Source organism: Geodermatophilus nigrescens, from assembly GCF_900129495.1.
GTDB lineage: Bacteria > Actinomycetota > Actinomycetes > Mycobacteriales > Geodermatophilaceae > Geodermatophilus > Geodermatophilus nigrescens.
The window spans coordinates 1,411,007-1,524,390 of record NZ_FQVX01000001.1 but is presented as its reverse complement, the minus strand read 5'-3'; the positions used below and the strand labels follow the sequence as shown (position 1 = coordinate 1,524,390).

Annotated in this window: 108 protein-coding genes, 2 tRNA genes, 1 other RNA gene, 1 pseudogene and 1 riboswitch (1 of these 113 cut by a window edge); of the genes and pseudogenes, 55 read left to right on the top strand and 57 right to left on the bottom strand. The window is 75.3% G+C overall.

The features are described from left to right. Window positions 1–139: 139 nt before the first annotated feature. Complete coding sequence (locus BUE37_RS23745) at window positions 140–775, bottom strand: SIMPL domain-containing protein (RefSeq protein ID WP_073419392.1); 636 nt, start codon at window positions 773–775, stop codon at window positions 140–142. Continuing rightward, window positions 772–1,263, bottom strand: a complete 492-nt coding sequence (locus tag BUE37_RS23740; protein WP_073419391.1) for a hypothetical protein — start codon at window positions 1,261–1,263, stop codon at window positions 772–774. The genes BUE37_RS23745 and BUE37_RS23740 overlap by 4 nt, the downstream gene beginning before the upstream one ends. A gap of 132 nt (window positions 1,264–1,395) precedes the next feature. Here BUE37_RS23740 and BUE37_RS07520 point away from each other — a divergent pair, with 132 nt between their 5' ends. The 3 genes from BUE37_RS07520 (at window position 1,396) to BUE37_RS07510 (ending at window position 3,376) form a co-directional block, all read left to right on the top strand. Beyond that, window positions 1,396–2,346: an ABC transporter substrate-binding protein gene (locus BUE37_RS07520; protein ID WP_139252848.1), complete on the top strand. Its 951-nt coding sequence runs from the start codon at window positions 1,396–1,398 to the stop codon at window positions 2,344–2,346. Next, entirely contained in the window at window positions 2,339–2,719 is a 381-nt protein-coding gene (locus BUE37_RS07515; protein ID WP_073419389.1) for a hypothetical protein, read from the top strand. Before BUE37_RS07520 ends, BUE37_RS07515 begins: the two co-directional genes overlap by 8 nt. 87 nt (window positions 2,720–2,806) lie before the next feature. After that, on the top strand, window positions 2,807–3,376 hold the full coding sequence (locus tag BUE37_RS07510) for a hypothetical protein (protein WP_073419388.1): 570 nt from the start codon (window positions 2,807–2,809) through the stop codon (window positions 3,374–3,376). A 13-nt stretch (window positions 3,377–3,389) separates the two neighbouring features. Here the strand turns inward: BUE37_RS07510 and BUE37_RS07505 are convergent, their stop codons facing one another. The 5 genes from BUE37_RS07505 to BUE37_RS07485 form a co-directional block, all read right to left on the bottom strand. Beyond that, window positions 3,390–4,088: a hypothetical protein gene (locus tag BUE37_RS07505; RefSeq protein ID WP_139252847.1), complete on the bottom strand. Its 699-nt coding sequence runs from the start codon at window positions 4,086–4,088 to the stop codon at window positions 3,390–3,392. Window positions 4,089–4,339: 251 nt separating this feature from the next. Further along, window positions 4,340–5,176 (bottom strand): polyphosphate kinase 2, encoded by an 837-nt coding sequence (ppk2, locus tag BUE37_RS07500; protein ID WP_073419386.1) that lies wholly within the window; start codon window positions 5,174–5,176, stop codon window positions 4,340–4,342. Window positions 5,177–5,228: 52 nt separating this feature from the next. Beyond that, window positions 5,229–6,689, bottom strand: coding sequence for a protein adenylyltransferase SelO (locus tag BUE37_RS07495; protein ID WP_073419385.1), 1,461 nt, complete (start codon window positions 6,687–6,689; stop codon window positions 5,229–5,231). Between the two features lie 43 nt (window positions 6,690–6,732). Continuing rightward, window positions 6,733–7,509, bottom strand: coding sequence for an MBL fold metallo-hydrolase (locus tag BUE37_RS07490; protein WP_073419384.1), 777 nt, complete (start codon window positions 7,507–7,509; stop codon window positions 6,733–6,735). Beyond that, a complete protein-coding gene (locus BUE37_RS07485; protein ID WP_073419383.1) occupies window positions 7,506–8,357 on the bottom strand; it encodes an alpha/beta hydrolase in 852 nt (283 codons plus the stop codon). Before BUE37_RS07485 ends, BUE37_RS07490 begins: the two co-directional genes overlap by 4 nt. A 183-nt stretch (window positions 8,358–8,540) precedes the next feature. On the opposite strand from BUE37_RS07485, the gene BUE37_RS07480 reads away from it, so the two are divergent. Further along, window positions 8,541–9,491 carry a helix-turn-helix domain-containing protein gene (locus tag BUE37_RS07480; RefSeq protein WP_073419382.1) on the top strand — a complete coding sequence of 317 codons (951 nt, stop codon included), beginning with the start codon at window positions 8,541–8,543 and terminating at the stop codon, window positions 9,489–9,491. 4 nt (window positions 9,492–9,495) lie between these two features. On the opposite strand, the gene BUE37_RS07475 is transcribed toward BUE37_RS07480, so the two are convergent. Beyond that, window positions 9,496–9,960 carry a RidA family protein gene (locus tag BUE37_RS07475; protein ID WP_073419381.1) on the bottom strand — a complete coding sequence of 155 codons (465 nt, stop codon included), beginning with the start codon at window positions 9,958–9,960 and terminating at the stop codon, window positions 9,496–9,498. A gap of 140 nt (window positions 9,961–10,100) precedes the next feature. Here BUE37_RS07475 and BUE37_RS07470 point away from each other — a divergent pair, with 140 nt between their 5' ends. Beyond that, entirely contained in the window at window positions 10,101–11,549 is a 1,449-nt protein-coding gene (locus BUE37_RS07470; RefSeq protein WP_073419380.1) for an amino acid permease, read from the top strand. Between the two features lie 8 nt (window positions 11,550–11,557). Here BUE37_RS07470 and BUE37_RS07465 read toward each other — a convergent pair whose 3' ends face one another. Together BUE37_RS07465 and BUE37_RS07460 are read right to left on the bottom strand one after the other, a co-directional pair. Further along, a complete protein-coding gene (locus BUE37_RS07465) occupies window positions 11,558–12,199 on the bottom strand; it encodes a hypothetical protein (RefSeq protein ID WP_073419379.1) in 642 nt (213 codons plus the stop codon). Between the two features lie 41 nt (window positions 12,200–12,240). Next, window positions 12,241–12,873: a maleylpyruvate isomerase family mycothiol-dependent enzyme gene (locus BUE37_RS07460; RefSeq protein ID WP_217651145.1), complete on the bottom strand. Its 633-nt coding sequence runs from the start codon at window positions 12,871–12,873 to the stop codon at window positions 12,241–12,243. Window positions 12,874–12,988: 115 nt separating this feature from the next. On the opposite strand from BUE37_RS07460, the gene helR reads away from it, so the two are divergent. Genes helR through BUE37_RS07445 form a run of 3 tightly spaced genes read left to right on the top strand, consistent with a single transcriptional unit; the run spans window position 12,989 to window position 15,993 of the window. Further along, the gene (gene helR / locus BUE37_RS07455) at window positions 12,989–15,226 is read left to right on the top strand and encodes an RNA polymerase recycling motor ATPase HelR (protein ID WP_073419377.1); all 2,238 of its coding nucleotides are present in this window, start codon (window positions 12,989–12,991) and stop codon (window positions 15,224–15,226) included. 32 nt (window positions 15,227–15,258) lie between these two features. Next, window positions 15,259–15,480, top strand: coding sequence for a hypothetical protein (locus tag BUE37_RS07450; protein WP_083628482.1), 222 nt, complete (start codon window positions 15,259–15,261; stop codon window positions 15,478–15,480). Window positions 15,481–15,495: 15 nt separating this feature from the next. Beyond that, window positions 15,496–15,993 (top strand): Clp protease N-terminal domain-containing protein, encoded by a 498-nt coding sequence (locus BUE37_RS07445; RefSeq protein WP_073419375.1) that lies wholly within the window; start codon window positions 15,496–15,498, stop codon window positions 15,991–15,993. Window positions 15,994–15,999: 6 nt separating this feature from the next. On the opposite strand, the gene BUE37_RS07440 is transcribed toward BUE37_RS07445, so the two are convergent. Next, window positions 16,000–16,632, bottom strand: coding sequence for a LysE/ArgO family amino acid transporter (locus BUE37_RS07440; RefSeq protein ID WP_073419374.1), 633 nt, complete (start codon window positions 16,630–16,632; stop codon window positions 16,000–16,002). 72 nt (window positions 16,633–16,704) lie between these two features. Here BUE37_RS07440 and BUE37_RS07435 point away from each other — a divergent pair, with 72 nt between their 5' ends. Together BUE37_RS07435 and dapB are read left to right on the top strand one after the other, a co-directional pair. Continuing rightward, window positions 16,705–17,589, top strand: a complete 885-nt coding sequence (locus BUE37_RS07435) for a LysR family transcriptional regulator ArgP (protein ID WP_073419373.1) — start codon at window positions 16,705–16,707, stop codon at window positions 17,587–17,589. Between the two features lie 10 nt (window positions 17,590–17,599). Next, window positions 17,600–18,397: a 4-hydroxy-tetrahydrodipicolinate reductase gene (dapB, locus tag BUE37_RS07430; protein WP_073419372.1), complete on the top strand. Its 798-nt coding sequence runs from the start codon at window positions 17,600–17,602 to the stop codon at window positions 18,395–18,397. Here dapB and BUE37_RS07425 read toward each other — a convergent pair. Together BUE37_RS07425 and BUE37_RS07420 are read right to left on the bottom strand one after the other, a co-directional pair. Beyond that, complete coding sequence (locus tag BUE37_RS07425) at window positions 18,394–19,491, bottom strand: sensor histidine kinase (RefSeq protein ID WP_073419371.1); 1,098 nt, start codon at window positions 19,489–19,491, stop codon at window positions 18,394–18,396. The genes dapB and BUE37_RS07425 overlap by 4 nt on opposite strands. Continuing rightward, on the bottom strand, window positions 19,488–20,165 hold the full coding sequence (locus BUE37_RS07420) for a response regulator transcription factor (protein ID WP_073419370.1): 678 nt from the start codon (window positions 20,163–20,165) through the stop codon (window positions 19,488–19,490). The genes BUE37_RS07425 and BUE37_RS07420 overlap by 4 nt, the downstream gene beginning before the upstream one ends. A gap of 88 nt (window positions 20,166–20,253) precedes the next feature. On the opposite strand from BUE37_RS07420, the gene BUE37_RS07415 reads away from it, so the two are divergent. Then, on the top strand, window positions 20,254–20,841 hold the full coding sequence (locus tag BUE37_RS07415) for a M15 family metallopeptidase (protein WP_073419369.1): 588 nt from the start codon (window positions 20,254–20,256) through the stop codon (window positions 20,839–20,841). Between the two features lie 7 nt (window positions 20,842–20,848). On the opposite strand, the gene BUE37_RS07410 is transcribed toward BUE37_RS07415, so the two are convergent. Then, window positions 20,849–21,175: a hypothetical protein gene (locus BUE37_RS07410; RefSeq protein WP_073419368.1), complete on the bottom strand. Its 327-nt coding sequence runs from the start codon at window positions 21,173–21,175 to the stop codon at window positions 20,849–20,851. Between the two features lie 201 nt (window positions 21,176–21,376). On the opposite strand from BUE37_RS07410, the gene BUE37_RS07405 reads away from it, so the two are divergent. Genes BUE37_RS07405 through BUE37_RS07390 form a run of 4 tightly spaced genes read left to right on the top strand, consistent with a single transcriptional unit; the run spans window position 21,377 to window position 25,657 of the window. Continuing rightward, window positions 21,377–22,495: a 2-keto-3-deoxygluconate permease gene (locus tag BUE37_RS07405; protein WP_083628401.1), complete on the top strand. Its 1,119-nt coding sequence runs from the start codon at window positions 21,377–21,379 to the stop codon at window positions 22,493–22,495. Continuing rightward, window positions 22,492–23,724, top strand: coding sequence for a four-carbon acid sugar kinase family protein (locus BUE37_RS07400; RefSeq protein WP_073419367.1), 1,233 nt, complete (start codon window positions 22,492–22,494; stop codon window positions 23,722–23,724). Before BUE37_RS07405 ends, BUE37_RS07400 begins: the two co-directional genes overlap by 4 nt. A gap of 26 nt (window positions 23,725–23,750) precedes the next feature. Next, window positions 23,751–24,794 carry a 4-hydroxythreonine-4-phosphate dehydrogenase PdxA gene (gene pdxA, locus BUE37_RS07395; RefSeq protein ID WP_073419366.1) on the top strand — a complete coding sequence of 348 codons (1,044 nt, stop codon included), beginning with the start codon at window positions 23,751–23,753 and terminating at the stop codon, window positions 24,792–24,794. Between the two features lie 11 nt (window positions 24,795–24,805). After that, window positions 24,806–25,657 (top strand): GntR family transcriptional regulator, encoded by an 852-nt coding sequence (locus BUE37_RS07390; RefSeq protein WP_083628399.1) that lies wholly within the window; start codon window positions 24,806–24,808, stop codon window positions 25,655–25,657. A gap of 317 nt (window positions 25,658–25,974) precedes the next feature. On the opposite strand, the gene BUE37_RS23735 is transcribed toward BUE37_RS07390, so the two are convergent. Both BUE37_RS23735 and BUE37_RS07385 read right to left on the bottom strand, forming a co-directional pair. Beyond that, window positions 25,975–26,124 carry a hypothetical protein gene (locus BUE37_RS23735; RefSeq protein ID WP_175562800.1) on the bottom strand — a complete coding sequence of 50 codons (150 nt, stop codon included), beginning with the start codon at window positions 26,122–26,124 and terminating at the stop codon, window positions 25,975–25,977. Between the two features lie 446 nt (window positions 26,125–26,570). Then, a complete protein-coding gene (locus tag BUE37_RS07385) occupies window positions 26,571–27,134 on the bottom strand; it encodes a DUF2199 domain-containing protein (RefSeq protein WP_175562799.1) in 564 nt (187 codons plus the stop codon). A gap of 451 nt (window positions 27,135–27,585) precedes the next feature. Between BUE37_RS07385 and BUE37_RS07380 the strand changes: the two genes are divergently transcribed. Both BUE37_RS07380 and BUE37_RS07375 read left to right on the top strand, forming a co-directional pair. Further along, window positions 27,586–28,002, top strand: a complete 417-nt coding sequence (locus tag BUE37_RS07380; RefSeq protein WP_139252845.1) for a hypothetical protein — start codon at window positions 27,586–27,588, stop codon at window positions 28,000–28,002. A 212-nt stretch (window positions 28,003–28,214) separates the two neighbouring features. Further along, on the top strand, window positions 28,215–28,616 hold the full coding sequence (locus BUE37_RS07375; protein ID WP_139252844.1) for a hypothetical protein: 402 nt from the start codon (window positions 28,215–28,217) through the stop codon (window positions 28,614–28,616). Between the two features lie 226 nt (window positions 28,617–28,842). Here the strand turns inward: BUE37_RS07375 and BUE37_RS07370 are convergent, their stop codons facing one another. Then, the gene (locus tag BUE37_RS07370; protein WP_139252843.1) at window positions 28,843–30,093 is read right to left on the bottom strand and encodes a hypothetical protein; all 1,251 of its coding nucleotides are present in this window, start codon (window positions 30,091–30,093) and stop codon (window positions 28,843–28,845) included. A 350-nt stretch (window positions 30,094–30,443) separates the two neighbouring features. On the opposite strand from BUE37_RS07370, the gene BUE37_RS07365 reads away from it, so the two are divergent. Continuing rightward, window positions 30,444–31,538, top strand: a complete 1,095-nt coding sequence (locus BUE37_RS07365; protein ID WP_073419362.1) for a tyrosine-type recombinase/integrase — start codon at window positions 30,444–30,446, stop codon at window positions 31,536–31,538. 29 nt (window positions 31,539–31,567) lie between these two features. Here the strand turns inward: BUE37_RS07365 and rnpB are convergent. Next, window positions 31,568–31,984: RNase P RNA component class A (rnpB, locus tag BUE37_RS07360), an RNA gene on the bottom strand. Window positions 31,985–32,020: 36 nt separating this feature from the next. Then, complete coding sequence (locus BUE37_RS07355) at window positions 32,021–34,474, bottom strand: phosphoketolase family protein (protein ID WP_217651144.1); 2,454 nt, start codon at window positions 34,472–34,474, stop codon at window positions 32,021–32,023. Between the two features lie 229 nt (window positions 34,475–34,703). Then, window positions 34,704–34,848: riboswitch (cyclic di-AMP (ydaO/yuaA leader) on the top strand. Between the two features lie 250 nt (window positions 34,849–35,098). On the opposite strand from BUE37_RS07355, the gene BUE37_RS07350 reads away from it, so the two are divergent. Continuing rightward, a complete protein-coding gene (locus BUE37_RS07350; protein WP_073419361.1) occupies window positions 35,099–35,722 on the top strand; it encodes a VldE C-terminal domain-containing protein in 624 nt (207 codons plus the stop codon). Between the two features lie 31 nt (window positions 35,723–35,753). Here the strand turns inward: BUE37_RS07350 and BUE37_RS07345 are convergent, their stop codons facing one another. Together BUE37_RS07345 and BUE37_RS07340 are read right to left on the bottom strand one after the other, a co-directional pair. Further along, window positions 35,754–36,473, bottom strand: coding sequence for a PIG-L deacetylase family protein (locus BUE37_RS07345; protein ID WP_073419360.1), 720 nt, complete (start codon window positions 36,471–36,473; stop codon window positions 35,754–35,756). Further along, window positions 36,470–36,832 (bottom strand): DoxX family protein, encoded by a 363-nt coding sequence (locus BUE37_RS07340; protein ID WP_073419359.1) that lies wholly within the window; start codon window positions 36,830–36,832, stop codon window positions 36,470–36,472. The genes BUE37_RS07345 and BUE37_RS07340 overlap by 4 nt, the downstream gene beginning before the upstream one ends. Before the next feature lie 24 nt (window positions 36,833–36,856). Between BUE37_RS07340 and BUE37_RS07335 the strand changes: the two genes are divergently transcribed. After that, the gene (locus tag BUE37_RS07335) at window positions 36,857–37,609 is read left to right on the top strand and encodes a sulfite exporter TauE/SafE family protein (protein WP_073419358.1); all 753 of its coding nucleotides are present in this window, start codon (window positions 36,857–36,859) and stop codon (window positions 37,607–37,609) included. A gap of 1 nt (window position 37,610) precedes the next feature. Beyond that, a complete protein-coding gene (locus BUE37_RS07330) occupies window positions 37,611–38,846 on the top strand; it encodes an SLC13 family permease (protein WP_073419357.1) in 1,236 nt (411 codons plus the stop codon). A 63-nt stretch (window positions 38,847–38,909) separates the two neighbouring features. Here the strand turns inward: BUE37_RS07330 and nadA are convergent, their stop codons facing one another. Together nadA and BUE37_RS07320 are read right to left on the bottom strand one after the other, a co-directional pair. Further along, window positions 38,910–39,941, bottom strand: coding sequence for a quinolinate synthase NadA (gene nadA, locus BUE37_RS07325; protein ID WP_245794354.1), 1,032 nt, complete (start codon window positions 39,939–39,941; stop codon window positions 38,910–38,912). 130 nt (window positions 39,942–40,071) lie between these two features. Then, the gene (locus tag BUE37_RS07320; protein WP_073419356.1) at window positions 40,072–40,662 is read right to left on the bottom strand and encodes a dihydrofolate reductase family protein; all 591 of its coding nucleotides are present in this window, start codon (window positions 40,660–40,662) and stop codon (window positions 40,072–40,074) included. A gap of 157 nt (window positions 40,663–40,819) precedes the next feature. Here BUE37_RS07320 and BUE37_RS07315 point away from each other — a divergent pair, with 157 nt between their 5' ends. From BUE37_RS07315 to BUE37_RS07305, 3 genes are read left to right on the top strand one after another with little or no spacing between them, the layout of a single operon-like run. After that, entirely contained in the window at window positions 40,820–41,710 is an 891-nt protein-coding gene (locus BUE37_RS07315) for an ABC transporter substrate-binding protein (protein WP_073419355.1), read from the top strand. Further along, window positions 41,671–42,579: an amino acid ABC transporter permease gene (locus tag BUE37_RS07310; RefSeq protein ID WP_217651143.1), complete on the top strand. Its 909-nt coding sequence runs from the start codon at window positions 41,671–41,673 to the stop codon at window positions 42,577–42,579. Before BUE37_RS07315 ends, BUE37_RS07310 begins: the two co-directional genes overlap by 40 nt. Beyond that, the gene (locus tag BUE37_RS07305; protein WP_073419354.1) at window positions 42,576–43,319 is read left to right on the top strand and encodes an amino acid ABC transporter ATP-binding protein; all 744 of its coding nucleotides are present in this window, start codon (window positions 42,576–42,578) and stop codon (window positions 43,317–43,319) included. Before BUE37_RS07310 ends, BUE37_RS07305 begins: the two co-directional genes overlap by 4 nt. A gap of 35 nt (window positions 43,320–43,354) precedes the next feature. Here the strand turns inward: BUE37_RS07305 and BUE37_RS07300 are convergent, their stop codons facing one another. From BUE37_RS07300 to BUE37_RS07280, 5 genes are all read right to left on the bottom strand, one after another. Then, window positions 43,355–44,449: a bifunctional RNase H/acid phosphatase gene (locus BUE37_RS07300; protein ID WP_073419353.1), complete on the bottom strand. Its 1,095-nt coding sequence runs from the start codon at window positions 44,447–44,449 to the stop codon at window positions 43,355–43,357. After that, window positions 44,446–45,186 (bottom strand): zinc ribbon domain-containing protein, encoded by a 741-nt coding sequence (locus BUE37_RS07295; RefSeq protein ID WP_073419352.1) that lies wholly within the window; start codon window positions 45,184–45,186, stop codon window positions 44,446–44,448. The genes BUE37_RS07300 and BUE37_RS07295 overlap by 4 nt, the downstream gene beginning before the upstream one ends. A 103-nt stretch (window positions 45,187–45,289) precedes the next feature. After that, on the bottom strand, window positions 45,290–46,933 hold the full coding sequence (gene mctP, locus BUE37_RS07290) for a monocarboxylate uptake permease MctP (protein WP_073419351.1): 1,644 nt from the start codon (window positions 46,931–46,933) through the stop codon (window positions 45,290–45,292). A 3-nt stretch (window positions 46,934–46,936) separates the two neighbouring features. Beyond that, a complete protein-coding gene (locus tag BUE37_RS07285; RefSeq protein ID WP_083628395.1) occupies window positions 46,937–47,308 on the bottom strand; it encodes a DUF3311 domain-containing protein in 372 nt (123 codons plus the stop codon). Continuing rightward, a complete protein-coding gene (locus BUE37_RS07280) occupies window positions 47,293–48,171 on the bottom strand; it encodes a Nif3-like dinuclear metal center hexameric protein (protein WP_083628393.1) in 879 nt (292 codons plus the stop codon). Before BUE37_RS07280 ends, BUE37_RS07285 begins: the two co-directional genes overlap by 16 nt. 240 nt (window positions 48,172–48,411) lie before the next feature. Here BUE37_RS07280 and BUE37_RS07275 point away from each other — a divergent pair, with 240 nt between their 5' ends. From BUE37_RS07275 to BUE37_RS07245, 7 genes are all read left to right on the top strand, one after another. After that, window positions 48,412–50,364 (top strand): FUSC family protein, encoded by a 1,953-nt coding sequence (locus BUE37_RS07275; RefSeq protein WP_073419349.1) that lies wholly within the window; start codon window positions 48,412–48,414, stop codon window positions 50,362–50,364. 64 nt (window positions 50,365–50,428) lie between these two features. Further along, on the top strand, window positions 50,429–51,421 hold the full coding sequence (locus tag BUE37_RS07270) for an alpha/beta fold hydrolase (protein WP_083628391.1): 993 nt from the start codon (window positions 50,429–50,431) through the stop codon (window positions 51,419–51,421). A 104-nt stretch (window positions 51,422–51,525) separates the two neighbouring features. Further along, on the top strand, window positions 51,526–52,935 hold the full coding sequence (locus BUE37_RS07265; protein WP_073419348.1) for a WS/DGAT/MGAT family O-acyltransferase: 1,410 nt from the start codon (window positions 51,526–51,528) through the stop codon (window positions 52,933–52,935). A gap of 39 nt (window positions 52,936–52,974) precedes the next feature. After that, window positions 52,975–53,982, top strand: coding sequence for an NAD-dependent epimerase/dehydratase family protein (locus BUE37_RS07260; RefSeq protein ID WP_073419347.1), 1,008 nt, complete (start codon window positions 52,975–52,977; stop codon window positions 53,980–53,982). A 129-nt stretch (window positions 53,983–54,111) separates the two neighbouring features. After that, complete coding sequence (locus tag BUE37_RS07255) at window positions 54,112–56,361, top strand: glycerol-3-phosphate 1-O-acyltransferase (protein ID WP_073419346.1); 2,250 nt, start codon at window positions 54,112–54,114, stop codon at window positions 56,359–56,361. Beyond that, window positions 56,358–59,309 carry an HAD-IB family hydrolase gene (locus BUE37_RS24155; RefSeq protein WP_073419345.1) on the top strand — a complete coding sequence of 984 codons (2,952 nt, stop codon included), beginning with the start codon at window positions 56,358–56,360 and terminating at the stop codon, window positions 59,307–59,309. The genes BUE37_RS07255 and BUE37_RS24155 overlap by 4 nt, the downstream gene beginning before the upstream one ends. A 73-nt stretch (window positions 59,310–59,382) precedes the next feature. Continuing rightward, entirely contained in the window at window positions 59,383–60,909 is a 1,527-nt protein-coding gene (locus BUE37_RS07245; protein ID WP_073419344.1) for a long-chain-fatty-acid--CoA ligase, read from the top strand. On the opposite strand, the gene BUE37_RS07240 is transcribed toward BUE37_RS07245, so the two are convergent. Then, complete coding sequence (locus BUE37_RS07240; protein WP_073419343.1) at window positions 60,884–61,795, bottom strand: alpha/beta fold hydrolase; 912 nt, start codon at window positions 61,793–61,795, stop codon at window positions 60,884–60,886. The genes BUE37_RS07245 and BUE37_RS07240 overlap by 26 nt on opposite strands. A gap of 216 nt (window positions 61,796–62,011) precedes the next feature. On the opposite strand from BUE37_RS07240, the gene BUE37_RS07235 reads away from it, so the two are divergent. Next, the gene (locus BUE37_RS07235; protein ID WP_139252842.1) at window positions 62,012–62,812 is read left to right on the top strand and encodes an esterase/lipase family protein; all 801 of its coding nucleotides are present in this window, start codon (window positions 62,012–62,014) and stop codon (window positions 62,810–62,812) included. A 284-nt stretch (window positions 62,813–63,096) separates the two neighbouring features. On the opposite strand, the gene BUE37_RS07230 is transcribed toward BUE37_RS07235, so the two are convergent. The 3 genes from BUE37_RS07230 to BUE37_RS07220 all read right to left on the bottom strand — a co-directional run bounded on the left by BUE37_RS07230 (window position 63,097) and on the right by BUE37_RS07220 (window position 64,181). Next, window positions 63,097–63,168: transfer RNA gene (locus tag BUE37_RS07230), tRNA-Val, on the bottom strand. Window positions 63,169–63,206: 38 nt separating this feature from the next. After that, window positions 63,207–63,668 carry a peroxiredoxin gene (locus BUE37_RS07225; RefSeq protein WP_073419342.1) on the bottom strand — a complete coding sequence of 154 codons (462 nt, stop codon included), beginning with the start codon at window positions 63,666–63,668 and terminating at the stop codon, window positions 63,207–63,209. A gap of 87 nt (window positions 63,669–63,755) precedes the next feature. Further along, window positions 63,756–64,181: a DUF3052 domain-containing protein gene (locus tag BUE37_RS07220; RefSeq protein WP_073419341.1), complete on the bottom strand. Its 426-nt coding sequence runs from the start codon at window positions 64,179–64,181 to the stop codon at window positions 63,756–63,758. A 312-nt stretch (window positions 64,182–64,493) separates the two neighbouring features. Between BUE37_RS07220 and aceE the strand changes: the two genes are divergently transcribed. Both aceE and BUE37_RS07210 read left to right on the top strand, forming a co-directional pair. Continuing rightward, the gene (gene aceE / locus BUE37_RS07215) at window positions 64,494–67,292 is read left to right on the top strand and encodes a pyruvate dehydrogenase (acetyl-transferring), homodimeric type (protein WP_073419340.1); all 2,799 of its coding nucleotides are present in this window, start codon (window positions 64,494–64,496) and stop codon (window positions 67,290–67,292) included. A gap of 38 nt (window positions 67,293–67,330) precedes the next feature. Then, window positions 67,331–68,275 carry an FAD-dependent oxidoreductase gene (locus tag BUE37_RS07210; RefSeq protein WP_073419339.1) on the top strand — a complete coding sequence of 315 codons (945 nt, stop codon included), beginning with the start codon at window positions 67,331–67,333 and terminating at the stop codon, window positions 68,273–68,275. Here BUE37_RS07210 and BUE37_RS07205 read toward each other — a convergent pair. The 7 genes from BUE37_RS07205 to BUE37_RS07175 all read right to left on the bottom strand — a co-directional run bounded on the left by BUE37_RS07205 (window position 68,182) and on the right by BUE37_RS07175 (window position 75,883). Further along, a complete protein-coding gene (locus tag BUE37_RS07205; protein WP_073419338.1) occupies window positions 68,182–68,976 on the bottom strand; it encodes a glycoside hydrolase family 88 protein in 795 nt (264 codons plus the stop codon). The two genes, BUE37_RS07210 and BUE37_RS07205, sit on opposite strands and share 94 nt — an antisense overlap. Before the next feature lie 200 nt (window positions 68,977–69,176). Continuing rightward, window positions 69,177–69,914, bottom strand: coding sequence for an SDR family NAD(P)-dependent oxidoreductase (locus BUE37_RS07200; RefSeq protein WP_073419337.1), 738 nt, complete (start codon window positions 69,912–69,914; stop codon window positions 69,177–69,179). Beyond that, window positions 69,911–71,308, bottom strand: a complete 1,398-nt coding sequence (locus tag BUE37_RS07195; protein WP_073419336.1) for a GH1 family beta-glucosidase — start codon at window positions 71,306–71,308, stop codon at window positions 69,911–69,913. The genes BUE37_RS07200 and BUE37_RS07195 overlap by 4 nt, the downstream gene beginning before the upstream one ends. A 113-nt stretch (window positions 71,309–71,421) precedes the next feature. Continuing rightward, window positions 71,422–72,516 (bottom strand): ABC transporter ATP-binding protein, encoded by a 1,095-nt coding sequence (locus BUE37_RS07190; protein WP_073419335.1) that lies wholly within the window; start codon window positions 72,514–72,516, stop codon window positions 71,422–71,424. Window positions 72,517–72,569: 53 nt separating this feature from the next. After that, window positions 72,570–73,472: a carbohydrate ABC transporter permease gene (locus BUE37_RS07185; RefSeq protein ID WP_073419334.1), complete on the bottom strand. Its 903-nt coding sequence runs from the start codon at window positions 73,470–73,472 to the stop codon at window positions 72,570–72,572. A gap of 8 nt (window positions 73,473–73,480) precedes the next feature. Then, the gene (locus tag BUE37_RS07180) at window positions 73,481–74,470 is read right to left on the bottom strand and encodes a carbohydrate ABC transporter permease (RefSeq protein ID WP_073419333.1); all 990 of its coding nucleotides are present in this window, start codon (window positions 74,468–74,470) and stop codon (window positions 73,481–73,483) included. 117 nt (window positions 74,471–74,587) lie between these two features. Further along, window positions 74,588–75,883, bottom strand: a complete 1,296-nt coding sequence (locus BUE37_RS07175; RefSeq protein ID WP_073419332.1) for an extracellular solute-binding protein — start codon at window positions 75,881–75,883, stop codon at window positions 74,588–74,590. Between the two features lie 187 nt (window positions 75,884–76,070). Between BUE37_RS07175 and BUE37_RS07170 the strand changes: the two genes are divergently transcribed. Both BUE37_RS07170 and BUE37_RS07165 read left to right on the top strand, forming a co-directional pair. Further along, a complete protein-coding gene (locus tag BUE37_RS07170) occupies window positions 76,071–77,096 on the top strand; it encodes a LacI family DNA-binding transcriptional regulator (protein WP_073419331.1) in 1,026 nt (341 codons plus the stop codon). Between the two features lie 159 nt (window positions 77,097–77,255). After that, entirely contained in the window at window positions 77,256–78,536 is a 1,281-nt protein-coding gene (locus BUE37_RS07165) for a right-handed parallel beta-helix repeat-containing protein (protein ID WP_073419330.1), read from the top strand. A gap of 36 nt (window positions 78,537–78,572) precedes the next feature. On the opposite strand, the gene BUE37_RS07160 is transcribed toward BUE37_RS07165, so the two are convergent. Both BUE37_RS07160 and BUE37_RS24805 read right to left on the bottom strand, forming a co-directional pair. Then, window positions 78,573–79,058 (bottom strand): pirin family protein, encoded by a 486-nt coding sequence (locus BUE37_RS07160; RefSeq protein WP_073419329.1) that lies wholly within the window; start codon window positions 79,056–79,058, stop codon window positions 78,573–78,575. Next, window positions 79,055–79,759: a phosphatase PAP2 family protein gene (locus BUE37_RS24805; RefSeq protein ID WP_281248056.1), complete on the bottom strand. Its 705-nt coding sequence runs from the start codon at window positions 79,757–79,759 to the stop codon at window positions 79,055–79,057. The genes BUE37_RS07160 and BUE37_RS24805 overlap by 4 nt, the downstream gene beginning before the upstream one ends. Window positions 79,760–79,804: 45 nt before the next feature. Here BUE37_RS24805 and BUE37_RS07150 point away from each other — a divergent pair, with 45 nt between their 5' ends. The 6 genes from BUE37_RS07150 (at window position 79,805) to BUE37_RS07125 (ending at window position 86,361) form a co-directional block, all read left to right on the top strand. After that, a complete protein-coding gene (locus BUE37_RS07150; RefSeq protein ID WP_083628387.1) occupies window positions 79,805–80,983 on the top strand; it encodes a PucR family transcriptional regulator in 1,179 nt (392 codons plus the stop codon). A gap of 149 nt (window positions 80,984–81,132) precedes the next feature. Next, complete coding sequence (locus tag BUE37_RS07145; protein WP_073419328.1) at window positions 81,133–82,335, top strand: acyltransferase domain-containing protein; 1,203 nt, start codon at window positions 81,133–81,135, stop codon at window positions 82,333–82,335. Beyond that, complete coding sequence (locus tag BUE37_RS07140; RefSeq protein WP_073419327.1) at window positions 82,332–83,297, top strand: beta-ketoacyl-ACP synthase III; 966 nt, start codon at window positions 82,332–82,334, stop codon at window positions 83,295–83,297. The genes BUE37_RS07145 and BUE37_RS07140 overlap by 4 nt, the downstream gene beginning before the upstream one ends. A 76-nt stretch (window positions 83,298–83,373) precedes the next feature. After that, window positions 83,374–83,613 carry an acyl carrier protein gene (locus BUE37_RS07135; RefSeq protein WP_073419326.1) on the top strand — a complete coding sequence of 80 codons (240 nt, stop codon included), beginning with the start codon at window positions 83,374–83,376 and terminating at the stop codon, window positions 83,611–83,613. Between the two features lie 49 nt (window positions 83,614–83,662). Further along, window positions 83,663–84,901 (top strand): beta-ketoacyl-[acyl-carrier-protein] synthase family protein, encoded by a 1,239-nt coding sequence (locus BUE37_RS07130; RefSeq protein ID WP_073419325.1) that lies wholly within the window; start codon window positions 83,663–83,665, stop codon window positions 84,899–84,901. Between the two features lie 44 nt (window positions 84,902–84,945). Next, window positions 84,946–86,361 carry an acyl-CoA carboxylase subunit beta gene (locus tag BUE37_RS07125; protein WP_073419324.1) on the top strand — a complete coding sequence of 472 codons (1,416 nt, stop codon included), beginning with the start codon at window positions 84,946–84,948 and terminating at the stop codon, window positions 86,359–86,361. A 183-nt stretch (window positions 86,362–86,544) separates the two neighbouring features. On the opposite strand, the gene BUE37_RS07120 is transcribed toward BUE37_RS07125, so the two are convergent. Together BUE37_RS07120 and BUE37_RS24800 are read right to left on the bottom strand one after the other, a co-directional pair. Continuing rightward, the gene (locus BUE37_RS07120) at window positions 86,545–87,045 is read right to left on the bottom strand and encodes a DUF3145 domain-containing protein (RefSeq protein WP_073419323.1); all 501 of its coding nucleotides are present in this window, start codon (window positions 87,043–87,045) and stop codon (window positions 86,545–86,547) included. Window positions 87,046–87,400: 355 nt separating this feature from the next. Continuing rightward, window positions 87,401–88,519, bottom strand: a complete 1,119-nt coding sequence (locus BUE37_RS24800) for a GGDEF domain-containing protein (RefSeq protein WP_073419322.1) — start codon at window positions 88,517–88,519, stop codon at window positions 87,401–87,403. Window positions 88,520–88,616: 97 nt separating this feature from the next. Between BUE37_RS24800 and BUE37_RS24795 the strand changes: the two genes are divergently transcribed. After that, window positions 88,617–89,516 carry a maleylpyruvate isomerase N-terminal domain-containing protein gene (locus BUE37_RS24795; RefSeq protein WP_073419321.1) on the top strand — a complete coding sequence of 300 codons (900 nt, stop codon included), beginning with the start codon at window positions 88,617–88,619 and terminating at the stop codon, window positions 89,514–89,516. An 8-nt stretch (window positions 89,517–89,524) separates the two neighbouring features. On the opposite strand, the gene BUE37_RS07105 is transcribed toward BUE37_RS24795, so the two are convergent. Continuing rightward, window positions 89,525–90,748: a M23 family metallopeptidase gene (locus BUE37_RS07105; RefSeq protein WP_245794352.1), complete on the bottom strand. Its 1,224-nt coding sequence runs from the start codon at window positions 90,746–90,748 to the stop codon at window positions 89,525–89,527. Window positions 90,749–91,188: 440 nt separating this feature from the next. On the opposite strand from BUE37_RS07105, the gene BUE37_RS07100 reads away from it, so the two are divergent. After that, window positions 91,189–91,647 (top strand): DUF1707 SHOCT-like domain-containing protein, encoded by a 459-nt coding sequence (locus BUE37_RS07100; RefSeq protein ID WP_139252840.1) that lies wholly within the window; start codon window positions 91,189–91,191, stop codon window positions 91,645–91,647. A gap of 22 nt (window positions 91,648–91,669) precedes the next feature. Here the strand turns inward: BUE37_RS07100 and BUE37_RS07095 are convergent, their stop codons facing one another. Further along, window positions 91,670–92,119 carry a hypothetical protein gene (locus BUE37_RS07095; RefSeq protein ID WP_073419319.1) on the bottom strand — a complete coding sequence of 150 codons (450 nt, stop codon included), beginning with the start codon at window positions 92,117–92,119 and terminating at the stop codon, window positions 91,670–91,672. Between the two features lie 121 nt (window positions 92,120–92,240). Here BUE37_RS07095 and BUE37_RS07090 point away from each other — a divergent pair. Beyond that, window positions 92,241–92,314, top strand: a tRNA-Ile gene (locus BUE37_RS07090). Window positions 92,315–92,394: 80 nt separating this feature from the next. On the opposite strand, the gene BUE37_RS24405 is transcribed toward BUE37_RS07090, so the two are convergent. The 3 genes and pseudogenes from BUE37_RS24405 to BUE37_RS07080 all read right to left on the bottom strand — a co-directional run bounded on the left by BUE37_RS24405 (window position 92,395) and on the right by BUE37_RS07080 (window position 94,743). Next, complete coding sequence (locus BUE37_RS24405; RefSeq protein WP_245794393.1) at window positions 92,395–93,024, bottom strand: tyrosine-type recombinase/integrase; 630 nt, start codon at window positions 93,022–93,024, stop codon at window positions 92,395–92,397. Window positions 93,025–93,201: 177 nt separating this feature from the next. Beyond that, window positions 93,202–93,492, bottom strand: a pseudogene (locus BUE37_RS24400) (site-specific integrase); the annotation flags it as partial. A gap of 453 nt (window positions 93,493–93,945) precedes the next feature. After that, window positions 93,946–94,743, bottom strand: a complete 798-nt coding sequence (locus BUE37_RS07080; RefSeq protein ID WP_073419317.1) for a hypothetical protein — start codon at window positions 94,741–94,743, stop codon at window positions 93,946–93,948. Window positions 94,744–95,471: 728 nt separating this feature from the next. Here BUE37_RS07080 and BUE37_RS07075 point away from each other — a divergent pair. After that, the gene (locus BUE37_RS07075; protein ID WP_073419316.1) at window positions 95,472–98,063 is read left to right on the top strand and encodes a SpoIIE family protein phosphatase; all 2,592 of its coding nucleotides are present in this window, start codon (window positions 95,472–95,474) and stop codon (window positions 98,061–98,063) included. A 26-nt stretch (window positions 98,064–98,089) separates the two neighbouring features. Here the strand turns inward: BUE37_RS07075 and BUE37_RS07070 are convergent, their stop codons facing one another. Both BUE37_RS07070 and BUE37_RS07065 read right to left on the bottom strand, forming a co-directional pair. Then, a complete protein-coding gene (locus BUE37_RS07070) occupies window positions 98,090–99,127 on the bottom strand; it encodes a sensor histidine kinase (RefSeq protein ID WP_245794350.1) in 1,038 nt (345 codons plus the stop codon). Between the two features lie 312 nt (window positions 99,128–99,439). Beyond that, window positions 99,440–100,630, bottom strand: coding sequence for a PP2C family protein-serine/threonine phosphatase (locus BUE37_RS07065; RefSeq protein ID WP_073419315.1), 1,191 nt, complete (start codon window positions 100,628–100,630; stop codon window positions 99,440–99,442). 440 nt (window positions 100,631–101,070) lie between these two features. Here BUE37_RS07065 and BUE37_RS07060 point away from each other — a divergent pair, with 440 nt between their 5' ends. Continuing rightward, window positions 101,071–101,337, top strand: a complete 267-nt coding sequence (locus BUE37_RS07060; protein WP_073419314.1) for a hypothetical protein — start codon at window positions 101,071–101,073, stop codon at window positions 101,335–101,337. Between the two features lie 260 nt (window positions 101,338–101,597). Beyond that, window positions 101,598–101,813, top strand: coding sequence for a helix-turn-helix domain-containing protein (locus BUE37_RS07055; RefSeq protein WP_073419313.1), 216 nt, complete (start codon window positions 101,598–101,600; stop codon window positions 101,811–101,813). A 231-nt stretch (window positions 101,814–102,044) separates the two neighbouring features. Here BUE37_RS07055 and BUE37_RS07050 read toward each other — a convergent pair whose 3' ends face one another. The 3 genes from BUE37_RS07050 to BUE37_RS07040 all read right to left on the bottom strand — a co-directional run bounded on the left by BUE37_RS07050 (window position 102,045) and on the right by BUE37_RS07040 (window position 104,944). Next, on the bottom strand, window positions 102,045–102,857 hold the full coding sequence (locus BUE37_RS07050; protein ID WP_073419312.1) for an MBL fold metallo-hydrolase: 813 nt from the start codon (window positions 102,855–102,857) through the stop codon (window positions 102,045–102,047). Further along, a complete protein-coding gene (locus BUE37_RS07045) occupies window positions 102,851–104,287 on the bottom strand; it encodes an MFS transporter (protein ID WP_073419311.1) in 1,437 nt (478 codons plus the stop codon). The genes BUE37_RS07050 and BUE37_RS07045 overlap by 7 nt, the downstream gene beginning before the upstream one ends. 93 nt (window positions 104,288–104,380) lie before the next feature. Continuing rightward, complete coding sequence (locus BUE37_RS07040; protein ID WP_073419310.1) at window positions 104,381–104,944, bottom strand: dihydrofolate reductase family protein; 564 nt, start codon at window positions 104,942–104,944, stop codon at window positions 104,381–104,383. 32 nt (window positions 104,945–104,976) lie between these two features. Between BUE37_RS07040 and BUE37_RS07035 the strand changes: the two genes are divergently transcribed. Further along, on the top strand, window positions 104,977–105,516 hold the full coding sequence (locus BUE37_RS07035) for a DUF1697 domain-containing protein (protein ID WP_139252839.1): 540 nt from the start codon (window positions 104,977–104,979) through the stop codon (window positions 105,514–105,516). Window positions 105,517–105,627: 111 nt separating this feature from the next. Continuing rightward, the gene (locus tag BUE37_RS23730) at window positions 105,628–105,777 is read left to right on the top strand and encodes a hypothetical protein (RefSeq protein WP_175562798.1); all 150 of its coding nucleotides are present in this window, start codon (window positions 105,628–105,630) and stop codon (window positions 105,775–105,777) included. Window positions 105,778–105,792: 15 nt separating this feature from the next. Here the strand turns inward: BUE37_RS23730 and BUE37_RS07030 are convergent, their stop codons facing one another. Then, complete coding sequence (locus BUE37_RS07030) at window positions 105,793–106,446, bottom strand: class I SAM-dependent methyltransferase (RefSeq protein WP_073419309.1); 654 nt, start codon at window positions 106,444–106,446, stop codon at window positions 105,793–105,795. A 20-nt stretch (window positions 106,447–106,466) separates the two neighbouring features. Continuing rightward, window positions 106,467–107,591 carry an ROK family protein gene (locus BUE37_RS07025; RefSeq protein ID WP_083628385.1) on the bottom strand — a complete coding sequence of 375 codons (1,125 nt, stop codon included), beginning with the start codon at window positions 107,589–107,591 and terminating at the stop codon, window positions 106,467–106,469. Window positions 107,592–107,633: 42 nt separating this feature from the next. Here BUE37_RS07025 and BUE37_RS07020 point away from each other — a divergent pair, with 42 nt between their 5' ends. After that, window positions 107,634–108,803: an MFS transporter gene (locus BUE37_RS07020; protein WP_073419308.1), complete on the top strand. Its 1,170-nt coding sequence runs from the start codon at window positions 107,634–107,636 to the stop codon at window positions 108,801–108,803. Between the two features lie 7 nt (window positions 108,804–108,810). On the opposite strand, the gene BUE37_RS07015 is transcribed toward BUE37_RS07020, so the two are convergent. After that, the gene (locus tag BUE37_RS07015) at window positions 108,811–109,737 is read right to left on the bottom strand and encodes a hypothetical protein (RefSeq protein ID WP_073419307.1); all 927 of its coding nucleotides are present in this window, start codon (window positions 109,735–109,737) and stop codon (window positions 108,811–108,813) included. Window positions 109,738–109,850: 113 nt separating this feature from the next. Here BUE37_RS07015 and BUE37_RS07010 point away from each other — a divergent pair, with 113 nt between their 5' ends. After that, the gene (locus tag BUE37_RS07010) at window positions 109,851–110,705 is read left to right on the top strand and encodes an SDR family NAD(P)-dependent oxidoreductase (protein ID WP_073419306.1); all 855 of its coding nucleotides are present in this window, start codon (window positions 109,851–109,853) and stop codon (window positions 110,703–110,705) included. 91 nt (window positions 110,706–110,796) lie between these two features. After that, window positions 110,797–111,921, top strand: a complete 1,125-nt coding sequence (locus tag BUE37_RS07005) for an FAD-dependent monooxygenase (protein WP_217651142.1) — start codon at window positions 110,797–110,799, stop codon at window positions 111,919–111,921. Between the two features lie 6 nt (window positions 111,922–111,927). On the opposite strand, the gene BUE37_RS07000 is transcribed toward BUE37_RS07005, so the two are convergent. Further along, complete coding sequence (locus BUE37_RS07000; RefSeq protein ID WP_073419304.1) at window positions 111,928–112,521, bottom strand: TetR/AcrR family transcriptional regulator; 594 nt, start codon at window positions 112,519–112,521, stop codon at window positions 111,928–111,930. A gap of 93 nt (window positions 112,522–112,614) precedes the next feature. Here BUE37_RS07000 and BUE37_RS06995 point away from each other — a divergent pair, with 93 nt between their 5' ends. Further along, on the top strand, window positions 112,615–113,232 hold the full coding sequence (locus tag BUE37_RS06995; RefSeq protein ID WP_073419303.1) for a hypothetical protein: 618 nt from the start codon (window positions 112,615–112,617) through the stop codon (window positions 113,230–113,232). Window positions 113,233–113,242: 10 nt separating this feature from the next. Continuing rightward, a protein-coding gene (locus BUE37_RS06990; RefSeq protein WP_073419302.1) for an AfsR/SARP family transcriptional regulator crosses the window boundary here: on the top strand, window positions 113,243–113,384 show its 5' end (the start). Its footprint extends 677 nt past the window's final position; 142 of the gene's 819 nt are visible here — the first part of the coding sequence; it begins with the start codon at window positions 113,243–113,245; the stop codon falls past the right edge of the window.

The following is a 113,384-nucleotide window of genomic DNA, read 5'->3' as shown; positions in this document are numbered from 1 at the left end:
GCGCCCCGGGCCGCGGCGGGGTGGCGGCGGGAGGTGCCGCGCCGGCGCCGGGCCCGCGGGGTGCGTCGCGGGTCGGGGCCGGCGGGGGTCCCCGGTCGGGGGCCGCGCCGGCCGGGCCGATCATGGCACGCCCGGCCGGTCAGTCCAGGGCGTAGGTGGCCTCGACGACGGCGTGCACCGTCACGTCCTGCGGGTCGAGGTGCAGCTCGGGCTCCCCGCCCATCGCGCCGCGGCCCTTGGCCATCATGAGCTCGGGCCCTCCGGCCGTCGTCGACGACAGCCCCGCGTCGGCCAGCTCCACCAGCGCGCCCAGCGGCCGGCCGACGGCGTCGGCGAGATCCTCGGCGGCCTCCCGGGCGGCGTCGACGGCATCCCGGCGGACGGCGCGCCGCGCGGACGCGGGGTCGTCGAGCTCCCACGCCACCCCGCCGATCTCCGCACCGGCGCCGGCGGCCACCTCGGCGACGGAGTCGGCCGCGCCGGCGTCGACCCGCACCGACCCGCTCACCGACGCCTCCCACCCATCGGGCCGGTGCCGGCCGGTGTCGGGGTCCCAGGCGTGCCGCTCGTGCACCGACACCCGCGACAGCACCACCCGGCGCACCCCGGCCGCCGGCTCGAGCGCCGCGCGCAGGCCCGCCGCCAGCGCCGAGGCCCGCTCCAGGGCCTCGGCCCGCGACGACGGCGACACCGCGCGGGCGTGCACCGCCAGCACCGCGGCGTCCGGCGCGTGCTCGGCGCTCGCCTCCCCGCGGACGCGCACGACAGCGGTCACACGCGCGACCGCGCGGGCACGGCCAGCGCCGCCTCGAAGCAGCCGTGCAGCAGGTCGAGGCGCTCCACCAGCCGGGCCACCCACGCCGGCGAGGTGCTCACCGGCACCGGCTCGAACATCAGCGACCAGAACAGCCGGTCGACGGCGCCCGCCCGCACCCACCGCAGCTCCTCCGCCGACAGCGGGCTCCCGACGGCGGCGGCGAGGTCCTGCGCGACCCGGCGCTGCAGCCGGCCCGTCGCCGGTCCCGGGGCGACGAGGCCGATCGCGCGGCCGAGCAGCGGCAGCAGCCGGGGCCGGTCGGCGTCGGAGAGGACGTCGTTGGCGTGCCGCAGCACGGCGGCGAGCTCGGCGTCGACGCAGCGCGGCGCGTCGGTGAACGCCTCGCCCGCCAGCAGCGCCGTGTACTCGAGGAAGCACGCGCCGCGTGCGGGTGTGCGGTGCCGGCCGCGGCCGAGCACCGGCAGCGAGTCCGGGATCCGTTCCATGGCAGCCCCCTCCGCCGGGAGCCCCGAGCGTAGGTCCGCGCGCCGCCTCCTCCCACCCCCGGAGCACAGCGGATCGAGAACGGACGCCGGACCGTCTTGTGAGGCAAGGCTGTCCTCACTATCCCTGTGTCCGTGACCCGTCTCCGCATCGCCTCCTGCGCCGCCGCCGGTCTGCTCGTCCTCGCCGGGTGCGGCACCGACGACGAGCCCACCGCCGCCGCACCGACGTCCGGCGGCAGCGCCGACGACCAGGTGGTCGTGGCGCTCGACGACTTCGCGGCCATGCACGCGCTCGCCCTGGGCGTCGAGCCCGACCTGGTCCTCGAGGCCTTCGCCTACGAGTCGACGTCCGCCGTCTTCGACGACCTCGACCTCCCGACCCAGCCCTACGGCGACGCCCTCGACCCCGAGGCCGTGGCCGCCGCGGACCCCGACGTCGTCATCGGGGTCTCGCTGCCCACCACCGTCGCGGCGGAGGCGCAGCTCGAGGCCATCGCCCCCACCACGGTCGTCGACTACACCGCCGGCTGGGACGAGCAGCTGGCCACGGTGGCCGGGGCGCTCGGCCGCGAGGACGAGGCCGCCGCCGTCCGCGAGCGGCTCGACGAGCAGACGGCGGACCTCGCCGCCGACCTCCAGGAGGCGGGCGTGGCCGGGTCGGTCGTCTCCGTCGTCGGCGACAACGGCGGCTTCTTCTCACCGCCCGGCGCGACCGCCGTCGGCTCGCTGCTCGCCGGGGTCGGCCTCACCCGGCCGCCGGCGCAGGAGACCGCGGGCAGCGCCGAGAGCCCCTTCGCGCTCTTCGGCGCGGAGACGCTGACCGACCACGACGGCGACGTCCTCTTCCTCCTCGCCGGCGGGCCGTACCTCACCGAGGGGCTCACCGGGTCGCCGCTGTGGAGCGGGCTGCAGGCCGTCCGCGACGACGCGGTGCACGAGGTGAGCGGCGAGGTGTGGCTGTCGGCGTCGGCCTTCTCGGTCGCGTGGGTGCTCGACGACCTGCGCGCCGTCCTCCTCGACGGCGGGACGGCAGCCACCGGCGCCGAGGCGCCCGAGCGGTTCGCGGAGTTCACCGGTGTCTGAGTCCACGGCCGCCTGGGACGGCGACGTCCTGCACGTGGCGCTCGTCGGCCGGCTCACCGCGGAGCACATCGGGCTGATCGCGACGGCGCTGTCGTCCGCGGGCGACCGTTTCGGCGTCGTCCTCGACCGGCGCCTGCTCGGCGCGCCCACCGCTGACGGCCGCGCCGCCCTGGAGCGGTGGGCCGCGGAGGACCTGCCGGCGCACGTCCCCGCGATCGCCGCCTGGGCCGACGTCCTCGACGAGCGCCGGTACCGGTCGCTCACGCGCGACGGCGCATCCGACGACCACGGCCCCGGCTATCCGCAGCGGACCTTCGACGACCACGACGCCGCGGTCGCCTGGGTGCGCGAGCGGCTGGGCGCGGCCGCCTGACCAGCGCACAGGGGAGTTGGCCTCTGTCCCGGGGGCGCGGTGCGGAGCAACGTGCGGGACCTCGGTCCCCCACCGGCAGGAGGAGCCATGCACGCGGTCCGGGCGACGACGATCGGGGTGCTGACCGCCGGCACCGCCCTCCTCACCGCCGGCACCGCCGTGGCGGCGCCGCCCGAGCGGGGCGTCATCAGTGACACGTCCACCACGACGTTCACAGACTTCTGCGGTGAACCCGGCCTGACCGTCTCGGCCGAGACCCACGTCGAGGCCCGGTACAGCGTGGCCCCGAGGCGTGCCGGCGGTCTCCTGTACTTCATGCAGCACGGCACCGTCGAGGAGTCCCTCTCCGTCGTCGCCGCCGACGGGACCGTGCTGCGCGCCGACGTCGTGACCTCCACCAGCCGCGTCCTGGAGAAGGACCTGCTGGTCACCGACCTCGGCCGCGGCCGCCTGCTCGTCGACCTCCTGGCGACGGGCAACGCCACCACCTACGGCTCGGACGGGAAGGCCATCGCCCGCAACCCCGGGCAGGTCCGCTTCCAGCTCGTCATCGACGCGGCGACCGGTGAGGTCCTCGAGGACCGCGGCCTGACGAAGGGGTCGACCGGTCGCACCGACGACTTCTGCGCGGCCGTCGTCCCGGAGCTGCTGGGCTGAACGGGCCGCTCGCTCACCGGGGTGCGCGGATCTCCTCGGGCGGCAGGGGCAACGGCTCGTACGCCGGGTCGGCGGGCAGGATGATCGTCGTCACCTCGCCGGTGCGCTCGGGCTGCGGCTGCGCCCGGAGGGAGTCGACCAGGCCCTCGGGCGCCCGCCCCTGGAAGGACGCCGCCTCTGAACGGTCGCGGGTCCAGCGGCCGTCGGCGCACCAGTACTCGGACTCGGTGTAGGGGACGCCGGTCGTCGTCCACGTGCCGACGGGGCGCCAGACGAAGGTCAGGTCCGCGGAGCGGTCCCGGGCCGGCGGGGCCGGCCGCTCGATCGGCTCGTCGGTCTCGACGACCTCCGGTGCGGCGCTGACCGAGGCGCTGACCCCGCGGGCGCTGAGCGAGTCGACGAGCACCGCGACGAGGCCCTCGCCGTGCGCCCGTGCCAGGTAGCCCTCGGTGTCGACGGCCACCACGAGCCCCTGCCCGGTGCGGTACACCCCGGTCCAGGGTGCGGTGTACGCGTCGGACGACTCCCACACCTCGAGCTCTCGCCCCGACTCCTCGACCCTCACCATGCGGTCCGCCGCGTCCAGGACCGCCTCGACGGCGTCCTGCGTGTCCCCCGGGGAGACGAGGAACGCCGGGTCGGTCGTCCAGCCGGTCACCTCGCCGTCGGGCTCCACGTGGGGCTCACCCTGCGCCAGTACGTCGGGATCCACCTGCACACCTCCCGACGGCGTGCCGGACACGGGCGCACCGACCGGAGGGGACGCGACCGGAGGGGACGCTGTCGCGGCGGACGGCGCCCCGCCCGGGCCGGTCAGCGCGACGACCAGCGCGCCGGCCGCGAGCAGCGGGATGGCGACGGCCATCCCGACCTCACCGGCCGACCACGTTCCCCGCGCGCGCTGTGCCACGCCCGACATCGTCGGGCAGGTCGCGCCGCGGACGCCTCACCCGCGGGAGGGGCTCACGGGACGACGTCGGGGACGAAGCGCTGGCTGTCCTTGGGCGGGCGGACGTAGTCCTCGTCGACCGGCGGGCGCGGCGGCAGCTGCGGCGGCTCCGGCGTGAGGTCCTCGTAGGGCACCTGGGCGAGCAGGTGGGTCATCACGTTGATCCGGGCGCGCTTCTTCACGTCGGCCTCGACCACCCACCACGGCGCCTCGGGGATGTCGGTGGCGGCGAACATCGCGTCCTTGGCCTTGGAAAAGTCGACCCAGCGGTTGCGCGCCTCGAGGTCCATCGGGCTGAGCTTCCAGCGCTTCGTCGGGTCCTCGAGCCGCTTCTGGAAGCGCTTCTCCTGCTCGGTGTCGCTGACGGAGAACCAGTACTTGACCAGCACGATCCCGCTGCGCACGAGCATCCGCTCGAACTCCGGGCAGGAGCGGAGGAACTCCTCGTACTCCTCGTCGGTGCAGAACCCCATGACCCGCTCGACGCCGGCGCGGTTGTACCAGGACCGGTCGAGCAGGACCATCTCGCCGCGGGTGGGCAGGTGCGCCACGTAGCGCTGGAAGTACCACTGCCCGCGCTCGCGCTCGGTCGGCGCCGGGAGCGCCACGACCCGCGCGGCCCGCGGGTTGAGGGTCTCGGTGATCCGCTGGATCGCGCCGCCCTTGCCGGCCGCGTCCCGTCCCTCGAAAACGACGACGACGCGCAGCCCGCGGGCGCGGATGAACTCCTGCTGCTTCACCAGCTCGACCTGCAGCCGCGCGACCTCCTTCTCGTACCAGGCCGTGTCGACCTTGCCGGTGGAGGTCGGCGCCTCCTCGACGGAGTGCCCGGACCGCTGCTTGGTGGCCATGCCGCAGCATCGACCCGCCGCCGTCCGGGGGCAACCGGGCGGCCGCGCGCCCTCAGGTGCCGCAGAAGGTGACGTACGGGCCGGCCGGGCCGGGCTCGGCGTAGCGCTCCAGCCCCGAGCGCTCCTCGAACGGCCGGCTCACCACGTCGACCAGCCGGTCGAACGGCGCGAGGTCGCCGGCGGTCGCGGCGGCCAGCGCCTCCTCCACGAGGTGGTTGCGCGGCACGTACACGGGGTTGACCCGGTCCATCGCGCCGGCGTCCGGGCCGGTCGCCCGCCACCGCTCGAGCCAGGCGTCGATGCCGGCGAGGTCGAGCACCAGCCGGCGCACCGGCTCGGCGTCGCCCCGGGCCGCCGACGACAGCCGGCGCGCGAAGGACGTCAGGTCGACCTTCCCGGCCTGCAGCAGGTCGAGCAGGTCGGTGACCAGCGCGGTGGCGACGGCGTCGTCGAGTCCGGCCGGCAGGCCCAGCTTGGCCCGCCACCCGCCGAGCCACGCGGCGTCGTAGGCGGGGCGGAAGCCGCCCAGCGCGGCGACGGCGAGCTCGACCGCCTCCTCCTGCTCCTCGGCGAACAGCGGCAGCAGCGCCTCGGCGAGCCGGGCGAGGTCCCACTCCGCCACCAGCGGCTGGTTGCCGTACCGGTAGCGCCCGCCCTGGTCGACCGAGCTGTACCAGGCGTCGGCGTCGTAGCCCTCCATGAACGCGCAGGGCCCGAGGTCGATGGTCTCGCCGGACAGCGTCACGTTGTCGGTGTTCATCACGCCGTGCACGAACCCGACGAGCATCCACCGCGCCACGAGCCGGGCCTGCGCGGCGACGACGGCCTCGTACAGCGCCAGGTACCGGTTCGGCGCGTCCGCCGCGGCCGGGTGGTGCCGGTCGATCGCCTCGTCGGCCAGGCGCCGCAGCAGGTCGCGGTCGTCGGTGGCGCGCGCGTACTGCGCGCTGCCGACCCGCAGGTGGCTGGCCGCCACCCGCGCCAGGACCGCGCCGGGCAGCACCGTCTCGCGCCGCACCGGCCGGCCGGTGGCGACGACGGCGAGCGCGCGCGTGGTCGGGATGCCGAGCGCGTGCAGGGCCCGGCCGACGACGAACTCGCGCAGCATCGGCCCGACCGCGGCGAACCCGTCGCCACCGCGGGAGAACGGCGTGCCACCCGACCCCTTGAGGTGCAGGTCGCGCAGCCGGCCCGCGCGGTCGGTCAGCTCGCCGAGCAGCAGCGCCCGGCCGTCGCCGAGGCGCGGGTTGTAGTAGCCGAACTGGTGGCCGGCGTAGGCCTGCGCGACCGGCCGGGCGCCCTCGGGGACCGCGGTGCCGGTGAGCAGCCCCAGCCCGGCGGGGGTGCGCAGCGCGGCGGCGTCGAGGCCGAGCTCGGCGGCCAGGTCGTCGTCGAGGGCCAGCAGCCGCGGCTCGGGCACCCCGGCGGCCTGCCAGGGCACCGCCATCTCCGGCAGGGTGCGGGCGAACCGGTCGCCGAGGGCGACGGTCGGGGCGGCGGGCGCGGCACTCACCCCGGCCAGTCTACGAGCGCGGCGCCGCTCGGACCCCCGCCGCTCAGACCTCCGTCGCGACCCCGCGCTCGACCCACCGGAACCGCCGCCGCACGTCCTCCGGCGCCGCCGCGAGCTCCCGCTCGGCGCCCGCGCGGCCCTGCCGGAAGTGGCTCCACCCCTCGTGGTGCACCGGCACGACCACCCGCGGCGCGGTCAGCCTGGCCACCCGCGCCGCCTGCCGCCCGGTCATCGAGTACCGCAGCGGCCCGCTCACCGGGAACCGCACGCCGCCCAGGTGCAGCACGGCGACGTCGACCCGCAGCCGCTCGGCGACCTCCCGGAGCCCGCGGAAGGCGACCGTGTCCCCGGAGATCCACAGCACGCCGTCGGTCCGGCCCGGCTCCCGCAGCGCGAACCCGACGACGTCGCCGACCACCGGGCGGCTCAGCGGCGGGCCGTGCCGCGCCGGCGTGGCGGTGACCTCCAGCGGCGCCAGCCCCGGACTCGCGAGCACCGTCGACTCCCAGGGCCGCAGCCCCCGGGCGTCCCCGCCGAGCCGCCGGGCGCCCGGCGCGGTGGTCACCACCACCGGCACCCGGTCCAGCAGCGCCCGGCCGGCGTCGTCGAGGTTGTCGGCGTGGTGGTCGTGGGTGAGCAGGACGGCGTCGACCGGCAGCAGGTCCTCCGGCGTCAGCGCCGGACCGGCGGTCTTCGTCGACCCGGTGCCCCAGCCGAAGGAGTAGGAGCGACCGGGCGGGTCGAAGGTGGGGTCGGTGAGCAGCCGCCACCCGTCGACCTCGACGAGCAGCGTCGGCCCGCCGACGTGCGTCAGCCTCACTGCGCCCCGGCCGGCTCGGTCCGGGCGCCGGTGGCGTGGGCCAGCGCCCAGTCGAGGACCTCGTCGGCGATCCGCTCCCACCCCGGCTGGGCCGGCAGCAGGTGGGCGTAGCCGGGGTACTCGCGCAGCTCGGGCACCGGCTCGCCGCGGTAGTGCGCCGCGTTCGACCGCTGGATCGCCGGCGGCATGATGTGGTCCTCCCCGCCGGAGACGAACAGCAGCGGCGGGCGGGCCGGGTTGGCGTAGTCGACGTGCGCGTCCTGCGGGCCGGGCATCAGGTTGGCCAGCACCGAGTTCCACAGGATCCGGCCCGACGCCGGCACGTGGTAGCGCCGGTACAGCTCCCGGGACTCCTCCTCGGAGAACGTGTTGGTGAACGCGTAGTGCCACTGCTCCTCGGTCAGCCCGACGGCGCGGTGCCGGTTGGCCGGGTTCTTGAGCACCGCCCACGTCGAGCGCAGCTGCGACAGCGGGACCACCCGCACGCCCTCGGTGGGCGCGGAGTTGAGCACCACACCGCACGCGCCGAGCCCGCGGTCGAGCAGCAGCTGCACGATCGTGCCGCCGGCCGAGTGGCCGATCAGGACGGGCGGGCGGTCGAGGCCGCGGACCACGTCGGCGATGGAGTCGACGATCGCCGGCAGCGTCACCTCGGCCACCGGCGTCGGGTCGGCGACGAGCGCCTCGACCTCCACCTCGAAACCGGGGTAGGTGGGCGTCAGCACGCGGAACCCGCGCGCCTCGTAGTGCGCCTTCCAGTGCTCCCAGCTGCGCGGGGTCACCCAGAAGCCGTGGACGAGGACGATGGTGTCGGGGACGGGCGGCTGGGCTGACGGCGGCACGGTCATGGTCGCTCCCTCGCAGGTGGTGGCCGGTGATCGGGAGCCTGGCAGCGGGACGCCGGGCCGACCGTGCCCTGCCTGCACGACCACGGTCCCTGCCCGCACGTCCGCTGCTTCCCGGCGCGCGGCCGCTCTGCCAGGCTCGTCGCCGTCCACGGGGACCTCCGCAGACCAGCCCAGGACGGCGCCATGCTGCTCTTCGACACCGCCCCGCTGCCCCGCACCGACCGCGCCGAGGCCTTCCGCGTGGCGATGCAGGAGGCCGCCGCGCCCTGCCGCGTCGAGCACCGCGAGGACCCCGGGGCCATGGCGGCCCGGATGCAGGCGTGGCCGTACGGGTCGGTGACGCTGCTGGCCACCGACGCCACGCGGTTCCGGATGGTCCGCACCCGCCGGCACGTGTCCCGCGACGACGACGCGGTGGTGGCCCTGGCCTTCCAGCACCGCGGCCGCGGCGAGTTCGACCAGCTCGGCCACGAGCAGCACGTGCAGGGCGGGGACCTGATGCTCGTCGACATGAGCTCGCCCTACGGCTTCGGCTGCGCGACCGGCGGCGGGTCGCGGGCGGTGCTGGTCCCGCTGGACCGGCTGGGGCTGCCGGTCGACGTCGTCCGCCGGGCGACGCCGCGGCTGCGCGCGAGCCCGCTGCACGACCTGGTCCGCGACCACCTGCAGCGGCTGGCCGACGCCGCGCCGGAGCTGTCGGCCGACCCGGGCGCCGCGGCGCTGGGGACGGCGACCGTCGAGCTGCTGCGGGCCCTGGTCGTCTCGGCGGCCGGCGACGACCGGCACGGCCCCGCGGTGCGCGAGGACACGCTGGTGACCCGCGTGCGCGCGCACGTCGCCCGGCACCTCACCGACCCCGCGCTGACGCCGGCCGCGGTCGCCCGCGCCCACGGCGTCTCGGTGCGGCACCTCTACAAGGCGTTCGCGGCGGCCGGCGCGAGCCTGGAGCAGGAGGTGATCGCCGGCCGGCTCGAGGCCGCGCGGTCACGGCTGGCCAGCCCCGCGGGGCGGCACCGGCCGATCGCCGCCACCGCCCGCGCGTGCGGCTTCGCCGACGCCAGCCACTTCGCCCGCCGCTTCCGCGCGGCGTACGGGATGAGCCCGCGGGAGTGGCAGCGGGCCGCCGCCGGCTGAGCCGTCAGGGAGCGACCTGGACGACGGCCTCGATCTCGACGGCGATGTCGAAGGGCAGCTCGGCCATGCCCACCGCCGAGCGGGCGCCGCGGCCGCGGTCGCCGAGGACCGCGACGAGCAGGTCCGAGCAGCCGTCGATCACCGCGGGCGTGCGGGTGAAGCCGGGCCGGCAGTTGACCATCCCGAAGAGCTTCACCACCGAGCGGACGCGGTCGAGGTCGCCGAGCTCCGCGCGCATCGCGGCGAGCATCTGCAGGCCGGTGAGCCGGGCCGCCTCCCGCGCGGTGTCGAGGTCGAGGCCGCCGTCGCCCACCTTGCCGGCCACGAGGGTCCCGTCGGGGCGGATCGGCCCCATGCCGGACAGGTACAGCAGGTCGCCGGCCGCCTTCGCGGGGAGGTAGTTACCCGCCGGGGTCATCGGCTCGGGCAGCTCCAGGCCGAGCTCGCGCAGTCTCGCGTCGACGTCCATGCGCCGATGCTGGTCCTGCCGCCGGTCCGGCGCGAGCCCCCGCGCGCGGCCCGTGGGCCGGCGCGCCCCTCCGCTTTGCCGATCGGGCGCGGTGGGAGCACCCTCTCCCCCACCACGGGGCCAGCGACGAGGGGACGCCCATGAGCACCCGCGATGCGCACTCGATCTGGCGGCGCATGCCGGTGGAGTCGATGCACGACGAGGAGGAGCGCACCGCCGGCGGCGCGCTCGCCAAGAGCCTGGGCCTGTGGCAGCTGACCGCGATCGGCGTCGGCGGCATCATCGGCGTCGGCATCTTCTCGCTGGCTGGGCTGGTGGCCGCCGGGGACGAGAGCAACGAGGGCGTCGGCCCGGCCGTGCTCATCGCGTTCCTCATCGCCGGCCTGGCGTCGGCGGCCGCGGCGCTGTCCTACGCCGAGTTCGCCGGCATGATCCCGCGGGCCGGGTCCGCCTACACCTACGGCTACGTGGCCCTCGGCGAGGTCATCGGCTGGTTCATCGGCTGGGACCTGCTCCTGGAGTACATCGCGATCGTCGCGGTCGTGGCGATCGGCATCTCCGGCTACCTCGGGGAGCTGCTGGACAACCTCGGGCTCACCCTGCCGACGTCGCTCACCGCGTCGGCGGAGGAGGGCGGCGTCGTCAATGTCCCCGCCGTCCTGATCTGCCTGCTCGTCACGTTCATCCTCAGCCGCGGCACGAAGACCTTCGGCCGCTTCGAGCTGGTGGCCGTCGCCGTCAAGATCCTGCTGATCCTCGGCATCATCGGGCTCGGCGTGTTCTACGTCGAGGCCGGCAACTACGACCCGTTCCTGCCCTCGGGCTTCGGCCCGGTGCTCACCGGCGCGGCCACCGTGTTCTTCGCGGTCTTCGGCTACGACGCCATGAGCACCGCCGCCGAGGAGGCGGAGGACGGCAAGCGGCACATGCCCAGGGCGATCATCCTGTCGCTGGTCATCGCGATGCTGCTCTACGTCGCCGCCACCCTGGTGCTCACCGGGATGCAGGACTACCGCGACATCGACCCGACCGCCGGCTTCGCCTCGGCCTTCGAGGGCGTGGGCCTGCCGGTGATCGCCAGCATCATCTCGGTCTTCGCGGTGCTGTCGATCCTGACGGTGATGCTGACCTTCCTGCTCGGCGTCACCCGCGTCTGGTTCTCCATGAGCCGCGACGGGCTGCTGCCCCCGTGGTTCGCGAAGGTCGACCGGAGCGGCACGCCGCAGCGGGTCACCTGGATTGCCGGCGTCGGGTCGGCCGTGCTGGCCGGCGTCTTCCCCATCCGCGCCGTGGCCGACCTGACGAACATCGGCATCCTGTCGGCGTTCATCGTCGTCTGCGTCGCGGTCATCCTGTTCCGCTACACGCGCCCGGACACGCCGCGCTCGTTCCGCCTGCCCCTCATGCCCGTGGTGCCCGCCTTCGGGGTCCTCGCGTCGCTGTTCCTGATCTGGCAGCTGCCGTGGGAGACCTGGGCGCGCTTCGGGGTCTGGCTGCTCATCGGGCTGGTCCTCTACTTCGCCTACGGCCGCAAGCACTCGCTGCTCAACCCCGACAGCCCCCACCACCGCCGGCAGGCCGACGTCTGAGCGGACCGTCAGGGACGGACGGCCTGGCTCAGCCGGTAGGACAGGTCCCGCACGGCGCGGAACAGCGCGACCGGCTGCAGGTCGTCGGCGCCGAGCGTCGGCCGGAACCGCAGCTCCTCCGACACCGTGCTCGGCAGCGGGTCGCCGAGGGTGAGCCGGCCCCACCGCGCCCAGCCGCCGGCGAGCGGGGCGGCCAGCAGGTCGTAGCCGTCGCCGGCCTCCCGCGCGCCGAGCAGGACGGTGCGCCCGCTGCCGGTGCGGTAGGGCAGCACGGAGGAGAACGTGCGGCCCAGCGGCGCGGGCAGGAACACGTGCCGCAGTCCGGGCGGGCCGCCGGCGGTGTTGACCAGGAGGTCCAGCGGCCCGCCGCCGCGGCCGAGCCCGTCGAGCCGGACCGCCAGGCCGACGACGTCGGGCAACGGCTCGGGCAGCCCGGCCCCCCGGGAGATCCGGACGACGGCGTCGTGCCGGCCGGCCTCGTCGAGCAGCCGCGCGCCCCACGAGCCCCCGCCGTCGGTCTCGACCGTCGCGGCCCGCGCGGCGCCCCGCGGGTGGAACACCCGGGCACCGCGCACCGCCGTCCCGAGCGCGAGGGCCGACGACGTGAGGGCACGGGGGACGGCGAGCGGGTCCAGGGAACGGAGGGGCATGCCGACCGCCTACCCGGGCCGGCGGCCGCCGACCCGCTCGCTCAGCAGCGGGCGCGCAGCACCTGGATGCCGTCGCCGGACAGGTCGCCGAGGAAGGCGGCGCGGCCGGCCGTCGCCATGACCAGGGCCAGGGTCGGGCCGCGGACGAGCGGCCCGGCCCCGGCGGCGAACGGCCCGTCGGTGGCCTCCAACCGGAGGCCGGCGGCGCGGCCGCGCGCGGCGGCCGCCCGGTCGCCGCGGGAGGAGTAGGCGGCCACGCGGGTGAGGACGTCGATCGGTGGAGTGCCGGGGAGCCCGAGCGGCCGGCGCACGTCGGCGCCGTGCACGACCACCTCCCCGAGCAGCGCGATCCGCGGCAGCGGCGGGGCGGTGGTGCGTGCGACGACCCGCTCGAAGCGGGCCAGGGTGTCCGCGCCGGAGCTGCCCAGGTGCGCGCGCAGGTGCACCGCCACCTGCCGGTCGGGGTCGACCCGGGGGCGCAGCGCCCCGGCCAGCCAGCGGAACCCGCCGAGGCGCGCGCCGGCGGTCAGGTGGGCGAGCACCTCGCGGACGGTGAGCCCGCCGCACAGCGAGGGCGTGGCCCACCGGTCCTCGTCCAGGCCGCGCAGGTCGGCCGCCAGCGCGCGGCGCTCGGCGTGGATGAGGGGCCAGTGGTCGACCGCGGTCGTCGTCACGCGGGAGGGACCCGGGAGGCGGGCGACACTCATCGCCGTTCCTCGTCCCACCTCAACGTATAGCGCCTGCCGGGGCTTGCGGCAAGACCCGGGGAGGGGTCGAGGATCCCCGGCCGTGGCTGCACAGACTTCCCTCCCGACCAGCGCGTTCGACCTCCCCGCCCGCCTCGCCGCGAAGGCCGCCCCGGCCCTCGTGGCCGCCGACGAGGCGCACTTCGCCGCGATGGCCGACAGCCTCCGGCGCACGGTCGCCGAGCTCTCCGGCCGGCTCGACGCCGAGCGCCGCGCGCCGGGCGGGACCGGCCAGGAGGCGCTCGACCGCGACCTGGAGGTGCACCGGCTCACCGCCCGGCTGCGGACGCTGCGCCGCTTCGGCCTGGACCTGTGCCTGGGCCGGATGGTGCCCGCCGACGGCGGGGCGCCGGTCTACGTCGGCCGGCTGGGGCTGACCGACGGCGCGGGCGGGCGGCTGCTGGTCGACTGGCGCTCCCCCGCCGCCGAGCCGTTCTTCGGCGCCACCCACGCCGACCCGATGGGCCTGGCCAGCCGGCGCCGGTACCGCTGGACCCGGGGCCGGATCACCGACTACTGGGACGAGGTGTTCACCCCCGACGGGCTCGAGGGGCACGCCGCGCTCGACGACCAGTCGGCGTTCGTCGCGAGCCTCGGCACCAGCCGGTCGCCGCGGATGCGCGACGTCCTCGGCACCATCCAGGCCGACCAGGACGCGATCATCCGCGCCGGCTCCCGCGGGGCGCTGGTCGTCGACGGCGGCCCGGGCACCGGCAAGACCGTCGTCGCCCTGCACCGCACCGCCTACCTGCTCTACGCCGACCCGCGGCTCGGGCACCGGCGCGGCGGCGTGCTGTTCGTCGGCCCGAGCCGGCCCTACCTGACCTACGTCGCCGACGTGCTGCCCGGCCTCGGCGAGGAGGGCGTGCGCACCTGCACCCTGCGCGACCTGGTGCCCGAGGGCGCCGCCGCCGTCCCCGAGCCCGACCCGGAGGTGGCCCGGCTCAAGGCCGACGCCCGGATGGTGGCGGCGGTCGAGCCCGCGGTCCGCCTCTACGAGGTGCCGCCGGCCACCGGCACCGACGTCGTCACGCCGTGGGGCGACGTGCGGCTCGACCCGGCCGACTGGTCGGAGGCGTTCGCGGCGGCCGAGCCGGGGTCGCGGCACAACGACGCCCGGGACCGGGTGTGGGAGGCGCTGCTCGACGTCCTGGTCGACAAGCTGACCGAGGAGACCGACGAGGACGACGACGGCGACGACGAGGACGACGACCAGTTCGACGCCTACGGGCTCGGGCACTCCGACCCGCACGCGCGGTACCGCCGGGCGCTGGCGGGCAACCGCGAGCTGGTCGGCGCGTTCGGCCGGGCCTGGCCGCTGCTCGAGCCGGCCGACCTCGTCGGCGACCTGTGGTCGGTGCCGGCCTACCTGCGGCGCTGCGCGCCCTGGCTGACGCCGGAGGAGGTCGCGCTGCTGCAGCGCCCGGACCCGGCCGCGTGGACGGTCGCGGACCTGCCGCTGCTCGACGCCGCCCGGCAGCGGCTCGGCGACCCGGCCGCGGCCCGGCTCCGCCGCCGGCGGGAGGCCGAGGTGGCCGCCGACCGCGCCCGGATGTCCGACGTCGTGGAGCACCTCATCACCACCGACGACTCCGACATGGGCGTGATGTCCATGCTGCGGGGACAGGACCTGCGCGGCGCCCTGGTCGACGACGCCGCGCTGCCCGCCCCCACGCCCGACGCGCTGGCCGGCCCGTTCGCGCACGTCGTCGTCGACGAGGCGCAGGAGCTCACCGACGCCGAGTGGCAGATGCTCCTGCTGCGCTGCCCGTCGCGGAGCCTGACCGTGGTGGGCGACCGGGCGCAGGCACGCCACGGGTTCGCCGAGTCGTGGGAGGAGCGGCTGGCGCGGGTCGGCGTCCCCGAGGTGTCGGTGGCCTCGCTGACGGTGAACTACCGGACGCCGGCGGAGGTGATGGCCGAGGCCGAGCCCGTCATCCGGGCGGCGCTGCCGGACGCGAACGTGCCGACGTCGGTCCGCAGCAGCGGCGTCCCCGTCTCGCACGGGGCGGCCGCGGAGCTGTCCGCGGTCGTCGACGGCTGGCTGGCCGCGCACGCCGAGGGCACCGCGTGCGTGATCGGGGCGCCGGGGTTCCGCGGGAGCGAGCGGGTCCGGTCGCTGACGCCGGTGCTGGCGAAGGGGCTGGAGTTCGACCTGGTGGTGCTCATGGACCCCGACCGCCTCGGCACCGGGGTCGAGGGCGCGGTGGACCGGTACGTGGCGATGACCCGCGCGACGTCGCGGCTCGTCGTCCTGACCTCGCCCATCAACCAGGGTTGACGGGTACTTGTCATCAACCTAGGTTGATGGACATGGCCGAGCTGCAGTCCCTCCCGGGTCCCGAGGACCCGGAGGCCGCCCTGGCCGCCGTCGTGGCCCTCCGCCGGCTCGCGGGCCGGCTGGAGTCCGCGGCGGTGGCCGAGGCGATCGGCCAGGGCTGGACGTGGGCCCAGGTCGGCGAGGCGCTGGGGATCAGCGGCCAGGCCGCGCACAAGAAGTTCGCATCCGAGGTCCGCGCCCGGCGCGGCTCCTGACCGAGAGGACAGACCATGGGGCTCCTGACCGCCGTGCGGGACGTGCGCACGATCGAGCAGCTGCTGACGACGGCCGAGGCGGAGGCGCGGGCAGGCGGGGAGGACGCGCCGGGCGCGGAGCACCTGCTGCTGGCCGCGACGACGCTGCCCGACGGGACCGCCGGCCGCGCGCTCGCCCGGGTCGGCGTCGAGCCGCAGCGGCTGCGCGCCGCCGTCGAGGAGGCGCACGCCGGCGCGCTGGCCGCCGTCGGGATCGAGGCCGGGCCCGCCCCCGCAGCGCCCGCGCTCCAGGCGGCGCCGACGGGCGCCTTCCGCTCGACGCCGCAGGCGCAGCAGGTGTTCCAGGACGCCGTCGCGCTGGCGAAGGCCGGGCGGGGCGGGCTGACCGGCGCGCACGTCGTCGTCGCGACCGCCCGGCTCGAGCACGGCACGGCGGCCCGCGCGCTGGCCGCGCTCGGCGTCGACCGCGACCGGCTGCGCGCGGCCGCGGAGGCCGAGGCCGGGATCGGCTGAGCCGGCTCAGAGCTCGGCGAACCCGCGGGCGGCGAGGGAGACGGCGAGGGCGGTCATCACGGCGGCGATGACGCCGTCGAGGACCCGCCAGGCGGCGGGGCGGGCGAACACCGGGCGCAGCAGCCGCGCGCCGAACCCGAGCGCGGTGAACCAGACGACGCTGCCCAGCCCCGCCCCCGCCGCGAACGCCCACCGCTGCTCGCCGTAGGTGGAGGCCGTCGACCCGAGCAGGACGACGGTGTCGAGGTAGACGTGCGGGTTCAGCCAGGTGAGCGCGAGGCAGGTGCCGACGGTGACCGCGAGGCCGGCGCGGATCCCGCCGGCGTCGGGCAGCAGCGTCCCCGGCCGCAGCGCCCGCCGGGCGGCGAACGCGCCGTAGCCGAGGAGGAAGGCGGCGCCGGCGAAACAGACGACGGGCACCAGCCAGGGCAGCCGGTCCAGCGCCGCACCGGCTCCGGCGACGCCGGCGAGGATGAGGGCGAGGTCGGACAGGGCGCACACCGCGACGACGGCGGCGACGTGCTCGAGGCGCAGGCCCTGGCGCAGGACGAAGGCGTTCTGCGCGCCGATCGCGACGATCAGGCCCAGGCCCAGCGCGAGTCCGGAGGCGGCGGCGAGCAGGGCGGGCGTCGTGGGCACGTGCCCGACGCTAGGAAGTGCCGCACCACGGGTCCAGCTAAGGATCCTGTTGCACCGTTAGCCTCGCTGTCCGTGGAGCTGGACCTGGCGCAGCTGCGGGCACTGGACGCGACGGTGCGGGGCGGGACGCTGGAGGCGGCGGCGCGGGCGCTGCACGTGACGCCGTCGGCGGTGAGCCAGCGGCTGCGCGCGCTGGAGGTGGCCACCGGCCGGATCCTGCTCGTGCGCAGCAAGCCGGTGCGGGTGACCGAGTCGGGGCAGGCGGTCCTGCGCCTCGCGCGGCAGGTCGACCTGCTCACCGCCGACGTCGCCCGCGAGCTCGGCGACGACCCGGCGACCGCGGCCGTCCCGACGCTGCCGGTGGCCGTCAACGCCGACTCGATGGCCACGTGGGTGCTGCCCGCGCTGGCGCCGCTGGCCGGGGAGGTCTGCTTCGACCTGCACCGCGCCGACCAGGAGCACACCAGCGCCCTGCTGCGCGCCGGCACGGTGATGGCGGCGGTGACGGCGGAGGCCGAGCCGGTGCCCGGCTGCACCTCCACCCGGCTCGGCTCGATGCGCTACCGGCCGATGGCCGCCCCGCCGTTCGCGCGGCGCTGGTTCCCCGACGGGCTCACCGCCGAGGGCCTGGCGCGGGCGCCGGTCGTCGTCTTCGACCGCGAGGACGAGCTGCAGCACCGGCTGCTGCACGCCTGGGCCGGCAGCGACGCCACTCCCCCGCTGCACTTCGTGCCGGCCTCGGCCGACTTCGTCCGCGCCGTCGCGCTCGGCCTCGGCTGGGGCATGGTGCCCGACCTGCAGGCGCGCGACCTCGACGCGCAGCTGACGGACCTCGACCCGTCCGCCGCCGTCGAGGTCACCCTGTACTGGCAGCAGTGGAAGCTGCGCTCGGCGACGCTCGACCGCGTCCGGGAGGCCGTGCTCGCGGCGGCCGGGCGGGAGCTGGACCACCCCTAGGGTCGGGCCCGTGATCCGCGTCTGCTTCGCCGGGGTGACCGGCTGGACCGCACCGCCCGTCCTGGCGGCGATCGATGCCGCCGAGGACCTCGAGCTCGTCGCCGGGGTCTCCCGGTCCGCGGCGGGCCGGGCGCTGTCGGAGGCCACCGCCTCGACCGCCGAGGGCCTGGTGCACGCGACCGTGGCCGGCGCGCTCGCCGCGGCCGAGGTCGACGTCCTGGTCGACTACACGAGCGCCACCGCGGTGCGCGGTCACGTGGAGACCGCCGTCGCCGCCGGGGTGCACGCCGTCGTCGGCACCAGCGGGCTGACCGCCGCGGACTACGCCGACCTCGACCGGCTCGCCCGTGACCGCGGCGTGGGCGTGGTCGCCGCCGGCAACTTCTCCCTGCAGGCCGCCGTCCTGCAGCAGGCCGCGAAGCTCGCCGCCGCGCAGCTCGACCGCTGGGAGATCGTCGACTACGCGAGCGCCGGCAAGCCCGACGTGCCGAGCGGGACCGCGCGCCAGCTCGCGGAGGCCCTCGGCGAGGTGCGGGCGCCGCTGCCCGCCGTCCCGCTGGCGGAGCTGCACGGCCCGGTCGAGGCCCGCGGCGCGGACGTGGCCGGCAGCCGCGTGCACTCGGTGCGGCTGCCGAGCTTCGTCGTCAGCACCGAGATCGTCTTCGGCGGCACGGGCGAGCGGCTGGTCATGCGGCACGACACCGGCGAGTCGCCGGACCCCTACGTCGCCGGCACGCTGCTCGCCGTGCGCCGGGTGGCCGAGCAGCCCGGCGTGCGCCGCGGGCTCGACACGCTGCTGTTCGGCTAACCCGCGGCGGGCAGCCGCACCGTGACGCGGAGGCCCCCGCCGGCGCGCGGCGTCAGGGTGAGCGCGCCGTCGTGCGCCGCGGTCACCCGCTCGACGGTCGCCAGGCCGAGGCCCACGCCCGCGTGCCCGGTGCGGACGCGCCGGCCGCCGCGCTGGAACGGCTCGGTCAGGGTGGCGACCAGCTCGGGTGCGAGCTCCTCGCCGGTGTTCTCGACCGTGAGCACCACGGCGCCGGGACGCGCCGTCGTCGAGATCCACACGCAGCCGCCGGGCACGTTGTGCACCACCGCGTTCTGGACGAGGTTCGCCGTCAGCTGCAGCAGCAGGGCGGGCGAGCCGCAGGCGGAGGCGACCTCGCCGGCGGTCTGCACCTGGACGCCCAGCGACTCCGCCAGGGGCAGCAGCGTCTCGGCCGCCTCCTCGACGAGCAGGGACAGGTCGACCCGCTCGCGGTCGGGCGGGCGGTGGTCGGCGCGGCTGAGCAGCAGCAGCGCCTCGGTGAGCTCGATGGCTCGGGTGTTCACCTCGTGCAGCCGCTCGACGAGGACGTCCGGGTCGCGGCCGGGGTCCTGCCGGGCGACGTCGAGGAGCGTCCGGGTGATCGCCAGCGGCGTGCGCAGCTCGTGGGAGGCGTTCGCGGCGAACCGGCGCTGCTCGGCGACGTGCGCCTCGAGCCGGGCGAGCATGCCGTCGAAGGCGTCGGCGAGCTCGCGGAACTCGTCCATCCGCCCGGGCAGCGCGATCCGGTGCGACAGCGAGCCGGTCGCCGCGGTGCGGGTGGCCTCGGTGATCCGGGTCAGCGGGGCGAGCACCCGGCCGGCGAGGAACCAGCCGCCCGCGAGGCCGACGAGCAGCAGGAAGGCGAGGGCCGCGGCGGCCCGCGGGACGAAGGCACGCTCGAGGTCGGAGCGGTTGGGGACGAACAGCCCGGGGCCGCGTCCGGGACCGCCGCCGGTGACCAGGACGGCGTCGGGCACGTACCGGAGCAGGAAGACCCACACGACCGCCAGGAGCAGGGCGCCGGTGAGGACGACGAGGCCGGCGTAGCTGAGGGTGAGGCGCAGGCGGACGCTCGGGCCGGGCGCCCGGGTCACCGGCCGCCTCCGGCCGGGGCCTCGATCCGGTAGCCGACGCCGGGGACGGTGGCGATCAGCCACGGCTCTCCGAGACGCCGGCGCAGCGCGGAGATGGTGATGCGGACGGCGTTGGTGAAGGGGTCGGCGTTCTCGTCCCAGGCGCGCTCGAGCAGCTCCTCGGCGCTGACCACCCCGCCCTCCGCGGCGACGAGCACCTCGAGGACGGCGAACTGCTTGCGGGTCAGCGCGACGTAGCGGCCGTCGCGGAACACCTCGCGGCGGAAGGGGTCCAGCCGCAGACCGGCGATCTCCCGCACGGGCGGCCGGTGGTGGGCCCGCCGGCGGTCGAGCGCGCGGAGCCGGAGCACGAGCTCGCGCAGCGCGAAGGGCTTGGTGAGGTAGTCGTCGGCGCCGAGCTCGAAGCCGGAGGCCTTGTCGTCGAGCCGGTCCGCCGCGGTGAGCATCAAGATCGGCAGGCCGCTGCCCGAGGCGACGATGCCCCGGGCGATCTCGTCCCCGGAGGGGCCCGGGACGTCGCGGTCGAGCACGGCGACGTCGTAGGTGTTGACGGCGAGCATCTCGAGGGCGGCGTGCCCGTCGCCGGCGACGTCGGCCGCGATCGCCTCCAGGCCCAGCCCGTCGCGGATGGCGCCGGCCAGCACGGGCTCGTCCTCGACGATCAGCACGCGCATGCGGCGAGGGTAGGGAGCGGGGGCGTATCGCCGGCGTATCCACGGCGGCATACGCCCCGGCAACAGGCCCGCGCCTTTGCTGCGGGGCATGCCCGCTCCCCTGCTCCGCCGCGCCCGGCCGCTGGCCGCCGTCGCCCTGGTCCTGGCCGCCGGCTGCGCGGTCGCCGGTCCCACCCCGTCCCTCCGGCACAGCGGGAGCCCGCCCGCTCCGCCGGTGGGCGTCACGGTGGACGACGGCGTGCTCCCCGACGGCGCCGGCGTCTTCGACGACCGGTACCCGGCGGTGTCCCGGCTCGACGCCGAGCTGCTGGCCGCCCTTCGCGCGGCGGCGTCGGCGGCCTCCCGCGACGGCGTGGAGTTCGTCGTCACCAGCGGCTGGCGGTCGCCGGAGTACCAGGACCAGCTGCTGCGCGAGGCGGTCGACGAGTACGGCTCCCTGGAGGAGGCGGCCCGCTGGGTGGCGACGGCGGAGACGTCGGCGCACGTGACGGGAGACGCAGTCGACGTCGGGCCCACGGACGCCATGTCGTGGCTGTCGCAACACGGCGCGGACTTCGGGCTGTGCCAGGTCTACGGCAACGAGCCGTGGCACCACGAGTTCCGACCGGCCGCCGTCGAGGACGGCTGCCCGGCCCCGTACGCGGACCCCACCGAGGACCCCCGCATGCAGCCGTGAGCAGCGGCTAGAAGCTGCCGACGGCCAGCGCGGTCGTCGCGGCGAAGGCGGCCAGGGCCACCGGCCCGACGGCGAGCGCGGCGGCTCGCGCCCACGGCGGCCGGCTCCGGGCGGCGAGGACCACCAGCACCAGCCCGACGACGAGCAGGACGCCCTGCAGCACCCACCCCGCGGTCAGCCAGGTCTGCGCCGTGCTGCAGGGCCGGCAGCCGGTCACCGTGCAGCTGTACGTGTTCGTGCAGTTCGTCATGACGCCGAAGGACGCGCCGAAGCTGCCGAGCGTGGCGAGGAACAGGGCCACGGCGAGCGAGGCGACGCCCAGGAGGCGCTCCACTAGGCCGGGATGACGGGCTGGGCGAGGAGCACGCGGTCGAGCATCGCAGCCGGACGGCCCGCCGGACATCGACCGTCGGGCGTACACGGCCGGACGCCGCCCCGCGGCTGCTCTTCCCATCCGCTGCTGTGACGGGTACAACTGTACGGACATCTTGTACGCACAACCGATGGCGCAGGGCTGCGCCCCGAGGAGTGCTCCATGAGTTCCCCCGCCTCCGCCCCCGAGCGGTCCCGGGTGCCGCTGTTCGCCACGATGAACCGGATCCCGGGTGGGCTGATGCTCATCCCGCTGGTGCTCGGCTCGGTGATCGGCACCTTCGCCCCGGACGCCCTCGGCATCGGCAGCTTCACCACCGCGCTGTTCCAGGACAGTGCGCTGCCCCTCATCGCGCTGCTGATCTTCGCGACCGGCACCCAGGTCACCCTCCGCACCAGTGGCCCGGTGCTGGCGCACACCGGCGTCATCCTGCTGTTCAAGAGCCTGATCCCGGCCGGCCTGATCGTTCTGCTGGGCCTGGCCGTGGGCATCGACGGCTTCTGGGGGCTGTCGATCCTCGGCCTGCTGGCCGCCTTCGACAACAGCAACGGCGGGCTGTGGCTCGCCTTCACCGGCAAGTACGGGGACAGCCGCGACCGCGGTGCCTACATGGCCTCCGCCATCAACGACGGCCCGTTCTTCAGCCTGCTGTTCCTCGGCGCCTCCGGCCTCGGTGACATCCCGGTGCTCACGCTCGTGGCGGCGATCGTGCCGTTCCTGCTCGGCGCTCTCGTGGGCAACCTCGACCCGCAGTGGCGCGAGGTGCTGCGCCCGGTGCCGAACATCGTCATCCCGTTCTTCGCCTTCGCCCTGGGCACCGGCATCGACCTCGGCGCGGTGGTCACCGGTGGCATCGGCGGCATCGCGGTCGGCGTCGCCGTCGTCCTGATCACCGGCTCGCTGGTCTACATCGGCTACCGGTTCGTGCTGCGGCGCGGGCGCAAGGCCGGCATCGGCTTCGCGTCGGCGACGACGGCCGGCAATGCCATCGCCACCCCGGGCATCGTCGCGGCCGCCGACCCCCGCTTCGCCGAGTTCGCGGGGACGGCGACGGCCCAGGTGGCGGCCTCCGCCCTGGTCACCGCGATCCTCGCGCCGATCGTCGCCTCCTTCGTGCTCAAGCGCGCCGGCGGGCTGACCACCGAGGACGAGGTGGGCGTGCCGGTCGCCACCGTCACGGAGCCCGCCCACGAGGCGCCCGACCGCGGTGCCCCCGGTCCCGACACCCCCGGTCCCGACCCGTCCGGCCCCGGCGGGAGGACGACGGGGGACGGCCGGTGAGCCGCACCGGTGTCGTCGCCGACGACCTGACCGGCGCCACCGACACGTCGGTGCAGTTCGCCCGCCAGGGCTGGCCGACGCTGCTGCGCCTGCGCCCCGGCGCCGACCGACTACCCGCCGACGCGGTGCTCGCCGAGTGCACTGACGCCCGCGCCCTGGGCGACGAGGCCGCCCCGGTGACCGGCGCGGCCGTCATGCGGCTGCACCGGTCCGGCGTCGAGCGGCTGTATGTCAAGGTCGACTCCACGCTGCGCGGCTCGGTCGCGGCCCAGGTCCGCGGCGCCCTGGAGAGCTGGTCGGCGGTGCGCCCGGCCGCCTTCGCCGTCGTCTGCCCCGCCTACCCGGCGATGGACCGCGTGGTCACCGACGGCGTCGCGCTGGCCGGGGGGCAGCTCCTGGAGGAGGGCCCGGCGGGACGGGACCCGGTCACCCCGGTGACCACCTCCCGGCTCGACGAGCTGCTGCCCGGCTCCGTGCACGTCCGCCAGCCCGCCGACGGCGACCCGGCCACGCTGGCCGCGGCGCTCGCCGTGGCCGGCCGCGACGCCCGGGTGGTCACCGTCGACGCCCGCGACGACGCCGACCTCGCCCGCCTCGCCGACGCCGTCGACCGGGTCGGCCCCGACGCGGTGCCCGCCGGCTCGGCCGGGCTGGCCGGGGCGCTGGCCGCCCGCTGGCGCCCCGCGACGCCGGCTGCCGACGGCGGCGCACCGCCGTCCGGCGAGCGGCCGGTCCTGGTGCTGGTCACCTCCCTGCACCGCACCGCCCGCGAGCAGGAGGCCCGGTTGCGCCGGGTATACGACGGCGACCTGCTGCACCTGGCGCCCACCGCGGCCGACCTGGCCGACGAGGCGGCGTGGGCGGCCTGGGTCGAGGGCGCCGTCCCCTCCGGCCCGGTGCCGGACCTGACCGTCGTCACCGCCCCGGAGGAGCGCGCCGCCGGGGCGCGCGCCGACGCGGTGGCTGCCGCGCTGGCCGGGCTGGTCGCCCGGCTGCACGCACACCGGCCGTACGCCCGGGTGGTGGTGACCGGCGGCGACGGCGCCCGGGCGCTGGTGGACCGGTGGGGCTGCACCGGCATCGAGGTCCTCGGCGCGGTCACCGAGGGCGTGCCGCACGGCCGCCTGGTCGGTGGGGACGCCGACGGGCTGCCCGTCACCACCAAGGCCGGCGGCTTCGGCGACCCGGACACCCTCGTCCGCGCCGTCTCCCCGGCCGGACGACCCTGAGCCCGCACACGAGGAAGAGGACAGTCATGGACAAGCCCACGCTCGCCGTCACCATCGGCGACGTCGCCGGCATCGGCCCGGAGATCACCGCCAAGGCCCTGCTCGGGCACGACGACCTGCGCGCCGAGTGCGTGCCCGTGGTCGTCGGCGACGTCGGCGCGGTGCGCCGGGCCGTGCAGGCCGTCGGGGGCGACCCGGCCGTCGTGCGGCCGATCGACGACCCGCGCGCCGCCACGAACGAGCCCGGCACCGTGGAGGTCGTCCAGGTCGGCGACCCGATGCCCGAGGTCCCGCTCGGCCGGCTCAGCGAGGTGGCCGGCGACGGCTCCTACCGCTTCGTCGTCGCCGCCTGCGACCTGGCGAAGTCCGGGGCGGTCGACGGCATCGTGACCGCGCCGCTGAACAAGGCGGCCATGCACTCGGCCGGCCACGCCTGGCCCGGGCACACCGAGCTGCTCGCGCACGAATTCGGCGTGGAGAACTTCAGCCTCGTCCTGTCGGCCGGCGACCTCTACCTGTTCCACCTGACCACGCACGTCTCCCTGCGGCAGGCGATCGAGGCGGTCACCCCGGAGCGCACGCAGGCGGTGCTCCGGCTGGCCGGCGCCTTCACCCGCGCGCTGGGCAAGCCCGACGCGGAGGTGGCGCTGGCCGGGCTCAACCCGCACGCCGGGGAGAACCGCATCTTCGGCGACGAGGACGCCGACGTGCTGGCCCCGGCGGTCGAGGCCGTGCGCGCCGACGGGGTCAACGCCGTGGGCCCGCTGCCGGCCGACGCGCTCATCCCGGCGGCCGTCAAGGGCAAGTACGAGATGGTCGTCGTCTGCTACCACGACCAGGGGCACGCGCCGTTCAAGGCCGTCTACGGCGACGACGGCGTGAACATCACCGTGGGCCTGCCGGTGGTGCGGGTGTCGGTGGACCACGGCACCGCCTTCGACATCGCCGGCCAGGGCATCGCCCGCGAGGGCAGCCTGGTGCTGTCCTGCCGGCGCGCGGCCGCACTCGCCCGGGGGTGGGACCAGGTCTGGCAGACGGCGCAGGCCTCGGCCGCCCAGCTCGGCGCCTAGGCTCGCCACCCGTGCCGGGTCTCGACCGGGCCGCCGGGCGGCCGCTGCACGTGCAGGTGGCGGACGCGCTGCGCGCGCAGATCCGCGACCACCGCCTGCCGCCGGGGTCCCCGCTGGACGGCGAGATCGTCCTGCAGGAGCGCTTCGGGGTGGCCCGGTCGGTGGTGCGACAGGCGCTGTCGACCCTGGTGGCCGAGGGGCTGGTCGAGCGCAGCCGCGGGCGGGGCAGCATGGTGGCGCCCGCGCGGCAGCACCACCGGCTGGTGCAGCGCGCCAGCGGGCTCTACGCCCAGATGGCCGCCGAGGGCCTCGAGGTCACCACCGAGGTGCTGTCGCTCGACGAGGAGCCGGCGGCCTCCGCCGAGGACCGCTGGCTGGGTGGGGACCGGGTGCTGCGGCTGGAGCGGCTGCGGCGGGTGGACGGCCGGCCGCTGGCCCGCATCCGCACCGCCCTGCCACTCCCCCGCTGCGCCGGCCTGACGGCCGAGGAGCTCACCGACGCCTCGCTGCACGAGGTGCTCACCCAGCGCTTCAGCGCCCGGCCGACGAGCGGGCGGCGGCAGGTGCGGGCGGTGGCCGCCGACGTCGACCTCGCCCGGGAGCTGGAGACGCGGCCGGGGGCTCCCCTGCTGCTGCTCGAGGGCCGGACCCAGGACCAGGACGGCCGGCCGCTCGAGGTGTTCGCCACCTGGCACCGCGCCGAGGACATCGCCTTCGACGTCGACCTGGAGGCCGGCCCGGCGGACCCGTCCGGCTCTCCTCCGCCCTCTCCTCCGCCCGGCCGGGAGGGCCTACGGGAGGCCGCCGAGCAGGCCCAGCTGCTGGCTGACCGCCTCCGCGAGCTGGCCGACCGCGAGCCCTGAGGCCGGCAGGCTCCGGTCCGCCTGTTGGCCGATCACCGACGGGTAGCGTCGGCGCGGAACGAGGAGGCTCCATCGCCACAGACCGTGGACGCGACGCCGACGCCCGTCTCGACTCCCCCGCGCAGGGCGGGGAGACGACCGACGGGGAACCGGCCGCCCAGCTCACCGACGCCCAGATCCCGTCACACCAGGCCGTCGAGTGCCCCGAGTGCGGCGCTCCTACGTCGGCGCGAGCGCTGTCCTGCTGGGGGAACTGCCGCGCGTGCCGCACGGCCCAGTCCCGCCTGACCGACCCGCTCCGCTGGTGACCGGCGCCGTCACCCGTGGATCCCGGGCGCCCCGACCTCACGCAGGTCGGTGACCGCCAGGACCCGGCCGGTCGGGTAGAGCTCGATCTCGGCGTCCTCGGTCGCCGCCGCCATCACCGTCAGCCAGCCGGCGGGCCCGAACCGGACGACCCTCCGCACCAGCTCCAGTTGACGGGACGGATCCGCCGGGTCCTGGACCGACGCGGGCCTGGTAGAGGTGCCGGTCATTGACGGTGGTGATGTCCATCGGCCGAGCCTCCTCCGCGGGGTGCCTGCGCGACACCTGCGGCGGACAAGGGGACCCGCCGGACCTGAAGGCGCAGATCAGGCGGTGGGCGACGGACGAGTCGGCCTGTACGCCGGGGACGGATCCGGGGATGTTGATCACTGATGGCTGAGGCTTGGTTGGGCCTCTGACCTGCGCATTCACCTTCGACTGTCGCTTGCCGTATTGGACTGTCCGTGGGCCTTCTGCGGACTTAGTGCGGACTAGCGCCAGGTCTGGGTGGCTCGACAGCAGCTGGGTGCAGGTGTCCCTGAAGGCGGCTTCAGGGACACGGGGCACAGGTCCCGCGCGTCGGCCGGGCACCCGGCGGGCTCCTGGCTCAGGAGGCGTGTAGCAGGCGCGCCACCCGCGCGACGAAGGCCTCGTGCGACGTGCCGTTGCGTTGTTCCGCTGTGAGGGGATGACCGTCCTCGACGAGTTCAATGTGCGGGCGCTCGCCGACCGGCTGCGTGTGGACTAGCACGTGCAGTCCGAGCGTCGGTTCGTCGAAGACCGGGAGGTTGTTGGCGAGTTGACCCTGTGCTGCCGGCATCGACTCCCTTCCGGGCGTCTCCCAAGCCTCTGCCATCTGAACGAGGTCGTCGCGCGCGACCGAGACCCAGAGGCCCCACTGGAAAGGCTCGTCCAATCCCGCGACGGGTACTCGGACGAGCCCCCGAACGAAGAACTCTTCGTCGCGGATGACGCACATGTCGCTGCTCAGCTCGCAGCCCTTGACCCGCCACAGTTTCCGCGACCAGGCGTCCGGGCCTGCGATGTGGAATGCCTGCGGCAACTCGCGGTGCCACCCACCGCAGACCGAGCAGTGGAATCCCGTCGCACCATCCGCGGGCGGGTCGAGACGTGCCGGTCTCCGGCCACTGCGACGACGCAAGAAGCTCACGGCGCGATAGTCCCCGACCAGCCGTCGCGCAACTGCTGCGCTCCGAGTACGTGTCGGCCTCATGGGAGGCATCGACACCAGACGCCCCACATGCTGGCTTCCAGTCGACCGGCAACGTCCCCAAGTGGGCCGCTTGAGGACACCCGGTCGGCTCGCCCCCGGGGCGGCTTTAGCGGCGGCCAGTGTCAGCCGATCCTCCCTGTGCCAGTCAGCGCCACGATCTGAGCAGGCGCTACCACTCCACAGTCCAGGCGGCGGAGTCGGTGACTACTTAACGGGCTCTCGGGCGCGAGCCCGGCAGACCCTCGAGACATCCCTGCGTAGGGGTGACGCAGGACTTGCGCTGGGATGCCCGGATGTGAAACCCTGCGTTGACCCGACCGTCAACCGTAGGAGAAATGCCGTGGAGCGAAGCGTTCTGATGCCAGTCCCCCTGTCACTCGTCGGTCGCGTGGCCGACCTCCTGGACGAGTACGACTTCCAAGCAGGCAGAGGAGGGCTGGCTGGGACCCTCGAAGGCGACCGCGTCTTCGTCCCCCAGCAGGGTCCGTGGACTGCCGAGGAGATCGGCCGACTCGCCGGCCGCATGGTGGAGCGCAAGTACGACCTCGTCGTGGACCTGATGGACCTGGCGGCTGCCAAGGGGGACTGGGTCGTCCCCCCTGTGGAGCGAGCGGAATCCCCTTACCACGTTCGAAATCAGCTCAGCGCCATGACGAAGCTCATCAAGCGAGACTTCGACGGCCGCAGCTACTGGCCGATGGAGTGGAAGCGCCGAGAGGACGGGGTGTACGTCTACCGCACCCTGCCGGAGATTGCCGCTTGGTGGCAGGCGGCCCGCAACGAGCAGTCGGCCGGTGCGAGGTGAGCAGACGGGTCATCCTCACGTGTCCGGCCTGCTTCTCGGCTGACGACGTCGCCGCGAAGAGGGCTCCAGATGGGTTCGGCTTCCTCTACAGCTGCACGAATGTGCGACGCCATGATGACCTCCAGTCGGCCGTCTGGCATGCAAATCCCGAGTCTGACGCGCGTTCCTCTGCTGCTGGGGACGGTGTGCTCGATGACCTCTATGACCCACTAGTGGCTGTGCTGAAGCCTGGTGAGCCCTTTCTTGAGCACGGCATCATCGAGGCCCGGCTCCGACAAACCGCGTGGGACGTGTTTGCGCGCCACGTCGACGAGATGGGCCACGTGGCGTTCGGCGACATCAGAAACACCGCCAGCAACCGCATTGGAATGGCTCTCGGGCAGCTCCGCAGCCGGGGCATCGTCGTGGACAAACGCCTTCCGGGTACCGGCGCATGGAGCTACAACACTGACATCGGCTTTTGGGCTCTCGCCCCGGCAGAACCTGGTCGGCCAGTGCAGACATGGGTTGACTACGCCGCTGCTACCAGCCGTAGCCCTGACTTCACCAACGAGGACAGGTTGGGCCTAACTAGCCGTCGTCAGGGTGTGCATTACCCGTGGCAGGCGGACTGACCCTAAGGCCGCCTTCAGGGACAGCTCGGTCCACCGATCCGCCGACTCGGGGAGTCGTCTTGAGCCCTGCGCAACCCGACTTCACGCCTCACCCAGGGCCCGCAGCTCGCACTGGAGACACGCGAGATCGAGAGGGACACACCTCATGCACTCGGCGTCCAGGAACTCGTTGCGACGGGTTGGGAACGCCTGGGCGGGGCGACTCAGCCGCGTAAGCGACCGCTTGTCAGGAGAGGGCGGGCGGAACGGCCAAGCTCATCCGCCGCTGTACGAGAGCAAGCAGCCCTTCGAGGTCGTCACGGGCAGCCTGCACCGGATCAACCTCACGGAGCCCAGTCGGTGTCCGCTCGATCCGGGCGATGACCTTGTCCTTGCCGCGCCGCACGAACAACCGGTCCTGCGCGACGTCAGCCCACCACGACAGCTGCAGGGTCGGGACGGACGACGGCGCCCACCACGCTGCCCACTCAGGGCTGTCGAGCCGGTCGAAGAGATCGTGCAGGGTCCGCCAGTAGAGCTCGGGGACGTCGTTGGTCGGTCCACCGCCGATGCCCAGGATCCGGCGCTCCGCCGGATCGGGGACCACTAGGAGGACCGTCTCCTCAGGACCGTCTCTCTCAGCAGAGCGACGGTCGGTCTCCACGGGTTCCGGGGTGGACGACGGCTCCTCGACCGCAGCGTCCGGCCGCCCCGGCAGTCCCGCCGACTGCAGCACCGTGAGCCGCGGGGCGCCACCCACTCCCTCGTCGACGGCGACCGCACAGGACCCGGCGTCGTCGCCGAAGGGGTCGACGCACGGCACCACCTCGAGGCGATCGGCGGCGGACCAGCGGAGCGTCCTTGCCGCGCGTCGGTAGCCCTCCACGGTCGTGAAAGCGACCTGCTCCGGTGACGCGGCGCGCTTCGTGCCGTCTCCGTCGGTGACTTCCAGGACCAGGCGGCCGAAGCCGTCGGGCATCGTCCGGAAGACGCAACGTGCGCGCCAACGCCGTCCGGGCGAGGACTTCCATTCGCTTGCCCAGGTGAAGACGAAGTCGGCGTCGATGACCGCCTGTCTCGCGGCTTCCAGGGCGGACGGGTCCAGGCCGCGGAAGGACGCTAGACCCCGGGCTGCGGCGTGGACCGCTTGCAGGACCACTCGACGCTGCACAGCCAGCGCTAGATCCGCGAAGCCCGGGACCACGCGGACGGCAGCCGACTCGAAGCCTTCCCACACGCGGTCGGTGAAGGTCGGGGACACGACGACGGTCCGGCGCGGATCCACGGGCACCCGCACCAGCCGGCCGTCGGTGTCGATGAAGATGCGCAGGGTCGAGACGGTGTGCGGTACGGCGTCGTCGCCGAGAGATGCGCTGTAGGCGTCGCAGATGCCGCGCGAGACCTTCGCGAAGGCATCGCCGTCCCGGTCGTGCTCGTGCCACCGCGTGCCCCACCACCCGGACGTCGGGTAGACCTCCACGGTCCGGAAGTACGGCACCAGCACCCCTCAAGCGGCCTATCAGCGACATGAGCAGTCTCGCGGACCGACCGCCCGCCATCGCCGCAACCGACGCCTCGACACCCCCGTACGGGCCATTCGCACCGGTGGGTCGCGTCCGCAGCCGGCTGGAGCCAGGACCGCCCTCCCCTGGTGGTCCGTCGACGCATCAGGTCGGACTGCAGGAGCACTGGAGAAGGTCGAGAGACGTTCCTCGCCTCGCTGAGGCTTTCCACAGGGCCGCGCGGATCCACAGATCCTCGCTCAGCCGGCCTCACTGAGATGGGACAGCGCTAGGTCCGGGACGAGAGCGGCAACTGGGTCGCTCCATCCCACTCGAGGAGTGCGACGTGGCCAGCATCGCCCGCCGCCCGGACGGAACCCACCGCGCACGCTTCTGCGACGCAGCCGGCCGGGAGCACGCCCGGCACTTCAAGCGGAAGGTCGACGCCCAGCGGTGGCTCGACGAGATGACCGCGGCGATGGTCACCGGCCAGTACGTCGACCCCGCGGCGGGCCGGCTGACCGTCCGCGAGTACGCCGAGCAGTGGCGGGCTGCTCAGGTGCACCGGCCCAGCACGGCCGCACATGTCGAGACGATGCTGCGTCGGCACGTCTACCCGACGCTCGGGCACAAGCGCCTCGCCTCGGTCCTGCCGAGCGACGTCCAGACACTCGTCAAGCGGTTGTCGGCCGACCTCGCGCCGGCCACCGTCGGCGTCGTCCACCGCATCCTCGCCGCGGTCTTCAAGGCCGCCGTCCGGGACCGCCGGATCGTCGCCTCGCCCTGCGAGGGCACCCGGCTGCCGAAGGTGCACCGAGGCCGCATCGAGCCGCTGTCCTGGGAGGCCGTCCAGGCGCTCACCGACGCGATGCCCGACCGCTACCAGGCGCTCGCCACGCTGGCCGCCGGCACCGGCCTCCGGCAGGGCGAGGTGTTCGGCCTCACGGTCGACCGCATCGACTTCCTCCGCCGCCAGCTCACCGTCGACCGGCAGCTGGTCACCATCCCCGATCGCGCTCCGTATCTCGCGCCGCCCAAGACCCAGGCGTCGGTGCGCGTGGTCCCGCTCCCCCAGGTCGTCCTCGACGCCCTGGCGGCCCACCTGGCGGAGTGGCCGGCCGACGAGCTGGTCTTCACCACGGAGCTCGGGGCGCCCATCCGCCGGACGGCCTTCTCCGCCCGCGTGTGGCGGCCGGCCGTGCGGCGGGCCGGCCTCAGCGGCGTCACCTTCCACTCGCTGCGGCACTTCTACGCCAGCCTGCTCATCCGGCACGGCGAGTCGGTGAAGACCGTCCAGGCCCGACTGGGCCACGCGTCGGCCGCCGAGACGCTCGACACCTACAGCCACCTGTGGCCCGACTCGGACGACCGGACGCGCGCCGCCGTCGACTCGGTCATGCGCGGATCTGCGGACTATGTGCGGACTGAGCACCCCCTCTGACCGTGTATGTGCTGGTCAGAGGGGTGCGACGGACGAGTCGGCCTGTACGCCGGGTTCTGTCCTCGGGCGCCTCGCGGCCTCCCGATGGGCGGTCATCCATCTAGGCCCGCCGTTGCCGGCGGGCTCGAGCGGTCCACCCGCAGGCATCGGGCGGGCAGCCCTCGAACGCCTGCGCAGGACGGCGGTCGCCCGCCGTCCCTTCTCGACCTTGCTCCGGGTGGGGTTTACCGAGCCGCACCGGTCACCCGGTGCGCTGGTGGTCTCTTACACCACCGTTTCACCCTCACCAGCCGCGTCTCCGGAGAGGCGCTGCTGGCGGTCTGTTCTCTGTGGCACTGTCCCGCGGGTCACCCCGGGTCGCCGTTAACGACCACCCTGCCCTGTGGAGCCCGGACGTTCCTCGGCGACGGGGTCTCCCCCGCCGACGCGACCGCCCGGCCGACTCGTCCGTCGTGCCGGCCAGTCTACGGGTCGCCGCCGGGTCAGTTCTCCGGCTCGTGCAGCGGCTCGTTGCCCCCGCCGACGACGACCGGCCCGGCACCCGAGCCCCACTGCCAGCCCGCCACCTCCGGCAGGTCCTCGCCGTGGGTGCGGATGTACCGCTTGTGCTCGATCAACCGGTCCCGCAGCCGGTCGCGCAGGTGGGCGCCGCGGGAGCGCAGCCGCGGCACCCGGTCGATCACGTCGATCGCCAGGTCGTAGCGGTCGATGCCGTTGACCACGCACATGTCGAACGGCGTCGTCGTCGTGCCCTCCTCCACGTAGCCGCGCACGTGGATGTTGCCGTGGTTGGTGCGCCGGTAGGTCAGCCGGTGGATCAGCCACGGGTAGCCGTGGTACGCGAACACGACCGGCCTGTCGGTGGTGAAGTACGCGTCGAACTCGGCGTCCGACAGGCCGTGCGGGTGCTCGCGGTCGTCCTGCAGCCGCATCAGGTCGACGACGTTGACCACCCGCACCCGCAGGTCCGGGAAGGCCGAGGTGAGGATCTCCGCGGCCGCGAGCGTCTCCATCGTCGGCACGTCGCCGGCGCAGGCGAGGACGACGTCGGGCTCGGCGCCGGCGTCGGTGCTCGCCCACTGCCAGATGCCGATGCCCTTGGTGCAGTGCTCGACGGCGGCGTCCATGTCGAGGTACTGCAGCGCCGGCTGCTTGCCCGCGACGATCACGTTGACGTACTGCCGGGTGCGCAGGCAGTGGTCGGCGACCGACAGCAGCGTGTTCGCGTCCGGCGGCAGGTACACCCGGATGACGTCGGCCTTCTTGTTGACGACGTGGTCGATGAAGCCCGGGTCCTGGTGGGAGAAGCCGTTGTGGTCCTGCCGCCACACGTGCGAGGTGAGCAGGTAGTTCAGCGACGCGACCGGCCGCCGCCACGGGATGTCGTTGGTCGTCTTCAGCCACTTGGCGTGCTGGTTGACCATCGAGTCCACGACGTGGATGAACGCCTCGTAGCAGGAGAAGAACCCGTGCCGGCCGGTCAGGAGGTAGCCCTCCAGCCAGCCCTGGCACAGGTGCTCGGAGAGCACCTCCATGACCCGGCCGTCAGGCGCCAGGTGGTCGTCCTCGGGCTCGCGCCGCGCCATCCAGGTGCGGTCGGTCGCCTCGAGCACCGCGCCGAGCCGGTTGGAGTTGTTCTCGTCGGGCGCGAAGACGCGGAAGGTCTGCGGGTTGCCGCGCATGACGTCGCGGAGGAACTCCCCCAGCACCCGGGTGGCCTCCACCGCGCCGGTGCCCGGCTCGGGCACGGGGACGGCGTAGTCGGCGAACGCGGGTATCCGCAGCGGCTGGAGCAGCAACCCGCCGTTGGCGTGCGGGTTGGCGCTCATCCGGCGCGTGCCCTCCGGGTGCAGGTCCCGCACGGCCGGGACGGGCGCACCGGCGTCGTCGAACAGCTCCTCGGGGCGGTAGCTGCGCAGCCACTCCTCGAGCACCCGCCGGTGGCCGTCGTCCTCCCGCGCGTTGGCGAAGGGCACCTGGTGCGAGCGCCACGAGCCCTCGACGCGGTGCCCGTCGACCTCCGCCGGCCCGGTCCACCCCTTGGGCGACCGCAGCACGATCATCGGCCAGCGCGGCCGCTCCGCGGCGCCGCCCTCCCGGGCCCGCCGCTGGATGTCGGCGATCGCGTCGAGGCAGCGGTCGAGCGTCGCGGCGAACTGCTGGTGCATGAGCGCCGGGTCGTCGCCCTCGACGACGTACGGCGTGTGCCCGTAGCCGCGCAGCAGGGCGTCGAGCTCGTCGGGCTCGATGCGGGCCAGCACCGTCGGGTTGGCGATCTTGTAGCCGTTGAGGTGCAGGATCGGCAGCACCGCGCCGTCGCGGGCCGGGTCGACGAACTTCGTGGCGTGCCAGCTCGCGGCCAGCGGCCCGGTCTCGGCCTCGCCGTCGCCCACGACGGCTGCGACGACGAGGTCCGGGTTGTCGAAGGCGGCGCCGTAGGCGTGCACCAGGGCGTAGCCGAGCTCGCCGCCCTCGTGGATCGAGCCGGGGGTCTCGGGCGCCACGTGGCTCGGGATCCCGCCGGGGAAACTGAACTGGGTGAACAGCCGCTTCATCCCCGGCTCGTCCTGCGACACGTCGGGGTAGACCTCGCTGTAGGTGCCCTCCAGCCAGGCCGACGCGACCGGGCCGGGGCCGCCGTGGCCGGGGCCCATCACGTACATGCAGTCGAGGTCGCGCGCGGCGATGGCCCGGTTGAGGTGCGCGTAGACGAAGTTCAGCCCCGGCGTCGTGCCCCAGTGGCCGAGCAGCCGCGGCTTGACGTGCTCCGGGCGCAGCGGCTCGCGCAGCAGCGGGTTGTCCATGAGGTAGATCTGGCCGACCGACAGGTAGTTGGCCGCCCGCCACCAGGCGTGGATGCGGGTCAGCTCCTCCGGGGTCAGCGGCCCGGCGCCGTCGGTCGCGGCGATCTCCTCGCGCGTGCTGGCCTCGGTCACCGTCGTCCTCCCGGGGGTGGTCGCGCTCGACGCCCCCACCCTGGCGGACCCCCGGGCGCGCCGCAGTCCGGCCCGGGGTGTCCGCTCGGCGAACACCCGGCGACGGGAGCCTCCCGGTCCACCGGAACTCCCCGGTCCCCGTTGCCGGGTCCCGCGGGCCTCCCTACGGTCGACCCGTCCGGACGGCCGTTCCGCCCCAGCCGGGGTGATCCGCCCGGACGCCGCCGAGTCGCGGACCACGCCTGTGGCCGCGAGCCGGGGACCCACCGCGTCACCGGGGTGAGTCCCACCGCCCGGTCCTCCCGGGAGGTGGGTAGGGCGACATCCCCGCCCGAACCCGTCAGCTGACCCGGTAGGCGGCCACGGGAGAAACGGAGAGCCGCGACACGGGGAGCGCCGTCGGCGCCTGCCCCGACGCGCCCCGCCCCCAGACACCTCGCCGTGGCCCGCGCACCCGCGCCGGCCGCCGCGCCTCCGGGATCCGGACCCGACCGGCCTCCGCACACGCCCGCCCGGGCTGCCGCGCGCCGTCCCGGACCCCGTGCCCTCCCCTGCCCCGGGGCGGTCCCCTGCCGAGCAGACGGCGGGACCGCGCGGGGCCACACGACAGGAGCTCTCCTCGTCATGCGCAGACACGCCCTCCGCCGCACGCTCACCGTCGGCACCGCCACCGTCGCGATCTGCCTGGCCGGCCAGTCGGCCGCCTCCGCGGACCGATCCTGGGACGGCGACCGTCCCGACCGGGGCGGCTGGTCCGAGCACTGGTCCGGCCGCGGCGACGCCGTCCCGGCACCCGCCCCCGCTGCCGCGCCGGCAGCGGCTCCCGCACCGGCGGCGGCTCCCGCACCCGCGCCCGCCGCCGCGGCGGCCACCGCCGTCGTCGCCGTCGCCACGGACCTCACCGGGGCACCGACCCCGACGTCGACCGCCTACAGCGCCTGGGCGCCGCACGTGCGGCCGGCCGTCGCGGAGGTCACGCAGGCCTTCGCGGTGTCCACCGTCCTGACCCGGCCCGGGCACTCCCCCACGCAGGAACTGGCCGCCGACTTCATGGTCTACGCCGACGCGGCGAAGGGGCACGCGGTCGCCCAGTTCGTCATCGACAACGCGGCACGGCTGCGCGTCGAGTACGTCATCTGGCAGCAGCGGATCTGGCTGGTCGGCGGGTCCGGCTGGCAGGCCATGGCCGACCGCGGCTCGCCGACGGCCAACCACATGGACCACGTCCACGTGAGCTTCCTGCCGTGACGCCCGCCTGAGGGGTGGACGGCCGGCGCGCTCAGCCGGCGTACAGCGCGAAGCCGGTCCTGCGCCGGCCGTCCACCTCCGGCGTCGCCATCTCGACCTGTCGCCGTGCCTGCTCCTCGACCGGGTCGTCCGACAGCGCCTCGAGGTAGCGGCGGTGCTCGGCCAGCGAGGCCACCGCCCGGTCGACGACGTCGGTGACGTCGACGGCGTGCGTCGCCCCGACCGGCGTGGCGACGGCGACCCAGCGCACGCCCCGCCACGGCTCCTGCCCGGCGAGCTCGGGGAAGATCCACTCGTTGGCGGCGTCGCCCACCGCGTCGATCACAGAGCGGCCGAGCGCCCGGTGGTCGGCGCTGTTCCAGTACGCCGGGGCCACGCCCGGCGGCGTCCACGTCTCGCCGAAGTGCATCGTCACCACCAGCTCCGGCCGGTGCCGGCGGATCGCCGCGGCCAGCGACCGGCGCAGCTCCAGCCCCTCGACGAGCCGGCCGTCGGGGAACCCGAGGAACTCGACCTCCGAGACGCCGACCACCGCCGCCGACGCCCGCTGCTCCCGCTCGCGCAGCGGCCCCGCCTCCCCCGGCGGCAGCCCGGCGATGCCGGCCTCCCCGCGGGTGGCCAGCAGGTACCGGACGTCCCGCCCGGCGTCGGTCCACGCGGCGACGGCGGCCGCGCTCCCGTACTCGACGTCGTCGGGGTGGGCGACGACGACCAGCGCGCGCTCCCAGTCCGTGGGGAAGGGCTCGGTCACGCCCGGCCCCGGGCCACCCGCAGCGCCGCGCCGATCATCGGCGCCTGCAGCGGCAGCCGCAGCACCCCGGCGGCCAGCAGCGCCGGCCTCCCCCGCGCGATGCGGAGGTGGTGCAGGTGCGCCGGCACGAACGACGCCAGCAGCCCGGCGGCGGCCCAGCCCCCGGCCCGGCGGGTGGGCGGCGCGGCCAGGAGCGCCGCGGTGGCCACCTCGGCCACCCCGCTGCCGAGCACCCAGGAGCGGGCGTCGCCGAGCTCCGGGGGCACCAGCCACTCGTAGGTCCGCGGCCGCACCAGGTGCAGCACGCCGGATCCGCCGAGGGCGGCGGCCAGCCAGGTCGCCGGGGCGGGGAGGCGCATGGCGCCACCGTAGGCTCCCGCCCCGTGTCCGCCGCCGACCTGGTCATCGCCGCGGCGGTCTCCCTGCTCGCCGGCGTCATCAACTCGATCGCCGGCGGCGGCTCGCTGATCCTCTTCCCCACCCTCGTCGCGCTCGGCCTGCCCACCGTGGCGGCCAACGTGACCAACTCGGTGTCGCAGTGGCCCGGCTACCTCGGCGGGATGCTCGGCTTCCGCCGCGAGTACGCCGGCCAGCGCGGGCGGCTCGTGCGCCTCGGCGTCGTCGCGGTGCTCGGCGGCACGGCCGGCAGCGTGCTGCTGCTGACCACGCCCAGCGAGGCCTTCGACGTCGTCGTGCCGGTGCTCGTGCTGCTCGCCAGCCTGCTGCTGGCGGTGCAGCCGCTGCTCACCCGCCGGCTGCGCGACCGCGACGACGGCGCCGTGCGCGACCCGTGGTGGCTCTACGTCGCGCTGTTCCTCGCCACCGTCTACGGCGGCTACTTCGGCGGGGCGCTCGGCGTCATCCTGGTCGGGGTCCTCGGGACGGCGCTGCACCGGCTGGCGCTGGCCAACGCGCTCAAGTCGGCGCTGTCGGCGGTGACGGCGACGGTCACCCTCGTCGTCTTCGGGCTGTTCGGGCCGATCGCCTGGGAGGTGGTCGCCGTCGCGGCGCCGGCCAGCCTGGTCGGCGGGTTCGCCGGCGCGCGGATCGCCAGCCGCATCCCCGCGACGCCGCTGCGGGTGCTCATCGTGGCCTTCGGCGTCGCGGTCTCGGTCTACCTGTTCACCCGCATCTGAGGTGACCGACCCGGTCGCGCTCGGCACCGCCGGCGTCGTGCTGGCCGCGACCCTCGCGGCGGCCACGGCCGGCACCCGCCGCGTGCCTCCGGCGGCGGTCGCCGTGGTGGGCGCGGTCTACCTGGTGGCCGTCGGCGCGGTCGGCTTCGCCGCGGCCGAGACGGCGGTGCGCGGGGTGCTGCCCACCGTGGCGTTCCTCGTCGTCGTGCTGGTGCTCGCCGACCTCGCCGACCGGGAGGGCGTGTTCACCTGGGCGGCCGCGGCGACGGCCCGGCGGGCGGGGCGGTCGGCCGGCGCGCTGCTCGGCCGGGTCGTGCTGCTCGCCGCCGGGGTGACGGCGCTGCTCAGCCTGGACGCCACGGTCGTCCTGCTCACCCCGGTCGTGCTGGCCACCGCCGCCCGGATGGGGCTGCCGGCGCGCCCGCACGCCGTCGCCACCGGGCACCTGGCCAACTCCGCGTCGCTGTTGCTGCCGGTGTCGAACCTGACCAACCTGCTGGCGTTCTCCGCGAGCGGGCTGTCGTTCCTCGCCTTCGCCGGGCTGATGGCCGGCCCCTGGGGAGCCGCGGTCGCCGTGGAGTACCTGGTGCTGCGGCGGCTGTTCCGCGCCGACCTCGCGGTGCCCGTCGCGGCGCCCGTGGCCGAGGTGCCGCCGGCGCCGCGGGCCGCCCTGGCGGTGGTCGGGCTGACCGCGCTCGGCTTCGGCGCCGCCTCGCTCGCGGGCCTGCCGCCGGTGTGGCCGGCCGTGGCCGGGGTCGCCGTGCTCGCCGTCCGGCTGGCGCGGGCCGGGCGGCTGCGGGCGGCCGACGTCGTGACCGCCGCCGACCTGCCGTTCGCGCTGTTCGTCTGCGGGCTCGCGGTGGTCGTGCAGGCCGTCCTGGGTGCCGGGCTCGAGCAGGGGCTGGCGCGGCTGCTGCCCGACGGCGAGGGGCTGGCCGAGCTGCTCGCGGTCGCCGTCGTCGCCGCGGTGCTGGCCAACGTCGTCAACAACCTGCCGGCCACGCTGGCGCTGCTGCCGGTGGCCGCGGCCGTGGGGCCGGGTGCGGTGCTCGCCGTCCTGGTCGGCGTCAACGTGGGGCCGAACCTCACCTACGCCGGGTCGCTGGCCAACCTGCTGTGGCGCCGGGCCCTCGGGGCGGAGGCGCCGTCGGCGGCGCGGTTCGGCGCGCTCGGCCTGGCGACGGTGCCGCTGACGCTGCTCGCGGCCACCGTCGCCCTCTGGCTCATGGTCAGGTGATGGAACGGCCGCCCTTCAGGGTCCCGCGCCGAGCTTGCGAGGCGTGCGGGGAAGGGTGGTCCTTCATTCGCCGCCGCGGCCGGGCTCGCCGATGGCGACCATCGCCTCGACGGCACGGCGGGCGCGGGCGGCGGTCTCCGGGTCGACGTCGATCGCGCCCTCGCCGGTGCGCAGCGTGTGCAGCAGCTTGGCCGGGGTGATCATCTTCATGTAGCGGCAGGCGGCGCGCTCGTTCATCGGGATGAACGCCGTCCCGCTGTTGAGCGCCCGCAGCTGGTGCAGGATGCCGACCTCGGTGGCCACCAGCACCTGGCCCGACGAGGTCCGCGCCGCGGCCTCGACCATGCCCCCGGTGGACAGCACGCGGGTGCGGTCGGCGGGCAGGTCGCCGTGGCTGACCAGGTCGAGCACCGAGGTGGTGCAGCCGCACTCGGGGTGCACGAGGATCTCCGCGTCCGGGTGCGCGGCGATCTGCGCGCGCACGTCGGCCGGGCTGATGCCCGCGTGCACGTGGCACTCCCCCGCCCACACGTGGATGTTCTCCCGCCCGGTCACGCGCTTGACGTGCGCGCCGAGGAACTGGTCGGGGCAGAAGAGGATCTCGCGGTCCTCGGGGATCGAGCGAATGACGTCGGCGGCGTTCGACGACGTGCAGCAGATGTCGGTCTCGGCCTTCACCGCGGCGGTGGTGTTGACGTAGCTGACCACGACGGCGCCCGGGTGCTCGGCCTTCCACTCGCGCAGCTGCTCGGCGGTGATCGAGTCGGCCAGCGAGCAGCCGGCCGCGTGGTCGGGCAGCAGCACCGTCTTGTCCGGCGAGAGGATCTTCGCGGTCTCGGCCATGAAGTGGACGCCGCAGAAGACGATCTCGCGGGCGTCGGTCTGCGCCGCGACCCGCGAGAGGTAGAGCGAGTCGCCGGTGAAGTGGGCGACGTCCTGGATCTCGGGCACCTGGTAGTTGTGCGCGAGCACGACCGCGCCGCGCTCGTCGGCCAGCCGGCGGACCTCGGCCGCCCAGGTCTCGTACTCGGCGGGCGACAGGGTGCGCTCGTCGCCGGCGACGGCGGGGGTGGCGGGCGCGATGGTCGCGGTCACGGGGCTCCTCGGAGATGCGGGGGGCTCATCGTCCCCGTCCCGCCGTCGGAGGCCGGACCGGGGTGCGCCGGGTACAACGCCGGCCGCCCCGGCCCGCTTCCCGCTCACCGTCGGACGGCAGCGCCGGTCGTCAGCCCCGGACGTCGAACGACAGGAAGGTCACCCGGCTGCCCTGCACCACCCGCGGGTCCTCGAACGCGATCTCCGGCGGGCCGCCCGCGCCGAAGTAGGGGCGGCCCGAGCCGAGCACCACCGGGACCTGCGCCAGCACCACCCGGTCGACCAGGCCCGCCCGCAGCGCCTGCCCGCCGACGTCGCCGGCGGTCACCGTGACGTCCCGATCGCCGGCGATCTCCCGGGCGCGCTCCACCGCCGCCGGCACGTCCGGCGCGAAGGTGAAGGGCGCGGTGCCCCGGTGCGGCCAGTCGTCGGCCGGCCGGTGCGTCACGACGACGACGTGCTCGCCGTTCGGCGGCACGCCGCCCCAGCCGTCGGTGATGTCGAACAGCCGGCGGCCGCAGACCATGACGCCCACCCGGCCGGCGAACTCGCGCAGGAACTCCGCCGTCGGGGCGGTCACCCGGAACGGCCGGGCGGGGTCGCTGAAGGTCAGCTCCACGTCCCCGTTGCCGTACCAGTCGAACAGCGGCCCCGGCATGTCGTCGTCGCGGCCGACGAACCCGTCCAGCGAGACCGCCGCGAACAGCACCACCGCGCCCATGGCGCACCTCCTGCGTCCCGGCTCCCCGGCGGAGCCGCTGGGGGTCAGACCGCGCCGCCGTGCTCAACTCGTCGGTTGAGCAAGCGAGGTGAGGCCGGACACACCGCCCCCGGACCTACGATTCCCGCGCCGCACCGACCTCAGCCAAGGGACTCCCATGCGCCGTCGCCCCCTCCCCCTCGTCCTGGCCGCCGCCACCACCCTCGCAGTCGTGGCCTGCGCCCCGCAGGAGGAGTCGACCGACGCCGGCGCCTCCTCCGGCGGCGGCTCGGCCACCACCGGCGCGTGCACGCCCGACGAGCTCGACACCCTCGAGCCGGGCACCCTGACCATCGCCACCGACCAGCCCGCCTACGAGCCGTGGATGGTCGACGACACCCCGGAGAACGGCGAGGGCTTCGAGTCCGCCGTCGCCTACGCCGTCGCCGAGCAGCTGGGCTACGCCGAGGACGACGTCACCTGGACCCGCGTGCCGTTCAACGCCGCCATCCAGCCCGGCCCGCGGCCCTTCGACTTCGACATCAACCAGTTCTCGATCACCGAGGAGCGCCGGCAGGCCGTCGACTTCTCCTCGCCGTACTACACGGTCAGCCAGGCCGTCATCACCACCGCCGGCTCCGCGGCCGACGGCGCGGCGAGCCTCGACGAGCTGCGCGGCCTCCGCCTCGGCGCCCAGGTGGCCACCACCAGCCTCGACGTCCTCACCACGGTGATCGACCCCGAGTCCGACCCGGTCGTGTTCAACACCAACGACGACGCCAAGCTCGCGCTGCAGAACGGCCAGGTGGACGCGATCGTCGTCGACCTGCCGACGGCCTTCTACATCACCGCCGCCGAGCTCGACAACGGCGTGATCGTGGGCCAGATCGAGGACTCGGGCGAGAGCTCCACGGCCGAGGGCGACCAGTTCGGCCTGCTCCTCGCCAAGGACAGCCCGCTCACCGACTGCGTCAGCCAGGCCGTCGACGCCCTGCGCGAGGACGGCACGCTCGCCGACCTCGAGCAGCAGTGGCTCTCCGACGTCGCCGACGCGCCCGTCCTGTCCTGAGCACCGTCCTCCCCGGCGGGGCGCTGCCCCCGCCGAGCGCGCTCGAGCTCGAGCGCCGGGCCTGGCGCACCCGCCGGGCCCGGCGCTCGACGCTGGTCGCGCTGGCCTCGACGCTGCTGTTCGCCGTCGTCGCCTACCTCGCGGTCACCCGCTCGCCGGGCTGGCCGCGGGTGCAGGCCACGTTCTTCTCGCCGTCGGCCGCGCTCGACGCGCTGCCGGAGATCGCCGAGGGGCTGCTGGTCAACCTGCAGGTGCTCGTCGTCGGCGGGCTGCTCGTGCTCCTCGTCGGGCTCGGCACCGCCGCACTGCGGACCCTGCGCGGGCCGGCGTGGGCGCCGCTGCGGATCCTCGCCACGGTCTACGTCGACCTGTTCCGCGGCATCCCGCTGATCATCGTGCTGTACCTGGTCGGCTTCGGGTTCCCCGCGCTCGGCCTGCAGGGCGTGCCGACGTCGCCGTTCGTCCTCGGGACGGCGGCGATCGTGCTCGTCTACTCCGCCTACGTGGCCGAGGTGTTCCGCGCCGGCATCGAGTCGGTGCACCCCAGCCAGCGCGCCGCCGCCCGCTCCCTCGGGCTCACCCACCGCCAGACGATGCGGATCGTGGTGCTGCCGCAGGCGCTGCGCACGGTCACCCCGGCCCTGCTCAACGACTTCGTCGCGCTGCAGAAGGACGTCGGCCTGATCTCCGTGCTCGGCGCGATCGACGCCGTCCGCTCGGCGCAGATCCAGGTCGGGCAGACCTTCAACTTCACGCCCTACGTCGTCGCCGGGCTGCTGTTCGTGCTGCTCGCCGTCCCGTCGGCCCGGCTGGCCGACGCCGTCACCGCGCGGGCGCGCCGCCGCCAGCAGAGCGGGTCGCTGCTGTGAGCGTCCTCGAGCTGCGGAACATCGTGAAGGCGTTCGGGTCGAACGTCGTGCTGCGCGGCGTGGACCTCGCCGTCGACGAGCACCGGGTGGTGGCGCTCATCGGCGGGTCGGGGTCGGGCAAGTCGACGCTGCTGCGCTGCGCGTCGCTGCTGGAGACCGTCGACGACGGCCAGGTGCTGCTCGACGGCGAGGACGTCACCGACCCGCGGGTCGACGCCGACCGGGTGCGCCGGCGGATGGGCGTCGTCTTCCAGGCCTACAACCTCTTCCCCCACCTGTCGGTGCTCGACAACGTGACGCTCGCGCCGACCGCCGTGCACGGGCGGCCGCGGGCGGAGGCGGTCGAGGAGGCGCGCGGCCTGCTGGCGCGGATCGGGCTGGCCGACAAGGCCGCCGAGTACCCCGACCGGCTGTCGGGCGGCCAGCAGCAGCGGGTGGCGATCGTGCGCGCGCTCGCCGTCCGCCCGCGGGTGCTGCTGCTCGACGAGGTGACCAGCGCGCTGGACCCCGAGCTCGTCGGTGAGGTGCTCGCGCTGGTGCGCGAGGTGGCCGGTCAGGGCATGACGATCGTGATGGCCACCCACGAGATGGGCTTCGCCCGCCAGGTGGCCGACACGGTGGCCTTCCTCGACGGCGGGGTGCTGCTGGAGTCCGGCCCGCCGGCGCAGGTGCTCGGCGAGCCGGAGCACCCGCGCACGCGGCAGTTCCTCGCCCGGGTCATCGACGCGGGGCGCCTGTAGTTCCTGGCGGCGGTGCGGTCCGGAGGACCGCGGTGTCACCGCAGGTGCGCCGTGTCGTTGACGACGCGGACCGAGGTGCGGCCGTCGGAGCTCCACGCGACCGTCGACAGCGACGCCGCCTCGAGGAACACCCGGTGCACCACCTCGTCGCCGACGCCGAGGCCCGCGGCGAGCATCAGCTTGATCGGCGTGACGTGGCTGACCAGCAGCACCGTCTTCCCGGCGTGCCGCTCGAGCAGCCGCGCCCGCGCCCGGGCCACCCGCCGCGACACGTCGGCCACCGACTCGCCGCCCGGCGCGGCCACCGTCACGTCGGACATGAACCGGCGCGCGGCCAGCGGGTGCCGCTGCTGCGCCTCGGCGCCGGTCAGCCCCTCGAGGTCGCCGAAGTCGAGCTCGACCAGGTCGTCGTCGAGGTCCACCGGCAGGCCGAGCGCGCCGGCCACGACCTCGGCGGTCTCCCGCGTCCGGCGCAGCGGCGAGGCGACGACGACCTCGATGCCGAGCTCCTTCGCCCGGACGGCGGCCGCCTCGGCCTCCGCGCGCCCGGTGGCCGACAGGGGCAGGTCGTTGCGGCCGCTGTAGCGGCGCTCGGGGGTGTGCTCGGTGCGCCCGTGCCGCAGCAGGTGCGTCACCGTGGTGACCGGCGGCGCGGGCTCGGCGGCCGGCTGGACGTCGTCCTCGACCACGGTCGGCTCGGCGGCGAGGTCGCGGTGCACGGGCCGGCCGTCCATCGCGCTGTTGGCCAGGGCGTCGGCGGCGCCGTTCTGCGCGCGCGGCACCCAGGTGTAGCGGACGCTGCCCAGCCGCCGGGCGATCTCGCGGGCCTGCACGGCCAGCTTCTGCATGTCGGGGTGCTTGATCTTCCAGCGCCCCGACATCTGCTCGACGACGAGCTTGGAGTCCATCCGGACCTCGACGTCGGCGCTCGCGTCCAGGTCGAGCGCCGCCTGCAGCCCGGCCACCAGCCCGCCGTACTCGGCCACGTTGTTGGTCGCCCGACCGACCGACGCCGCTCGCTCGGCGAGCACCCGCCCGGTGTCGGCGTCGCGCACCAGGGCGCCGTAGCCGGCCGGCCCGGGGTTGCCCCGCGAGCCGCCGTCGGCCTCGACGACGAACCGCCTGCTCACAGCCCGGACTCGGCGGTGCGGACGAGGATCCGGCCGCAGTTCTCGCAGCGCACCACCTCGTGCGGGTCGGCGTTGCGGACCGCGGCGAGCTCGCGGCCGTTGAGCTCGATGCGGCAGCCCTGGCACTGGCGGGCCTTGAGCATGGCCGCGCCGGTGGTGCCGGTCTGGGTGCGGATGCGGTCGTACAGCGTCAGCAGCGGGGCCGAGATGGCGGCGGCGACCTCGTCCCGAGCGGCCTGGTGCCGCGAGGTCGAGTCGGCGATGTCGGCCAGGGAGTCGTCGCGGAGCTGCTCGGCCCGCTCGCGGTCGGCGACGGCCGAGGCCCGGCCGGTCTGCGCGGCGACCAGCGCGGCGTCGGCGGTCTCCCGGCGCTCCATCAGCTCGAGCACCTGGTCCTCCAGGTCGGACTGCCGCCGCCCCAGCGACTGCAGCTCCGACTGCAGCGAGGTGATCTCCTTCGGCGTCGCCGCCCCGGAGTCGATCCGGGACCGGTCGCGGTCGGCGCGCTGCCGGACGGTGTCGACGTCGCCCTCGAGCCGCTTCTGCTCCCGGTCGAGGTCGCGCACCTCGGTCTCCGCGCGGACCTCCGCCTCGGCGAAGGTCCGCTCGGACTCCAGCGCGGCCTCGACGGCGGCCGTCTCCGGCAGTGTCCGCTTCCGGTGGGCGAGCTGGGTGAGCGCGACGTCCTCGTCGGCCAGCGCCAGGAGCTTCTGCTGCTCGAAGTGGTCGGCCTTCACCAGGACAACCTACCGGGGCTCCGCCCCGTCCCCTGGCCCTCGGCCCCCGTGCAGGGTCCCGCCGCGAGCCTGCGAGCGGTGGGGGGCACGGGGGTCCTTCGACTTACCTGCGGGCGGTCTCCCCTCCCGTCGCTCCGGGCGGGGCGGACTCCAGCGGGTCGGGGAGCTCGCGGAACGTCGGGTCCTCGCGCTCGGCGGTGTAGTCGGCCGGCGCCGTCGCGTCGACGCCGTCGGACACCTTCATCGCCCGCAGGACCACGGTGACGAGCACGGCCACCAGCAGGTTGGCCAGCAGCGCGAGCAGCCCGGTGTAGACGCTGGAGGCGCTGTCGAGGCCGAGCTTGGACAGCGCGAACGACGAGCCGCCGAAGTGCTCGCGGACGACCGTGCCGTCCGGGCCCAGGCGCGGGATGTTGTAGAGCATCAGCAGGCCGGAGGCCATGCCGGCGAACCAGCCGGCGATGAGCCCGCCGCGGTGCAGCCAGCGGGTGTAGAGGCCCAGCGCGACCGCGGGCAGCGTCTGCAGGATGATCACGCCGCCGATGAGCTGCAGGTCGATGGAGAACTGCGGGTCGATGAACAGGATCGCCGCGACCGCGCCGAACTTGACCACCAGCGAGACGATCTTGGCGACCTGCGCCTCCTGCCGCGGGGTGGCGTCCCGCTTCAGGAACTCCTTGTAGATGTTGCGGGTGAACAGGTTCGCCGCGGCGATCGACATGATCGCCGCCGGCACCAGCGCGCCGATGCCGATGGCGGCGAACGCGACGCCGGCGAACCAGCTCGGGAACATCTCCTGGAACAGGACCGGCACGATCGTGTTGCCGTCCTCGCCGATCGGCGTGACCCCGGCGGCGATCGCCATGAAGCCCAGCAGCGCGATGAAGCCGAGCGCCAGGCTGTAGACCGGCAGCGCGCTCATGTTGCGCTTGAGCACGTCGCGGTTGCTGGCGGCCAGCACGCCGGTGAGCGAGTGCGGGTAGAGGAACAGCGCCAGCGCCGAGCCGAGGGCCAGCGTCGCGTACCCCAGCTGCCCGGTCGCCGGGAGGATGACCCCGGCGCCGGTGCCGGCGGAGAACTTCTCCTCGGCCGCGCCGAAGATGGCGTCCCAGCCGCCCAGCTTCACCGGGATGACGATGACCGCGACGATGATCGTCAGGTAGATCAGCGTGTCCTTGACGAACGCGATGAGCGCCGGCGCCCGCAGCCCGGAGTTGTAGGTGTAGAGCGCCAGGATCACGAACGCGACGATCAGGGGCAGCTCGCCCTCGACGCCCATCGCCTTGAGGATCGCCTCGATGCCGACCAGCTGGAGGGCGATGTAGGGCATCGTCGCGACGATCCCGGTGAGGGCGACCAGCAGCGCCAGGCCCGGGGAGTCGAACCGGGCGCGCACGAAGTCGGCCGGGGTGACGTAGCCGCGCACGTGGCTGACCGACCACAGGCGGATCACCACGAGGAAGACCAGCGGGTAGATGACCACCGTGTACGGGACGGCGAAGAAGCCGGCCGCGCCCGCGCCGAACATCAGCGCCGGGACGGCGACGAACGTGTAGGCGGTGTAGAGGTCACCGCCGAGCAGGAACCAGGTGACCCAGGTACCGAAGTTGCGCCCGCCCAGGCCCCACTCGTCGAGGTGCATGAGGCTCTCCGCCCGCCGCCAGCGCGAGGCGACGAACCCCAGCACCGTGACGACGACGAAGAAGAAGATGACGATCGACAGCTCGACGACGTTGACCCCGTCCACGGCTCAGCGCCCCCCGTCCCGGTCGGTGTCGCGCGGCGTCGTGCCCCGCGCGGTGGTGTCGCGTGCGGCGGTGTCCCGCGGCGTGGTGTCCCGCGCGACGGCGGCCCGGGCGGCGGCCTGCTCGGCCGGGCTGCGCCGGGTGGCCCGGTAGACGACCACGGTGGTCAGCACGCCGAGGGCGACGAACAGCAGCTGCACCCAGTAGAAGAACGGCCAGCCGAACAGCGTCGGCTCCACGCGGTTGAACAGCGGGACGAGCAGCGGCACCACGATCGGCACCAGCAGCAGCCAGTTCCACGGGCTGCGGTCGCTGCGCACCGGCGCCCCGTCGGTCCCCCGCGGTCCCCCCGCGGGCGGTGTCACTGCGCTGGCCATCCGTCCCCTCCTCGTCCACCGGCCCGTCGGGCCGGGTCGTCCCCCGTGCGCGGGCCCCGGTGCACCGTCCAGGGATCGGTGCGCAGCCGCGACGCGGCCACCGAGACCCTGCCCGACAGGTCCCCGGCCAGCACGTCCGCGGCCACGGGCACCCAGGGCCACTCGGAGGCGAAGTGTGCCACGTCACAGACCGCGGGCCCGTCCGACTCCCGGGACTCCGACACGGGGTGGTGGCGCAGGTCGCTGGTGAGCAGGACGTCGGCGCCGGCGGCCGCGGCGGCCGGCAGCAGTGAGCCGCCGCTGCCCCCGCAGACGGCGACCGTGCGCACGGGCCGGTCCGGGTCCCCGGCCGCGCGGACGCCGCCCTCGGTGGCGGGGAGCACCGCCGCGGCGAGCGCGGCGAACCCCGCCAGCGTGGTCGGCTCGGGCAGCTCCCCCACCCGGCCGTGTCCCTGCCGCGAGCCCGGTGCCACCGGCTCCAGCGGCCGGGTGCCGGTCAGCCCGAGGACGGCGGCCAGCGCGTCGTTGACGCCGACGTCGGCGGCGCGGTCGGCGTTGGTGTGCGCGACGAACAACCCGCACCCCGCTCGGACCAGCCGGTGCACCAGCCGCCCCTTCGGGTCGTCGGCGGGGACGCCGTGCACCGCGGTCAGGAACAGCGGGTGGTGGGTGACGAGCAGCTGCGCGCCGGTGTCGATCGCCTCGTCGACGACGTCGGCGACCGGGTCGACGGCGACGAGCACGCGCCCGACCGGTTCGGCCGGGTCGCCGCACACGAGCCCGACGGCGTCCCAGCTCTCGGCCAGCGCCGGGTCGTAGCGGGCCTCCAGCGCGGCGACGACCTCGCCCAAGGTGGCGGTCACGGGCGCCGACCCTAGAGGCCGGGCCGGTCGGCGGAAGCCGGCAGGAGGGCGAGCAGCCGACCGGCGCCGGGGGCGGGCGACCGCGCCGGCCGTCCGCCGCGGCGGTGGCGCCGCCGGCGTCCTGGCTCAGCGTGGGACGTCCTGGCTCACCGTCGGCGGTGAGCCAGGACGCGACGCGATCAGCCCACCTGATCATGCGCCGCCCCGGCCCTCCGCCCGCCGGGTGGCAGGCTCGGTCCCGTGGCGGACAGGTCGCTGCGCGCACCCGCGTGGCTCGAGGAGCTGGTGCGCACCTCGCCGCCGCCGGTGCCGTGGCGCGACGTCGCCCGCTTCGCCGTCGCGGTGCCCGCCCCGCTGGCCGTGGCGCTGCTCGTCGGCGGCCAGCACGCCCTGGGCGCCGGCGTCTTCGGCACCACCGGCGCGCTCGCCGCCACCCTCGCCCCGCAGGGCGGGCCGCTGCGCGACCGGCTGCGGCGCACCGCGGCCGCGGTCGGCTTCGGGGCCGTGGGCCTCGTCGCCGGGCAGTACGCCAGCGGTGGCGGGGTGCTGCCCGTCCTCGTGGTCGCGCTGCTGGCGGCCGCGGCGGCGCTGATCAGCGCGGTCAACTCGGCGATGTCGCTGGGCGCGCTCCAGCTGCTCGTCTACACCGCGCTCGCGTCCGGCCTGGTCACCTCGCTGCCGGCAGAGGCGGAGGTGGCGTTCTTCGCCGCGGGCGCCGGGTGGGCGACGCTCCTGACGCTCCTGCAGGCCGCGACCGACCCCGCCGACCCCGACCGCACCGCGGTGGCCGCCGTCCTCACCCGGATCACCGGGCTGCTCACCGCCGTCGGCACCGACGGCGCCGACGGCGCCCGCCGCGAGCTCACCACCGCCCTGAACGCCGCCTACGACCGGGTGATCCGCACCCGCAGCCTCGCCGCTGGCCGCAACCGGGAGCTCGCGGAACTGGCCGGCGTCCTCAACTCCACCGCGCCGCTGGTGGAGGCCGCCGTCGCCTCGGCCCGGGCGGGCGTGCACGCCGACCCGCACGACGTCACCGCGGTGCACGCGCTGGCCGCGGCCGTCACCGGGAGCCGCTCGCTGCCGCCCGACCGGCCCCCGGCGCTGGAGGAGGGCCCGCCGCAGCGGCGCGCGGTCCGCCACGGCGTGCGGCTGGCGTGGGCGGTGGTCGGCGACCCCGAGGAGCGGGCCGGCGCCGCCGTCGCCCAGGACCGCCCGCCGTGGCGCGAGCGGCTGCGCGACGTCGCCGACCGCACCCTCGGCAGCCCCGACACCCGCGACTTCGCGCTGCGCCTCGTGCTGTGCATGACGATCGCCGAGGTCGCCCGCCAGCTGCTGCCCATCGAGCGGCCCTACTGGGTGCTGCTCACCGTGGCGATCGTGCTCAAGCCCGACTTCGGGTCGGTGTTCACCCGCGCGGTGCAGCGCGGCGCGGGCACGCTCCTCGGCGTCCTGATCGGCTCGCTGCTGCTGTCGGTGCTGCCCGGCAACGCCTGGGTGGTCGCGGCGATGGCCGTCGGCGCCGGGCTGCTGCCGTGGGCCCGGGGCGCGAACTTCGGCCTGTTCTCGGTGTTCCAGACGCCGGTGATCATCCTGCTGCTCGACCTCGCCGTGCCGGGCGGGCCGGGGCTGGTCGGCGCCCGGCTGGTCGACACCCTCATCGGCTGCGCGATCGTGCTGGTCGCGGGCTACCTGCTGTGGCCGCAGACGTGGCGGGCGCCGCTGGACGAGGCGATGCGCGCGGCCGCCCTCGCCCTCGACGAGTTCGTCGGCGCGGCGTTCGGTGAGGACGCCGTCGTCCGGCGGCGGGCGCGCCGGCGCGCCTACCGCGCGCTCACCGAGCTGCACACCCAGCTGCAGCGGCGGCTGGCCGAGCCACCGCCGATCAGCACCCGCGCCGGGGCGTGGTGGCCGGTGATCGTGCAGCTGGAGCGGACGGCCGACGCCGTCACCGAGGCGGTCATCGCCGTCCGGCACGGCGGGCACTCCCCCGACCCGGCGCAGGTGGCGGTGCTGCGGCGCGCCCTGCGCGAGCTGGAGGACGACGTCCGCGCGCACCGGCCGCCCGACGACGCCGAGATCCACGCCGACGGCGTCCTCGCCCCGGTGGCGCGCGAGGTCGACGCCGCCCGCCGGCTCGTGCGCGACGCCGCGCCGGGCAAGCGGCCGGAGACGGCGGCCCCGGGCGGCTGAAGGGCATTTGTCGTCCTATCGGCCCCCGGTCGCCGCCCGCGGGGACCTGCGTTGTCATGGACGGATGCCGCGCCGCCGCCGGGCCACCCCGCCCGCGCCCCGCATCCCGATCGTCCCGGGCACCGGCGGTCCCCCGCCGCCGGGCTCGCGCACCGTCCGCACCGACGACGGCGTCGACCTGCACGTGGAGTTCGACGGCCCCGAGGACGCGCCGGTCACCGTCGTCTTCTGCCACGGCTTCACCGCCCGCCTGGGCGAGTGGCAGCTGCAGCGCGAGGCCGTCCGCGACCGCGCCCGCCTGGTGCTGTGGGACCACCGCGGCCACGGCCGGTCGAGCTGGGCCGACCCGACGACGGCGACCATCGACCGCACCGCCCGCGACCTCGGCCAGGTGCTCGACACCGTCGTCCCCGCGGGCCGGCCGGTCGTGCTGGCCGGGCACTCGATGGGCGGCATGACGGTCATGGCCTACGCCCGGCAGCGGCCGCAGGAGATCGGCGCCCGCGTCGTCGGGGCCTTCCTGCTGGCCACCTCCGCGGGCGGCCTGGTGTCCGAGGGCCTGCTCGGCGCGGCCGTGGGGCTGATGCGCCGGCTGCACCTGCTCCCGCTCTACCTGTGGTGGCTGCGGCTGCTCGCCCCGTTCCTCGAGCGGTACCGCCGCCGCGGCACCCGGATCGGCCGCCGCGCCATGCGGAAGTACCTCTTCGGCCGCGACGACGCGACGCCCGAGGCCGTCCGCGTGGTGCAGGACATGCTCGAGGAGACGCCGCTGACGGTGACCATGGCCTTCTACGGCACCTTCCTCGACCACGACGAGACCGCGGCGCTGCCGGTGCTCGGCCGGGTGCCCACGGCCGTCGTCGCCGCGGAGTACGACCGCCTCACCCCCGCCGCGCACGGCCGCCGGCTGGCCGAGCTGCTCGGGCCCGGCTGCGAGCTCGTCGTCGTCCCGGGGGCCGGGCACAGCGTCAACCTGACCCGCACGTCCGTGGTGGACGAGGCCCTGGTCGGCCTGCTCGACCGGGTGGCGGCCGGGGACGCCCGCCGGGCGGGCTGACGACGCGCCGTCCTACTGTGTCCGGCACCACAGCACGGGGTTCGGCCGGCCGGTCGGTGGACACAGGACCGGACGGAACAGTCTCGACCAGCGAAGGAGCGACCGTGGACCGCCTGAGCTCCACCGACGCCGGCTTCTACTACGCCGAGAGCGAGAACGCGCCGCTGCACGTGGGGTCGGTCGCCGTCTTCGAGGGCCCGGCGCCCTCCTACGGCGACCTCGTGCGGCTGCTGCTCAGCAAGCTGCCCCAGGTGCCGCGCTACCGGCAGCGGGTGCGCGAGGTGCCGCTGAACCTGGGCCGGCCGCTGTGGGTCGACGACCCGCACTTCCAGATCCTCTACCACGTCCGGCACACCGCCCTGCCCAAGCCCGGCGGCCAGGAGCAGCTGCGCAACCTCGCGGGGCGCGTGCTCGGCCAGCGCCTGGACATGGCCAAGCCGCTGTGGGAGGTGTGGCTGGTCGAGGGCCTGGAGGACGACCGGTGGGCGATCATCTCCAAGGTCCACCACTGCATGGTCGACGGCGTCGCCGGCACCGACCTGATGCAGGTCATGTTCGACCTCGACCCGAACGCCGAGCACCCCGCGCCGCGCGACTGGTCGCCGCAGCGCACCCCCTCGGGTCTCGCGATGGCCGCCGGCGCGGTCGCCGAGACGATGACGGCGCCGCTGCGCCAGCTGACCTCGCTGCCCGGCCCGGAGGCGGTCTCCCACGGCGCGAAGGGCCTGGTGTCCAGCGCCCGCGCCGCGGCCGCGAGCCTGCCCACGCTCGCCCGCCAGGCGCTCACCCCGCTGGCCCGCACGCTCACCGGCCCGATCGGCCCGCACCGGCGGTGGGCGTGGTCGGACGCGGAGCTCGCCGAGATCAAGGCGGCGCGCGCGGGACTCGGCGGCACGGTCAACGACGTCGTCCTCACCGCGATCACCCGCGGCTTCCGCGACCTGCTGCAGGGCCGCGGCGCGCTCGGCGGGGACACGGTCGTGCGCACCATGGTGCCGATCTCGGTGCGCCGGGAGGACGAGCGCGGGTCGCTCAACAACCAGGTGACGGCGGTCTTCGTCGACCTGCCCGTGGGCGAGCCCGACCCCGTGGCCCGGCTGGCGTCCATCCGGCGCCAGATGGACGAGTACAAGAAGACGATGCAGGCCGTCGACGCCCGCTCGATCATCGCGATGGGCGACTACATGGCCCCGACGCTGCTCGCGCTCGGCGTGCGCGCGGCGGCCTCGGCCGGCCAGCTGTGGTGCCAGGCGGTGACCACCAACGTGCCCGGCCCCCGCGTGCCGCTGTACGTGCTCGGCAGGCGGATGGTCTCCGCGCACCCGTACGTCCCCATCGGCGGCGGCACCCGGATCTCGATCGGCATCTTCAGCTACCTGACCTCGATGACGTTCGGGATCAACGCCGACTTCGACGCCTTCCCCGACCTCGACGTCCTCTCCGACGGCATCCGGCGGGGCCTCGACGAGCTGGTGGGCCTCGCCTCCGCCCAGCCCGCGGCGGCGAGCCGGTGACCCGGTTCACCTCCGGAGGGGTCGGGTAGCGGAACCGTCGTGACCGCTCCGCAGACCGACCTCACCGTCGCCGTCACCGGCCCCACCGGCACCTTCGGCGAGGGCCTCGTGCCCCTGCTCCAGACCGACGACCGGGTGCGCCGGGTCGTGGGCATCGCCCGCCGACCGTTCGACCCGGCCGCCCGCGGCTGGACGAAGATGGAGTACCGGCGGGGCGACGTCCGCGACGCCGGGGCGCTGCGTGAGGCCTTCGCCGGCGCCGACGTCGTCGTGCACCTGGCGTTCCTCATCACCGGCAACGCCTCCCGGCAGACCACCCGCGCGATCAACGTCGACGGCACGCTCAACGCCTTCCGGGCCGCCGCGGCCGCCGGCGCGGAGCGGTTCGTCTACGCCTCCTCGGTGGCCGCCTACGGCTTCCACGCCGACAACCCGGTCGGCATGACCGAGGAGTGGCCGGTCCGGCCGGCGTCGCGGCTGTTCTACGCGCAGGAGAAGGCCGAGCTCGAGCACCTGCTCCAGGAGGAGGCGGCGAGGCACCCGGAGATCGGGCTCTACCTGCTGCGCCCGCCGGTGGTGCTCGGCCCGCACACGCTCGGCGCCAAGGACGTGCTGCCGGGCCCGCTGGCGCCGCTCGGCCGGCGCCTCGCCGAGCAGTCCACCCGCCGGCTGCCGGTCCCGGTGCCGGTGGCGGTGCCCGCCCTGCCGCTGCAGTTCATCCACGAGGACGACGTCGGTTCCGCGCTGCTGCAGTGCGTCGTCGCCGCCGGCCCGCCCGGGGCCTACAACATCGCCGGCGACGGCGTGCTGACCGCCGCCGACGTCGCCCGCGAGTACGGCGCGCTGCCCCTGCCGCTGCCCGCGGCGCCGGCCCAGCTCGCCGCGCGGGCCGTGGCGCGGCTGCCGTTCCTGCCGCCGGTGGCCGAGTGGGTGGAGGCGGCGAGCCACCCGGCGATCATGGACACCACCAAGGCCCGCGAGCAGCTGGGCTGGCGCCCGAACTACTCCGGGCTGGAGGCGCTGCGGGCCACGCTCCGATCGGGGTGAGGGGCCTTCTCCCCGCGGCGCCGGACCGGCAGGCTCGGCGTCCCCCGGGCGTGAGCGAGCTGCCGCCGGCCGTCGACACGAAGCGTGCAGCAACAAGCGATCCCGGGTGAGCCCCGGAGAGAGGTGCGCATGACCCCGCCGCTGGACACCGACGTCCCGCTGATCGTGCTGACCGACGTGGGCAGCGAGGTGGAGCGCCGGCTGGTGGCCGACGCCCTGCCCGCCGACCCCGGGCGCGCCACCGTGCTCCCGCTGCGCGGCGAGGCGCTGGCCGGCCCGCTCGCCGACGCCTCCCCCGACACCGTGGTGACGGCGGTGCGCGTCGCCTGGTCCGGCCGGCGCCCCGCCGCGCCCGGCCGCCGCACGGGCACCCGCCGCCGGCTGCACGACGCCCGGCCCTCGCTGCTGCGCCGCCCGCCCGCGGCGCTGCAGGCCGCCGCGCTGCGCCGCGACCCCGACCGGGCGCGGGTCGTCGTCGCCGAGCCCGCCACCGTGGCCGAGCTGCGCGAGCGCTGGGACGGCACCGGCGACGTCGCCGCCTTCATCGCCCACCAGGCCGCGCTCGCGCTCGACCGCGCCGAGCGGCTGGTGGTCGGCGACCGCGCCAAGGTGCCGCGGCACGTCGCCGAGGCGATCCAGTACAGCCCGGAGTTCCGCGCCGAGGTGGCCGCGCTGGCCGACCGGCTGGAGCGCCCCGAGGAGGAGGTCACCGCCGAGGCGGTCGAGGACCTGCGCGGGCTGGTCGCGGCGATGGACCCCGTCGCCGTCGAGCTGTTCACCGGGCTGCTGCGGCCGGTGCACGCCCGCGCGTGGGACGTGCAGGCCGACACCGCCCGCCTCGACGACCTGCGCGAGCTCAACCGCCGGCACCCGCTGGTGTTCCTCCCCAGCCACCGCTCCTACGTCGACCCGCTCGTGCTCGCCGACGTCCTCGCCGCCCACGACTTCCCGCGCAACCACGTCCTCGGCGGGGACAACCTGCGCTTCTGGCCGGTCGGCCCGATCGCCAAGCGCGCCGGGCTGGTCTTCATCCGCCGCAGCTTCGGCGACGACCAGGTCTACAAGCTCGCCGTCCGCGAGTACTTCGCCTTCCTGCTGGCCAAGCGGTTCAACCTCGAGTGGTACATGGAGGGCGGCCGGTCGCGCACCGGCAAGCTGCGCCCGCCCCGCCACGGGCTGCTGCGCTTCGTCGCCGACGCCGTCGAGCGGGGCCGGGTGGAGGACGCCTACGTCGTCCCCGTCTCGATCACCTACGACCAGCTGCGCGAGGTCACCGGCATGGCCGCCGAGCAGGGCGGCGCGGCCAAGCGCGGCGAGGGCCTGTCGTGGATGGCGTCCTACATCCGCGAGCAGGTGCGCACCCCGCTGGGCACGGTGCACGTCGGGTTCGCCGAGCCGATCTCCCTGGCCGCGGCGCTGCGCGGCGGCGCCGACCCGGCCGACCCCGACGCCCGCCGGCTCACCCTGCAGAAGGTGGCCTTCCAGGTCGCCGTCGGCATCAACTCCGTCACCCCGGCGACGGCGACCGCGCTGGTCACCCTGGCGCTGCTCGGCGTCCGCGACCGGGCGCTCACCCTCGCGCAGGTGCAGCGGGTGCTCGAGCCGCTGCTGGCCTACCTCACCGCGACCGGCCGGCCGCACTCCGGCGCCGCGCTGCACACCCCGCGCGGCGTGCGGCACGTGCTCGGCGCGCTGGCGCAGCAGGGCGTCGTCACCGTCTACGAGGGCGGCGAGGAGCCGGTCTACGCCATCGAGCGCGGCCAGCACCTGGTGGCCGCCTTCTACCGCAACAGCGCCATCCACCACGTCGTCGACCGGGCGATCGCCGAGCTGGTCATGCTGCGCGACCCGGTCGACCGCTGGGAGGAGGCGGGCCGGCTGCGCAAGCTGCTGGAGTTCGAGTTCTTCTTCCCCGAGCGGGAGGCCTACCGGGAGCGGCTCACCGCCGAGCTCGAGCGGCTCGACCCGCACTGGGAGACCGCCGACGGCCGCGAGGTGCTCTGCGGCGCCCCGCTGCTGCTCGCCCACCGGGTGCTGCGCTCGTTCGTCGACGCGCAGCTCGTCGTCGCCGAGCGGCTGGCCGCCCGCGACCCGCGCACCCCCGTGGTGCAGGCCGACTTCCTCGCCGAGTGCAGCGGCGTGGGTCAGCAGATGCTGCTGCAGGGCCGGCTCCACGGGCCGGAGTCGCTCTCCCGCGAGCTGTTCGCCAGCGCGCTCCAGCTGGCCGCCAACCTCGACCTCGTCGACCCCGGCCGCGAGGAGCTGGCCCGCCGCCGCCAGGAGTGGGCCGCTCAAGTCCGGGACGTCGTGAGCCGAGTAGGAGTGATCGACGAGTTGGACGCCGCGGCGCGGCGGGAGAACGTGGGGGTGGAGCCGTGACCGACGGCGGGACGACGCCGGCCGCCGGGCTGGGCGCGCAGGCCGCGGCCATGGCCCGGACGAACGTGTGGACCGAGGAACAGCTGGTCGCGGACGTGGAGGCCGCCCCGCCGGGCCCCCGGATCGGCGCGTTCTTCGACTTCGACGGCACCGTCATCGACGGTTACTCGCTCGCGGCCTTCGCCCGCCACCACCTGCGCTCGCTGGAGGTGACGCCGAACTCGCTGGGCGAGCTGCTGCTCAACGGCCTGCGCGGCGTCACCACCGAGGAGGACTTCGAGCGGTTCACCGTGGCCGGCATGCGGGCCTGGGCCGGGCGCAGCGAGGACGAGCTGCTCGAGCTCGGCGAGCGGCTGTTCGTGCAGGGCATCGCCGGCTCGCTGTACCCGGAGGCGTGGCGGCTGGTCACCGCGCACCTCAACGCCGGGCACACCGTCGTCCTGGCCTCCTCGGCCACCCGCTTCCAGGTGAAGCCGGCCGCCCGCGCGCTCGGCGTCGAGCACGTGCTCGTCTCCCCCGTCGAGATCGTCGACGGCGTGTGCACCGGCCGGCCCGGCGGGCCGCTGCTGTGGCGCAAGGGCAAGGCCGCCGCCGTGCGCGCCTTCGCCGAGGAGCACGGCATCGACCTGCTGCAGAGCTACGCCTACTCCAACGGCGACGAGGACGTGCCCTTCCTGCGCACCGTCGGGCGCGCCCGCGCGCTCAACCCCGGGCGCGGGCTCGTCGCCGCCGCGCGGCACTACTCGTGGCCGGTGGCCCGCTTCCGCCGCCGCGGGAGCACCTCGCCGGTCGACCTCGCCCGCACCGTGGCCGGGATCGGCGGCATGCTGGGCGGGTTCGCCACCGGCGTCGCCGTGGGCGCGCTGGGCGGCTCCCGGCGGGAGGCGGTCGACCTCGGCATCACCCTGGCCGGCGAGCTCGGCAGCGCGATCGCCGGCGTCCGGGTCGACGTGCAGGGCGCCGAGCACCTGGCCACCCGGCCGGCGGTGTTCCTGTTCAACCACCAGAGCCAGCTCGACGTCCTGGTGCTCGCCAAGATGCTGCGCGGCGGGTTCACCGCCGTCGCGAAGAAGGAGCTGGCCAACACCCCCGGCTTCGGCCTGGCCTTCCGCCTCGCCGACGTCGCCTTCGTCGACCGCGCCGACTCCGGGCAGGCCCGCAAGGCGCTCGAGCCCGCGGTGCAGCGCCTGCGCGACGGCATCTCGCTGGTCATCGCGCCCGAGGGGACCCGGTCGGTCACCCCGACGCTCGGCCCGTTCAAGAAGGGCGCCTTCCACGTCGCCATGCAGGCCGGCGTCCCGATCGTGCCGATCGTGCTGCGCAACACCGGCGAGCTGATGTGGCGCGGGGCCACCACGGTCTCCCCCGGCGTCGTCCAGGTGCGGGTCCTGCCGCCGATCCCCACCGAGGGCTGGACGGCCGAGGAGATCGGCGACCGGGTGGCCGAGGTGCACGACCTGTACGTGCGCACGCTCGCCGACTGGGGCGGCCGCGCCGAGCGCCCGGTGGTCAGCGAGGAGCCCACCGCCGGCCAGCCGGCCGCGGTGCCCGCCACCCCGCTGGACTGGGGCAGCGCGCCGGAGATGAACCCGCTGGAGACGGCGATGTGGCGCGCGGAGGTGGCCGACCCGCGGCTGCGCGCCAACGTCGCCCTCCTCGAGCTGCTGGACCCGGCGCCGGACTGGGAGCGGCTGCGCGCCGCGCACGAGTGGGCCTCGCGGATGGTGCCGCGGATGCGCCAGCGCGTCGTCGAGCCGGCGCTGGGCATCGGCACGCCGCGCTGGGTGACCGTCGACGAGCTCGACCTCGACGCGCACGTGCACCGGGTGCGGCTGGAGGGGCCGGGCTCGATGCGGCAGCTGCTCGACGTCGTCGGGGAGTTCGTGTCCGCCCCGCTGGACCGCGACCGGCCGCTGTGGCAGGTGCTGTACGTCGAGGGGATGGCCGACGGGCGGGCCGGCTACGTCGTCAAGACCCACCACAGCACCACCGACGGCCTCGGCGCCGTGCAGCTCATGGGGAAGCTGCACAGCCGCACCGCCGAGCACGACCCTGTGCGGCCCGAGCCGCCGGTGCCGCTGCCCGGCGACGACGTGTCCCGCACCGGCCTGCTCACCGAGCAGCTGGTCGGCACCGCCCGCTCGGCGCCGCTCGCGGTGCTGCGCCGCGGCGTCGAGGCCCTGACCACCGGTGCCCGGCCGTGGGAGGTCGTCACCTCCGCGCTGGGCTCGGCCCGCTCGGCGTCGCGCACGCTGCAGCCGCCGGGACCGGGCTCGGACCTGCTCGCCCCGCGCGGCGGCGGCTGGCACCTGGAGGTGCTCGAGGTGCCGCTGGCCGACCTCAAGGCCGGCGCGAAGGCGGCCGGCGGGTCGCTCAACGACGGCTTCCTCGCCGCGATGGTCGGCGGGTTCCGCCGCTACCACCAGCGCCACGGCGCGCCGCTGGGCACGCTGACCGTCGGCATCCCGATCAGCCTGCGCTCCCAGGACGCGCCCGAGGGCGGCAACCGGTTCACCGGCGCCCGCTTCCCCGCCCCGCTGGAGGAGGCCGACCCCGCCGCCCGCGTCCGGGCGATCCGGGAGTTCGTCCTCTCGGTGCGCGGCGACAGCGGCTCCGGCGTGCTCAACGACCTGCTCGCGCCCACGCTCAGCTGGCTGCCCGCGCCGGTGATCGGCGCGGTGTCGGGGCGGCTGACCAGCGCCAACGACGTCCAGATCTCCAACGTCCCCGGCGTCGCGCACCCTGTGTACATCGCCGGCTCGCGGATCACCCGGATGTTCCCGTTCGGCCCGCTGCCGGGCTGCGCGGCGATGATCACGCTGCTGTCGCACGAGACCCAGTGCTGCATCGGCATGAACCTCGACGCGGCCGCCGTCAGCGACCCGGCGGGCCTGGTCGCCGACCTGCAGGCGGGCCTCGACGAGGTGGTGGCGCTGGGCCGCGGCTGACGCCGCGAGGTGTGGAACGCCGCCGGGGCGGTACTGGACCGGGTGTCACCCCCGTCACAGGGCAGGAGCGGCCATGAGCTTCAACCTCGCCACCATCCTCCGTGAGTCGGCCCTCACCTCGCCGGACAAGCCGATGCTGCTCATCGGCCCGACGACGCTCACCTACCGGCAGGTCGACGTCCTCTCCGGGCAGGTGGCCGCGGGGCTGCGCGCGGCCGGGCTGCGGCGCGGCGACTCGGTCGCGCTGCAGCTGCCCAACGTGCCGCAGTTCGTCCTCGCCTACTTCGGCGCGCTCAAGGCCGGGATGACCCTCGTCCCGCTCAACCCGCTGCTCAAGGCGCCCGAGGTGGCCTACCACCTGTCCGACAGCGGGGCCAAGGCGCTGGTCACCTTCGACGCCTTCGCCGACGAGGCGGTCACGGGTGCGGCCGAGGCCGGCGGCGTGCCGGTCTGGGTGGTGTCCGCCGGGCAGGCCGCCGCACCCGCCGACACGACGCCGTTCGACGAGCTCGTCGCCGCCGGCGCGGGCGCCGACCCGGCCGAGGTCGAGCAGATGTCCCCCGAGGACACCGCGGTGATCATCTACACCAGCGGCACGACCGGGCGGCCCAAGGGCGCCGAGCTCACCCACTTCCAGGCCTACATGGCCGCGTCGGTGGCGGCGGAGACCTTCGCCTACCGCGAGGACGACGTCAGCATGGCCGTGCTGCCGCTGTTCCACGTCTTCGGCCTGTCCAGCGTGATGAACTGCGCCGTCCGCTCGGCGGCCACGCTGGTGCTGGTGCCGCGCTTCGACGTCGGCGCGGTCCTCGACGCGATGGAGCAGCACCGGGTGACGGTGTTCTGCGGCGTGCCCACGATGTTCGTGGCGCTGATGCACGCCGACCTCACCGGCCGCGACGTCTCCGCGCTGCGGATCTGCGTCTCCGGCGGCGCCTCGATCCCCGGCGAGGTGATCAAGGGCTTCGAGGCCGCCTACCCCGCGACGATCCTCGAGGGCTACGGCCTGTCGGAGACCGCCGCCATCGCCACCTTCAACCGCAGCGCCGAGGAGCGCCGCGTCATGTCGATCGGCAAGCGGCTGTGGGGCTGCGAGGTGCGCGTCGTCGACGGCCAGGACGCCGAGCTGCCGCGGGGCCCCGAGCACGTCGGGGAGATCGTGCTGCGCGGCCACAACGTCATGAAGGGCTACCTCGGCCGGCCCGACGCCACCGCCGAGGCCATGCGGGGCGGCTGGTTCCACACCGGCGACCTCGGCTACCAGGACGACGACGGCTTCTTCTACATCGTCGACCGCAAGAAGGACCTGGTCATCCGCGGCGGCTTCAACGTCTACCCGCGCGAGATCGAGGAGGTCCTGCACGAGCACCCCGCGATCCGCGAGGCCGCCGTCATCGGCCGGCCCGACGAGCGGCTCGGCGAGGAGGTCGTCGCGTTCGTCAGCCTGCGGCCCGGCGCGACGGCCGAGCCCGCCGACGTCATCGCGTTCTGCAAGGAGCGGCTGGCGGCCTACAAGTACCCGCGCGACGTCACGGTGGTCGACGAGCTGCCCAAGGGCCCGAGCGGGAAGGTGCTCAAGACCGAGCTGCGGAGCCGCTGACGGCGACGTCGCCGAGCCAGGAGAGGACGAGGCCGGCCAGGCGGTCGGGCACCTGCAGCTGCGGCACGTGCCCGACCCCGGCCAGCTCCTCGTAGCGCCAGCCGGGGTTCTCCCGCGCCGCCTGCCGCGCGGCGTCCACCGACACCAGCCGGTCGCGGTCGCCGTGCACCAGCAGGACCGGCGCGGTCACCCGGGCCATCGCGCCCCGGTAGCGGCGCGGGTCGAGCAGGATCCACAGCAGCGAGCGCGCCGCGGCGAGGAACGCCCGGTCCATGCCGGCGGCGTCCTCGCGCTGCTCGAGCAGGGTGACCGCCCGGTCGACCACCGGCGCGGGCAGTTCGTCGGGGTCGACGCCGACCAGGTCCAGCATCGCGCGCACGCGGGTCAGCGGCGTCGACCGGACCCGCCGCAGGCGCAGGAACCGTTCCCCCACCCCGGGGACGGCGTACAGCGCGAAGGTGGCCGCCACGAGCGGGTCCAGCCTCCGGCGGCCGCCGGGCAGCGCCGGGTCGAGCAGCACCAGCGCGCGGACGGCGTCCGGCGAGGCCGCGGCGGTGAACAGCGAGATCATCCCGCCCATCGAGTTGCCGACCAGCACCGCCGGCTCCCCCACCACCTCGCGCAGGAAGCGCTGCAGGACGCCCACGTTGGCCTGCACCGTCGTCCGCCGCTCACCGGGCTCGCTGCGGCCGAAGCCCGGCAGGTCCAGGGCCCACACGCGGGCCGACGGCGTCAGCAGCGGCGCGAACAGGTCCCAGTTGCCGTGCGAGCCGCCGAGGCCGTGCACGAGCACGACGGCGGGGCCGCCCTCGAGCCCGCCGTGGTCGACGACGTGCACCGGCCCGCCCAGGTCGATCGTCCGGCCGGTCCCTGCTGGCTGCTCCACGCGCCGTCCCTCCCGCTCCGCCGGCGCGCCCGCGCCCGCTCCCCCGACGGTTGCACGACCGGGTGGACCGTGCAGCGGGACCCCTGTGGTCCGTGTGGCGTGGGACACACTGCGGTCCACCGGATCGCCCGCGATCGGGCAGTCAGGTGTGACCGGCTGCCGAGAGTGGTACCGGAGCGGACACGTGGCACCGCTGCCACGGGCGAGGAGGACGACGTGTCGGGATCCGGGTACGAGCAGCCGGCACTGCCGCTGTACCTCACCGAGGTGGGCCGCGCGTTCGGCGACTACGGCCTCTACCTGGCCGCACGGCCGCTGCTGTCGCGGCTGCCCGCCGGCGACGGGCACCCCGTGCTCGTGCTGCCCGGCCTGATGGCCGACGACATGTCCACCGTGACGCTGCGCCGCACGCTGCGCCGCCTGGGCTACCGGGTGCACGGCTGGCGGCTGGGCCGCAACATCGGCCCGACCGCCGAGTGCGTCGAGGGCATGGCGCAGCGCATCTCCGACCTGAGCGACCGCTACGGCCGGCCGATCAGCCTCGTCGGGCAGAGCCTGGGCGGCATCTTCGCCCGCGACCTGGCCCGCAAGACGCCCGACTCGGTGCGCCAGGTGATCACCCTGGGCAGCCCCTTCGCCCTGCAGCGCGACGACCAGACCCGCGCGCACAAGGTCTTCGAGCGCTACTCGCACCTGCACGTGGAGCGGCGCGTGCTGCCGCTGGAGACCGAGTCGACGCCGCTGCCGGTGCCCTCGACGTCGATCTACTCGCACCAGGACGGCATCGTGCCGTGGCAGGCGTGCCTCGACCGGCTCTCCCCCACCGCGGAGAACGTCGCCGTGTACGCCAGCCACCTGGGGATGGCCCACCACCCGGCGGTCATCTACGCGGTGGCCGACCGGCTGGCCCAGCGCGAGGGGACGTGGCGCCCGTTCCGCAGCCCGCTGGCGCTGCGCCCGTGCTTCCCGCGCGCCGACGTCCCCGAGCCCTCGTGGGCGGCCGCCGCCGCGGCCTGACGCCGGGGCGCGTCGACCGTCGGCCGTCGTCGCACTGCCGGTGCTCCTCGTGCACTGCCCGTGCTATAGCACCGGCGGTGCACGAGGAACACTGGCGATGGGCCGCGTCGACACCGCGGCCCCTTCGCCACCGCGGCGTGGCGACCTACGGCTGTCTCGGCAGGCCCGAGACGACCGCAGGTCGACAACGGGCGCGATCCCATGCGCCGAGTGGTCACGGACCGGGGTCTCCGCCCGGCGGGGACCCCGGCAGGCGACCGCTCGACGGCGGGAGGACGGGTGGGTGGGCGCGGCAGGGATCGAACCTGCGACCGCTCGCTTGTAAGGCGAGAGCTCTCCCGCTGAGCTACGCGCCCCGCCCGACCAGGGTAGAGGCCCCGGACGGGGATCCCGCTCAGGCGGCCAGCGCCGCGACGGCGTCCTTCCAGCCGGACTGCTCGCGGGCGTCGCCGGGCGAGTTGACCTCGGCGAAGGCGATCTTCCCCTCGGCGTCGACGAGGAACGTCCCGCGCAGCGCCATGCCGGCCTTGTCGTTGAACACGCCGTAGGCCTGGGCGGTGGCCCCGTGCGGCCAGAAGTCCGACAGCAGCGGGAAGTCGAAGCCCTCCTGGGCCTTGAACGCCTTGAGGCTGAACACCGGGTCGGTGCTGACGGCCACGACCTGCACGCCGGCGTCGGTGTAGGTGGTCAGCTCGTCGCGCAGCTGGCAGAGCTCGCCGGTGCAGATGCCGGAGAAGGCGAACGGGTAGAAGACGACGAGGACCGGCCGGCCGCGCAGGTCCGCGAGGGAGACGACCTGGCGGTCCTGGTCGGGCAGGCTGAACTCGGGCGCGGCGTCGCCGACGGAGAGGGTCATGCCCCCATGGTGACGTGCTGGAACCGGCCGCCTCGCAGGGGCCCGCCGCGAGCGTGCGAGCGGTGGGGAGCGAGGGGGTCCTTCGTCCTAGCGGCGGGAGCGGGCGGCCTTCGGGGTGACCAGCCGGATGCCCGACCAGTCCTTGGCCGCGGAGATGCTGCTGGTCTGCGACAGGCCCGCGGTGGGTGCCACCTCGGTGACGTCGCCGGGCTCGACGTGGCCGGGTCGCCCGGACTTGGGCACCAGCAGCCAGACGACGCCCTCGTCGGCCAGCGAGGTCAGGGCGTCGGTGAGGGCGTCGAAGAGGTCGCCGTCGTCCTCGCGCCACCAGAGGAGGACGACGTCGGCGACCTCGTCGGTGTCCTCGTCGACCATGTCGCTGCCCGAGGCCTCGACGATCGAGTCCCGCAGGTCGTCGTCGGCGTCCTCGTCCCAGCCGAGCTCCTGCACGACCATGCCCGGCTTGATGCCCAGCCGGGCCGCCATGCTGGCGCTGCCCGAGTCGACGCTCATCCCTGCTGTTCCTCCGAAGGTCCGATGGTGTCCGGTCGCCGACCGGCGGGCACGCGACCGCGCAGCGCGCGTGCGTGGGGGGTGTGCAGGCCCACGGCGGACACGACCGGCGGGGATGTCACCCGCAGCCTGGTCATGTCACCCCTCTCGGACCCGGACGCGCGGTCCCGACGGCGTCGGTGCACGTGGGCAGGAGCGTAGGGCATGCCTGGTCAGGCGCAAGCCGTCGCGGAGGCCCGTCTGCAGGCGCCGACGTGGCCGACTCGGGACCTGTACGTGACGCGGGGACGCCCGGCGCGAGACGATGGGGCCATGAGCGCACCGCAGCAGGGTGGGGACCCCACCCGCGACGCCGGCCAGCCACGCGCGGTCATCACCGACGGACTGCCCAGCCAGCTGGTCGACACCGATCCCGACGAGACCCAGGAGTGGGTGGAGTCGCTCGACAGCGTCGTCGAGCACGCAGGCCGCGGGCGCGCCCGCTACCTCATGCTCAAGATGCTGCAGCGCAGCCGTGAGCAGCAGGTCGGCGTCCCGGCCCTCCGCAGCACCGACTACATCAACACGATCCCGCCCGAGCGGGAGCCCTACTTCCCCGGCGACGAGCACGTCGAGCGGCGCATCCGCGCCTACATCCGGTGGAACGCCGCGATCATGGTCCACCGCGCGCAGCGGCCGGGCATCGGCGTCGGCGGGCACATCTCCTCCTACGCCTCCTCCGCCAGCCTCTACGAGGTCGGCTTCAACCACTTCTTCCGCGGCAAGGACCACCCCGGCGGCGGCGACCAGATCTGGTTCCAGGGCCACGCCTCCCCCGGCATCTACGCCCGCGCCTACCTCGAGGGCCGGCTGTCCGAGGACCAGCTCGACGGCTTCCGCCAGGAGGTCAGTCACCCGGGCGGCGGGCTGTCGAGCTACCCGCACCCGCGGCTGATGCCGGACTTCTGGGAGTTCCCGACCGTGTCCATGGGCCTCGGCCCGATGAACGCGATCTACCAGGCGCGGTTCAACCGCTACCTGCACTCCCGCGGCGTCAAGGACACCTCCGACCAGCACGTGTGGGCGTTCCTCGGCGACGGCGAGATGGACGAGCCCGAGTCGCTCGGTCTCATCGGCCTGGCCGCCCGCGAGGAGCTGGACAACCTCACCTTCGTCGTCAACTGCAACCTGCAGCGGCTCGACGGCCCGGTGCGCGGCAACGGCAAGGTCATCCAGGAGCTGGAGTCGTTCTTCCGCGGCGCCGGCTGGAACGTGATCAAGGTGGTGTGGGGCCGCGAGTGGGACGCCCTGCTGGCCGCCGACCGCGACGGCGCGCTGGTCAACCTCATGAACCAGACGCCCGACGGCGACTACCAGACCTACAAGGCCGAGGACGGCGCGTTCGTCCGCGAGCACTTCTTCGGCCGTGACCCGCGCACGCGCAAGCTCGTCGAGGGCATGAGCGACAAGGAGGTCTGGGACCTCTCCCGCGGCGGCCACGACTACCGCAAGGTCTACGCGGCGTTCAAGGCGGCCGTGGAGCACAAGGGCCAGCCCACGGTCATCCTCGCCAAGACGATCAAGGGCTGGACCCTCGGCAGCCACTTCGAGGGCCGCAACTCCACCCACCAGATGAAGAAGCTGACCGCCGAGGACCTCGCCGCCTTCCGCGACCGGCTCTACCTGCCCATCCCCGACGAGCAGCTCGACAAGACGCTGCCGCCCTACTACAAGCCGGCTCCCGACTCCGACGAGATGCAGTACATGCTCGAGCGGCGGCGCGCCCTGGGCGGGGCGGTGCCCCGGCGGCGCTCGGAGTTCAAGACGCTCAAGGCGCCCGACGACAAGGCCCTCGACGTCCTGCGCCGCGGTTCCGGCAAGCAGGAGGTGGCGACGACGATGGCGTTCGTCCGCCTGCTCAAGGAGCTGCTCAAGGACAAGGAGCTCGGCCCGCGCTTCGTGCCGATCATCCCGGACGAGGCCCGCACCTTCGGGATGGACAGCCTCTTCCCGTCGCAGAAGATCTACAACCCGGCCGGCCAGCGCTACACCTCGGTCGACCGCGAGCTGATGCTGGCCTACAAGGAGTCCGAGCAGGGCGTGATCCTGCACGAGGGCATCAACGAGGCCGGGTCGACGGCGTCGTTCACCGCGGTCGGCACGTCGTACGCCACGCACGGCGAGCCGATGATCCCGATCTACATCTTCTACTCGATGTTCGGGTTCCAGCGGACCGGCGACTCGTTCTGGGCGGCCGCCGACCAGATGACCCGCGGCTTCGTCCTCGGCGCCACCGCCGGGCGGACGACGCTCAACGGCGAGGGCCTGCAGCACGAGGACGGCCACTCGCTGCTGCTGGCGCAGACCAACCCCGCCGTCGTGTCCTACGACCCGGCCTTCTCCTACGAGGTCGGCCACATCGTCAAGGACGCGCTGGCCCGCATGTACGGCGAGGACCCGGGCGCGCCGCTGGGCGGGCACCGCAGCCCCGACGTCATGTACTACCTGACGGTCTACAACGAGCCGTTCCAGCAGCCGGCCGAGCCCGAGGGCCTGGACGTGCAGGGCCTGCTCGCCGGCATGTACCTCTACGCCCCCGGCTCCGGCGAGGGGCACCGGGCGCAGGTGCTGGCGTCGGGCGTCGCGGTGCCGTGGGCGCTGCGGGCGCAGGAGCTGCTGCGCGAGGACTGGGGCGTGTCGGCCGACGTGTGGTCGGTGACGTCGTGGAACGAGCTGCGCCGACAGGCCGACGCAGTCACCGAGCACAACTTCCTGCACCCCGAGGACGACCCGCAGGTGCCCTACGTGACCCAGCGGCTGCAGGACGCCGAGGGCCCGGTCGTGGCGGTGTCGGACTGGATGCGCGCGGTGCCCGACCTGATCGCCCCGTTCGTCCCGGGCGGCATGGCGACGCTGGGCACCGACGGGTTCGGTCTGTCCGACACCCGCCCGGCGCTGCGGCGGCACTTCCACGTCGACGCCGAGTCGATCGTCGTCCGGACGCTGGGCGCGCTGGCCGACCGCGGGCTGGTCGAGCGCTCGACGGTCCGCGAGGCGGTCGAGAAGTACCGGATCCGCGACGTGCAGGCCGCCCCGGCCGAGGAGCGGACCGACCCGAGCCCGGCCACCTGAGCGGGCACCGGCCCGCCGCCGGCGGCGGCCACCTCACGGTGGCCGTCGTCGGCGGCGGGGTGGTCGGCCTGACCTGCGCGCTCGAGCTCGCGCGGGCCGGCCACCGGGTCCGGCTGCACACCGCCGACCCGTGGGCGGCGACCACCTCCGCCGTGGCCGCCGCCATCTGGTTCCCCTACCGGGCCGCCCCCGCCGACGCCGTCCTGCGGTGGGGCGCCACCTCCCTCGGCGTGCTCACCGCGCTGGCCGGCGACCCGGCCTCCGGCGTGCGGATGCGCCCGGGCACCTACCTGCACCGCACGCCCGACCCCGACCCGTGGTGGACGCCGGGCATCCCGGGCGTGCGGCCGGCGACGCCGGAGGAGCTGCCGCCGGGCGTCCCCGCCGGCACTCGCTGCACGCTGCCGGTGGTCGACACCGGCGACTACCTCCCCTGGCTGGCCGCCGCGTGCGCCGCGGCCGGCGTGACCACCGTGCCCGGCCGGGTGGACGCGCTGGACGGCGTGCCCGGCGACGTCGTCGTGGTGGCCGCGGGCCTGGCGTCCGGGCCGCTGCTCGGCGACGACACCGGCGTCCCCGTGCAGGGCCAGGTCGTGCGCCTCGCCGACCCCGGGATCGGCGAGTGGCTGCTCGACGAGGAGGGCCCGGCCGGGCTGACCTACGTCGTCCCCCGCGGCCGCGACGTCGTCGTCGGCGGGACGGCGGTCGAGGGCGCCACCGGCCGCGAGCCCGACCCGGCGGTGGAGGCGGCGATCCTGGAGCGGGCGTGCGCGCTGGTCCCGGCGCTGCGCGGGCAGCCGGTGCTCTCGCGGGCGGTCGGGCTGCGGCCGGGCCGGCCGACCGTGCGGCTGGAGCGGCTCGACGTCGGCGGGCGGCCGGTCGTCGCCTGCTACGGGCACGGCGGCGCCGGCGTCACCCTCTCCTGGGGCTGCGCGGCCGAGGTGGCGGACGAGGTGGCCGCCGTGGCGAGCGCCCTGGCCTGAGCGTCGGCCAGCAGGAGCCAGGCCTGCGCTTCGGGCGAGTGCCCGGGGCGGTCGAACCGGGGCGCGGCCGCGGCGCCGGTCACCCGCCCGAGGACGTCGAGCGCCGCGACGACGTGTGCGAGCAGCGAGCGGCCGACGTCGGCGTACCCGCGCGGCAGCCACCCCTCGCGCGCGCCGGCGAGCGCGGCCCAGGCGAGCATCGCGGCGACCGCGGTGTCCGGCGGGGAGGCGGCGTCGTCGAGCACGTCCCCGAACGACCCGTCGGGACGGCGGTGCGCGAGGCAGGCGTCGAGGTGCGCGCGGGCCTCCGCGGCGAGCCCTGACCCCGGCAGGAGGGACACCGCCCGGGCGAGCGCCGCGGCCACCCAGCCGTTGCCGGTGCCCCAGGCGCGGCCGTCGGACGGCGCGCCGGCGTCGTCGTCCCAGCGCGCCCGCCACAACCCGTCGGGGCGCCGCAGCCGGGCGCGGTGCCCGGCCAGCTGCGCGAGCGCGGCCTCCCCGTGCCCGGCCGCGGCCAGCGGCGGCACCACCATGAACACGGTGTCGGCCCACACCTCGCGGCCGCCGAGCAGGTGGAACAGCGTGCCGTCGGCGGCGCGGGGCGCGCCGGTCAGCAGCCAGTCGCGCTGGCGGGCGGCCGCGGCGGCGAGGCCGGCGTCGCCGTCGCGGCGGGCCACCCGGTCGACGTACTCCCCCACCACGCCGCCGTTGACGCTGCAGGCCGGGTCGAGCTCGGCCAGCCGGCCGTCGGGCAGCTGCCGGGCGACGGCGTCGTCGACGAGCGCGCGCAGCGCCGCGGCCTCACCGCCGGCGTCGAGGACGGCGGCGGTGAGGCCCTGGTCCCAGGAGTGCCGCTGGCAGACCAGCAGCGCGTCCAGGACGCGGCGGCGCGTCTCCCCGGCTAGAACGAGATCTCCTCGCCGTCCTTGAAGATCCGGCCGGTGACGGTCGCGGGCTCGCGCAGCAGCGCCAGCGCGCCGGCCGCGCTCTCCTCGACGGTGCCGGGCGCGGACTGCCCGCCGAGGTCGGTGCGCACCCAGCCCGGGTCGAGGGCGTTGACCGCCACCTCCCCGCGCAGCTGCGCGGCCTGCATGAGCACCAGCCCGTTGAGCGCGTACTTGCTCACCCGGTAGCTGCCGATCCCGGGCTCCCCCATGCCGTCGCGGGTGCCGGCGCCGGAGCTGACGTGCACCACCTGCGGCTCGCGCCCGGCCCGCAGGCACGGCAGCAGCGCGAGCACCAGCCGGTGCGGGGCCACGAGGTTGACCGCGAGCGTGTCCTCCAGCGTGCCGGCCGGCTCGTCCTCGAACCGCTCGTCGCGGGCGAGCATGACCCCGGCGTTGCTGAGCAGGACGTCGAGGCCGCCCCAGCGCCGGGCGACCGCCTCGGCCAGGACCGCCGGGGCGGCCGGGTCGGTCAGGTCGGCGACGAGCGGCTCGAAGCGGCCGGGGCCGGTCACCTCGGCGGCGAGGGCGTCCAGCCGGCCGGCGTCGCGCGCCGTGCCGAGCACGTCGGCGCCGGCGGCCACCAGGGCGCCGACGACGGCCCGCCCGACGCCGCGGGAGGCGCCGGTGACGAGGACCCGGCGGCCGGTCAGGTCGCGACCGGCCGCCGGCCCTGCCGGGGATGCCTGCGTCACTGCGCCTCGCGGTGGCGGCGGAGCACCTCGGCGTAGACCCGGCCGCTGTCCTTGACGGTGCGCCGCTGGGTCTCGTAGTCGACGTGCACCAGCCCGAAGCGCTGGGCGTAGCCGCGGGCCCACTCGAAGTTGTCCAGCAGCGACCAGGCGAAGTAGCCGCGGACGTCGGCGCCCTTCTCGATCGCGGTGGTCATCGCGGCGAGGTGGCGGAGCAGGAAGTCCACGCGCTCGGGGTCGTGCACCGCGCCCTCGGCGTCGACGACGTCGTCCCACGCCGAGCCGTTCTCGGTGATGACCAGCGGCACCCCGGGCGCCCGCGAGCCGATCCACAGCAGCAGGTCGGTGAAGGCCTCGGGGCTGATGCCCCAGCCCATCGTGGTGGTGACGCCGACCGGGTCGAGCTCGAGGACGTCCTCACCGCCGATGAACGACGTCGGCTTCTCCGCGGGGCGCGGGCCCGCCTGCACGGTGGACTCGAAGTAATAGTTGACGCCCAGCCAGTCCAGCGGCGCGGCGATGACCTCGAGGTCGCCGTCGCGGATGGGCAGCGGGGCGCCGGCGGCCTCGAGGTCGGCGACGACGTCGGCCGGGTACTCGCCGTTGACGGCCGGCTCGAGGAACATCCGGTTCTGCTGGCCGTCGAGGCGCCGGGCGGCGTCGAGGTCGGCGGCCGAGTCCGAGGCCGGGTTCATCGGCGTGAAGTTCAGCGTGATGCCGAACGAGTCCACCCCGGCGGCGCGCAGCCGGCCGGCGGCGAGGCCGTGGCCGAGCAGCAGGTGGTGGGTGGCGGCCGAGGCGGCGACCGGGTCCTGCAGGCCGGGGGCGTGCAGGCCGCTCATGTGGCCGAGCAGCGCGCTGCACATCGGCTCGTTGAGCGTCGACCAGTGCCGCACCCGGTCGCCGAGGGCGTCGACGACGACGGCCGCGTAGTCGGCGAACCGCTCGGCGGTGTCGCGGTCGGCCCAGCCGCCGCGGTCCTGCAGCGCCTGCGGCAGGTCCCAGTGGTACAGCGTCAGCCACGGGTCGACGCCGGCGCCGAGCAGCTCGTCGACCAGCCGCCGGTAGAAGTCCAGGCCGCGCTGCTCGACGCGGCCGCTGCCCTCGGGCAGCACCCGCGGCCACGACACGGAGAACCGGTAGGCCGAGAGCCCCAGCTCCTCCATCAGCGCCACGTCGGCCGGGTAGCGGTGGTAGTGGTCGACGGCGACGTCGCCGGTGTGGCCCTGGAAGGTGCGGCCGGGCGTGTGGCTGTAGGTGTCCCAGATCGAGGGGCCCCGCCCGTCCTCGGTGACGGCGCCCTCGATCTGGTACGCGGCGGTCGCGGCGCCGAAGACGAAGCCGGGCGGGAACGTCAGGCCGGCGAGCAGGTCCTCGCGGGCGTCGGTGGTGGTCACGGCGGGGGTTCTCCTCGGAGCAGGGGATCGGGAGCAGGAGGTCGGGCGGAGGTCAGGGGCCATCGCGGCGGCGCCGCGGCGACGCCGTCGCTGGTGGGGGGATGGATCGGGCGCTAGTCGATGCGCTGCTGGGAGACCGGGTCGAACACGTGCAGGCCGCCCTCGCGGACCCGCAGGTGCACCGTCTCCCCCACCGCGGGGGCGGAGCGCGGCTCGGTGCGCACCACCAGGTCGGCAGTGTGCAGGACGTCGCCGTCGTCGGAGGCACCCAGGGTGGCGTAGAGGAAGGCGTCCGAGCCGAGCTGCTCGACCACGTTCACCACCACAGGCACGCCCTCGGGGGCGAGCTCGACGGCCTCGGGGCGGAAGCCGACGGTCACCCGCCCGCCGTCGCCGGCGGCGCGCAGCAGCCGCTCGCGCGGCACCGGCAGCACCGCACCCGCGAGCCGGACGCCGCCGTCGACCACCGGACCGGTGATGACGTTCATCGCCGGCGAGCCGATGAAGCCCGCGACGAAGGTGTTGGCCGGCCGCTCGTAGAGCGTCCCGGGGGTGTCGCACTGCTGCAGGAGGCCGTCCTTGAGCACGGCCACCCGGTCGCCCATCGTCATGGCCTCGACCTGGTCGTGGGTGACGTAGACGGTGGTGACGCCGAGGCGCCGCTGCAGCGCCGCGATCTGGGTGCGGGTCTGCACGCGGAGCTTGGCGTCGAGGTTGGACAGCGGCTCGTCCATGAGGAACACCTGCGGGCTGCGGACGATCGCGCGGCCCATGGCCACCCGCTGCCGCTGGCCGCCGGACAGCGCCTTGGGGCGCCGGCCCAGGTAGTCCTCGAGGTCGAGGATCTTCGCCGCCTCGGCGACCCGGGTGGCGATCTCCGACTTGGGGACGCCCGCGATCTTGAGCGCGAAGCCCATGTTCTGCTCGACGGTCATGTGCGGGTAGAGCGCGTAGTTCTGGAAGACCATCGCGATGTCGCGGTCCTTGGGCGGCGCGTCGGTGACGTCGCGGTCGCCGATCCGGATGCTGCCGGCGTCGATCTCCTCGAGGCCGGCGAGCATGCGCAGCGAGGTGGACTTGCCGCACCCGGAGGGGCCGACGAGGACGAGGAACTCGCCGTCGCCGATCTGCAGGTCCAGGCCGTCGACCGCCGGGCGGTCGGACTTCGGGTAGATGCGGGTCGCGGAGTCGAAGGTGACGGTGGCCATGGCTCAGGCGCCTTCCGGGCAGGAGGTGGGGGGAACGGGGGTGGACGGGCGCCTCATCCCTTCACCGCGCCCTGCATGATGCCGCCGACGATCTGCTTGCCGAGGACGACGAAGACGACGAGCACCGGCAGGGTGCCGACGAGCGTGCCGGCCATGATCACCGCGGTGTCAGGGACGTAGCCGCCACCGAGACCGGCCAGCGCGACCTGCACGGTCGGGTTCTCGCTCGTGAGGGCGATGATCGGCCAGAAGAAGTCGTTCCACGCGGTGAGGAAGGTGAGCATCGCGAGCACCGCCATGGCCGGGCGGGCGACCGGGACGACGACCGACCAGAAGGTCCGCATCGTCGAGGCGCCGTCGACGCGGGCGGCCTCGAGCAGCTCGTCGGGCAGCGCCTGCGACAGGAACTGCCGCATGAAGAAGACGCCGAACGCGCTGACCAGCGTGGGCAGCACGACCGCCTGGAGGTGGTCGACCCACTGCAGCTGGGCGATGAGGATGAACAGCGGGATGATCGCCAGCTGCGTCGGCACCATCATCGTGCCGATCACCAGCCCGAGCAGCGTCTTGTTGCCCCGGAAGCGCAGCTTGGCGAAGGCGAACCCGGCGAGCGTGCTGCACAGGACGGTGCCCACCGTGATGCAGCCGGCGACGATGACCGAGTTGACGATGGCCAGCCCGATCGGCGCCTCCTCCATGGCCCGGCCGATGTTGGTGAACAGGTCGGCGTCGGGGAGGAACGGCGGCGGGGTGCCGGCGAGCTCGGCGTTGGTCTTCGACGCCGCGACCGCCGTCCAGTACAGCGGGAAGACCGACAGGAACGCGGTCAGGACCAGCAGCACGTGGGTGAGCGGCCCGGCGGAGGTGACCTTGCGGGCGCCGCGGCGGCGGGTCCGGGTGGGGGTGGCGGCCGGCGCGGTCGCCGTCTGCTCCGGTGCGGAGGCGAGGGTGGTCATGACGGCTCCTACCGCTCGGCCCGGGCGCGGCGGCGGGCGATCAGCCCGTAGACGCCGACGACGACGAGGATGATCAGGAACATGGTCCAGGCGGTCGCGGCGGCCTGGCCGAGGCGGAAGTTCGTCCAGCCCTGGTCGTACATGAGCAGGCCGAGGGTCTGGTACTGGTTCGAGACGCCGCCGTTGGTCATGCCGTTGCCGCTGAACAGCAGCGGCTCACCGAACAGCTGCACCGCGCCGATGGTCGAGACCACGATGGTGAACAGGATCGTGGGCCGCAGGGCCGGGATCGTGACGTGCACGAACTGCTTCCAGCGGCTGGCGCCGTCGAGGGTGGCGGCCTCGTAGAGGTCGTTCGGGATGGCCTGCATCGCGGCCAGGTAGATGAGCGCGTTGTAGCCGGTCCAGCGCCAGGTGACGATCACCGAGATGGCGATCTGGCTGGTCCAGCTGCCGCTCTCCCAGTCGATGCGGTCGAAGCCGACGGCCTCCAGCAGCGTGTTGATCAGGCCGTAGTCGTGGCCGAACAGCTGCGCGAACACGAGCGTGGCGGCGGCGATGCTGGTCGCGTAGGGCATGAGCATCGCGACGCGGAAGAAGGTGCGGCCGCGGAGCCGGTAGTTCAGCAGGTGCGCCAGTCCCAGGGCGATGGCCAGCTGGGGCACCGTGGAGAGGATGCCGATGGTGAGGGTGTTCCTCGCGGCGTTCCAGAAGAACTCGTCCTGCAGCAGCTCGGTGTAGTTGCCGAAGCCGACGAAGACCGCGCCGTCGAGGTCGGAGAGCCGCACGTCGTGCAGCGAGATGTAGGCGGTGTAGAGGAACGGGTAGAGGCTGAAGGCGGCGAAGAGGAGGAAGAACGGGGCGACGTAGGCGTAGCCCCAGCGGTTGCGGGTGAGCCGGGACCGCCGCCGGCGGGCGGCCGTTGCGGGTGCGGGCGGGACGGACGGCGGTGGTGCGGCGGCCGCCGCGACCCGGGGGTCGTCGCTGGCGATGGTCATGCGGGGTGCCTCACTGCGGTGTGCGGGCGGGAGGTGCGGGGGCCGGCGAGGTGCCGCCGACGTGGTGCCGGCCGGTGCCCGGGCGGGTGGACGCGCTCGGGCACCGGCCGGGGTCTGTCAGCCTCCGGTGACCTGCTCGATCTCCGCGAGTGCTGCCTGGAAGGCGTCGTCGGGTGAGGTCCCGTCGGCGACCGTGCTCAGGGCGTTGGTGAACGCCTCCTGGATCTGGGTGTCGTAGGGGCCGATCGGCGTGAACTGCAGCGCTGCCGCCGAGTCCGCGAAGATCTGCCCGACCGGCGCGCCGCTGAAGTACTCGTTGGTCGCGCTCGACACCTGCGGGTCCTCCGCCGCCTCCTGGCTGGAGGGGAAGTGGGCCTCCTCGGTGAACATCTTGATCTGCTGCTCGGGGGCGGTCAGCCACTCGACGAGGGCGATGGCCTCCTCGCGGTGCTCGCTGTTCTCGGTCACGCCGAGCCAGGAGCCGCCCCAGTTGCCGGCACCGCCGGGCAGCGGCGCGACGTCCCAGGCGCCCGAGGCCTCCTCGCCGGCCTGCTCGCTGATGTAGCCGAGCATCCAGGCCGGGCAGGAGATGGTGGCGAAGGCGCCGTTGGCGAAGGCGGAGTTCCACTCGTCGCCGAACTGGATGAGGTTGGCGGTCATCCCCTCGGCGGCCGCCACGGCGGCGTCCTCCCAGGCGGCGGTGACGCCGGGGCTGGTCTCGGGGATGGGGTTGCCGCTCTCGTCGTTGTAGGCGGTCTCGCCCTGGTAGACCGCGGCGGAGAAGACGCTCGCCGGGCTGTCGACGAACGAGGTGCCCTCCGGCTTGGTCGGCGAGGCGTCGTACTCGCGGCCGAGCTCCAGGTAGCCCTCCCAGGTCGACCAGCGGGAGGCGAGCTCCGTGCGGTCGGTGGGCAGGCCGGCCTGCTCGAACAGGTCGCGGCGGAAGCACATGGCCTCGGGACCGGCGTCGGTGCCCAGGCCGATGACCCGGCCGTCCTCCGTCGTGGCCGGCTCGACCTTCCAGTCGTAGTAGTGGCCGAGCAGCTCGTCGGCGTTGCCCTCGGCGGCGAAGTCGACGAACGCGTCGGCGTGGTTCTCGACGACGTCGGCGACGAAGCCGATCTCGATGCCCTGGATGTCGGCGAGGCCGGAGCCCGCCGCGAGCCGGGTCTGCAGGGCCCGGTAGTAGTCCGCCGACCGCTCCACCGAGGTCTCCTCGATGCGGATGTCGGGGTTCAGGCGCATGTACTCGTCGTACAGCCCGGCCTGCTCGAACCCGAAGGTCCCGAACAGGCCCAGGTCGAGCGTGACGGTGCCGTCGTCGGCGGAGCTGGAGCCCCCGCAGCCGGCGGCCAGGAGCGAGGCGACGAGGGCGGCGCCCAGTGCGGCCCTGCGTCTCGGGGGAACGGTCATCGGTCCTCCTGGATCGGTTCCCGAACGACCTCGTCCGGGCTACTGTGTCCGGCGTGAAAGCGCTCTCACGACCGGCTGGGAGGAGAGTGATGGGGACCACACCCGCCTGTCAAGTACGACTTCGTGCGATTCGCGGAACCGCCCGGGCCGTGCACCATGGACCCCGACCGCGACCCCAGGAGGACCCGTGACGACGCTGGCCGGACGCGGCTCCTCACCCACGCTCGACGAGGTCGCCGAGCTCGCCGGCGTCTCCCGGGCCACCGTGTCGCGGGTGGTCAACGGCTCGCCGAAGGTCCGCCCGGAGGCCCGCCGCGCCGTCGAGGCCGCCGTCGCGCAGCTGCACTACGTGCCCAACCCGATGGCCCGCAGCCTGGTCACCCGGCGCACCGACACCATCGCCCTGGTGCTGTCGGAGTCCAACGCCCAGGTGTTCTCCGACCCGTTCTTCGCCCGCGTCTTCCGCGAGCTGTCGGAGTCCCTGGCCGACACCGAGATGAACCTCGTGCTGCTCGCCGCGCGGGGCGAGCGCGAGCAGGAGAAGGTCGGCCGCTTCGTGCGGCAGGGCCACGTCGACGGCGTCGTCCTGGTCTCCCCGCACCGCGACGACACGCTGCCCCGCATGCTCGACGAGGCCGGTGTCCCGCTGGTGCTGTCCGGCCGGCCGCCCGACGGCCGCGACCTCTGCTACGTCGACGCCGACAACACCGGCGGGGCGCGCACGGCCACCGAGCACCTGCTCGGCTCGGGCCGGCGGCGGGTGGCCACGGTGACCGGCCCGCAGGACATGATCGCCGGCCTCGACCGCCACGCCGGGTACCGCGAGGCCCTCGAGGCCGCCGGGCTGCCGGTCGACGAGCGGCTGGTGGCCGAGGGCGACTTCACCGAGGCCGGCGGCGCCCGCGCCATGGCCGCGCTGCTGGAGCGCGCCCCCGACCTCGACGCCGTCTTCGTCGCCTCCGACCCGATGGCGGTGGGCGCCCTGCGGGCGCTGCGCGAGGCCGGGCGCACCGTGCCCGGCGACGTGGCGGTGGTCGGCTTCGACGACGCGGCCGTGGCGGCCACCTGCGACCCGCCGCTCACCACGGTGGCGCAGCCGCTGGAGGACATGACCCGGCTGATGAAGGAGCTGCTGTTGTCGCAGGTCGAGGGCCAGGAGGGGGTGCGGGCGCGGGTCTGCCCCACCCGCCTGGTCCGGCGCGCAAGCGCCTAGGGGAGGAACTCGACCCACGCCCCGGGTCGGAGGCGGGCCCGCGACCCGGGGATGAGGTCCCACGCGTCCCCGCCGTGTCACCGGACCCGTCCGTCACACCGTCCCCATCGTTGCCGCACGCGCCGGGCCCCGGCGCGCCCGGCACACGATGGAGGACACATGCAGCACTCCGGTACGGCGAGACGTCCCCGCCCGTCGGCGGCCGCCCGCGGGCTGACCGTCACCGCCTCCGCCGCCCTGGCGCTCGCCGCGCTGCCGGCCGGCGTCGCGGCGGCGGGCGGGGGCACCACCTGGGTGGTCTCCCCCGGCGAGTCGATCCAGGCCGCGGTGGACCAGGCGAGCTCCGGCGACACGATCCGCATCGAGGCGGGCACCTACGAGGAAGCCGTCTGCGTCGACGGCAAGGGCCTGACCATCGTCGGCGAGGGCCGCGGGGAGGACGGCACGCGGATCGTGTGGCCCGAGTGGACCACCCCCGACCAGCTGCCCGAGGTCGCGCCGACCGCCTGCTGGGAGGCGCAGAACGGCGGGGACCCGGAGACCGACCCGGGCACCCTGCGCGACGACGTCTCCGGCCTGTTCTTCCTCCACCCCGACGGCCCGGTGCGGGTCAGCCACCTGTCCACCTGGAACCACCCGGCCAACGGCATCGCCGCCTGGGGCGCCGACGGGTTCCGCGTGCACAAGACCGCGGCGCACGCGCACGAGCGCTACGGCATCCTCGCCGCGGACTCCACGCACACCCGGATCTCGCGCAACGTCCTCCGGGGCCTCGACCGGGGAACGGCCGAGGCGCCGAACAGCGGCACCGCGGGCATCGGCGTCACCGACTCGCACGAGGCCTACGCCGACGTCGTCGCCAACGACGTCCGCGGCTACAACCTCGGCGTCTTCGCCCGCGAGTCGCGCGTCGGCGTCGTCCGCAACAACTACGTGGCGGGCAACTGCGTCGGCATCCTCGTCTTCGACGACGCGGCGACCGAGATCCCCGACTTCAGCGGCCGCGTCGAGGGCGGCGACTGGCAGCTGAAGTGGAACGAGGTGACCGGCAACGACCGCTTCTGCCTCGCCGGCGTCGGTGAGGCGCAGGCGTCGCTGCGCGTCTCGGGCACCGGGATCTCGGTGGTCAACGCCGACACCGTGTCGATCCGGCACAACGACGTGCACGACAACGTGCCCGCCGTCGACCCGGCCTCGCTGCAGTTCCCGGCCGGCGGCCTGACCCTGGTGTCACTGCCGCCGTTCAACAACGCCGGCGGGGTCGACCCCGGCCCGGTGGACGGCGTCGTCGTCACGGACAACGACCTGACCGGCAACGCGCCGGTCGACGTGCTGCTCAGCTCGCCGCAGGTCAGCCCGTTCCTGCGGGACGTCGGGGCGGTCGAGTTCGAGGACAACGTCTGCGGGTCCAGCGTCCCCGCGGAGCTCTGCGCGCCCTGAGGCACGACCGGGGGCCCTCCGCCGGAGGGTCCCCGGTCACCCCGCCCAGTCGGGACGGGCGGCGTCGACCGCCCAGACGACGGCGCGGCCGCCGCCGGGCCGCAGCACGACCCCGTCCGGCACGCCCGGCCCGTCGTCGCCGAGCCACAGCCGGGCGTCGGGCCGGCCGAGGTCGACCCACCCGGCCGGGGCGCGCAGCACCTCGTGCGACGGCGCGGCGCCCGGGTCGGCGGCGCGCAGGTGGCACTGGAGCACGCGGGCGCCCGCGGGACCGGCGACCTCGTCGTGGTCCAGGCCCGTCCCGGCGCGGAGCACCCCGACGTCACCCGCCGCCAGCGGCGCGTCCCCGCCCCAGCGGTGGGTGAGCGACCCCTCGAGGACGACGGCGACGACGTCGACCGCGCGGTGGGCGTGCACGCCGTAGCCGGCGCCGGGCGGGAGCCGGTCGTCGGTGACGCGCAGCAGCGGGCCGAGCGACCCGTCGCCGGGCTCGAGCAGCGGGACCCCCTCGACGGCGGTCACCGCGCGGCCTCCTCGGCCTCCCGCTCGGGCAGCGCCGCCGGGCCGCCGGGCAGGCCGCCGAGGACGAGCGCCACCGCCAGCGACCAGGCCAGGCCCAGAGAGAGCCCGCCGACGACGTCGGAGACGAAGTGCACGCCGAGCCAGGCGCGGGTGAGGCCGACGAGCACCGCCAGCGCCACGCCGGCGGCGACCGCGGCCCGCCGGCCCGGGGCGGTCAGCCGCGGCCAGGCCAGCACCAGCGCCACGGTGACCAGCGTGGCGATGCCGGAGGAGTGCCCGCTCGGGTAGCTGAGGCCCGGGTAGTCCAGCCCGCCGTGCTCGAAGGCCGGGCGGGCGCGGCCGGCCAGCTCCTTGAGCCCGGTCGTGACCGGCCCGATCGCGGTGATCGCCACGACCACCCACAGCAGCGTGCGCCAGGCGCGGCGGGCTCCGAGCCAGGCCAGCACCGGGAGGAACACCAGCACGCGGAACCAGGTGACGCCGGGGGTGGTGAGCACCTCGAGCAGGCCGCCGACGAACGGCGAGCGGTCGTCGCCGGCGTAGAGCGCCCGGCTGAGCGCGTCGTCGAGGCGGACCTGCGGGGTCCACCCGGTGACCACCCCGGCGCCGAGCACCCCCAGCACCGCCAGGCCGCCCCCGATCGCGGTCAGCACCCGGCGGCGGGCGCGGGCGGGCCGGGACAGCGGCGGGGCGGGGACCACTCCCCCACTCTCCCCGACGCCCGCACGCGTGACACGCTGGCCGCCGTGCCAGCCCGCGGGACCGACCCGCCGCCGTCCGCCGCGACGCTGCGGCGGCTCGAGCGCGCGTCGGGGGCCATCGCCACCCGCGCCGTCGCCCGCATGGACGAGGACCTGCCGTGGTTCCGCGCCATGCCGGCCGACCAGCGGTCCTGGGTCATGCTCGTCGCGCAGGCCGGCATCGCCTCGCTGGTCGAGTGGTGCCGCAACCCCGGCCGACCGCCGCGGCTGACCGGCGAGGTGTTCGGCGCGGCGCCCCGCGACCTGGTGCGCGCGGTGCCGCTCAAGCAGACCGTCGACCTGGTCAAGCTCACCGTCGAGGTGATGGACGACCACGTCGAGTCGGTGGCCGAGCCCGGCGACGCGGTGCCCCTGCGGATGGCGGTGCTGCAGTTCAGCCGCGAGGTCGCCTTCGCCACCGCGCACGTCTACGCCAGCTTCGCGGAGAACCGCGGCGCCTGGGACGCCCGGCTGGAGGCCCTCGTCGTCGACGCGCTGGTGCGCGGCGAGCGCACCGAGGAGCTGCCCGGCCGCACCGCCGCCCTGGGCTGGGCGGGCACCGAGCCGGTCACCGTGCTCGTCGGCGCCGCGCCGCCCGACGGCGACGCGCACGCCGCGGTCCGCCGCGCCGCCCGTTCCAGTGGCGGGGAGGTGCTCGTCGGCGTGCACGCCGAGCAGCTGGTGGTGGTGCTCGGCGGCGCCGAGGACGTGGCGGCCGCCGCCGCCCGGGTGGCCGAGGAGTTCGGTCCGGGCCCGGTGGTGCTCGGGCCGGTGGTCGACCGGCTCAGCGCCGCGGGCGGGTCGGCCGCGGCGGCGCTGGCGGGGCTGCGCGCGGCCCGCGCGTGGCCCGGCGCCCCGCGCCCGGTGTCGGCCGACGCCCTGCTGCCCGAGCGCGCCCTCGACGGCGACCCGCTGGCCCGCGCCGCGCTCTCCGAGCGGGTGGTGCTGCCGCTGCGCGGCGCCGGCGGCGAGGTGCTCGAGACGGTGCGCGCGGTGCTCGCCGGCGGCGGCAACCTCGAGGCCAGCGCCCGGGCGCTGTTCGTGCACCCGAACACCGTGCGCTACCGGCTCAAGCGCGCCGCCGAGCTCACCGGGCAGGTGGCCACCGACCCGCGCGGGGCCTGGACGCTGCACGTCGCGCTCGCCCTCGCCGACCTCGACGGCGGCCGCTCGCTCTGGCACTGAGCGCGCGACCGCAGTGTGGTCCCCACCACGGATCGGCGCCGCGACGGCCCGGCGAGGCCCGCCACTTGTAGGGACCCTCCAAAGAGCGGTGGTGTCCTTTCGTCGCGGCCGAGCGCGCGGGAGGCCCGCTCCTCTGACACGGTGAGGAGGTGCTGGCCGTCCTCGCCCCCGGACAGGGTGCCCAGAAGCCCGGGATGCTCACCCCCTGGCTGGATCTCCCCGGAGCCGAGTCGTTCTTCCGCTGGGCCGGCGCGATCGCCGACGCCGACCTGCTGACGATGGGCACCACCGGCGACGCCGAGGCCATCCGCGACACCGCGGTCACCCAGCCGCTGGTCGTCGCCATGAGCCTGTTCGTCGCCCGCGAGCTCGGCGGCCTGCCCGGCCCGGTGGCGCACTCGCCGCACACCGGCCGCGACGTCGTCATCACCGGCCACAGCGTCGGCGAGCTCACCGCGGCCGCGCTGGCCGGCGTGCTGTCCGTGGAGGCCGCGATCGCGCTGACCGCCGTCCGCGGCCGGGCCATGGCCCGCGCCTGTGCGCTCACCCCCACCGGCATGTCGGCCGTGCTGGGCGGCGACCCCGACGAGCTCGCGGCGGCGCTGGAGCGGCACGGCTTGGTCGCGGCCAACCTCAACGGCGGCGGGCAGACCGTCGTCGCCGGCCCGGTCGACGGGCTCGCCGCGCTGAAGGCCGAGCCGCCGGCCAAGGCCCGGGTGGTGCCGCTGTCGGTGGCCGGCGCGTTCCACACTGCCTACATGGCGCCCGCCCGCGAGGAGCTCGAGGGCCTCGTCGGCGGCCTGCGCCCGGCCGACCCGAGCCGGCTGCTGCTGTCCAACGCCGACGGCGCGGCCGTCGGCTCCGGCGCCGAGGCGCTCTCCCGCCTGGTCAGCCAGGTCACCAGCCCGGTGCGCTTCGACGCCTGCCTCACCACCCTGCGCGAGCTCGGCGTCACCGCCGCGATCGAGCTGCCGCCGGCCGGCGCCCTGGCGGGCCTGGCCAAGCGGGAGTGGAAGGGCTCCGACGTCGAGGTGCTGGCGCTGGCCGGCCCCGACGACCTCGACCGCGCCCGCGCCCTCATCGACGCCGCCCGCGGCCGCCCCGAGGCCGAGCACCAGCCCGACTGGCGGGTCGTCGTCTCCCCCGCCCGCGGCACGGTCAGCCCCGCCGACGTCCCCGAGGGCACCCACCTGCCCGCCGGCACCCCGCTGGGCTGCGTGCGCAGCCGCCGCGAGGAGGTCAAGGTCTCGGCCGGCTACGACGGCGTGCTCGCCGAGTGGCTGGTGCACGAGGGCGACCTGGTCGACGCCGGCGACCCCCTCGCCCGTCTCTACCCGGAGGTCCCCGCGTGAGCATCCGACTGCCCGCCGGCGCGCCCGGCGCGCGCATCCTCGGCCTGGGCGGCTACCGCCCGCGGCGCCGCGTGACCAACGACGAGCTCGCGCAGGTCATGGAGACCAACGACGAGTGGATCCGCACCCGCGTCGGCATCGCCGAGCGCCGCTGGGCGTCCGAGGACGAGACCCTCGTGGAGATGTCGGTCGCCGCCGGCGGCAAGGCGCTGGCGGCCAGCGGCCTGGCCCCCGACGAGGTCGACCTGGTGATCCTCGCCAGCGCCAGCCTCACCGAGCCCATCCCGGGCATCGGCCCGCAGGTGGCCCACCGCCTGGGCATCCCCCGCCCCGGCGCCTTCGACCTCAACGCCGGGTGCGCCGGGTTCTGCTACGCGCTGGAGGTGGCCTCGTCCGCCATCCGCGCGGGCTCGGCGCGCAACGCGCTCGTGGTCGGCGTCGAGCGGCTCACCGACGTCGTCGACAAGACCGACCGCTCCACCGCGGTGATCTTCGCCGACGGCGCCGGCGCGGCCGTCCTCGGCGCCTCCGACGAGCCCGGCATCGGTCCGGTCGCGTGGGGCAGCGACGGCGACCAGTTCTCCGCGATCGAGATCGCCGCGGGCACCGGCACGATGACCATGGCCGGCCAGGCCGTCTACCGCTGGGCCACCACCCGGCTCACCGACACGCTCGTGCAGGCCATGGAGTCCGCCGGCGTGGAGGCCAAGGACGTCGACGTCTTCGCCCCGCACCAGGCCAACCTGCGCATCGTCGAGTCGATGACGAAGCGGCTCGGCTTCGGCGAGGACGTCGTCGTCGCCCGCGACATCGTGCAGTCGGGCAACACGTCGGCCGCCTCCATCCCGCTGGCGCTCACCGCGCTGCTGGAGTCCGGCGAGGCCAAGAGCGGCGACCTCGCCCTCGTCCTCGGCTACGGCGCCGGGCTCACCTTCGCCGGCCAGGTGCTCGTCCTGCCCTGACCGGCCCCACAGACCCCCGGACCACCGGGACCCGACGGCGGGCAACCCCCGCCTCCACCGAGAGAGAGGACCCCGCGTGAGCGAGGACATCCAGGCAGGTCTGGCCGAGATCCTGGAGGAGGTCGCCGGGGTCGCCCCCGCCGACGCCACCCCGGAGAAGTCGTTCACCGAGGACCTCGACGTCGACTCGCTGTCGATGGTCGAGATCGCCACCGCCGTCGAGGACAAGTTCGGCGTGGCCATCCCCGACGACGAGCTCGGCAACATCAAGACCGTCGGCGACGCGATCAGCTTCATCCAGAAGAACAAGGGCTGAGCCGGTCCCCCGGCCGCCCGCGCCCGCACGTCCCCAGGGAAGGACCGTCATGAGCTCGAACGACGACGCGGTCGTCACCGGCCTCGGAGCCACCACGCCGCTGGGTGGCGACGTCGCCAGCACCTGGGACGCGCTGCTGGCCGGACGGTCGGGGGTCCGCCGCCTCGACGACGAGTGGGTGAAGGAGATGCCGGCCCAGCTCGCCGCCACCCTCGCGGTGGAGCCCTCCGAGCAGATCGACCGGGTCCGCGCCCGCCGGCTCGACCGCAGCCAGCAGGTGGCGGTCGTCGCCGCCGAGCAGGCGTGGGCCGAGTCCGGCGCCGCCGACGCGGGCGTGGCGCCCGAGCGGATCGCCGTCGTCTTCGGCACCGGCATCGGCGGGGCGATGACCCTGCTCGGCCAGGACGACGTCCTGGAGGCCAAGGGCGCCAAGCGCGTCTCGCCCTTCACCATCCCGATGCTCATGCCCAACGGCCCGGCCGCGGCCGTCGGCCTCGCGATCGGCGCCCGCGGCGGCGTGCACGCCCCGGTCAGCGCCTGCGCCTCCGGCGCCGAGGCCATCCGCTGGGGCCTGGACCTGCTGCGCTTCGACCGCGCCGACGTCGTCCTGGTGGGCGGCGCCGAGGCCGTCGTGCACCCGCTGCCCATGGCCGGCTTCGCCGCGATGCGGGCGATGAGCACCCGCAACGACGAGCCCGGCCGCGCCTCCCGTCCCTTCGACAAGGGCCGCGACGGCTTCGTGCTCGGCGAGGGCGCCGCCGCCCTCGTGCTCGAGCGCGCCTCCTCCGCGCAGGCCCGCGGCGCCCGGGTGCACGCCCGGCTCGCCGGCGCCGGCGCCACCGCCGACGGCTACGACCTCGTCGCGCCGCACCCGGAGGGCGAGGGCGCCGCCCGCGCCATCACCGCCGCGCTGCGCGACGCGGGCCTGTCCCCCGCCGACATCGGCCACGTCAACGCGCACGCCACCTCCACGCCGGTGGGCGACACCGCGGAGGCCGCGGCCATCCGCAGCTCCGTCGGCGAGCACGCGCTGGTGGCGGCCACCAAGAGCCAGACCGGCCACCTGCTCGGTGCCGCCGGCGCGCTGGAGGCGGTGTTCACCGTGCTCGCCCTGCGCGAGCAGGTGGTCCCGGCGACGGCGAACCTCGACGACCCCGACGACGACGCCGCGGTCCAGGCACTCGACATCGTCCGCCACGAGCCGCGGAAGGCGAGCCTCAGCGCCGCGGTCAACGACTCCTTCGGCTTCGGCGGGCACAACCTCGCGCTGGTCTTCACGACCGCCTGACCCACTTCCCGCCCGGCCCGGTGCCGGGAGTCCCTGGAGGCCCGGTGACCACCACCGTCCACGCCGTCCCGACCCTGCCCAGCCCCGACCCGCGCGACCCCGAGGACCGCCTGCTGCGGTTCTTCGACGCCGGGTCGATGAGCCTGCTCGTCCCCCGCGACACCTCCGGCGTCATGGCCGCCCGCGGCACCGTCGCCGGCTCGCGGGTGGTCGCCTTCTGCACCGACGCCACGGTCATGGGCGGGGCGATGGGCATCGACGGCTGCCGGCACATCGTCGACGCCATCGACACCGCGCTGCGGGAGCGGGTGCCCGTCGTGGGCATCTGGCACTCCGGCGGCGCCCGGCTCGCCGAGGGCGTCACCGCCCTGCACGCCGTCGGCGAGGTGTTCGCCGCGATGGTCCGCTCCTCGGGGCGGATCCCGCAGATCTCCGTCGTCCTCGGCCCCGCCGCCGGTGGCGCCGCCTACGGCCCCGCGCTCACCGACCTGGTGATCATGGGCCCGGCCGGGCGGGTGTTCGTCACCGGTCCCGACGTCGTCCGGTCGGTCACCGGCGAGGACGTCGACATGGAGAGCCTCGGCGGGCCCGACACCCACGGCCGGCGCAGCGGCGTCGTGCACGTGGTGACCGACTCCGAGGCCGCGGCGCTGGAGACCGCCCGCCAGGCCGTCGACCTGCTCGCCGCGCAGGGGTCGTTCGCCCCGGCCGCCGACGAGCCCGACGTCGACCTGCGGGCGCTGCTGCCCGAGCAGACCAACCGCGCCTACGACGTCAAGCCGGTGGTGGCCGCGGTGCTCGACGGCCCCGGCCTGGAGCTGCACCCGCGCTGGGCGCCCAACGTGGTCACCACGCTGGGCCGGCTGGCCGGGCGGACGGTCGGCGTCATCGCCAACAACCCGCTGCGCCTCGGCGGCTGCCTGGACTCCGCGTCGGCGGAGAAGGCGGCCCGCTTCGTGCGGATGTGCGACGCGTTCGGCGTCCCGCTGGTCGTGCTCGTCGACGTGCCCGGCTACCTGCCCGGCGTCGGCCAGGAGTGGGACGGCGTCGTGCGCCGCGGCGCGAAGCTGCTGCACGCCTTCGCCGAGGCGGTGGTGCCGCGGGTGACGCTGGTGACCCGCAAGTCCTACGGCGGCGCCTACATCGCCATGAATGCCCGCTCGCTCGGCGCGACGTCGGTGTTCGCCTGGCCGGGCGCGGAGGTGGCGGTCATGGGCGCCAAGGCCGCCGTCGGCATCCTGCACCGCAAGAAGCTGGCCGCGGTGCCGCCGGCCGAGCGCGAGGCGCTGCACGCGCAGCTGGCCGAGGAGCACGAGCGGATCGCCGGCGGGGTGAACCGGGCGCTGCAGATCGGCGTCGTCGACGAGGTCGTGGAGCCCTCCCGCACCCGCCGCCGGCTCGTGGAGGCCCTGGCCGCCGCCCCCGCCGGCCGCGGCGCGCACGGCAACATCCCGCTCTGAGTCCCCACACGCCAGAGGGCCCGCCACCGCTGCTGCGGTGGCGGGCCCTCTCGCGTCGAGGCCGTCCGGACGCCGCTTCCCCGACGGCGTCCGGACGACCTGCGACGAGCCTACGACGGGGTGCCGGGGGCGCTCACGTCGTCGTGCCCGGATCGTGACCTGCGCGTTCCCGCGGGCGCCGGCTCAGACGACCTGGTGCAGCCAGGTGGTCTGGCTGCCGTCACCGGCGTAGCGGTACACCTCGAGGTCGGCGTCCCACGCCGCGCCCAGGAGCTGGTCGACGCCGTGGCGGAAGGCCTCCACCGACGTGGCGGTGGCCGCGAGGGTGCGCAGCTGCTGCTCGGTGACGACGAGGTCGCCGTTGGCGCTCGTCGGCGCGCGGTAGACCCCGTGCCCGGGCACGTAGGACATGCGCTCGCCGTCGTTGCCGGAGCTCGCCTCCTCGGTCACCTCGAAGCGCAGCATCGGCCACGCGCGCAGCGCGGCGACCAGCTTGGCGCCCGTCCCGGGGGCACCGGTCCAGGCGACCTCGGCACGGTAGGACCCGTGCGCCGCGGGCTGGTCGGCCCACGACAGGGAGACCGGCGCGCCGATGACGCGCTCGAGCGCCCACTCGACGTGCTGGCAGAGCGCCTTCGGGCAGGCGTGCACGAAGACCACACCCTGGGTAGACCGTTGCCGCACGAGGCACCTCCATCGACTCGATCGGTCTCGTCTTCCCCAACGGACGATCGGTTCGGTGACAGGCTGTGGTCGGCACGGGTGGACCAGGGGTACTGGGGACAGTGTGCACGATGGAGTGCCGGTCGCGCCAGTGCGGATGGGGCGGCTGGTGCAGGAGAGGTCCCACACGCCGCTCGGGGCACGGAAGTGCTGGTCAGCGCCATAGCACGACCCGGCCGGAGGTGTCCAACCCGGCTCCGGGCCGCCCTGACGGTACACCGGACCGGCCCTCACACCCCGTTGCCGCGCGGGGTGTCGCCGAACGGCGACGACGACGCTCCGGTGACTCTGCGTACTCGTCAGGCGGGCGTGGCCGTCACCCTGCGAGATCGCCCACCCTGTCGCCGCCGGCCGCCTTGGCCCGGTACATGGCCCCGTCCGCGCGGTGCAGCACCCCCGCGACGTCGTCCCCGGGGCCCACGAGCGCCAGCCCGACGCTGGCGGTCACCCCGCAGCCGGCGCCCGCACCGGCGACGGCCGCGCGCACCCGGTCGGCGAGGGCGGCGTCGTCGGCGGGCCCCGGGGAGAGGGCCAGGACGGCGAACTCGTCGCCACCGAGCCGGGCCACCGTGTCGGTCTCGCGGACCGCGGCGCCGAGCGCGGCGGCAACCCGGCGCAGCACGGCGTCGCCGGCGGCGTGCCCGTCGCGGTCGTTGACCCCCTTGAAGCCGTCCAGGTCGACGATGCAGACCACCGAGCGCCCGTCCCGGGTGGCGACCGCGCGCCCGACCCGGTCGAGGAAGACCCGGCGGTTGGGGACGCCGGTGAGCGGGTCGGTGGTGGCCAGCGCCTCCTGCGTGCGCAGCAGCAGGACCTGCCGGTCCTGGGCCGCCCACTGGTTGGCCGAGGACAGCGTGCAGATGAGCGTGACGGTGGCGAGGACCGTGGTCACGAGCAGCGTCTGCGGCCCGAGCGGCCCGTCGACGAGCAGGACGTAGGCGGTCGTCATGAGCGCGCCGGTGAGCACCACGCCGGCCGGCGGGTAGGCCACCGCCATGAAGACGAGGACCAGGAAGAAGAGCACCGGCAGCGGGCTGTCGGCGCCGCCGTCGAAGGCGGCCGCGGTGGTGACGATGGCTGTCACCGCGACGTTCCACGCGTAGAACAGCAGCGGCCCCCGCAGGTCGCGGACCACGCGGTCCAGCGGCAGCAGCAGCACGAGCGGCGTCAGGACGACGACGGCGCCCGCCAGCGCGAGCAGCACGGGGTGCCGGTGCCCGGGCGTCGGGGTGGTCATCGTGTAGACCAGGCACGCCCAGCCGGCGATCTCGCTGAGCAGCACGCCGGTCTGCACGTGCCGCACCCAGTAGCGGGCGCGCTCGTCGTCCTCGGCCAGCGGGCGGTAGAGGCCGGCGGACAGCCAGCCGGGGGTGCGGCGCAGCGGCGCGGCGGGCGCCCCCGTGCGCGCCCGCCGTCCGCTGTCCAGCACCGTCACGACGGGGACTACGGCCGGAACCGTTCCGTTCTGCAGTCGGGACGCGCGTGTCTCCCCCGTCGGGGTGCCCGCGCCGCGGCCGGGGTAGGGGCCGGGCGTGACGGGTGCGCAGCGCGGGCTGGCCGGTGCCGGCCGGGAGGTGGTCGGGCCGCTGGTGCTGGAGGCGTGGGACGCCTTCCTGGTGCAGGCGGAGGCGGTGGACCTCGCGCGGTCCAGCCGCCTGCCGGGCTGGCGGGCGCACGAGGTGTGCGTGCACCTGGGCGCCTGGCCCGACCACGAGGCGCTGGCCGACCTGACCGCCTCCGCCCGCGCCGGCGGGGCCGGGACGCCGGCGGACGTCGACGGCACCAACGCCCGGGTGACCGCCGCGCACCGCGACGCCTCCCGCGAGGAGGTCCTCGCCGCGCTGCGCCGCAACCGCGAGGCCACCGTGCGGTACCTGGCGGATGCGCCCCCGGAGCTCGACCTCGCGCCCGCGGTGTCCACGGTGGGCCGGCTGCCGCTGCTGTCGGTGGTGCTCGGGCAGGCCTACGAGCTCGCCGTCCACGGCCTGGACCTCGCGGCGGCCGGCGCTCCCCCGGTCCCGCCGTCGGTGCTGCAGGCGGGCCTGGCCGCGCTGGCCGAGGTGACCGGGTCGCTCGCGGCGGCCTCCGGCATCCGCGGCGGGGCGGCGCTGCTGACGCCGGACGGCGGGTGGGTGTTCGCCGCGGACCCGCCGGGGTGGACGGTCACCCGGGTCGACGGCGGCCGGCCGGCGGGCGCCGTGGTCGAGGCGCCCGCCGACGTGCTGCTCGAGGCGGCCTCCGGGCGGGCCAACCCGGCCGCGGCCCTGGTGCGCCGCCGCCTGCGGGTGCGCGACCTGCCCGAGCTCATGCGGCTGGCGCCGATCGTGGAGGCGGCGCCGGGCATCCCGGGCGGGCCGATCCTGGCGCTGGCCGCCCGCACCGTCGGGGGCACGGGCGACCTGCTCGGCCGGCTGCGCGGCCGCCGGGGCTGAGGCCCCGCTCAGCAGCTGCCGAGCGACACCCCGTTCGCCGCCAGCCACGGCACTGGGTTGACGCGGCTGGCGTACAGCCCGCCCTGGTGCACCTCGAAGTGCAGGTGCGGGCCGGTCGACTGGCCGCGGTTGCCCACCTCGGCGATCTTCTGGCCGGCACTGACGACCTGGCCGGCCGAGACGTCGAAGCTGTCGACGTGCCCGTAGAGGGTGATCGAGCCGTCGCCGTGCTGGACGTAGACGGCCTGCCCGAAGCCGCTGGCGGGCCCGGCCTGCAGGACGACGCCGGGCTCGGGCGCGTAGATCGGGGTGCCGATCGGCGCGGCGATGTCGACGCCGTAGTGCATGGTCCCCCAGCGGGCGCCGTAACAGGAGGTGACCCGGCCGGTGGTCGGGGCGATGCCGCCGCCGGAGGCGGCGGGGGCGGACCGCACGTTGACGGCGGCCTGCTGCGCGGCGGCCTGCTGGGCGGCGTAGGCGGCCTCGGCGTCGCGGACGCCGCGCAGGCGCAGCAGCTCCACCTCGGCCGCGCGCAGCCGCTCGTCGAGACGGGCCTTCTCGGCGGCGCGGGCGTCGAACTCGGCCTGAGCGCCCGCGAGGCGGGCGTCGGCGGCGGCCTGCGCCTCGGCGGCGGCACGGGAGGCGGCGTCGCGCTCGGCCACGGCGGCGCGGGCGGCGGCGTCGGCCGCCGCCTCCTGGGTCTCCAGGATCTCGTACTGCTCGAGCGTCTCCGAGCGCTGGGCGCCGAGCAGGTCGAGGGTGGCGGCCCGCTCGAGCACCTCGCGGGGGCCCTCGCTGTCGAGCAGCACGGAGGCGGTGCCGCCCAGGTCGGCTCCCCCGCCGCCCATGTAGGCCTCGCGGCCGAGCTCGACGACCTCGGCCTGCGCCGCGGCCACGGCGTCCCGCGCGGCCTGGAGCTCGGCGGCGGCGACGGCGGCCTGCTGCTGGGCGGCCTGCAGCTCGGCCTGGGCGACCAGCGCGGCGTCCGCGGCGGCCTCGGCCTCGACGGTCATCCGCTGCAGCTGCTCCTCGGCCGCGGTGACCTCGCCCTGGATCCGGGCGACCTCGGCGACGAGGTCCCGCTCGGCGGCCTCAGCAGCAGCGACGTCGTCGTCGGGGTCGGCGTGCGCGACGGACGGTGCGGTGAGCAGCAGGCCCGCGGCGGCACCGGCGGCGAGCACGGCGCGGCGCAGACGGGGTGTGCGGACGGTCCGGTGGTGCAGGGACGCCAAGACGGCGGGTCTCCGTTCCTCGCGACCGCCTCCCCGGGTCACCACGGCCCCCGGGAGGGCGCGCGGCTCGTCCACGCTCCCCGTGCGTGGACGTGACCGAGCCGGGGCCTCGGAGAGGTCCCGGTCCCCCGGCGCGGAGGCCGGCGGTCAGGCGGGGCCCGGCCGGTGTCCTCGGGGATCGAGGAGCGGGAGGGCCCGGCAGGACCGCGGGCGAACGTACTACGGGTTGGGCAGGTCAGGTAACGAAACGGTCAAGGAGACGGCGCGGGTACTTGCGCTCTCAAGCGTGTGACCTGCGGTTCTGACGGGACGTGTGGGACGAAGCACGGACTGCCACTGCGCGTCCCGTGGCCCGTCGCGTCGGTGTCGCGGCTCACAGGTGCGTCACAGGTGCCGCGGGCACGCTGGCGCGCCGGACCAGCTCGAGAGGGAGGAGCGACGTGGACGCAACGGGCATGCCGCAGCAGGCGCCGCCGATGCGCGCGGCCGACAGCGACCGCGCGGCCACCGTGCACGCGCTGCAGGACGCCGTGGCACGGGGGCTGCTGACGCCGGACGAGGGCAGCGACCGGATGGCGGCCGCCTTCGCGGCGGTGCACCTGCGCGACCTCCCGCCGCTGACGGCGGACCTGCCCGCGGCGGCGCCCGTGCGCCTCGGCCCGCCGGGGTGGCGCCCGCTCGGGTCGATGGCGTGGGAGCAGGTGCGGGCGACGGTGGCGGGCGCACGGTCCGGCGGCCCGGCGGCGGTGCGGCTGGCGATCGCTGCGGTGGTGGCGCTGGTGCTCCTGGCGACGCTGGTCTCGCTGGTGGTGCACGGACTGGCCGACGGCCTCGGCATGGACGGTCCCGGCGACCACGGGTTCGGCGGACCGGACTTCGACGGGCCCGGCCGGGACTGACGGCCCGGCCGGGCCGCGGGGCTCAGATGGTGCCGCCCGTCCCGTCGTCGGTGGTGCCGTCGTCGGTGCCGTCGTCGGTGCCGCCGAGGCCGGGCGGGGTGCCGGGGACGCCGCCGCCCGGGAGACCCTGACCGCCGCCGGGCAGCGTGCCGGTGGTCCCGTCCTCGGTCGTGCCGGGCTGGACCACCGCGGTGCCGGCCGCGTCGTCGCCGGCGGTCGCCGAACCGACGGCGTAGCCGCCGGCACCACCGATCGCCAGGAGCGCGGCGGCGGCCGCACCGACCGCGGCACGCTTGCGCAGCCGCGGCGGCAGCGAGCGGCGCGGGCGCTCGGCGGCCGGTGGAGGCGCGGCGGGTGGGGCAGCCGCGGGCATCGGCAGCTCGGCGGTGGCCGACCGCGCGCCGGAGGGGTGCTCGGGGTGCCAGGCCGGCGGCTGCCAGCGCGCGCCGGCAGGGGTCTGCTGGTCGTCCACGGTGCTCCTCGTCGTCCGGGGAGCACCGACGTTCGCGGACCCCGCTGGACCGGAGCCGGGGCGTCGCTGTGGGTCCGCTGAGAGGCGCGCGGGCGTCTGGCAGGCTGGGTGGCACACGTCGGGGGCGGTAGCTCAGCCGGTCAGAGCATGGGACTCATAATCCCTGGGTCGTGGGTTCGAGCCCCACCCGCCCCACTCGGGGAAGCGCAGGTCAACGCCCTGCTGCCAGGTCGACGGAGGCCTGGTGCGGGCGCCCCGCCCACATGGCGCCCACACTACGCACCGTTACGTCTCGTCACCGAGGCCTCGTGGGCAGCGTCCATGCGGTCGGCGAGGGCCCCGAGGTCGTCGTCGAACAGGCCGGAGTAGACGTCCAGGGTCATCGCCGCGGAGGCGTGGCCGAGCATCCGCTGGACCGCCTTGACGTTGGCGCCGCTGGCGACCAGGAGGCTGGCTGCGGTGTGCCGGAGGTCGTGAGGGGTGAGGTCCTCCAGCCCTGCTGCCGTGGCCGCCGGGTCGAAGAACCGGCGGCGGAAGTTGCCGGACCGGAGGACACCGCCCTCCGGGGACGTGAGCACGAGGTCGTCGGCGCGCTTGCCGGCGCACCGCCGGGACAGCGGCTCGAGGAGTACTGCAGGGATGGGGACCGTGCGGTGCTGGTGCGTCTTCGGGCCGCCGAACTCGACCACTCCCCCGACCTCCGTCGCGCTCTCGGCGACGACCAGCCTCCGGCGCAGGAAGTCGATGCGCCGTACCCGTAGCGCGGCCATCTCGCCGAAACGCAGGCCGGTGTAGGCGAGCAGACGGACGACGTCGGCGTAGTCGCCCGACTCCTCCGCCAGCCGCTCGACCTGCTCCCGGGTGAGGAAGCGCGGCTCCGCCCGGCGGACCCGGGGCAGCGGCACACCCTCGGCCGGATTCCGCGGGATGCGGCCGTCCCTCACCGCGAGGGTGAGAACGAGCGCCAGGACGCGGTGCGCTTGCCGGACGGACGCCGGAGCAAGGCCCCCAGCCGCCATCTGAGCCACCCAGGTCGCGACGTCGGCGTGCGAGACGTCGGCCAGTCGGTGACTGCCCCAGCGCGGCAGGATCTGTGCCCGCAGCAGGGACCGGTACCGGTAGAGCGTGCTGGGCCTGAGGCCCGTCTGAGCCCCGACCCATTGATCGGCCCAGAGCGCGACCGTGACACGTCCCCGCTCCGGCGCCGTCCAGGTCTGCGTCACGAGAGCCGAGGTCTGCTCGTCGAGCCACTGCTGGGCGTCGACCTTGCGTCGGAAGCGCTTCTCGTGCTGCCGCCCACCCGCGTCCCGGAACCGGGCGCGGTACCGCTTGGCGCCATCCGAGACCACGATCGTGCTGATAGAGCCCGCCATGCACCGACGCTGCCCACAGGCGATCCCCGCGTCAATGACAGGTCAGCGGGCCTGTGGATCGCGGCGACCTGTGGACGATGCCGGTGGACGGCACCGACCGAGTCGAGCCGCTGCAGAGCCGAGACCGCGTCCCCCCGCAGACCTCGGGGCCCGGGCTCCCGCTCCCCCTTGCCTGAACGGAGGAATGCCCCGTTCCTCCGGCGCGGCTCCCGGACGGTCACGAGGCCGGCGTCGCGGGCCGGCTGAAGGCGGATGCCTCCGTCCCCGCGAGGATGTCGGAGCTGACCTCCCGCCGCAGACCAGCAGGGGCACGACGGCAGAGGCCGACCACAGCCTCTCTCGCTGCCTCCTCCAGTTCGGCAGTCGGCCGACCAGCCCTGCGGCAGGCGACAGTGCCGATCCGGAGCGGGCCGCCGAGTGACGTCGGGGACGGCAGGGCACCGGTTCTGCCCCTCAGGCGCTGATGCTGGTGATGAGCGCCAACAGTCCGCCGTAGAGGAGAAGCCCCACGAGGAACCACGGGTAGCTGGACCGGCCGGTCGACGGCAGTTCCTCCTTGAAGACGTTGAGCAGGATGGAGCCGCCCAGCAGCGCCGTGAGCAGCGCGACAGCGAGGGCGCTACTGGGCGCCAGCACGGCGGAAACCAACCAGCCCGCCAGGAGAGCCGCAGCGAGCAGCAGTCGTCCGCTGCGGGGGAACCGATGCGGGTAGTGCTCCTCCAGCGACCGGTCGGTGAGTACGAAGTGCAGTCCCATCGCCACGGTGAAGAGGACCGCGAAGGCGATCCCGGTGCGCAGCCGCAGCGCCATGGTGTAGGTGATGAGCCCGTTGTAGACCATGAACGAGCCCAGGTGCAGCCAGTAGACGCCGGCCGGCTCGCGGGCGCCTCCACCTCCCGGTGTCCGGTCTCCGCCGCCCACAGGCCGCGGGGCGCGTCGGTCCGCCAGCCTCTGGAGACCGTAGAAGGCGGCGAACCCGGCCAGCGCGACGACGAAGATGCCGAGGTCGGTCAACGGCGTCGGCTCCACGACATCGGACAGCGCTTCCCCGATCGCCTCGTTGCCCTCGGCGATCTCCGGCAGCAGGTGGAGGAAGACATAGGCGACGGCGAGCCCGCCGGCGAACGAGCCCGTCGCACGCTCCGGCACGGCCGGCAGCTTCCTGATGCATGGCGCCGCCAGGTGCAGTCCCGCAAGGAGCACCGCGATCAACAGGGCACCCAAGACACTCTGCGTAGTCGTCAGCTCCACGCCGACCTCCGTCCTCGGCCCACAGACCGAACCATTGCCTGAGGCAACCGTCAGAGGATGGCGACGCCACGACGGCTCGAAACCTCACCACGAGCGGTGGACGGCTGGGACCTACGTCGGCGTCCTCATCGAGCCGCCGACCGTTGCGATCAGGCTCTGGGGTGCCGACAGCACCACCTCGACGTCCCGCTCGAGGCAGGTCGCGCAGCCGTTCGGGGACCTCCCTCACCCGGAGGGCGTCGTCGCGACGCAGGATCCGCTCGCCGGCCGGCCAGGGACTGACCTCCCGGCCGCAGCTGATCGAGGGGCGACGTTCGGCGAAGACGGCCGCGACGAGCCGGTCGACGAGGCGGCCGGTGACCGACAGCGGCACGGCCTCGGCGGTCGAGCAGGTGGCTGGTTTGGACACCAGGGCAGGCGGGCACGCGCACGGCAACCGGCCCTGGCGTGGTCGTCGAACCCCCGCGCCAGGGCCGTGGCACGGCCTCGGGTGGCGAGCCCGAGCGGCTGCAGGCCCGGTCACCGACACGGCTCCTGACCGACCGCCTGTACCCGCTGTGGGGTCGCGATCCCGCGCAGGGCGGCATGGGGCTGCACATGGTTGCCACGGTGTCGCGGCGCTTGCGGTCAGCTACTCATCGGACCGCGGACCACGACGATCAACGAGGTAACGTGGGCGTGCTCGTCGAAGTCACGGCGGTCAGGAATCCTGCTCTGCGGGGGGTTGTGTGACGGGCTCGCTGCCGCCGAGCACCGCGCTGCCCTCACGCCCGGATCCGGCGTTCGAGCGCTTCGCCCGTCTGGTGCGCCGGCAGTTGGACGTCCCGGTCGCGCTGGTCACGCTGGTGTCAGGCGAGCAGCAGGTGTTCCCCGGTGCGGTGGGGCTGCCCGAGCCCTGGCAGAGCACGCGATGCACGCCGCTGAGCCACTCCTTCTGCCAGCACGTGGTCCGCTCGGCAGCGCCGTTGGTCATCACCGATGCCCGCACCGAGCCACTGGTTGCCGACAACCTGGCCATCCCTGATCTGCACGTCATCGCCTACGCCGGCGTGCCCCTCACCGACGCCGACGGGACAGTGGTCGGCTCGCTGTGCGCCATCGACCACCGACCGCGCACCTGGTCCGACGAGGACCTGGCGGTGCTCACCGACCTGGCCGGCGCGTGCAGCTCGGAGCTGCAACTGGGCCAGGCGCAGCAACGCGTCAGCGAAGCTGGGGCGCGAGCGGAGCAGGTGTCAGTGCAGCAGGACGTCGACCGGGCCCGGTCGGCACTGGCGCTGGCCGCCGGCCAGGTGGGCACCTTCGACATGGACCTGGCCACCGGGGCGCTGACGGTCGATGACCGGCTCTTGGAGCTCTCGGGCATGGACCGGGCCACCTTCACCGGCCGTCCCGAGGACGTCTACGCCCGCGTCCACCCCGACGACGTCGCCGACGTCGTCGCCCGGGTCGAGCACGCCGTCGACACCGGGGGGACCTACGCCGCGGAGTACCGCATCGTGCTCGGCGACGGCTCGTGCCGCTGGCTGACCGCCCGTGGTGAGGTGGTCGGAGGAACGGGCAACGCAGCCCGGCGGTTGGTCGGCGTGGTCCACGACATCACCGCACAGCGGAGCCCGCTCCAGCTCGCCGCGCAGGCCTTGGAGTCGATGGCCGTCGGCTACCTGACGATGGACGTTGACTGGCGGATCACCTATGTCAACGACGAGGCCGAGCACGCGCTCGGGCTGCCCCGCGACCAGCTGGTCGGCGGGATCATCTGGGAGCTGTTCCCGGGCACCGTGGGCACCGAGTTCGAGGCCGGCTACCGCCGGGCGGCGGACACCGGGGAGCCCTACACCTTCGACGCGCACTACCCCGAACCGCTCAACGCCTGGTACGAGGTCAGGGCCAATCCCGAGCACGGCGGCGTCGCGCTCTACTTCACCGACATCACCACCCGAGTGGGCGTGCAGCAGCAGTCCGAACGGGCTGCCGCACGGGAGCAGCTTCTGGGCCGGATCACCGAAGAGCTGGTCGGCACCCTCGATGCCGACGAGGCCGCCCAGCGGCTGTCCCGGTTGGTCGTCCCGGCGATCGCCGACTGGTGCATCGTCACTCTCGGCGACGATGACCTGGCTGCCGGCGCCCGCCGCGGCCTGCGCTCGGCCGCCTCCTGGCACCGCGACGCCGCGATGCGGGAGACCACCGCCGCGTATGCCCAGGCGCGGCTGGGTTCTCTGGAGGACGACGCCGTCCTGGTCCGCGCGATGCGCACCGGGCAGCTGCAGCTCATCGACGCCCACGCCACCGCCCAGGTGGAGGAGATGCTCGCGGAAGGACCGGCGCAAGAGCTCATGGGCGCGCTCGCCCCGGAGGCGGTCGCGGTCCTGCCCCTGCCCGGCCGGCACGGCCCGGTGGGGATCCTCAGCCTGGCCAACGGCGCCGCCCGGGGGTCCTTCACGCCCGAAGACCTGGTCACCGCACGGCATGCCGCTGCCCGCTCCGGGCTGGTGCTGGACAACGCCCGCCTGTTCCGGCAGCAGCGCGGCCTGGCCGAGGGCTTCCAGCGGTCCCTGCTGACCCCGCCACCCGAACCCGACCACGTGCAGATCGTCGTGCGGTACGTCCCCGCAGGGCAGGCAGCCGAGGTCGGGGGCGACTGGTACGACGCCTTCCTGCAGCCCTCCGGTGCCACCGTGCTGGTCATCGGGGACGTCGTCGGCCACGACGTGCAGGCCGCGGCGGCGATGGGGCAGGCACGAACCATCGTCCGGGCACTGGCAGCACGGGATCACGACGGGCCGGCCGCGGTGATGACCGAGGTCGAGCAGGTCATGCAGACCCTGCAGTCGGGGATCATGGCCACCGCGGTGGTGGCACGACTGGAGCAGACCGACGAGGAGCACGCCGCCGGGCTGGCCCGGCTGCGCTGGTCCAACGCCGGTCATCCGCCTCCGATGGTGGTCAGCCCCGACGGTGAGGTCCGGGTCCTCGACGGCGGCCGTCCCGACCTGTTGCTCGGCGTCCGTCCCGACGCACCACGTCGGGAGGCACAGGTGACCTTGCCTTGGCGCAGCGTCGTGTTGCTCTACACCGACGGGCTCGTCGAGACCCGACACGAGGACATCGACCACGGCCTGGCCCGGTTGCAAAGACTCCTCGGCGAGCTGGCCGGCCGCGATCTCGACGAGCTCTGCGACGAGGTGCTGGCGCGGATGCTGCCGACCAACCCCGGCGATGACGTCGCCCTCGTCGCCATCCAGCTGCACCCGCAGGACCGGCCGCGGCCGCCACAGGCCGGACCCAACCGGGTGCCGCCGAACGTGCCTGCCGACTGAGGCCCATCCGCCGCACTGCCGTCCCATCAGCTCCAGCTGGTGGAGAGCCGCACATCAACGCCGTGGTCGTTACGGCGAATGGCGACGTGGTCGCACAGTTGCCGAGCAAGCCAGAGTCCCATACCGCCGGCGGAGAGGTCCTCGCCATGCGCCGGCCCGTACCCGGCGAAGGGATCGTCCAGGCCAGTGCCGGAGTCGCGGATGGTCGCCACCAGCCGACCGGGCGCGGCCCACAGCCGCAGGCCAGCGGGGGGTGTCCCGTGCCGGACGGCGTTGGAGGTCATCTCGTCGACGGCCAGGAGGAAGTCCTCCAGCACGTCGTCCGGTCCGTCGACGGTGGTCAGCCAGGTGCGCACCCGGCGGCGCAGGCCGGTGTAGTCGCCGATGTCGTCGTCGGCAAGCGCGGGCGGGGTGGACTCCAGCGGCTCAGAGGACATCGGCAGGGTGCGCAGGTAGGTGGCCGGGTCGACGAAGTCGGGGCTGGCCGTCCACCCTGAGGTGGTGACCAGTCGCGGGTGGGTCTGCCGGACCGAGTCCAGGATGGGCGCGGGCAGCGCAGCGTCGAACACGCACAGGCCCCACAGCGGCCAAGGGCGTAGAGCGGTGTTGATGACCGCCTCGTAGGCCTGCCACTCCCGCCAGTCCGCGGGCGTGGCGCCGTAGTCGGTCTCACCGACGACGCGCAGCCGGCGACCCGCCGGAGCGTGCTCCTCGGCGTACCGGCGAAAGGCCGTGAGGGCCGTCGGTGTGCGAGCCCGGTAGAGGGCGTGCCGCTCGACGACGAACACCCGCGGGTCGTTCCCGACAGCGTCGCGCAGCGGGCCAGCGGTCATGGGTCCGGTGGCGATGAGCGCGGCATCGCCGGACGCCAGCCCGTCGAGCAACCATGGAGCCGCGATCGCAACGAGTTCGTCGACGTCGGCGTAGACCAGTGCGTCGTGCCGGTATCCCGGTGGAGCGCTGCCGGCAGCCGGGCCCAGGCCGCCGGCAGGTGGCACGGTGTTCTCGCGGTGCAATGCTGGTGTCTCCCCGTGGTCCTGACCGGTGCGGTAGGGCCGACGCACGCGAGGGCACCCGGGACCTGTCTACCCCGCCTCAGTGCGCTCACGCTGCTGCCACAGCGTGATCCGCCGGACCGGGCGGAATCGACCATCAAGTGCTACTCGCGTCATCCGGCAGCACACGCGCCGGCACCGCTCCGCGGCGCTGGCCGACAGCACCGCTCTCCGACGTCGTGGAACCGGGGCCCGAAACGTAGGCGCCCCACCCGCCCACAGCCGACCGGCACGGCATCGGCGTCCGTCCTTGCGCAGGGACCGACGCGCCCGCCGCAATCCGCCTGCCGACCTCCTGCCCTGGCGGGTGAGCAGCGGCGGCTACAGCTGCAGTCGCTGCTCCCGGCCGGTCGCCCACTCCAGGACCACGATGCTCGCGTCATCCTGCAGCTGGTCCGCTTGGTACGTCAGCAGGCGGCGCATCAGCCGGCGCACCATCTCCGGTGCGGGGTCCCCGGCGGCCAGGCCGGAACTGATGAAGTCGGCCAGTCGCCGCTCGCCGAAGAACTCCCCGTCCGGCGAGCGGGCCTCGGTGATCCCGTCGGTGTAGAGCAGCAGTCGGTCACCGGGCTCCAGCCGGACCTCACACGCCACCGGCTTGCCGTCCTGCAGGCCCAGAGGCCTCGAAGGCGGGCACCGTGGCGGAGCGATCGGCGACGTGCCGCGCAGGATCAGCGGCTCGGGGTGACCAGCGTTGATCCACCGCAGCCGGCCGGTGGACAGGTCGAGGCGGGCGATGACGGCGGTGGCGAACTGGCTGCCCGTGAACTGCCCGGCGATGGTCGCGTCGATCTCCGCGGCGATGTCGGGCAGGTCGAGCATGTTCCGTCGCGCGTGGCGATAGGCGCTGATCGCGACGCTGGCCAGGATCGCCGCCGGTAGTCCGTGGCCGACGGAGTCGATGACCATCAGGTCGGCGAGGTCGCCATTGACCGCGTAGTCGAAGGAGTCCCCACCAACGTCGTAGGCCGGCTCGAGTCCTCCGGTGATGACCACCCGGTCGGCGCCGAACGTCAGTGGCGGCAGCAGCTCCCACTGCATCTCCGCCGCCAGGCTCAGGGTCTTGCGCCGCCGGAGCCGGGCGAACACGTCGGTGTAGGCGTCGTTGACCACCACCAGCTCGGCGATCAAGCTGATGAAGGCTCGGAGCCGCGCCTGCAAATCGTCGTCCGGGGCTGTACGCAGGGTCAGCTCGGCCACGCCGAGGCGCTGCACCCCGTTGAGCAGTGGCATCCACAGCCGCACCCTGCCGTCGGCGACACCGGTGAGCACCTCCACCCGGGCGAACGACCGCCCGGCCAGCGTGCCCTCGATGAGCAGCTCCTGCCGCTCCGGCACGCCCTCCCCGGGCAGGGGCAGCAGGGTGACCTGCTCGTAGTCGGCCAGGTACAGCACCGTCTCGGCGATCCCCAGCGCCCGGCCGTGTGTGGCGACGGTCGCCGCCAGTGCCGCTGGGGCCATCAGGTGCGCGGCCCGCAACAGCGAGCTCAATGGGTCAGTCACCGAGCTCATCCGTCCATCGGGCGATCACGACCTCGGCAGCGTACGCATGCCGCGACTCTCGTCCGCGGCACTGCAGAAGCCCCCTGACATGAGGCGACACACCTCATGCACTGTCGGATCCCGCAATCCGTGGTGACGAGAAACCGGAGGGCCGTCGGCGACCCTGCGGCATGCCAACCAGGGGATCAGCGGACCATCGGAGACGACGAGCAGAGACGGAGCGTCGGCGCCGCAACAGGGCGGAGGGGGTGCTGAACGAGCCGAAGCGTCCAGGACCGGGCGAGGCCGAGTTGCCCTTGCCGGGACGACGTGACGCGGCCCGGCACTGCGCGTGGTGCGGCGGACCCATCACCCCACGTAACCGCGGCCCGATCCCCAAGTGGTGCTCGGCCACCTGCAGGCACCGGGCGTGGGAGCAGACCCGGGCTGCAGCATCGGGTCGGGCCGCCGTGCAGGTCGTCGAGCGGCGCGTCGAGGTCCCCGTCCCCATCACCGTCTCCCCGGCCCGCCGCGACTGGCCCGGCCTGCTCGCCGAGCTCGCACACCAGATCGACGACGGCCGTATCTACGACCGCGACCTGCTGAACCTGTCTGACGCCCTCAGCACCGTGCTCGCGGCGTACGAGCGGCGCTCTCACGTGCGGAGCGGCGCAGTGGAACGCGAATCACTGGAACGGTCTCGCCGGCAGGCCCTCACCCCGTTTCACCGACGCTGAAGCACGGCAGACGCGGTGGGACGTCCCTGTCGCCGACCTAACGGCACTACCCCTCATGTCGAGGGCGGGCTCCTCCTCGGCCTGGAGGATCACCGGAGAGACGGGGCCCGCGCATCCTGCCTGACCCTGAGCGTTCTCAGCCGGCTGGCGGCGAACTGGAGGAGGCGTCGCGAACATCCATCAGCAGCCGTCGGCAACCGTGGGCGGATCTCCACGTTCGTGCTCTCTCCGCCCCATCTCCGCTCCAGGAGGACACCCTGATGACGGATCGCACCGCACCGGATCCCGCGTCCGGACTGCTGACCCTCGCCGAAGCTGCCGACTACCTCCGCGCGCCCATCGCGACGCTGCGGTACTGGCGGCACCTCGGCATCGGTCCGGCCGGCTTCCGCATCGGACGGCGGGTCATGTATCGCCGCAGGGACCTCGATCTCTGGATCGACGGCCAGCAGGACGCCGAGTCCGCGCGGCGCTGACCGGTGGCACCCGTCGGCCTCGGATCGACCCCTCGCACCCACGAGACGCCCACAGGACGCCCACAGAAGGCCCGTGAATCACCATCTCAGGTCAACGACGGTTAACACTGAACATGCAGGTCAACCCGGCATTCGGCACAAGCCGCGCAGGTGACTGAGGACCTCCGGACGAGCTCATAATCCCTGGGTCGTGGGTTCGAGCCCCACCCGCCCCACGCAGGGAACCCCAGGTCAGACGCGCTTCGCGGCGACGCTCGCGACCTGGCCCTCGTGGATGGCACTCACCCACTCCCAGCCCGGCTCGGGCGAGACGAGCCGCGGGTCGCGGGGGTCGCGGCCGTCGCGGAGGGCGTGCACGTAGGCGCGGTCCAGGTCGAGCCGGGCACGCGCCTGGCCGGCCCCGCCGACCGACCCGTGGCCCGGGACGACGACGTCGGCCTCGTCGGCCGGCGCCTCGAGCAGGTCCAGCCCGGCGAGGTAGCCCTCCACGGGATCGATGGGGCCCGGCTCGTCGAGCATCGGGACGAAGACGTCGGAGAGCATGTCGCCGGCCACGAGCACCCCGCTCCCCTCGACGAGCAGCGCCGCGTGCCCCGGCGAGTGGGCCGGGTGCTCGACGACCCGCACGCACGGCCCGTCCCACGGCACCTCCGACACCCCGGCGGGCAGCGCGGTGACCAGGCCGTACAGGTCCAGCGACACCTCGCCGGCGAGCTCCTCCGGCAGCCCCTCGGCCTCGCGGGCCTCCCACCCGGGCGCCGACCGCAGCTCTCGCAGGACCTCCGCGCACCGGGCCGTCCCGTAGCGCGGCGCCCCGCCGAGCGCGGCGTGCCACAGCACGTGGTCCCAGTCCGGGTGGGTGGAGAAGCCGGCCGCGACCCGCTGCCCCGCCGCGGCGAGGTCGGCGGCGAGGCAGGCCATCTCGGCGTCGGTGATCCCGGCGTCGACGACCAGCACGCCCGACGGGCCCTCCACCACCACGGTGTTGTTCCGCAGCAGCTCACTCCGGTGGACCAGGACGCCGTCGGCCACCCGCGTCAGCACGACGCGGCCTGCGGCACGAGGCGGTCGAGGACGACGGCGTCGTCGACCGGCGCAGGAGGCGGCTCGTCCGCGGGCGCGTCCTCCCGGGCCGCGGCGTAGGCCGCGCTGAGGCGCCGGTAGGCGGGGCTGGCCAGCGCCGCCAGGACGACGACGACGCCGATCAGCCCGGTGACCACGAACACGAGCGCGATGCCCCGGTCGGCGCCGGTGCCGAACCAGCCGCCGATCGCCCGCGCGCCGGCGCCGTCGGTCATGAACGGGATGACGACGAACTGCGTGAAGGGCGCCATGAGGAAGGCGGTCAGCGGGGACGCCGCCTGCTCGACGCTCTGGGCGAACCCGAACACCCGGCCCTGCCGCTCGAAGGGCACCACCCGCTGCAGCACCGTCTGCTCGGCCGCCTCGGCGAAGGGCATCACGGTCATGAAGACGGCCATCGCGACGGTCAGCGTCAGCACCGACGAGACCAGCGGGAACAGCATCGTGACGGCCCACATCGCCGCGTTGACCAGCAGCAGCACCCGGATCGGACGGCTGCCCAGGCCGACCCGGGCCACCAGCAGCCCGCCGACGATCATCAGCGCCGACAGCCCGCCCCACAGCAGGCCCCACGCCTGCACCGACATCAGCGACAGGCCGTAGGGGTCCATCAGCGCCATGAAGGCGCCGCCGAGGAAGTTGTTGAAGCAGCTGAACAGGATCAGCGGCAGCAGGCCCGGCACGCCGCGGACCAGGCGCAGCGTCCCGCGCAGGTCCACCCCGGCGCCCGCGCCGTCCCCACCTGGGGCCGAGGCCGCCGGGCGGTCCTCCGGGACCCGCACCAGGGTCAGGTGGCCGATCGAGAGCACCAGGACGGTGAGGGTGAGCGCGAGGACGGCGGCCATGCCGCCGAAGGCCACCAGCAGTCCGCTGATCACCGAGGTGACCAGCATGGACAGCCCCGACGCCGACCCGGCCAGGCCGTTGGCCCGGTCCCGCCGGTCCTCCGGGACCAGCAGCGTCACCAGCGTGGGCAGGGCGATCATCCGCGGGTTGCCGGCGATGACGCCGAGCATCAGCAGGACGACGAAGACCCACAGCGACAGGCTGCCCGCCGTCGTGAAGGACTCCGCCGGCGTCACCAGGTACACCGCGAGCGCCAGCGCGTAGAACGCCGTCGACGCCGCGGCCGAGGCCTGCAGGACCGTGTGCTTGCGGTGGTGGTCGACGAGGCTGCCGAACCAGATCCCGGTGCCCGCCGTGGCCACCAGGAAGATGCCGGCGATCATGCCGGTGGCGAACACCGAGCCGGTCTCGAGGAACACCCAGAAGGTGACCGCGAACCAGACGGTGTAGTTCACCACCGACACCAGCACGTTGTTGACCAGCAGGTGCGCGAACACCCGCTCGGGTCCCGAGCGCAGGTCCAGGGCGGGTGCGCGGTCGCTCACGGTGTCCTCCTGTGGTGGGCACCGGGTCCGCGGGCGGCTCCGGTGCGGTTCAGGAGTACAGACCGCGCGGCGGGCGCCGACTCATCGGTCCGCTCAGCGGACGACGCGGTGGTGCAGGTAGACGACGCCGGTGCCGAAGGTGCGCGTCTCGACGAGCTCGAGGTCCACCCGCCGGGCGTGGTGGTCGAAGAAGGGCAGGCCGCCGCCGGCCAGCACCGGGAAGACGCGGATGCGGTACGCGTCGATCAGCCCGAGGTCGGCCACCTGGGCCGCGAGGGTGGCGCCGCCGATGGCGATGTCGCCGTCGCCCGGCTCCGCCCGCAGCCGCTCGATCTCCTCCGCCAGGCCGCCGGTGGCCAGGCGCGCGGCGCCGCGGACGGACGTGAGCGTCCGGGAGAAGACGACCTTCGGCAGCGGGTTCCAGAGCCCGACCCACGTGCGCCGGTCGCCGTCGAGGCCCAGGTCCTGCGCGGCGTCCTCCCAGTACAGCATCGTCTCGTAGAGCCGCCGCCCCATGAGGTGCACGCCGACGTCCTGGATCTCCTGGATGGAGAACCGGAAGACCTCGTCGCTGAACCCCGGCCAGGCGAAGTCGCCGTCGGGGCCGACGACGTAGCCGTCGAGCGAGACGCCCATCGAGTAGGTGACACGGCGCACGGGCGTCCTCCCAGGTCACGGCTCCGGCCGGTGTGGCGGCCCCGCGGACCCTCCCGGGCCGGGACGCCCCCGGTCAAGCGACCGGATCGGGCACCCTGGCCCACCTGCGGGCGCTCCTCGGCGACGCCGGCTTCGGCGACGTCGCGACGCTGCTGCAGAGCGGCAACGTCGTCCTGGCGTCCGACCTGCCGGGCTCCGCCGTGGGGCGGGCCGTCGAGGAGGCGATCCGGGAGCGCCTCGGCATGGACGTGGCCGCGGTCGTCCGCACCCGCGACGAGGTGCGCGCGGTGGTCGACCTGGACCCGCTCGGGGAGGTCGTCGTCGACGGGTCGCGCTCCCTGGTGGCGTTCATGGCCGAGCCGCCGGGGCCCGGCCTCGCGGAGCTGCTCGGCTCCACCGAGCCGGGCGACGACCGGTGGGCCGTCGTGGGCCGCGAGCTGTACCTGTGGTGCCCGCACGGGCAGATGGACAGTCCCCTCGTGACGGCGCTGGGCAGGGGCCGGGGCGGGCCGGTGACGACGGTGCGGGACTGGAACACCGTGCGGGAGCTCGCGGCGCTGCTCGACCGCTGACCGCCGGCCGGCGCGGCCGTCACCCGACCGGGGCGTTCCGGGCGGGTGACGGCGGGTAGTGCGACCGCCCGCCACCCGGACCCGGGCGGCGACGACGAACGGGGAGGCACCGTGGCCGGCACGAGCGGCAAGGGCAGCGACACCGCGAAGAAGGCGAACAAGAAGGCGAAGGACGAGGGGAAGAAGAACCCCCGCACGAGCTCGGCCGCCCAGAGCGAGCTCGGCAAGAAGGGCGGCAAGAAGAAGAAGAAGAAGAAGTGACCGGCGGGGGCCCGGTCAGCCCGGCCGGCGGGCGGTGACCGCCACCTGCGGGTGCCCCGACGCGTCGGCCGGCAGCCGCAGCTCCGCGACCGGCTCCAGGCCGGCGTCGGCGAGCATCGCGGTCAGCTGCCCGGGCAGCCACAGGTGGGTCGTCCAGGTCACCGGCACGCCGCCGTAGCCCTGCGTGCGCACCAGGTCGCCCTCCCCCACGTGCGTGCCGACGAGCACCTGCCCGCCCGGCACGAGGGCCTCGGCGAAGGACCGCAGGACGGCGGGCAGCACGTCGCGCGGCAGGTTGAACAGCGACCACCAGCCGAGGACGCCGCCCAGCGACCCGTCGGCCAGGCCGAGGTCGGTGGCCGGGGCGACGTCGAACCGCAGGCCCGGGTGCAGGCGCCGCGCCTGCGCCACCATCCCCGGCGACAGGTCCACGCCGGCGACGTCGACGCCGAGACCGGCCAGGTGGGCGGTGACGAACCCGGGGCCGCAGCCGACGTCGAGGACCGGGCCGCGCTCCCGCACGGTCTCGGCGAAGGCGCCCAGCACGGCGCGCAGCCACGGGTGCGGGCCGAGCTCCCCGGCTCTCATCGCCACGTAGTTCGCGGCGACCCGGTCGTAGGAGGCGCGGACGGCGTCGAGGTCGGCGGGCGGGTCGATGCGGCGGGGCACGGCCGGGACCGTAGGGCGCCTCACCGACGGAGCCGGGCCCACCACCGGTCCCACACCCGCTCGGCCGCGCCGGTGAGCGGCCCGTCCTCCCCGAGCCGGGCGGCCACCACGGGCGGGGGCGTGCCGCCGCGGAAGCGCATGAGGCCGGCCCGGCAGGCGGCGTCGAGCTCGCCGGGCGCGGCGGCCAGCAGCTCGGCGCCGAGGCCGCCGAGGGTGACGACGTCGGGGTCGAGGGCGTTGACCAGCCCGGCGACGCCCCGGCCCAGCGCGGCGGCGACGGTCGCGACCGCGGCCCGGGCGGCGTCGTCGTCGCGGGCGAGCACCTGCCGGGCGTAGGTCACCGGGTCGCGCGGCTCCGGGGCGTCCAGCAGCCGGGCCAGCGCGCCGCCGTCGACCGCCGTGCCCCAGCACCCGCGCGCGCCGCACGCGCAGCGGACCGCGGGGTCGCCCATCGGCAGGTGGCCGAACTCCCCCGCCGCGCCGCGCGCGCCGCCGAGCAGCCGGCCCGCCTCGACGACGGCGCCGCCGAGGCCCGCGTCGACCCGCAGGTGCAGCGCCAGCCGCGCGTCGACGGCGGCGCCGCGACGGGACTCGGCCAGCGCGGCGAGGGTCGCGTCGTTGTCGGCGACGAGCACCCCGGCGTCGGGCCACACCGACCACAGGTCGACGTCGGTCCAGCCGAGCACGGTGGCGTCGAGCCACCTCTCGTCCAGGACGATGCCGGGGCCGGCCAGGCCGAGCCCGCGCACCCGGTCGCCGAACCGCGCGCGCAGGTCCTCCACCGACCGGCGCAGCTCCGCGAGGACGGCCCCGGCGGGCTCCCCGCTGTGCCGCCCGGACAACCCGGCCACCGACGCCCCGCCGAGCTCGACGGCGTCGACCCGCCACGACTCGTGCGTGACGACGGCGGCCAGCACCAGCGGCCCCTCCGGGTGGGCGGTGAGCCGCCGGGTGGGCCGCCCGCGGCCGACGGCGGGGACCACCGGCCCCTCGGCGAGCAGCCGCTCGCCCACCAGCCGGCCGACCACCTCGGCCGCCCCGCCGGTGCCGATGCCGAGCACCCGGCTGGCCTCGGCGCGGGTCAGGCCGGGCCGGGCGTGGACGGCGGCGAGCATCGCGACCGCCCGCTCGGGCAACGCGCCCACCGCCACCTCCCATTTTGCTCTGACGCGGAGTCTAATGGGGAGGTGACCTCCGCCCCCGCGACGACCGCGCCCGCCCGCCCGGACGGGGGAGCCCGCGTCCCGGTGGCGCTCGGGGTGCTGACGCTGGCCGTCTTCGCCGCCGTGACGGCCGAGATGATGCCGGTCGGGCTGCTCCCGATGATCGCCCGCGACCTGGGCACCGGCGAGGACCGGGTGGGCCTGCTCGTCTCCGCCTACGCGGTGGTGGTCGCCGCGGCGTCGCTGCCGCTCACCGCGCTGCTCGCCCGGTGGTCGCGGCGGCGGGCGCTCACCGGGCTGCTGGTCACCTACGCGGTGGGCAACGCCGTCTTCGCCGCCACGAGCGACTACGGGGTCGCGGTCGTCGCGCGCGTGCTCGCCGGGCTGGCGCACGCCGGCTTCTTCTCCGTCGCGGTGGGCGCCGCCGTGGCGCTGGTCCCCGCGGCGCGCGCCGGGCGGGCCACCGCGCTGGTGCTCGCGGGCGTGACCGTCGCCTTCACGGCGGGCGTCCCCGCCGGCACCGCGCTGGGGACGGCGGTGGGCTGGCGATGGGCGTTCGCCGGGATCGCCGCCGTCCTGCTGGCGCTCGCGGTCCTGGCGGCGACCCTGCTGCCGGCCGCCCCGCCGCCGGCCGCGACGTCGCCCGCCCCGCTGCGGCAGGTGCTGCGCCGCCGCCCGGTGCAGCTGGCCGCCGCGCTGACCGTCGTCGTGATGCTCGGGCACTACACCGCGTTCACCTACGTCTCGCCGGTCCTGCGCGCGGCCGGCGTCGGCGAGGGCGGGGTGAGCCTGGTGCTGTTCGGCTACGGCGCCGCGGGGGCCGTCGGGCTGGCGCTCGCCGGCGTGCTGGCCGACCGGTTCCCCCGACGCGCGCTCGCCGTCACCGTCGCGGTCCTCGTGCTCGCTCTCGGCGTCATCGGGGTGCTCGGCTCCTCGGCGGCGGTCACCGTCGTCGCGACGGTGGTCTGGGGCGTGGCCTACGGCGCGCTGCCGACGCTCACCCAGACGGCGGCCCGCAACGCCGCCCCCGACGCCGGCGACGCGGCCCCCGGTCTCACCAACGCGACGACGAACGTCGGCATCGCCGGCGGCGGCGTGATCGGCGGCCTGCTCGTCGCCGACGCGGGCGCGCTGGTCCTCACCGCCGCCGCGCTCGCCGCGGCAGGGCTCGCCCTGGCACTGGTGCGCCGCTGACCGCGGGTCACCCCGGAGGGGGCAGCACCCCGTCGAGCACCTCGTCGAGCCACGCGTCGTACTCGTCGTCGGTCATCGGGCGGGCGCGGTCCAGCGCCTCGTCGAGCTGTGCCCGCGGCGCACCGGAGGTCGTCGTCACGCCGACCCATGTCGCGCCGTCGCGGGTGAGCAGCTCGCGCCAGGTCCCGGCGGTGCGCAGCCAGCGGTCCTGCCCGGCCGGGGTGCAGGAGCCGACAGGCTGGTACCCCGCCGGCGTGAGGACCTCCGGAGCGGCGCACGGGTCGGCGACCGGCGCCCCGGTGCCGGGCGCGGGGCCGTCCCCGCGGGAGAGCCACAGCTCGGGCTCGAGGGCGCCGTCGGCCGGGCGGTACGGCGTCCAGACGAGGTCACTGCCGGTGGCCTGCGGGGTCCCCTGCCGCAGACCGTCGACGTCGGTGACCCACGGGTGCGCCGTCGTCCCGACCTCCGCGCGCACCTGCTCCTCCGCGTGCCGGCGGGAGCCGTCCACCGCGGCGGGCACCGCGACGGCGGCCACGGCGACGGCGACCGCGAGCGCGGTGACCACCCGCACCGGCCCGCGCCACTGCAGCGCGGCCACCACCGCGTACGGCAGCCCGGCCGCGGCGTAGCGCAGCGGCACGGGCAGCACGGCGTCGAGGTCGGCGGCGATCGCGACGGCGGCCAGCACGACGACGGCGAGCGTGCCGAGGACGCCCACCGCGGTCCCCCGCCCGGCCGACCCCTCGGCCCGCGGGCCGGCGGCCCGGTCGAGCACTACGGCCAGCGCGGACACCGCCGCCACGAGCACGCCGAGGACCGGCAGCAGCACCGGCCACCCGCCGAACAGCGCGCCGACCACCAGGGGCGTGCCGGCGAGGGCGGCACCCGTCCCGAGGACCCCGGCCAGGGCGGCGTGCCGGAGCGCGTCCCGCACGGGGCGACGCGAGGCCGGGGCGGGGGGCGGCGGGGCGAGCACGGCGGCAGTGTGGCAGCCGAGGGTGCGGGGAGCCGGTCGCCACGGGCCCCGCGACTGCCGATGACGTTGCCGTGCGCAACCAGCGACCGACCGTCCTGATCACCGGCTGCTCCTCCGGCCTCGGCCTGGAGACGGCCGTCGAGCTCGCGGCGCGCGGCCGGCACGTCGTCGCCTCGATGCGCGACCCCGGGAAGCGGGCCGCGCTCGACGCCCGCACCCGCGAGGCCGGCCTCGACCCGCTCGACGTCGTCCAACTCGACGTCACCGACGCCGGGTCGGTGGCCCACGCCGTCAAGGAGACCCTCGAGCTCACCGGCGGCCGGCTCGACGCGCTGGTCAGCAACGCCGGCACCGCGTCCGGGGGCGCCTTCGAGGACACCGACGAGGCCGAGTGGCAGCGGGTCCTCGACACCAACCTGCTCGGCGCGATGCGGCTGACCCGCGAGGTGCTGCCGGTGATGCGGGCACAGCGGGCCGGGCGGCTGGTGCTGGTCTCCAGCGACTCGGCGCGCTACGGCAACCCCGGCCTGTCGCTGTACTGCGCGTCGAAGTGGGCCCTGGAGGGCTGGGCGGAGTCGCTGGCCTACGAGGTGGAGCCCTTCGGCGTCCGGGTGGTCCTGATGGAGCCCGGCAACTACGACACGGCCATCTGGGAGACGACGCCGCGCGTGGTCCCGCCCGACAGCGCCTACACCGGCCTGCTCCAGGCGGTCGAGCGGTTCGTCGAGACCGAGCACCTGCCCCGCTCGCGCGACCCCCGCGAGGTGGCCCGCGCCGTCGCCGGCGTGCTCGAGGCCCGGCGCCCGCGGTTCCGGGTGACGGTCGGCCCGGACGCGAAGCTCGCCACGGTCCTCGGCGCGCTCCCCCACCGGGTCACCGCGGCCGCCGTCCGGCGGGTCACCGGCCTGCACCGCTGGCGGCCCTGATCCCCACCGGCCCCTCAGCGGTCCCTCAGCCGCCGCTCAGCGCGGCGCGCTCCCCTGTCGGCACCACCCGCGACAGGAGGACCTCGTGCACGTGATCGTCGTTGGCGCCGGCATCGGCGGGCTCGCCACCGCCGCCGGCCTGCAGCGGGCAGGCACGCGGGTGACCGTCCTGGAACGGGCACCGGGCGCGCGGGTCGTCGGCTCGGGCCTGTCGCTGTTCGGCAACGGGCTCACCGCCCTCGACGTCCTGGGCCTCGGGGACGCCGCCCGCGCGGCCACGGGCCCCGGGCACCGGCTCCTCGCCGGTCAGCGCCGGCCGGACGGCTCCTGGCTGTCCCGGACCCCGCCGGACGCGGTGCGCCGGCTGCGGGTCGTCCACCGGGCGGACCTCCACCGGCTGCTCGAGGACGCGCTGGCCCCCGGAACGGTGCACTGGGGCTGCGAGGTCACCGGGGTGGACGACGACGGGACGGTCCGGCTGCGCGACGGCGCGGAGCGGGCCGACGTCGTGGTCGCCGCCGACGGCATCCGCAGCCGGGTGCGCGCGGGCTGGCCGGGCGACCCGGGCCTCCGCTACGCGGGCTACACCGCCTGGCGGGGCGTCACCGCGGTCCCGGTCGACCTGCGCGGCGCCGCCGGGGAGACCTGGGGTCGCGGGCTGCGGTTCGGGATGGCTCCGCTCGCCGACGGCCGCGTCTACTGGTTCGCCGTCGCGTCGGCACCGGCCGGCGGGCGGGCCGACGACGAGCACGCCGCGGTGGCCCACCTGTTCGCCGGCTGGCACGAGCCGGTCGGGGAGCTGCTGGCGGCCACCCGCCCGGCCGACGTCAGTCGCTCGGACGTGCACGACCTGGCGGGACCGATGCCGTCCCTCCGGCGCGGCCGGGTGGTGCTGCTCGGCGACGCCGCGCACGCGATGACGCCCGACCTCGGCCAGGGCGCCAACCAGGCACTCGAGGACGCGGCCACCCTGACCGCGCTGCTGTCCGGCGGCGGCCCGGGTCTCGACCCCGACGAGGCCCTCGACCGCTACGACCGGCTGCGCCGGCCGCGGGTGCGGCGGATCGCCCGCCGGGCGCGCGCCGTCGGCCGGGTCGCCCAGGCGCGCGGGTCGGTCACCTCCCGGGTGCGCGACACCGTCTTGCGGCTCACCCCGCCGTCGGCCGCGGGCCGGCAGCTCGCCGCCGTCGAGGCCTGGGCGCTCCCTCACGCCTGACGGTCGTCAGGGCCGCACCAGCGGCACGAGCACCTCGTCGACCACCCGCACGACGACGTCGTCGGTGATGGGGTCGCCCGTGACGAGGAAGCGGTGCCAGAGCACCGACTGCCCGAGCTCGCGCAGCAGGTCCACCGGGACGCCGGGACGGACGTCGCCGCGCGCGACGCCACGGGCGAGCAGGCGCGCCATCTCCTCCTTGCGCCAGCCGATGACGCCGTCCCGGAAGGCGGTGGCGAAGGCCGGGTCGGTGGCCATGGCGGTGACGACGGCGTGCACGACCCGGCTGCCGGGCCCGGTGAGGACGGCCGCCCAGCCGCGCATGACCGCGAGCATGTCGGTGCGGTAGCTGCCGGTGTCCTCGGCGGGGATGGCGGCGGTGGCCTGCCGCAGCAGCACGTCGCGCAGGAGGGCGGCGCGGTCGGGCCAGCGCCGGTAGAGCACGGGCTTGCTGGTCCCGCACCGGGCGGCGACCGCCTCCATCGTCACCGCCGCCGCGCCCTGCTCGACGACGAGCCCGACGACGGCGGCCTCGATCGCGGCCTCCAGCTCGGCGCCGCGGCGGCGCGCGGGCCGGGCGACGGGGGACTCCACGGCCATCCCGACCTCCCGTGCAGGAAACGCTTGCGTATCTCCGGACGCCACCCTAGCGTCCGCCGCGCGAGATACGGTCGCGTTTCCCCAGGAGGAGTCATGGCCCTGCCGCTCGTCGTCCCGCTCCGCACGCCGGACACCGCCACGGTCCGGTACGAGGAGCACCCGCACGGTCGCCGCCGCGTCACCATCGACCACGCACCGCTGGAGGGCGTGACCCCGGACCAGGTGCTCGACTGGTTCGGCTCGCTGGGCGCGACGATGGACTACGACGGTGGGGTCGTGTCGCGATACCTGGCCTGGCACCCGCTCGACCACGTCCGGTGGGAGCTCGCCCGGCCGGCGCCCGGTGGCGGCGCGGCCGAGGGCGCCCGCTTCCGGATCGTCGAGCGCTTCGCCGGCCGGCCCGAGTACGCGATCGACGTCGTGGAACGGGTGGAGAAGCTCGACCGGACCGGCATCCGGCTCGTCCAGCGGATCGGCGGCGCCGTCGTCACCCAGCTGGAGCACACGTGGTCGGCCGGGCGCGGGCGCACCCACTACGTCAGCGTGCTCGACCTCGGCGCGCGCGGCCCGCTGTCCGCGCCGGTCAACCGGGTGCTGCGGCGCCGGTTCCCCGACCCCATGGTGCGGGCCTGGGTGCGGCACAACGTCGAGGAGGTCGGCCGCCTGGAGCTGCTGCTGCCGATGCTGGCCGGCGCGCCGGCACGCGCCTGAGGCGCGCGGGGTGCCCGGCCTGGACCTGTGCCTGCTGGGACCGGTGACGGCGACCCGCGACGGGCGGCCGCTCGACCTCGGCGGACCGCGGCCGCGTGCCGTCCTCGCGGTGCTCGCCACGGCCGTCCCGGCGAGCGTGTCCGACGGCGGGC

Coding starts and splice junctions, on each gene's coding strand:
- BUE37_RS23740 (WP_073419391.1), bottom strand. CDS start 1,263: ATGGAACGGATCCCGGACTCGCTGCCGGTGCTCGGCCGCGGCCGGCAC.
- BUE37_RS07510 (WP_073419388.1), top strand. CDS start 2,807: ATGCACGCGGTCCGGGCGACGACGATCGGGGTGCTGACCGCCGGCACC.
- ppk2 (WP_073419386.1), bottom strand. CDS start 5,176: ATGGCCACCAAGCAGCGGTCCGGGCACTCCGTCGAGGAGGCGCCGACC.
- BUE37_RS07485 (WP_073419383.1), bottom strand. CDS start 8,357: ATGACCGTGCCGCCGTCAGCCCAGCCGCCCGTCCCCGACACCATCGTC.
- BUE37_RS07480 (WP_073419382.1), top strand. CDS start 8,541: ATGCTGCTCTTCGACACCGCCCCGCTGCCCCGCACCGACCGCGCCGAG.
- BUE37_RS07475 (WP_073419381.1), bottom strand. CDS start 9,960: ATGGACGTCGACGCGAGACTGCGCGAGCTCGGCCTGGAGCTGCCCGAG.
- BUE37_RS07470 (WP_073419380.1), top strand. CDS start 10,101: ATGAGCACCCGCGATGCGCACTCGATCTGGCGGCGCATGCCGGTGGAG.
- BUE37_RS07465 (WP_073419379.1), bottom strand. CDS start 12,199: ATGCCCCTCCGTTCCCTGGACCCGCTCGCCGTCCCCCGTGCCCTCACG.
- BUE37_RS07450 (WP_083628482.1), top strand. CDS start 15,259: ATGGCCGAGCTGCAGTCCCTCCCGGGTCCCGAGGACCCGGAGGCCGCC.
- BUE37_RS07445 (WP_073419375.1), top strand. CDS start 15,496: ATGGGGCTCCTGACCGCCGTGCGGGACGTGCGCACGATCGAGCAGCTG.
- BUE37_RS07420 (WP_073419370.1), bottom strand. CDS start 20,165: ATGCGCGTGCTGATCGTCGAGGACGAGCCCGTGCTGGCCGGCGCCATC.
- BUE37_RS07415 (WP_073419369.1), top strand. CDS start 20,254: ATGCCCGCTCCCCTGCTCCGCCGCGCCCGGCCGCTGGCCGCCGTCGCC.
- BUE37_RS07405 (WP_083628401.1), top strand. CDS start 21,377: ATGAGTTCCCCCGCCTCCGCCCCCGAGCGGTCCCGGGTGCCGCTGTTC.
- pdxA (WP_073419366.1), top strand. CDS start 23,751: ATGGACAAGCCCACGCTCGCCGTCACCATCGGCGACGTCGCCGGCATC.
- BUE37_RS07350 (WP_073419361.1), top strand. CDS start 35,099: ATGCGCAGACACGCCCTCCGCCGCACGCTCACCGTCGGCACCGCCACC.
- BUE37_RS07340 (WP_073419359.1), bottom strand. CDS start 36,832: ATGCGCCTCCCCGCCCCGGCGACCTGGCTGGCCGCCGCCCTCGGCGGA.
- BUE37_RS07320 (WP_073419356.1), bottom strand. CDS start 40,662: ATGGGCGCGGTGGTGCTGTTCGCGGCGGTCTCGCTGGACGGGTTCGTC.
- BUE37_RS07315 (WP_073419355.1), top strand. CDS start 40,820: ATGCGCCGTCGCCCCCTCCCCCTCGTCCTGGCCGCCGCCACCACCCTC.
- BUE37_RS07285 (WP_083628395.1), bottom strand. CDS start 47,308: ATGGCCAGCGCAGTGACACCGCCCGCGGGGGGACCGCGGGGGACCGAC.
- BUE37_RS07270 (WP_083628391.1), top strand. CDS start 50,429: ATGCCGCGCCGCCGCCGGGCCACCCCGCCCGCGCCCCGCATCCCGATC.
- BUE37_RS07255 (WP_073419346.1), top strand. CDS start 54,112: ATGACCCCGCCGCTGGACACCGACGTCCCGCTGATCGTGCTGACCGAC.
- BUE37_RS07245 (WP_073419344.1), top strand. CDS start 59,383: ATGAGCTTCAACCTCGCCACCATCCTCCGTGAGTCGGCCCTCACCTCG.
- BUE37_RS07225 (WP_073419342.1), bottom strand. CDS start 63,668: ATGACCCTCTCCGTCGGCGACGCCGCGCCCGAGTTCAGCCTGCCCGAC.
- BUE37_RS07220 (WP_073419341.1), bottom strand. CDS start 64,181: ATGAGCGTCGACTCGGGCAGCGCCAGCATGGCGGCCCGGCTGGGCATC.
- aceE (WP_073419340.1), top strand. CDS start 64,494: ATGAGCGCACCGCAGCAGGGTGGGGACCCCACCCGCGACGCCGGCCAG.
- BUE37_RS07190 (WP_073419335.1), bottom strand. CDS start 72,516: ATGGCCACCGTCACCTTCGACTCCGCGACCCGCATCTACCCGAAGTCC.
- BUE37_RS07185 (WP_073419334.1), bottom strand. CDS start 73,472: ATGACCACCCTCGCCTCCGCACCGGAGCAGACGGCGACCGCGCCGGCC.
- BUE37_RS07180 (WP_073419333.1), bottom strand. CDS start 74,470: ATGACCATCGCCAGCGACGACCCCCGGGTCGCGGCGGCCGCCGCACCA.
- BUE37_RS07175 (WP_073419332.1), bottom strand. CDS start 75,883: ATGACCGTTCCCCCGAGACGCAGGGCCGCACTGGGCGCCGCCCTCGTC.
- BUE37_RS07165 (WP_073419330.1), top strand. CDS start 77,256: ATGCAGCACTCCGGTACGGCGAGACGTCCCCGCCCGTCGGCGGCCGCC.
- BUE37_RS07130 (WP_073419325.1), top strand. CDS start 83,663: ATGAGCTCGAACGACGACGCGGTCGTCACCGGCCTCGGAGCCACCACG.
- BUE37_RS07065 (WP_073419315.1), bottom strand. CDS start 100,630: ATGAGCTCGGTGACTGACCCATTGAGCTCGCTGTTGCGGGCCGCGCAC.
- BUE37_RS07055 (WP_073419313.1), top strand. CDS start 101,598: ATGACGGATCGCACCGCACCGGATCCCGCGTCCGGACTGCTGACCCTC.
- BUE37_RS07000 (WP_073419304.1), bottom strand. CDS start 112,521: ATGGCCGTGGAGTCCCCCGTCGCCCGGCCCGCGCGCCGCCGCGGCGCC.
- BUE37_RS06995 (WP_073419303.1), top strand. CDS start 112,615: ATGGCCCTGCCGCTCGTCGTCCCGCTCCGCACGCCGGACACCGCCACG.